Source organism: Paenibacillus nasutitermitis (assembly GCF_014641075.1).
In the GTDB taxonomy this organism is placed as follows: Bacteria; Bacillota; Bacilli; order Paenibacillales; family Paenibacillaceae; genus Paenibacillus_Z; species Paenibacillus_Z nasutitermitis.
Window position 1 is genome coordinate 1,325,776 of the sequence record NZ_BMHP01000002.1, and the last position, 115,343, is coordinate 1,441,118.

The following is a 115,343-nucleotide window of genomic DNA, read 5'->3' on the forward strand; positions in this document are numbered from 1 at the left end:
AGGCCGCGAAAAAAATTAAGCAGCAGGATACAATTGAATACCTGGACTGCACCAGGCAGAACCAAAGCCCAAATCGTATCCAATATCCCGGTCATTTTGATCGTCATATACCAGGGTATTAAGCCGCCGTTAAAGAGAATGGTGAATACAAATAACCAGGCATACAGGGTGCGGCCCGGAAATGCCGATTCTTCTTTAGACAGCGGATATGCCACCAAAATCGTCAAAAGCATACTTATAGCTGTTCCCAACACAACCCGTTCGACCGAAATGCCAAGTGCAGTAAACAACTCATCCCTCAGAAATACAAACTTATAGGAATTCCAGGTAAACCCGACCGGCCAAAGCTTAACCAGTCCTGCCGCCGCCGCTGTCTTATTGCTTAGAGATAAAGCCAGCACATTAACAAAAGGGAGAATGGCCAATAAAGAAAATAAAAACAGGAAGCTGTTGTTAACAATTTGAAACAAGGTTCTCGACAAGGATGCTTGACCTACCATCTTCACTTCACCTCTCTCTAAAAAATTCGATAGTTTGCAAGCCGGTAAGCCAGTACATAAGAGATGGAAATAAAGATGCAAGAAACGACAGACTTAAATAAGCCGACAGCTGTTGCAACCCCATATTGCGTGTCAACCATACCAATTCGAAAAACATAAGTATCCAGAATATCTCCCGTGCTATAAACCTGAGGACTATATAAATTAAAGATTTGGTCGAAACCCGCATTCAATACATTACCAAGGCTTAATGTGGCTATCAAAACAATCACCGGGAGCATGGAAGGCAGCGTAACATGGAGCGTCTGTTTCCAGCGGCTGGCCCCGTCGATCACAGCCGCCTCATATAAGGAAGGGTTCACACTGGTGACAGCAGCCAAAAATACAATGGTGTTAAATCCAACCTCTTTCCATAAATCGGTCATGACAACCGTAAAGCGAAACCAGTGAGGATCCCCCAGAAAAAATACCGGCTTGAATCCGAAAAATCGGATCATTTCGTTGACAATTCCCTGAGAAGGCGAAAGAATATCGATCAAAATACCGCCCAATAGTACCCAGGATAGAAAGTAAGGAAAATAGATTGCCGTCTGTATGCTTCTTTTGAAAAACTTCAGCCGTACCTCATTCAGGAGCAAGGCAAGCGTAATGGGCATGCTTAAATTCAAAACAATTTTTAACAATGCAATGACCACAGTATTCGTCAAAACTTGTTTCGTATCCGGCAATTCCCATACGTACTTGAAATTTTCGAATCCAACAAACGGTGACCCAAAAATCCCTTTTGAAGGCATAAATTTCTCAAAAGCAATTAATATGCCTACAATGGGGCCATAACTATATACCAGCAGCAGTGCTAAGGCAGGCCAAAGCATCAAGTGCAGCGGCAGCAACCGCAACCATCTTCGTGAAAGCATCCAGTCATTTCCTCCATCCTGCCTATTGTGTTTATGGTTTGGACCTTCGCACAAGTACCAGGAATCTAACGGGATGCAGAAGGTTCAACCTTCTGCATCCGTCTAAACCTTTCTTGCTATTGCGCGGAATACCAGTCGTTAACTTCTTTCGTTATCGTGTCACCGCCGAGCTTCTTCCAGTCTGCAACAAATTGATCGAATGCATCTACTGGAGAAGCCCCCATGAGAATCTTTGTAAAGGTCTCCAATTGCAATTTATCGAGTGTAGATTGCTTTTGAACCATCGTATCCGTTTTGGCGCTGTAAAATTGATCCGCAATCCCCAATTTATTATTCAGGTAGTAATCCAGAATGCTTAATCCCGTGTTCTTTGGTCCTGCCCATACTGCGTTCCCATAAGAGCCCGCATCGTGATCTTTGGTGAATTTCATGTAAATATCATAATTGCCTTTTGCTTGAAGATTTTGTAGAGCGGTTTGATCGTTATTTTCAACTGCAGCTTTAACACCCCGGAAAATGTTTATATTTTGCGCAGGATCCTGAGCGATAACTGCGGCAAATACCCAGCGGACGTAACCATCCGGATTTGGCTCCGGTTGATGATAATTCAAGTCAACACCGCCTGTATCCCAACCATATTCTTTGTCGGCATAATAGTTTGCCAGCTTGATGAGCGCTTCCGGGTGTTTGGAGCCTTTTTTGAATACGACATAACCCTGGTCTACCGATTCAGGATTTACGCCGAGGCCAATCGAAGGTACTGCAGGTTTGTCGTCCGCTGAGACAATCGGATAAGGTACCCAGACGGCTTTAGGATCTTGTTTATAAGCATCAGGAAGTGGATAAAAGGCATTCCAATGCGCACCGAAAAACATGCCGATTTTACCTGAGATCACCGACTCATTCACTTTGCCAGAATCTTTGACTCCAAATTCCGGATCAATTTGACCGCCTTTAAACATTTCTTGAAGCTTGGCTAAGGCCGTTTTCATTTCCGGTTGGATACCGCCGTAAACAAGCTTGCCGCTTGAATCCTTTATCCAAAGATTCCTGTAAGCATGATACCCTTCAAAGAAACCGGTTAAATCATAGATACCGCCGGTGTACAAGTCTTTGTTCAACCCTATACCGTAGGAGTCATTCTTATTGTTTCCATCCGGATCTTTATTGGTAAAAGCATCTGAAATCGTCAAAATGTCATTCATGGTTTTAGGTTCAGACAATTGAAGCTTATCAAGCCAATCCTTGCGGATCCAGATCATAGCAGCATTATCGATACTCGCTGCCGGTGCGGGAAGTGCTAACACTTTCCCATTAAAAGTGCTTGTTTTAACGGCCAAACCATTGTTTGCTTCCAGGAAGCTCTTCAACTGCGGAGAAGCATATTTAGCAATTGCATCTGTCAAATCCTCCGCCATATCATTGTCAACCATCTGCTTCATTTGCTTGGAATTCACTGGAATAATATCCGGGAGATCGTTTGAGGCGATGGAGATATTCATTTTTTGCTCTCCGGCTCCGCCAGGCTCATTACCTACAACCGACCATTTGATTTTCATGTCAATCCCCAAATCCTTCAGGTAGCCATCCGTCCAAATATTTTTCTCCGGTGTTTCACCTGGCGCAAACTTGGATGATGAACTGAAAATTTTCACCGTGGAAAGTGTAATCGGCGGGTCGTACTTCCCTAACGGATTTAAATCTTCGGCTGGAGTATTCGTCCCTTCCGCTGGGGCTGAAGCTGGCGCTTTCGTTTCTACCGGAGTTGAATCCGGTGTCGTTGTATTATTGCTGCATGCCGCAATCCAAACCAACGATAGGATAAGCGCTATCAACACCATTCTTTTACCATAAAACCTTTTCATGTTGTTACCTCCCATTTTTCTTTGCCTATACCCGGATCCCCTGGCAACAGGAATCCTTGTAGTTTTTATAATAAAAGGCAAGCTTCCTCACCGATATAGAACTCTTTTTACATTCGCCTTTTTTTCATGGCTTTTTCTTTACATTCGTTTTTTGAACGATAGGACATCCTGATTCCCTGTCGAAATCAAAGAAAAGAGAGATCGAGGGAGGCCGCGCATGAAATTTATTTTTGATAAAATTACGATTTATCCCAAGCTCGTGCTAACCTTTCTTCTGGTGCTGATTCCGCTTTTTCTGCTGAGCCTGATTATGAATCAATACGGCTCTGCCTATGTGAAGACGGAAATCACCAATTCGATGCAATCCAAGGTTCATTTCTATAATAGCGCGTTAGAGAAAGAATTTACCCGGATCATTCAATTGATGAAGGAATTTGCCAGCTACGACGATCTGGATCTGTTAAGCAATCGCAGCGAAATCATGAGCTATTACGATCAACTGACATCCTTTCGTAAGCTGCAAAAAGAATTGTCTGTCATTAAAAATGCAAGCAATTATATTAAAAGCGCCAAAGTGCTCATCCCTGCCATTGATCGGGCATTATCGGACAACAGTATCGGAACGATTCCCAAAGATGAATTCGCCGCATTGAATGTAGTGACCAACATCTATGAATCGCCATTCATTTACTGGCAGGACCGTTTATTTATCAGCCTTCCTTATCCGATCCAATTGAACCGTCTTGCGCCTGAGTTTGTGGTTGACATTGAAATTTCGCAAGAGCTGCTGAAAGATGCCCTGCTGCAATTTACCGATCAAACGGCAGGCAGCACCATGCTGGTTAACCTTGATAAGGGCTGGAAAATAACCGGGGAGCATGCGCACGATGATTTCATTAAAGAATTAAGCTCCGCTTCCAAAGGTCTCCAATCCATGAGAATCGCAGGCCAAAATTTTTTGGTCGCTTTTGAAAAATCGGATATACTCGGTACGACGCTGGTCATGTATGAATTGGAGCAAAATGCGCTCGGGCCTTTACGCAAATTTACGATATGGTTTTGGATGATTTCCGGCCTGTCTTTCATCCTCATCATCATTGTTTCGTACTCCGTTTACCGGCTGATCCACCAGCCCTTGAAGAACCTGGTTCGCGCCTTTCGGAAAGTGGAACAGGGAAATTTGAACTTGACTTTGGACTATCGCGGAAAGGATGAATTTCAATATCTGTATACGCAATTTAATGCGATGGTACAAAATTTACAGCAAATGATCTATAAGGTATATGAGCAAAAGTATCGCGTCCAACATGCTGAATTAAAGCAGCTGCAGTCGCAGATCAATCCGCATTTTTTATACAACAGCTTATTTATTCTCTATCGGCTTGCCAAAAAAAATCGCGATGAGAATCAAATCAAATTCACCAAATATTTATCCGATTATTTTCAATTCATGACGTATAATTCAAGCGATGAGGTTTGTTTGGCAGATGAGGTTCAGCATGCTAAGAACTATGTAGAGATTCAAACGTTTCGGTTTGCAGATCAGATTGAAGTGGTATTTCAAGAGCTGCCCGAAGCCTGCTCTCACATTATGGTGCCTCGCTTGATCCTCCAGCCGATTGTAGAGAATGCGTACAAGCATGGTTTGGAGCATCGACAAAACGGAGGCAAGCTGCATGTAACATTTGTTGAGCAAGACGATATCTTGCTGATTATGGTAGAGGACACCGGGAAACATGTTGATGAAGCCGTTATCAAAAGCTTGCAGAAAAGATTAGATTCTACAGATGCCTCCCAAGAGACTTCGGGATTGATTAATGTGCATCGACGGCTTATTTATCGCTTTGGCGCGGACTTTGGTCTTGCCCTCTCAAGAGGTTTGCTGCAAGGATTCCAGGTTACGTTAAAGCTGCCGATGCAATAAATCGCCATCCCATCAGGAAGGAACGGATTGCTCATGTATAAAGTGCTGATTATTGATAACGAGCCGATCATTGTCGATGGATTATTCGACTTATTTAATGAAGTGGAGTATGTTGAACTGGAGGTTTTTAAGGCATACTCGGCTTCTGAAGCAATGGATCGCTTGTCGATAAGCGACATAGACATTGTGTTCACCGACATCCATATGCCCGAAATGAACGGATTGGAGCTGCAGCAGCATATTAAAGAGCATTGGCCGCAATGCAGACTGATTTTTCTAAGCGGATTCAATGAGTTTTCTTATGTCCAGACAGCCATGCGAAACGGCGGCCTGGACTATGTCTTAAAAACCGAAGGCGACGAGCGAATACTTGAGGCTTTCGATAAAGCGGTTGCGAGCATCAGAGAGACTGCGGAAAAAGATCGTTTTATCAATGAGGCCAAGCAGGAAATGTATGTAGCCAAGCCTATGCTGCAGAAGGAATACCTCATCAGCCTGCTCGATGGCGACCGCGCCTACAGCGAAATGATGCAGCGGCGGTTTGCAGAGCTGGATATTCCTCTCCAAACGGAGCTTCCTCTTCAGCTGATAGTCGGCCGAATGGACGAGTGGCCGGAGGATTACACCGCTTCCGACCGGATTTTACTTATGTTTGCCCTTCATAATATTGCCAAGGAATACCTGGCTTTCTCGCTCGTGATCCCCATCTCGTACGACCGGACCAAATTTGTCTGGCTCGTCCAGGCCAAAACAATCGCTACCGCGGAATGGGAAGCCGCCGTAAATCAAATCCACGAAGCACTGGATGCGGTCCAATCTACCTGCAAAAATTTATTGAAAATAACGATTTCGCTGGTGACTCATCGCGATCCTTGCCAATGGAGCGAGATCTCCTCCGTATTCGCAGGCTTGAAGCGTCTCTTGGGCCGCGGGTTAGGTCTGGGCAAAGAGATTCTGTTAACCGATGCTTCAAACGGACTGCCTGCTGCAGTTAAAAGCCCGATCGCCGATCACTATATGCTGCAGAACCATCGCAAGAATGTTGCGCTATTGGAATCTCATCTGGAGGGAGGGGCTATACGGGAGTTTTCTGCTTTGTGCCGCTCTATGCTGCAATCAGCCGCGTTTTATCATTATGCATACACGGAAACTTATTACAGCATTGCGACGATGGCTTTATCTTATTTAAATCGTATGGAAGCCACGCGGAATTTATTGGAACGCCGCGATCTGGACGGTCTCATGCGCATCGAAGAGCATGAAACCTGGGAAAGCGCCGCCCGTTATTTTGAAGGTTTAGCCCGGCTGCTATTTGAAAGAAGGCAGCTTGAAAAGGAAGAAAACTCGCACGCCATCCTGGATCGCTTGCATCAATATATTCATGACCATTTGGATGATGATCTTACCTTGACCAAGCTTTCGGAAGTGGTTTATCTGAATCCATCTTATCTGTCCAGGCTATACAAGCAAATGACCGGGCAAGGGCTTACGGAATACATTTCGGAGCAAAGGATGGATAAAGCAAAAGCATTGCTGAAGCAAACGGCCTTCAAAATTCATGAGATCGCCCGGCAAGTCGGGTTGGAGGTGGGCTATTTTATCAAATTGTTCAAAAAACATCTCAACATGACGCCTCAGGAATACAGGGAAATGGAAGGATAAACTTTGAAACGTATTAGCGGAACGGTTTACTTATTCTCTACAGGGATCCAAATTTCGCTTTTATTGTCTGGACTCTTCGTATCCCTATCTGTAAATAGAATCTCAGGACCTTCTACAACCTGATAATTAGATGAAGGAAACCATTCCGCATAAATTCGTCCCCAAACCTCCTGGATGTTGGTGGGATTACCAAGGACAGTGAAAATTGCCCAAGCTGAGGCTGCTACATCAAGAGAAGCCAGACCTAATAAATCTTTTTTTGTTGTTGCTACACCAATAAGATGATCAAGTTCAGCCTTTTCCTCATTTTCTCTTTCACTGATATTAAATGAAGCACTATATCCTCCAAGAGGTTCAACATTTGCAAGAGATTTCAGCTTGGAGTAAACATCACCTGTTATTTTCGTCAACATTTCTGTTATAGCAGGATTTTCTCCTTTATAAACGAGAGGGATTCTTTCTTTTATACCTACAATTGTAAAAGCTTCTTTTTTTTCAATCCGATAAATGAATTCGCTTCCTCCTGAAATGGTTAATTGAAAAGTCATGCGTGGAAAAGATTTCAAAGACTTACCGGTTTTATTAACTTCGGAAGGGTTAATACCATGCAATTGATAAAAAGCTTTTGCGAACGAATCGGGTGATTGATAGCCATATTTGATAGCAGCATCGATAACTTTCATATGTTGCCCCTTTAATTCAAAACCGGCCATCGTTAACCGTCTTCTTCTCACATATTCAATTAACGTAATCCCCGCTAAATAAGAAAACATTTTTTTGAAATGAAATTCTGAACAGCAAGCTATTCTTGCTGCTTCTGCCATATTTATATCATTTTCGAGGTTCTCCTCAATATAGGTTAAAGCATCGTTCATATGCTTCATTACATTCATGTCTTTTCACATCCTGTCCCTAATTATCATCACTTCTATCAAAGAAATCTCTCAACATTTAGTATTTAATTTTATCGGGTCTTTGTTCTAACTAGTTTAATACTGTTGATCCGACTATAGCAATATCAGATTTGTCGGGAACAATGTTGCCAAAGTTGCTAATGTTTGTTTAAGAAAGGAGCTTCTTAAATGAACTATTTTGCTACTGATCAAGTTTCTCGTATAAATCTAAAGCCATTCCTAAAAAAAGAGACATACTATCGCCCGATGTAGAGTTTCGACTAGAAGATCATCACGGACTTTTTTCACTTAAGTTAACTCATGCATCCTATCGATTTAGACGAAATGATAGACGTTTCTCTACAGCATCTCTTCAAATCGAAATTAGTATTTAAAGGGGAGATGAGGAACGATGATTTATGAATTTGAGATTGAGAAAGAGGATTATAGTGATTTTGCAAGTGGCAGGGTGTTATATAATGCTCCAAATACAACGGCATTTCCTGTCAGGTTAGGTAAGGAGATTATGTCTAGATGTTTAACTCAATTAAGGAACGATAAAAACTTAATTCTGTATGACCCATGTTGTGGTGGCGCACATCTATTAACGTTCATTGGGTTTCTGTATAGTGAAAACATAGCTGCAATCTATGGATCGGATATTGATGAGCAGGTCCTTGAATATGCACAACGAAACTTAAACCTTTTAACTGAGGAAGGTCTTCTTTCAAGAAAGGAACAACTCCAAAGGGATTATGATCTTTATTATAAAGAGTCTCATCTGCATGCCTTGGAAAGTGTAGAACGTCTTGAAAGGTTAAATCAAACAGCCGTTAAACAACTGCAATGTTTTCTCTTTAATATTGCGGGCGTTACACACCCCCCAATACAAAACGTCAATGTAGTCTTTACAGACTTACCTTATGGGAATATTGCCTATTGGAAGGGATCTAATGACAATCAAATACAACAAATGCTCACTAATATTTACCAAATATTGGACTTGAACAATTCGATCGTTGCCATCGTTTGTGATAAAAAACAAATAGTGATGCATGGAGGTTTTGAAAAAATTCGTGCATTTAATCATGGTAAGCGAAAGATAACATTTTTGAAGCCATGCACCTAATTCGTTAAACACTAGCCCTTGCTATTACGAAAGTAACGGGGATCATATAAAACCTGGAGCCCCTTAAAGTCAAAGGAAAAAGGATGGGAATAGATGACTGTATACGAAAAACCAACATTGGAAACTTCGCAAGTGGAAGTTGTGCTGAGTAAATATTTTGAATCGAAAGTGACTGGGGTAACGCCATTAGAAGGGGGAAACTTAAGCGCTGTATTCTCCTTCTCGGTTTTAGATAAGGAATACGTTATTAAATTTAGCGATTTAGCAGGGAGTTTTGAAACGGAACGATTTATTTCAGACCTCTTAACATCACAGGGAATCCCGTTTCCTTCTTGTCTCGGGCTAGGTAAATTTAAATCATTTAACTATCTAATTTTAGAAAAGATCAGTGGACTCAATCTGGCAAGCTGCTCTCCTGAACAACAACACCAATTGCTTCCGGAGGTCATTCAACTTCTAACTCGGATGAACCACGTTAAGTTAGGTGAAACACACGGTTATGGATTCATTAATTCGAGCGGGAATGGTACATATAATTCTTGGAAGGAATATGTAATTGCTGTTAATGCAGAGGATCAGGCAGGCACCTTCTGGGATGGGTGGTACAGCTTATTTAAAACTTCTTGCCTGGAGAAAGATGTGTTTGATGAATGTTATAACCGTTTATTGGCCTATTCCAGCTATAATGAACCCCATCGGTATTTTATTCATGGTGATTTTCATCAATTTAATATTTTATCTGATGGTCAGCGTATAACCGGTATTATCGACCCTAATGGTAAATATGGTGATTTTCTTGTCGACCTTGCAACCTTAGACTGGCATTTGAGGAAACTTGATGTGATCCAGGAATACCAGCGTTATCAGCAACAGGTTGGCATTTCCATTCCTGATTTTAAGGAAAGAATAATTGGGGCCAAATATTACAATGGATTGATTGGATTACGCTTTTATGCGAAGATGGGATGGAATGATGCTTATTTCGGACTTCGCGAAGAGCTTTTAAAATTGACTAACTGAAGACCTCACTCGCTGGAGACCATGATATTTTTCATTAAGTCATCTCTTTGCTCTTTCACCAGTGTTGTATCTATCGTTTGAAAGATAAAAGCAACTCTTCTGCTGACGAGTTGCTTTTTGTGTTAGATTTCGGATTGTGCTCTTTCCACTCATTGCCGCTGCAATTCCACCTGGTCCTGGTCCATAAATCCCATCGGGACTTGAACCCTAGAGATAGCGCTCAAGCTGGACGCACAAAAAAAAGGCATAGCTGGAAACTTCCCAGCTAAACCTCTTTCAAACCGTTCTATCTCGTTGGATCCAAAAATATTTTCCCATTGATAACTTTGCCTGCTACTAGATCTTGGAAAGCCGCATTGGCCTCGGTCAAGCCTCTCACTTCCGTCCAGCCCTCTTCTGTAATAACACCTTGCTCCAGCAATTGCACCGCATCGTAAAAATCCTGTCTGGTGTAGCAGAAGGAGCCTAGAATCTCGATTTCGCTACGGATTAGACGATTGATATACAGCTTCGTCTCGTCGATGCCAAGCCCAATGTTCATAAAGGTGCCCCCGGGACTCAGCAGTTCCATTCCCGATTCCCGCGTTGGCTGAAATCCCGCCGCATCGATAACGACGTCTACTCCCTTACTCCCGAATAAGGCCGTTGCATACTCCTTCAAGCTCCCGCTTATCGGATTACATGTATGATCGAATTTAATATTGCGGGCCATATGCAGACGCTCATCATTCGTATCGACAATAAGCACCTCTGATGCCCCTAGCAAACGCGCAACTTTGGCACACAGCAAACCGATACCTCCCGCACCGAATACAACAACATTAGGGAAAGAATGATGCTCCATTGCCCTGCGCGCCGCACGCAAGGAGCAGGCCAAAGGCTCGGCCAGACTTGCACGGTAAGGGTTTATGGACTCAGACACCGGAACCAGCGTGCTTTGTGGCACAACTGTATACTGTGCAAATCCTCCTGGGCGATGAATGCCTACAATTTGCCGTTTGGCACAAAGCTGAGTCAATCCCTTCAAGCAGCTTAAGCACTCGCCGCAAAATAATAAAGGATTAACAACGACCTTTTGCCCAACCGAATATTGGTTTGCACCAGTACCGTTTTGTTCAACTCGTCCACAAATCTCGTGCCCCATTATTAGCGGCGGTACTCTTAAGCTGTTATGACCGAGATATCCTTCAATTTCCGAGCCGCAAATACCTACGCCCAGTACCCGAATCAAAACCTCGTCAGCTTGCGGCTGCGGTACTTCGTGCCGCTCTGCGTTCATTGTTTCAGGGGCATTCCATACAATCACGTTCATACTAATCTCCTCCCCAAACTTTCTTCAATACTACTCCCTTATGTTTGCATCTGAGACGGGTTTACTTCACTCTTAAGCTGCTCGAGCACATACTGGCAGTTCACTACCTTCTCCTGCAAATCCTGGATCGTATAATAATAGTGATTGGATGCCTCGAAGCCGATGCGCGAATCTTGCTTTACAAGGGTATACAACGCTAACGCATTTTCTAATTCTTTTTGAGCGATATCGGCAAGGGAGTTTCCAAGCTTGTTTTTCTTTTCCCTGTCGGTTGTGATCAGATAGCGTTTTCTATTTTTTACGAATAAAATTTGCATATAAGTGCTGTAGAAATGAATATAAGCAGCGCTCGCTATCCGATACAGGTCGTCGAAATCCGCCTTGCTGCTGGCTGTAATGTGCTTACGCGCCTTCTCTAGCAGCTTTAGTCCTTTTGCCCATCCGCTTGATAGCTTTTTGAACTGATTGGCAAATACCGATTCCGAATATTTTGCGCGCCATCTATCAAGATCATCGTAAGGGATGCCTACCATCGTAGCTTTATAATGAGTAGGCTCCATATAAAGCAGATTTGCCGGCCCCATATTTTGAGGAGCCAAATAAAGCACCGCAACATCAAACGGAAATTGTTGAAACGCTTCGCTGAACGCAAGCGATGCCAGCGCGATCATCTTTCCTGCCGCAGCTCCAAATTGATCCTCAAGCAATTCATCGATGCCTCTCGCCTTGCCTCCGTCCGCTGACCAATAATGCTCCGCAGCCAGTCTTAATGTCAATGAAGGATAACCGCCCAGCGTCCAGCTCAGCATTAGTCCGCTTACTCCAGATGCATTCAACCGCTTCAGATGCTCTTCAATCAATTGAAATACCGGCAAGTAAGGAACAGACGACAGCTCCCATGAATTATTGAATTGCACCTTTGCCGCCGTCTTTAATCCGTTATCCCTTGCCATTTGCCAAATGCGTGCTGTTTTTTCGCTCGGACCGACAACGGAAATGGAATAATCGATTACTTTGCCTTGAACGTTAGCAATGTTCGTTTCTTTCTCATCCTCGCTTACTGAGAGAATCGTAACATTGCTTGGAAGTTGCTTAATTGCCGATAAAATCTCATTGTCGTCCCAGCCCAAAGATTCTGTCCATGCCCATGTGTAACAAAGCACCCGGGCAGCAGGTGCTTCCAAGGCAACGGCATCTGCGACCAAATGGATGACTTCTGAAATAACGGCGCTCGGACTGCGCTTGCTGCAGCGTGGACAATTCGTCTTACCACCGGATGCCCTAGAGTAACAATTCGTCAAGTTCTCAGACATGGTTATCGCGAATATACCGCCAAGTCCGGGAACCTCTCTGAATAAGGCAGATACAGATTCGCTCAGAATGGCTTGAACCTCCGGCACGGATGTGCAAAGCGCGGCATAGCCTTGCTCCTCTTGCCCTTTCCAATCAGGCTTATCCTTGAAGTAGGAAAGCGGCATGGAGCGCGGTTCATTGAAATACAGATAAACGTGAATGCCGTACTTCGCCGCTTTTTTAACCAGCTTCCTTAAACCTTCAATCCTTTGTTCCCAATTGACCGACAGCTCCGGAGCCGCGCGCCAGGGTACGAGCTGATAAAGAACGCTTTGCATCCAAATGCCATTAACGCCTACTTCCGATAATCGCTCCAACTGCTCATCCGGATAAGGATCTAACTCCGTCTCGAGCAGTGGATCGCCGTATACCGCGCTATAGGAATAAATATAGCGAAGGTCGAACTTGGTGGTCCGCTCGTATTGCCCTTTCTCAAGATAAGGCAGCTCCGACTTTTTCATCGTTTGCTCGATCCACTGCAGTCCGCGTAAAACACCTTCCTCATCGGATGCCTGGATGATGATTTCATCGGTGGAAATTATTATCGTATGGCTTTCTTTCGCTCTTTGAACGGCAGAATCCACCTTAATCCGAAGAATCGGTCTATCCATAGGCGAAGCGAAAGTAGGAATTGAATCAGAAAAATGTGCAACAGACCACTCCACACCCCAAAGCCGTACATGCTTATCGGCAAATCGCTGAGCGTAGGCGTTCAAATGGCTCTCGCCCTCATTTTCACCCGCGTTCTCGTCTTTGAAAATCTGAATCGTCCAGGGCACATCCAGCCGAGTTTCGCTTGCTAACGGTAGCCTTTTTGCTGAAATCCTAGGTATCTCGGGAAGCTTGAAGCGTTCCAAATAATCAAACGGCTTCTCCTGAAAAGTGCCATCGAGCTCTTTCTGAATGGGATCGAAAGCATCCGACATGCGCTTTTTCCACTCGAGAGTAAGCTTTTTCTCCTTTGCACTTAAAGGCTTATAACGTACAGGATTTACATAAGGTTTTAAATTACCTAGCTTTACCCACAGAAAATCATCCTCTTTAAGCGTGAACTCTAACTTTTCCTCCGTCCAATCAAGCAGTTTCAATAGATGCTCGTAGGTAAGCAGATGCCAATTGGCCCGAATTATCGTGATGTAGCCCCTGGTGAGCCACTGCGCATCTGCCTCCTGAGGCACCTGCAGTCCCATTAGCAAAGCCACTTCTTCTATTTCACTTACCGTTGCTTCCAGTACAGCGGCAATGCGTTCCGTAGGCACCAGACCGTAATTTCTCCAAATGATTGCCTGCATGTGCGTTGGAAAATGAGGAAGCGGGATCGGGAGTATTTGCGGATTTGCTTCAAATTCTGGTATCATGGCTTTATTGCTCCTCTCATAAGAAAATATCTTGACCGCTCTCGGCGGATTTCACAATAGCATCAGCAATCTCAATACCGTGGACTGCGTCAGCAAAGGAAACATATTCAAAGCCTGCTCCGCTTAATACACAGTTCGCGATATAGTCCAGCTGGTCTCGCAATGCCCCGTAGGTGTGCCCATTTCGCTGATGATGAATAAAAAATTCCTTCGATAGGCTTCCCTCTTGATTCCATAGTTGCAATCCGGCATTCGATGTTTCAAAATGGGCTATACCTTCGCTGCCGCTAACCTCCACGCTGTCGAATATTTCGACTCCCGCCTTGTCTGGCGTTAACCAGTTGCTATGAAGCACTGCGAACATTCCATTCTCAAAGGTTAGGTTCGCCCATAATGATTCTGGCGCGGCGCTGCCGGAGAGATGCTGCGCAAAAGCACGAACGGATTTGACCCTGCTACCTGTATACCATACTGCCAAATCAAGATCGTGCACGGTCAATTCATATACGGTATGCGTTCTGGAATAGGTAGCGAACAAGGACTGCTGCCTGGACCGTTTAAAAAACAAGCTGGCAATTTGTCCGAGCCGTCCATTCTGAATAGCGCTTTTCAATTCTGCATAACGGGGATCAAATCGTAGCAAATGACCGGGAATAACCTGTTTGCCGCATTGCTGCGCCACGCGATACATCTCATGCGCCTCCGTAACATCTGTCGTTATCGGTTTTTCGACCAGCACATGCTTGCCGGATTGAAGCGCTAGCAGTGTCGGCCTTAAATGTCCTTTCTCGAAAGTCGCGACATTGACAAGATCGATGTCCGTTTGTTCCATTAACTGTTCATAATTGGTGTAACGCCGCACAACTCCATATTTCTCGCCCATTTCATGCAAACGATCCTCACGATTATCGCAAATTGCGGCGATTTCAACCTGAGGCAATGAACGAAAAGCTTCGAGATGACACTCCCCCCAGCTTCCTAATCCGATAACAGCTGCTTTCATTTTTCTCATAGTCAATCCTCCTGTTAGACCGATTTTTTGGTTTAGTTACGTTTCGGCTGCCAGAGCTAAAGATTAGGCGGGATGTCCAATCGGCCGAATTGAGCCTGCGCTTTACTAATATGCTTGCTGGCAGAGCTTAAGAGAAAAGGGCCGTGGCCAGGAAACATTGCATCAATCGATAACGAAGCTAACTTGTCAATAGTGGCCGCATATTTTTGAATATGGCAATCCCAGCTGTTTTGAATAAAAATTTTACCACCCGCAAACATGGCGTCTCCGACAAAAATACATGTTCGGCCGTTTATTTCCATCAAAAAACTGATATGCCCATTAGCATGACCCGGTGTTTCGACTATGCTTACACGCAGTTGACCTACCTGCAGCATATCTCCCTCTCGAACGACATCGTCAATCGGGCAGGGCGTATACATGTAATCGCGCGGATAAACTCCGCTGGCAATTGCCTGTCCTATGCTCGTTTTCTCATGGTCGGCGCTAGCGATCCAAGGCGCTGCTTCCTCAGAAGCAACGACTTTCAACCCGTAGGCTTCACGAAAGTAATTCGCACCGGCCGCATGATCACCATGCGCGTGAGTAAGGAAAAGCTGCGTTACTTGCGACATCGAAATTCCCAAAGCCTCGATCCACTTCACGATCCGGTTGGACTCGATACCCGCCCCGGCATCGATCAGGGCGAATGACTTTCCGTCTCCAACTAAATAAACATTGCAGTCCAACGTATGCGTCATTTCGAAGCCGTGCTGTCCGCTCCCTACAAGCCAAATGTTGTCATGAATTTTCACAAACAATCACCCCAATTGTGATAATTAGACTGGCATTCATTAAGGGAGATAGGCTATACACTCAATTTCAACACGCATGCCTGGCGGAAATTTCACTATTTCTACTGTGCTTCTGACGGGAGGATCGATTTCGAAAAAAGTTCCATATACTTCGTTATAGACCTGAAAATCGTCTAATTCATCTATAAATGCAGTAACTTTCACAACATGATCGAGAGAAGTGCCCGCTTCCTTCAATATCTCATTCATATATCGCAGGACCAAGCCTGTTTGCCTGGCCATGTCACCCGGATAAAGTACCTCACCCGTATCTAAGTCAAAAGGGCAAGTTCCCGCCACGTAAACCATATCTCCAAGCTTGACCGCTTGTGAATATTTACCGCTCGGCTTCGGGGCCAATGAGGTATGGATGATTTCTTTTTTCAACACCGCGCACTCCTTTGCAAAATAAATTTCTTGGAAAATATCATTAAAGTGCCTTAAGGCCAAATCGTCCAGCAAGCGATTTATAAAATTCTGCGGCAAGCTCCACCTGTTCCACGGATACCCATTCTTCCCTGGCATGAGCTTGTCGAATGGAGCCAGGGCCAAATACGATGGTTGGAACACCGGCCAGCTGCTGCAGCTTGCTTGCATCCGTTCCAAAAGGAACGCCGATGGTTTCATCATTCAATTCCAATGAACGCAAAGCTTCCCCGGCTTTCATTACAATTGACGACTTCTCCGGAGTATTCAGGGCCCAATCGGAAAGAAGCTCACTTACTTCAACCTTCTCCGCATGTTCTCCTAAGTAATCCAATAAATCGGTCGTGAATTTCTCCCTTACTCCATCAGGCGTCTCGCCCGGAATAATTCTGCGATCTACTTGAATGGCGCAGCTTTCGGGGACAATATTAATTTGGGTTCCCCCATTAATAGTCCCGACAACTACTGTCGCCTGACCGCACTTGGGATGGCTTATCCGCTCAAGCTGAGGCTCGACTTCTTCCCTAATAAACCGCAGGACATCCATCATGGTATAGATGGCATTGTCCCCCTCTTCCGGTACTGCGCTATGTGCCGCCTTCCCCTTCGTCCGAACGGCCATTCTTGAACAGCCTTTAGTTGCGGTTACGATCGACAACTCCGTAGGCTCTCCAACTACTGCGCCCGCGATCGGCGCCTGCCATTCAAGGAACTTTAAAATTCCTCGGTAGTTAGCCTCCTCATCGACGGCAGCACAAAGCACAAGATCAGCCTGTAGTTGCTCCCTATTACGTGACCAATATTCCATAGCGTACACCATGCCAGCCAGCGAGCTCTTCGTGTCGCATGCCCCTCTGCCATAAAGCCGTCCGTCGCGATAAATCGGATTAAGCGGATCTTCCATGCTGCCGAGCGAGACGGTGTCCATATGGGCTTCGAACAGCAAGGTCGAATCTGGTTTGCCGATTCGCAGCTCGGCAATAATATTATCTCTCCCATCGAGCACAGGTTGCCTGAATACGGTTAGCCCCGCTTGTTTGAGCCTTTTCTCCAAATAAGCGGCGACTCCTTCTTCCCCTTGAGCCCCTTCGCCAAAATGAGGGTTGACGCTTTGTATGCGAACGAGATCTTCCAGAATCCGCAATGCGGGATGACTTGCTTCTTTGATGTTCACGTTCACCTCTCCCCTTCGCCCTTGATTAACTGTTCAAGCTGTCCAACAAGTCGATCCACGTCCTCTTTATCGTTAAAGAAATGAATCGATACGCGGAATCTTCCATCTCCGCCCCATACAAAAATCGACTTTTCCTTCAATGCTTGAGCAATTTCTTCTCCGGACGCGCATGCAAAGCAAATATTGCCCGCTCTGCGCTCGGCAGCTCCTGGCGTCATTAATGGGTAAGGCAGCTTAGCCATTCGATCTATCAAATATTGTCCAAGCTCCAGCACATGCTTCTCTATCCGGTCAATCCCTATTTCCAGCAATAGCTTAGTAGAACTGGATAAAGCATATATCGTCGCGTAGCTCGGATATCCCTGTTCAAATCTACGTGCATCTTCCAAAAAGTCAAAGGACTGGCTTTCCGCTACGCCGAACATATTCGTTACACTCCTCCAGCCTACAGATTTGGGAGTCAAGCTAGTTACCCGCTCCGGGTTGATCCCCAAGATACCCAAACCATGAATGGACATCAACCACTTGTAGGAACTGCAAACCAAGAAGTCCGTATGGTTAATATCTACCTCCACTACGCCTAACGCTTGCGTTGCGTCAAGAAATAACAATGCGTTCGTTTCCTTCAGCTGCTCATATAAGCGGATATAATCCAATCTTGCACCTGTAATGTAGCTAACATGACTGGTCATCACTACTCTCGTTCTTTTATCTACCTGCGCCAAAATATCCTCTACGGAAATTTCCCAATTCGTATGGTTAATAACGCGTATTTCAATGCCCTCTTGCTTAAGGGCAAGCCACGGCAAAATACCAGAAGGAAATTCAAGCGTGTTGATGACGACGTTATCACCCGGCCTAAGCTGAAGCGAATTAGCGATTAAGGAAATAATTTCTGATGAATTGGATAACAAAGCAATATTCTCGGCGGATCCATTGACAAGCTGCGCCACCCGTTGTTTGCAGTTCGCTTCCTCTTGAGAATTGAGCAGTCTGCCGTCCGGACCTAATTCACGATTTGTCAAGTAGGACTCAACCGCCCATTTGGTCTCCATTAGGAGGGGACTTTCAGCGCCTGTATAAAGCCACGTTTTATCTTGTAAACCCGCAAGCAACCGTTTATCAATAATTGCATCCATATTTATACCTCTCCTGTATTAATGATGTGATTCGATCTCCTTAACCAGATTGATGATAACCATCTAGTATTCCAGCATAATCATGGCAAATGTCTCGAGCGTCGGAAGCTGAATGGAAACCATATCGTCTTGGATTGAATAAGGAACTGGCGTTTTTTGTGGCACCTGATAAATAGCTCTTGGAATCACACCTTGCAGATGAAGCTGAAAACTTATATCCCTAACCGGAATATTTGGCAGTTGATCTTGAAAATTTAACACGCGCAAAGAATAGCATCGAGCTGCCTCGTGGTGGAACCATACCGCTTCCACGCATTTTGGTGAATCACTCTCTGTTTTCAAACGTTTACCTGCCAATGCTCGAATAATATGAATAACCAGATCGCGATGGTCGTCAGATTTCATCATTTCCAATGGCCCGGCGCTGTATATGCACGTTCCTTGTCCGAACTTATGCATGACTATTGCGGGCGTACTTCCTGAGCAATCCACATCACTTGCTGCAATCTGAGGCGGATTGCTGATGGCAGATGCGAACTTAACTTTATCGGCCGGATCCACAATAGGGAGTACCTGCGATGCAATCCATTCTACCTCATGCTCTCCGCCCTTCGCATGAGCTTCAACAATGGCTTGATCGCTTGAAAGCAATAGTGGATGAGCCTTCGAATGGTGCTTGAACCAACTGCCAAACCGCTCTGCTGGCGCAGCATAAGTAACCGATTCCTTCGTCATGCCTTTGTAGGAAACTCCGAATACATCCGCGAGCCCAAAGTCCGTACGAATGTTACCCAGCTTATCGTACAATGTGCTTCTCTTACTAGCGTACAGCCCGCCGCCATCTTTCACAAAGGCACGAAAAGCCTCGATTTCTTCTTCATCAACCACAAGCAGATCCGGTAGAATGACGACAGCATATTGGGATAATTCCTTCATATTTTTTTTGGAAATGACCCCGAAGGAAATATTGGCGTTCATAAGCGACTTGGCTGCATTCATCGCAGATTGGGCAATGGGGTTGCTGTAGGGTTCTACCATAGCCGATTGGCCGCTTTGGGCGAAATCAATTTGCGATTCAAAATTCATATAGATGGCGACATCCTGCTGCATTTTGGCATGTACATCAAGAAAAGGCTCGTATGCCTCAAGCTCGCTGTAAATCTCACCCATCCGCTCATACACTTGCTCATTCAAGGTGCCCATCGGATCAATGGCATCTATGAAAAGAAACGCGCCTCCATTAGTAATAGCCGAGAATGCCTGTGCGCGAAGCAGTTCTTGCGATTTGGTCGTCGTATGATCGGTTAAATCCGGACAGCGGGAAGTCATAAATTCAAATGGCTGATTTTCGGATAATGCATACAAAGCCTTGCAAATAAACGACTGCTGCAGCGCATCTCCGTAAAAATCGCCGCTTGCATAATCAGTTTGTTTGAAAAATTCATTCGTAAAACCGTTTATCCAGCCCGTGGACCAAGAGGCGCACTGCAAGCCTACAGTCACCTCTGGCTTTATCTCCTTCATTAACTCGCGAATCTCTTCGGCAAATTCAGACAGCCAGCGCTCCCTTATTCGTTGGAATCGTACCCAAGCAGGATCAGTCCAATCGATCGTTCGTGGAATTTCCCCTCCCGTCTCAAACTTGTATCTCGCCTTGCAGCCTCCGCAATAGCATGGAGAATACGGCCAATGGATCATATCGATCCATAGTCCTTCGAACGTATATCTTTCACTTAGCTCGACAATCTGTGAAAGCATGAAAGAACGGAAGGAAGTATTGAAGCAGCAGACCCCGTATCGACCTTCCGTCCATAAATACTCCGCTGTATTCCGGCCGGCCTCTGATACAAACCTCCAATCCGGATGCTCGTCATAGGCCCATTTGCTCCAAAAATTCGAGTAAACGATAACATTCATGCCTGCTTCCTTGCATTTCGCAATGACTTCGCCGATTAAATCCTTCCCTTTCAGTCCATTGTGCATATGTCCGTCCGAAGTCGGCCAATAACTGATGCCCAGGCATGAGCTGGCCGGAATCATAACCGTATCTACACGGGCTAATTGAAGAAGAGCTGCATAGCGATCCGCATCATACCGGCTCATAAATTGCTCATCCCAATCCGGAATGTGCATATCGACTAAATTTCTGCGGTAGCTGTTCTCATACCAAGGAGTTCCTATTCGATTCATAGATCGCAATCCTCCATCCATCACCATTATTCCTTTACGCTTCCCAATGTAATTCCAGAAACAAAGTATTTTTGAAGAAACGGATACAAGCATAGCACTGGCAGCGCACCTAAAAATATTTGTGACGATTTTATCGTGCGATCGGATATTAAACGCATGTTTTTCAACTCTTGTTCGGTCATTTGAGAAAAATCCTGCTGTATGACGATCGTTTGAAGATAGCTTTGCAATGGGTAGCTATCCGGAGAGTTCATAAAGATCAAGCCGTCAAACCAAGAATTCCAGTGTGCTACTATTGTAAGCAAACTGATCGTTGCGATAGCAGGCAAAGCCAAAGGCACAAAAACGCGAAATAGCGTCGACAAATGTCCTGCACCATCGATAAAAGCGGCTTCCTCCATCTCGCGGGGAAGAGCTCTGAAGAAATTAAGCATTAAAATAATATTGAATACCGGGACCGCTCCAGGAAGAATAAGTGCCCATATCGTGCCCATAATTCCCGTCTCGCGAACGACCATGAAGAGTGGAATCAAGCCACCGCTAAACAAAATGGTTACAAAGAAAAACCAGGCATATAACGATCGCGGCTTAAATCGGTCGCTTTCTTTCGATAAAGGATACGCCGTTATCAAAGTCAGAACCATATTGACAAGTCCTCCAAGCAATACACGCTGCATCGTAATGCCCAATGAATTAAAAAACCGACCCGAGCTCATTACATACTCATAAGAACGCAAATTGAAGCCTACGGGCCAAAATTTAACCAGTCCGCCTGTCGCCGCAGCATTAGAGCTGAATGAAACCGCCAGTATGTGTATGATAGGAAGCACGCATATAATGCCTAGACCGCCAAGAACTACAAGATTGATAATAAGGAACGCTTGTCTCGATAATGTTGGTTTATAGTGCATGCCTGAGCCTCCTTAAAAAATTCTATACTTGGCAAAGCGGTAGGCCAAATAATAAGTGGTTGAAATCAAGATAAGCGAAATAACAGATTTGAAAAGACCTACGGCAGTTGCCGGCCCGAATTGAGCGGAAATTAAGCCCATGCGGTAAACGTAAGTATCGATTATGTCTCCGCTTTCGTAGACCTGTGGACTGTACAGATTGAATATTTGATCAAATCCTGCATTCAATACGTTGCCAAGGCTCAACGTTAGCAGAAGAACGATCATATACCGGATACCCGGCAGCGTAATATGCCAAGTTTGTCGAAGCCTACCAGCCCCATCCATTATAGCCGCCTCATACATGGAAGGGTTGATTCCCGTTAGCGCGGCTAAATAAACGATTGTACTGAACCCGAATTCCTTCCACACATCGGATAACACTGTAACGAACGGAAACCAGCTGTTATCGCCTAAAAAGTAAATAGGCTCGATGCCGAATATGCCTATAAACGAATTGACGATTCCAGTTGACGGTGACAAAATGTCGATCAACACGCCGCCTAAAATAACCCATGACAAGAAATGCGGCAAATAAATAAGAGTCTGGACGCTTCTTTTGAAAAAGTGCTGCCTTACCTCATTAAGCATCAGCGACACCGCAAGTGGAACAAACAATCCAGCTATGATTTTCATAATGGATATGAATAAGGTATTTATCATTACTTTCGGAAAATCGGATAAATGGAACACATACTCGAAATTTTTCCAGCCGACAAACTGAGATTCAAAGAAGCCTTTAGCCGGAATAAACTTTTGAAAAGCAATGACGATTCCAAGCATTGGACCGTAAGAATAGATGAGAACTAGAATGACCGCCGGCAGCAGCAATAGATGCAAGGGCAGATTAAAGAAAAAAGATCTTTTCATCGTAACTACTCCCTTCTGATGGACAGATCAGCAATTGCGGAAAAAAGCAACGTTTCTTCCGCAATGCTGACTATGATAGGCTAACGGCTAGCCACCGACCCTGGTCGATGCTTTACTTCGTTGCATACCACTCATTTACTTCCGCTGTTATAGCATCGCCGCCTTCTTTCTTCCACTCAGCTACAAATTTATCGAAATCGTCAATGGAAGACGCACCAATAATAATTTTGGTGAAGACCTCCAGCTCCTTTTTGTTAAGATCTGCCATACGCTCGCTCATTACCGGCAGCGGAGCCGTAATAAACTCATCATTTACGTAATCATTGCTTTGACGATATTGATCCGTAACGCCCATCGAGCCGCCCTCGCCAAAAATGACATTCCAGCCCCACTTGGACCGATCCCCTTCTAAAAATCCTTTAATGTTGGAAAATGCGCTTTGGTCATCGCCCGTTAATTCTGATGTATCTCCCGTCTCGAGCGCTTTAATAATTTTCAAATGCTGATCTGCATTTTTATAGGCACGATACGCAGCAATCTTATTCATTTGCCATATTTCATTAGTCCCGCTGCTGCCGCCATTGACAAATTGCTTGTTAATATCTAAATCTTTATTTTCGTAGAATAGCTCTACCCACATATCAAGCATATTGAACAGCACCTCAGGATGCTTAACGCCCTTCTTGACCACCCAGTAGCCTGAAACGCCTAGCGAAGCTTGTTTTTTCGGCTCTTGACCATCCGCTGAAACAAGAGGGAATGCTTTCCACTGCGCTTTCGGATCCTGATCCACACTGGATTGGAACGGGTATAAACCGGCATATGGATGCGTAATGACAACGCCAACTTTACCGCTTACGACGGTTTCAGCCATCTTCGAAAAATCTTTGGATCCAAACTCTGGATCGATTTGTTTCTTTTTAAACAATTCCTGAAGCACGGATAATGCCTGCTTCATCTCTGGCTGAATGCTGCTGTACTGCAGCTTATCTGCAGAATCTTTAATCCAAATTCTATGGTAGGCGTGATAGCTGTTGAAAAAACCCGTCAAAGTACCAAAGTCTTTGTCTACGGCCATTCCAAACGTATCAGCAGCATTGTTGCCGTCAGGATCCTTTGTTGCGAAGGCATCCATGATGGCAAGTAAATCGTTCATCGTTTTTGGCGGCTCCAGGCTTAGCTTTTCCATCCAATCCGTCCGAAGCCAGATCATCGGAGCTCCTTCCTTAGGTGCACCCGTAAATGGAATGGCCATTAGCTTGCCATCTACCGTAGCCGACATAAGCGCTTCAGGTCCGCCTTCGTTTAATATGTTTTTCGCCCGCTCAGGTGCAGATTCATAAGTAGCTGTTAAATCCTCTATCAAATCCGCTTCAAGCAGCTGCTTGAATTGGGTAGGGGATGCCTGAAAAAAGTCTGGAATATCGCCTGTTGCTATCATTAAATTTGTTTTCGTTTCCCATTGCGAGCCATCTACGGTCCAAAGCGTGTTGAATTTTACGCCGTACCGTTTTTCATATTCTCTTGTCCATGGATTGTTATCTACGGAATCGCCATTCTCGTAAGCCACGGTAGGCTTAACGGTACCTACGGTGGTCAATGTAATAGGCGGATCGAATTTACCACCTTCAGCTGCCGCGGGTCCATTGCCGGAAGGCGCAGAAGTCGGAGTGGTTTCCGGATCTTTTTTGTTATTGCTGCTACACGCTGTCACGAAAACGGTTACAATCAGAATGACAACAATAAATAAGGAGTGAGTCCTTTTAGTCATATCAATTCCTCCTAAAAAGTAATAAGCTCATTCTGGTTAACATTCAGGGGTTGATTTCTAAGTTGACTAGTAAGACAATAGAGATTAAGAGTTTTTAGCAGACTACCGCTACTTGCTCTTGCATTTCCCGGTCTGTCAGTAAGATGCTCTTTCGGAAGCGAAGGAATGACAAGTGAAATCATGAAGTGACGGCTTCGTTTTCACTTGATTTACTGACGCGACCGGGATTGTTATAAACGTTTATCGACGCCCCTCTACCTCCTTTTATACAATCTTTATTTAAATCCCTCCGCAGCTTACTTTCAGCATACCTGCCTGGAATGGTCTCCCGGTACTTGGCCATGCATCCATGTAGCTAACAGAAGTATTCAAACCACGATTAGCGAGCGGCAAGCTCTTGTTTTAAACGGTGAATTTAACTTCCACCATTACTTGTACATGCGGAAAATGTGAGGCAGCCTCACTTATATAGTTCCATGCGCACACATACGCCGGAGCAAGCAAGGTGTTCACGGCTTCCTCCGGAGTTTTGTTTTGACAGCGCATACAATTCGTTTTTAAATTTGTGCCGACGTTCTCCGAGATCAGACACTCCGTTCTTCAGAGCTTACTATCAATTAAAACCATTCTTTTTCTTTAAAGGCAGCTCCCAGTTCTCCGCTTATGGCGGCAAATTCGAAATAGGACCGTTTAATATGGGATTTCATGACCGACTCGGCATGATCAGGATCACGGCGGATAAGCGCATCAATCAATTCCCAGTGCTGGTCTATTTCTTTTTGCTTCGTTGACTGGCTTCCTAAAATTCGATTTACCAATAAAATTTGAAAGGAGATCGTTTTATACATATGAATTAGTCTTTTGTGCTTGGACAAGTAAATAATGGATTGATGAAGAAAGTGGGAATCTTGCAGTAATGAGCTGACCGAATCGTCGTTTAGCCTTACTTTCATGTTGTCATAAAAGCGGCTAAGATTCTCTACATCCTCTTCACTCGCATTTTTGACGGCAAGCCTAATAGCCAGACTCTCATAAACAGCTCTTAGTGAATAAATTTCGAATACATCCTCCATCTCCAATAGACGAACTGATGGGCCGCGATTAGGAACAATGGTCACTATGTCTTCTCCGGCAAGCAATCGGATCGCTTCTCGAACAGGTGTCTGGCTAACATTAAGCTCCTTCGCAATTTTCGTCTCGATAATCCGATCTCCTGGATTAAGCTCGCCCTCCAATATTCGCTCCTTAATAATTTCACTGATTTCTTCGCTAATATTTTGTTTTTCTATAATAAACCTTCTCGTTTCCCTCATCTTGTATAACCTCCTGGGAGATATGGCTTGTTCTCTTGATATCGTTTGTCGATTATGGATTATGGATTCTATATAATATATACAATATAAAGCATCATATAGTATTTTGGCAATAAAAATTTCAAATATTTATCACTCAACTTTCACAGAGCGAAAACCAGTTCAAGCTTATGATTCTAAAATTAAGATATAACACAAGTAGCAGTATACAGATATTTCCTCTGCACAAACAAAAAGACTGCTCATAAGAACAGTCTGAATTAATTCGATTCACCGCTTCGCCTTATAAAACCTTACCACCAATTATCTTTGTAATCTGTTTCTTTGGCATACTTTATCTCGAGCGCGAACTTAAAGTTTTCTTTGAGTTTCATGAGTGGGCTAATCTACCATGATAAAATACAAGGAGGAAGAACGCTTTGAAAAGAGGTCAGCTTGTTATTTGCGTTGCTAAATCACATCAAGATCCCTTCACAGTAAAGGAGTGAGTCTGATGCTAGTCGTTGGAAGAAAGCCCGGACAATACATAGTGATCAACGAAAAAATTATCATAAAGGTAGTTAAAAGTGATAAGGGGCACTTACGCTTGGCTATTGAAGCACCAAAAGATATCTCTATCGTTCGCGGAGAATTGCTTAATCAAGAATAAACACAAGGTTCTCGGTTTTTAATGGCTTTCGTTACCGCAGCTATTGAACGAGTCAAATAGCTGCAGTTCCCTTGCTTTTGAGATTGCTTGTACTCTCAACTTCTCCGTCAGCAATATCCAGTAATTTCCATGTATTCAAATCAATTTCCCCTCTCTCCCCAGCAGGATTATTCCCCTTTCGGCACCGGCATTACGGACTTCCAGTTCAAGGAAGTCCCATAGCGAATCCAACTCTGCCTTATCCTTGGACACAACTTCGGAAGCCTGACGAAGCGTTAAACTTTCTTTCTATCCATTGCTTCTTGTCGTTTGTATACGTGGCCGCCATTTTCAAATTGACTCCGTGATGCGTTTTCAGATACGTCCTAGTAATAACTTTTTTTAAAAAATTTCGCAGAAAGACTAAACATTTCAAATAATTTGTCGATATCTAAATTAGTCTTATATTTCATTACTCATGGACGAGTAAGATATGCATGTAGTTTCAAGGAGGAACATTTGAAACAGGTGCCTATTTTATTCGTCTTTTTGCTGTTAAAATGTCTTTTTTTTTGACAACTGAATCATTTATTAAATAATTGCGAGGCTTAGGATGAGCAAATAAGTCGCCGTCATTCTTCAGGAGGAAGAAGGGCAGTGACCTGTTTGCTCATTTTTTTATGTCAATTTAAAAAGCGGGATAAGGGGATGAGCCAATGCTCGTGTTAGGAAGAAAACCAGGAGAATTTGTGCTGATCGACAACAATATTATGGTAAAAGTTGTTAAGAGTGATAAGGGCCATTTACGCTTGGCGATTGAAGCACCGAATCATATTTCTATTGTTCGTGGAGAGTTATGGAAAGAAAACAATATAACCTTAGGAACGGCAAAAAAGGTCGAGGTCTGAGGCCTTTGCCACTTAAGGACGAGTGGTGAAGTCAAGGAAGATAACAGTTTGACTTACAAATCCTTGTTTTGGATTCGTTCGCAATCCATCAATGACTTGTGAGTAAAGGGTATGCGCTTCAAAGGATGCAAACGGATAGGCATCTAAAACACACCACATGGAGGTAATGAGAAATGAGAATTAACCACAACATTGCAGCACTGAACACGCACCGCCAATTAGCAGGTAACACAACAGAAGCAGGCAAATCTTTAGAGAAATTGTCTTCCGGTCTTCGTATCAACCGTGCGGGCGACGACGCTGCAGGTCTTGCGATTTCCGAAAAAATGCGCTCACAAATCCGCGGCCTGAATCAAGCGCAACGCAACTCCCAAGATGCTATTTCCCTTATTCAAACAGCAGAAGGCGCGTTGAACGAGACTCATTCTATCCTGCAACGTATGCGCGAGCTGGCAGCACAATCGGCGAACGGCACGAACTCCATCGAAGATCGCCAGGCGATTCAGGAGGAAATAAATCAATTGACTTCCGAAATCAACCGGATCGGCAATACGACGGAGTTTAATACCAAGAGCCTGATGAAAGGCGAACTGAACGTACAGAAGGTGTCCACTGCCAATGTTACGGGCGGAGCAGTCTCCGGCAATATTTCGATTACGAACTCGAATACGGCTGCAACGACTACAGGTTCTGCGCTTGGCAATGTTAGCATCTCGGCAGTTGGCGGCGGCACGGTAACAGGCAACGTGGCTTACGGTACCCCGTCTGCAGCGAACAGCGGTCCGAATGTTACAGTTACGTCTGCGACTGCTGCGGGTGGTGTGGATGTTGCTGCCACTTTGGGAGCGGGCTTTAGTGTTGTTTCCGCTGCGACACAAGGTGCAACGATTACCTCCAGTATCACTTATGCGAATTCAGCTGATCCAGATTCCGGCCCTAACGTAACGGCGGGCAATAACGAGCTCACAATCAATCTCAACGGCGCTATTGAAACGATTGAGTTGGACGTACTGAATTATGGCGCAGGCGGGGATGATAGTGCAGCCGATTTTGTTTCTGATCTTGAAACGAAAATCCAGGCGCTGGGCGGCGCCTTCGCGAATGTGACGGTAAGCATTGACGCAAACGACAACATTCTGTTCAAAACAAACGACGCTGATGATTCCTTCGCGATCACAGGCGGTAACGCGCTGGTTCACTTGTCAACTGCTGGTAATGGTTCTGACCTCGCAACTGCTGCCGATACGCCTAACAACGAACTCACGCTGACCGTAGGCGGCAATACGCAAACAATCAGCTTGAGCGCAGCCGATTACGATATGACAGGTGCCGTTGGACGCAACGCTTTCTTGGCCGATCTGAACACACAGTTGGGTGGAGCCTTCGGCGCAGGCAACGTGGTCGCTACCTTCAACGGCGATAATGAGCTCGTTCTGACGAACAACGCAGCCGGCATCTCCAGCACCATTACTAGCATCTCCGGTTCCGCAGCAACTGCCCTCGGTCTGGATGCAGCCAATGCGGATTACGTACAAGGTACGGAGAAAAACCTGTTGACGATTACGCTGAACAACGAAACGCATACGGTCAGCCTGGCTACAACTGATTATAGCGCTGGCGGGAATGACGGCGCAGTACAGTTTGTTGCTGATATTCAAGCGAAAATCCAGGCGCTGGGCGGCGATTTCGCTAGCGTCACGGTTGGCTTCGATGACAACAACAATATTATGTTCACAACTGCCGATTCTTCGGATGAGTTCACGATTGATGGCGGCGGCGCAGCAGCCCTTATCGGAACGTCATTCACAACTGGCACTGAAGGTTCGGGCAACAACCAACTGTCCGTGACAGTTGGCGGTGCCAAGAAAAACATTACATTGGCTGACGGCAGCTATGATTTCACTGTGGTAGGCGATCGCACAACATTCCTGACCGATCTTAACAGCAAGCTGGATACAGCTTTCGGCACAGGCAACGCAGTGGCGTCTTTCAACGCTGACAACGAGCTTGTCATTACGAACAGTCTGACTGGCAGCGCGAGCACGATCGGCGCAGTCACAGGCAGCGCGGCTTCCGCGCTGGGCCTCGGATCGGCGGCGCTGCAGCAGGGTCAGAATGCCAACAATACCGGCACGCTGACGATTGACGGCATTGACGTCAATATTTCGCTGACGGCAGGCAACTACACAGCTGGCGGTCTGGCATCCGACCTGCAATCGCAGATCAGAGCGGCTGATCCTGCTCTTGCCAACGCAACGGTAAGTCTGGCAGACGGCAAATTCGTCATCTCCTCTGGAACTCAAGGAAGTGACGGTTCGGTAACGATTGGCGCGGACGAGCTGGCGAAAACATTGAAGCTGACTGCTTCCGAAGGCGCTCAATCGACAGTTGGAGCCGACGCTGTAGATCAAGGCCTCAAAATGCAAATTGGTGCAAACAATGGACAAACGTTGACCGTAGACATTGGAGATATGCGTTCCCTGGCACTTGGTATTTCCGGTACAGGCGCTGGCGCTGCACAAGGCTCTGTGGCCGGTGCTGCGTTCACGTCCACTCAATCGGTAACGAACGGAACCAATAATACCGGTGCTGAATACGGTTTGGATGTGACAACATCGGAGAAAGCGACAGCTGCGATCGAAGTACTGGACAACGCAATCAAAACTATCTCCAACGAGCGTTCCAAGCTGGGTGCGTTCCAGAACCGTTTGGAGCATACGATCAACAACCTTGGAGCTTCCGCAGAGAACCTGACGGCTGCCGAGTCGCGTATCCGCGACGTCGATATGGCTAAGGAAATGATGGAGTTTACGAAAAACAACATCCTTTCCCAAGCTGCGCAAGCGATGCTGGCGCAAGCGAATCAACAGCCGCAAGGCGTTCTACAGTTGCTCCGTTAATTTTATCCTTATCAAAGGAGACTCTAGACTCTCTAGGGTCTCCTTTTTCATACTCGGAAATGAGGTCGTGAAATGGAAAGATACATGGATGTCATGGACAAGACACTAAAGCTGTCCGAAACCTGTCTAGAGGCGATTGCACATATCAAAGCCCAACTTAACGAAGGACAATTTGAGGAAACGAGCTCGCTCATGAGCAATGTGGTGGAGGGTTTCTACCACTTGGAGCAAGCGCTGCCTGACCTACTGAAGCAGCTTCCGGCCAACAACTTGGAACAGCTTGTCCAACAGCTGCAGCAGTCGCTCGAACGGGTCGTCACTGCCTACGAACAGGCAAAGCCGGGACAGGTGCAAGAGAAACTGCAATTCAGTCTGCAACCGGCATTCCTCGCCTTACACCGCGAGCTGGAAGTCGTCCTTCGTCCCTACACATTGTCGTAGTTCGTTACACGAAGGTACTAACGGTCGGAAAGGCAGGTGAACCGGTTCCGTGCAGCAATCAGCACAGCCGCATCTCGGCGGAACCATCGACCTTAAAGTTTGAGCAACATACAACGAAACAATGAACAGCCTCCATCCTTTCGCTGGGATTGGGGCTGTTTTGCCTTGTAAGGGAGGAACACAAAATGCCGAGTCCATTGAGCAATTTAACGGTCATCGAAATTTGAACTGTCCGTTTTACCTATTTATGGTACGGTTCAGCTCACTACTCTTAAAGCAGCTTGCTTCTTTCCCACTCTAGCTGTAATGTGTTTGCGGCAGTCGTTGTCACACTACCAACCTTAACACTTCGTTCGCATTTGTAACGCAGTTCTGGCAACCAGCATATATCCGGCCCCCCGAATCGTAACAATCCTCTCAGGATTGGCAGGGTCAGCCTCGATTTTTTTGCGTAAATTGCTGATGTGTACAGCGACCGTTCTCGTATCCTCAAGACTCTCCATTCCCCAGATGAGCTGAAACAACGCATCGACACCGACGACACGATTAACGTTTTGTGCCAAATAGGACAGTAGACTGAACTCTTTTTTCGATAAAAAGATGGTTTCACCACCGATGTTGACAGACTGTGCGTAGAAATCCAGCGTCATACCCGGTAACTCCAGCAGTTGTTCCCTTCTGCCCGTCGACACTCTGCGAAGATGAGCCTTGATCTTGGCCATGAGTACTCCCGGACTGAACGGCTTGGTTACATAATCGTCGCCGCCATAGGATAATGCGCTGATTTTCACCTCGTCTTCCTCACGGCTGCTCAGAAACACGATCGGCGCATTCGTGTAGCTGCGTGCATTCATGCACCAATCAATGCCGTTATCATTAGCCAGCATGACATCCAGTACAATCAAATCCGGCTCGAACGATACAAGCAGCTTCATGGCTTCTGTCCCGCTATGGCTATAGGAGGATAGGAAACCCTCCCTCTCGCAATACACCTGAACAATCTCGCATATATGGGGATCATCATCGACGATCATTATTTTGTGCGTGTCCATCATACCGTCACCTTCCTTCATTTGTAATACAAGGAAGCGATACATAGAATATCGCCCCCGTCTTGCCGTCGCTCTCCGCTCGAACCGTCCCTCCATGCGCTTGTACGATTTCCCTGCAAATCGCCAGCCCGAGCCCGCTTCCTTCTACACCCATCTCTGCACCTGGTCGATCATACTTATAATTGCGATCGAAAATTTGCTCAAGCTGATCTGGAGGAATACCCATGCCAGAATCTTGTACGCTAATGATCGCATAGCGGGTATGATTCACCTCATCCATAGCTAGCGCAATACGCACCAGCCCACCGCTAAAGGTGAACTTCATCGCGTTCGACACTAGATTAAACAAAGCCTGCTCTAATCTTTGCGCATCCATCTCGACAACAGGCAAGTTAGGTCGTTGATCTTCCGCATCTCCGATATCCAGCATGAAATTGAGCCCTGCATCACGCACAACCAGCTCATATTGTTCAAAAAAACGACGCAAGAAGTGAATCATATGAACCGGCTCCATTCGGTACGAGACTTGTCCCGTCTCCAAATGCGACAAGAAGGACAACTCCTCGATCATGCGGTTAATCCTTATCGTGTTATCCTGGATATACTTCAGGTACTGTTCATTACGTTCCGGCTTAACCCTGTCCTGCACAGCTTCTACATAACCAAGCATGCTGGACAGCGGCATACGCAGATCATGCGTAATATAGGCAAGAAGCTTTTTTCTCCCTTGCTCGGAGTGAAGCAAGCGGTCATACGAAGTGCGGAGATCATCATGAGCTGCGGATAAGGCCTGAGTGCGTTCCTGCACGGTCCGTTCCAAATTCATATTCATTTCAGTCAGCTTGTTGTTCGCTTCCTGCAGCTCACGTGCAATCCTCTCTTCGTTCGATGCTGCCCTCGTAAATCTCGAAGAAAGAAGAATCATCTGTGCAATCGTAAATACCAACAGACCAAGCGGAGAGGTATTTCCGATTGGCGACCATTCGTTGTAATATAAAAAATCGTTGACGACAGTAACCAAAGCAACCACCGACACCAGCAGGAAGACCAGCGCTCCCTCCATACGCCGCACAGCCGCTTGGACCAGCCCAACCATCAGATACACCATGTGTAGAACAACAATCACACCGATTATCAGTAACATTTTTGAATATATTAGTGCAGGGGTCACCACAACAACTAGACAGAGTACGCCAGTCACGATCCGCGTGCCAACACGGAACCAACGCGACACATAATTCGGAAAAATGCAAATAGAGTACATCGTGATGATATATCCACTGCTGCACAGAATCAGGTACTCGATCTTGAACTGCAATTCCCACGGAAAAGCCGGCCACAATTGTGTAATCAAGAGCTCGCCGACCAGCAACGAACGGATACCGAACAACAGGGTGAACAGACCAAAATACAATGTAGCCCTGTCTTTGCGTCGCAGGGCGAACAACAGCAGGTGATACACGCCAATGACCAGCAGGCTTGCGGTGATGAACATTTCAGCGGCGATTTTCAGATTTGTCCTGACCGTTAACACATCACTGCCGCCAAGCTCGATATACTTGGTGATGCCGCCTCGCTTATGATGAAAGTTGGCTACTTGCATAACCAGCTCCACCCTGTCATTCTCTGGCTGGAAGAACACCAGCTTCGTTGCCAGATGCGGGGTCACGCTATTCTTGTCCTGACCAACCCCACCGACTTCTGCCAGCAGTTCGCCATTCACCCATAATTTATACGCGTGAAAGATGGTCGGCAGCCGCAGAGCAAGTCGCTCGTTCCGATCCTGCTCGCTAAGCTCGATGACCACCCGAAAGGTTGCATAACCTGTACCGTCCAGCAGCTGACCATCTAACCGATAGCCCAGCCAGGAGCTCGGGATACTGATCCAGCGGGCATTATTTCCGTCCCTTGCTAAACGGTTCTGTATATCCTCAGGAGACAGCAGCTCTTGCCAGTAGAACGCCCACTCCCCTTTTAACTTTAGCGGATTCTCACTGACATGAACCTGCGTTAAATCCAGAATGCCTGCTTCACTTTGGAACTTAGGGGAGTCCGGTGCAGAGATGACGGCATAGCTTGCAATTAAACCAACAACAACGGCAGCAGCTATATGAAGCAAGATCGTACGTGAACCGAATCGGAGAATACCCCTCATTATGAACCCAACCCCAATCTACAAGAGCGAGCTAGTTGATTATCTAAATAATAATATCATCATTAAAGGAAAATGTACCCTGCAAAAATCTGCGAGGTGTTGAACAACACAAGCATCACGATGAGGTCCTTATTTGAACGTAAAGAAAAACCGTCCACCCCCGGACGGTTCATTAACGTGGAAAGAGGCGTTTAGCTTCAACGTCATCTGACGCGCATGGCGCACAAGGGACCGTGGATGCTGGCAGAAACGACGATTTGGTCCTTCTGGACGCCAACCCCATAGAAAGCGTACAAAATCTTCATGGTATTAACGCTGTGATACGGGCGGGTGCATACCACGATAATCAAAAGCTAAGCTCAATGAAGAAAAGGCTTGGAACAAAATAGAATCTAAGGTCAAAATTATCCGCATGATGACAGAGAATCCTGCAAATTTTTATGATATGAAATTTTCAATAGCTCTGTGATGTTCAGTATTTTCAAATGCCATAGTAAGACGTGGTAAAGGTATGCCTAACTTTTTTGCTTCTCTCACAACTTCAAGTACCGCAAAACCTGCTTTACTATTGTTGTATTCCATGAATAGTCGTGGTAAGCTGCCCTTTGCAAAAATAACATTCTTAAAAAGCGTGCCGAGAAGTACAGGTGGAATCTTAGTCAACAGTAGAGAAATCGTATCAATCTTTGCGCCTCTTGCTTTAAGTACAGGGATCATTTCCCTCATATTCTTACCAACATTTGCGAATGAGTCACTATGATTCATGAGAGCTGGAAAACTTCCCAGTTTTAACACTTCGGTCTCCATAGCCGCATTCATGGCAAAGTGATTCCATAGCCAGTTTTGCATATCCTTTACCCAACTAATTTTAAAATGGGCACTTTCAAATAGTTCTTTGACCTTGTTGTTAATATGTTCAGTGCCTGCCCGTGGTTTTTCCAGAAATAGCATTTTCAAAAAGCCACCTCTAAGCCTATTGTCCGCAATGCCGCCGCCTCCTCCTGGGAACCCAAAAACAACATTGTTCATAGACAATGGTGAGATCGATGATTTCAAATCTTGCCAAACGTTATTGAATATTAGGACAGGGGTGTTTCCAGCAGCAGTCGATAGTAATTGTGCAGCTTCTGGAAGTTGTTCCGTGTTGACACTCACAATAATGAGATCATAATTTGGGCTCATCTCCTCATGCAGTTTGACGTTCCAGCTTTCTTTTATTAGCTGTTTCCCTTTTCGTGCGTCCCACATTTCAAGCTCTATGTTGCTTCCGAAGGTTTCTTTTTTCCCTTTTCTAACGTAAAACTCAACTGTATGCCCTGCCTTTTCAAAAGCCCAAGCATATTGGGTCGATATTACACCTCTACCGAAGAATAAAATTCTCATATTAGCCTCCCTAAAATAGTTGATAATCCTTGTTGATGATCCAACAACGTGTTGTATAATAATATTGTATGCATTCACAATACGGTCATCAACCATCAGATTATTAATATCTGTCGGATAATCGATTGAACAGAAAATGGGGGCACATTATGAATAAGCATCCTGAAATTACGGACAAAACAAGGCAAACATTTATAAATGTATTCTGTGATTTATATAGCCAAAAACCAATTGAAAAAATATCCATTCAAGAGATTGCTAACCAATCAGGATATAATCGCAGTACATTTTATCAATACTTTACGGATATCTATGAGTTGTTGGACTGCGTTGAAGAGCGTGTCTTGAAATCCATTAACGAGGATATGGCAAGCAGAGAGTTTTCTACACATACTTTCCAAGATGCACTTCAATGCTTGGGAAATGCAGAGGAAATTTCAGTTCTTAAAGCCCTCTTGGGCGACTATGGTTCTGTTCATTTTGTTGAACGCCTGAAAAGAGAAATTCCTTTTGAGAGATTGATTGTGGACTTTCCAACAAATGATGTCTTAGCACCATACATAATTGAGTTTTACATATCTACATTAATATCTATGTTTCGCCTATGGATACGCAACGGCAAAGATCTTTCGTCGGAAGAATTGGTCAAGTTGGTAGATAGCCTATTTGCAAATGGGATAACACCGTATCATATCTTTGGCATGGTCAATCCGCGGGTCACTGATTCGAATAAAAAGTAAGGAGAAGGCTTTGCAGTATATCTCTTACAATTATCACCGTTCGCTCCGCATTACGGATATTTCCACTTATATCGGGCTTGATCGAACCTACTTTTCCAAACTATTCTCTCAAATCATGGGAGTCTCACCACAAACCTACTTGCTGTGCTTCCGGATTGAGAAATCTCTGCCGCTGTTGAAAGAAACCGATCTCAGTCTCAGTGAAATCTGCCGTATTGTCGGGATAGGAGATCCGTTTTATTATTCCCGTGCTTTCAAAAAAAAGAATGGGAGTTCCGCCAAACGAATTCAGGAAGAAGCAAGAGATCTAACGTGAATTAAAGGACGCCTCTGTTACCGCAAAGGTGACAGAGGCGTCTTAATTATTGGATACTATGCTCAAATAACCTGAGTTAACGCGAAAAAGGTGTCCCGTGTCGCAGCTAAACATTGATTCGCACAAAACCACTTTCCGAAAGGAAAGCGCCACAAATTGTAAAAAAACATTCGGAAATGAACTCCGAAAGCTTCTGCCATCATAATAACTGATTATCATATTTTTAAAATTGGAAGGCTATATTCACTGAGGACCAGCGTGTTCTGCTCCAATGCTTCCAGCAGTTCCCGGGCTTCTTCCAATCCGAATCGTTTACCGGTTCCCAGCGGGGTCGTCTTTGTTCGGGGCCGCCATGAAGCGCTAATCGATTGTCCACTCGGCTATTCCTCCCTTGGCGCTGACGACATCTGCGCGACTTGCTTCATGCAGCGCACGCCGAATCGTACTTCTTCGCCATCCTGCTTCCCTGCATTGGCGTGTATCGGAATCCAGATAACGGCATCACGGCACGCTGTGCCGTCTTCGACCAACGCCAGTCCCGTCTCGTCCACATGTGTAATCCGAATTCGCCGGCGCCGCATTTCCCATTCGTAAATTTGCGCCGATGTCCAGAAGACGAATCCGGCCTGACGCGCTTCGCGAACGACGCGATTGAACGCTTCGACGACGGCCGGCTTTGTATGGATATGAATTTGATGAAACAAGAAGTGGGCAACCCCTTCGACGCTCATCGTACGTGCAAGCAATGGCGCGATAATGCTGTCGTCCGCCCACGGTAGACCGATCCCCATGTCCTGGGTAAGGAATCCGATTTCCAGCACTTCATACAACCGATTGTCTTCTTCCGACCAAGCGATCGGGAAGAAGGGATGACAAGTGCCGAACAGAAAACCGACGTTGCCTCCCTTGCTCGGCCCTCTCGTCTGATCGACGACGATACCGGCCTCCTCGCACCAACGAAACAATTCGCCCCAGCCTTCGAACCGTGTATAGTGATTTTTGTTCGTTCGAATGCTATCCGATGACGCCGCGCCTTGCAGCCATTGCAGTTGACGATTGAACTCCGCTTGATCCCAAATTCGATTATCCAGCTGAAGCGAGTTATAATGAAGAGCTAATTCGTGACCGTCTTGTTGGATGCGATGATAGACAGAAGCGCTGTAACCCGGTTCGAGCATACACCATGTTGACTGAAGTTGATGATGACCAAGCAGCTCCAATGTGCTCCATGCATATTCGTCCAGGTTGCCGTCGCTGTCATGCGAGATCGTGGCGACGCTCTTCACGCCGTCCGGCCAATATCCGATGAACGGCAGCGTCATGTCTTTGTTCACAATCGTCTCCAGTAGATGTCCGATAATAACTTCCCGCCAATAGTCGGCGTACGGATAAGCCAAGTAAGCCTGACCAGTCTCGGTATGCAGCCGATCCCACTCCCAATCGAGCGCCATGCCGTCATCAGCTTTCAGAATGCCTTCATCCAGCGCCGCGCTGCCGTCCGCAGCGGGCAGGCCGTCCTTCAGCACAGGCTCCAAGCCTTGTTGAAGCGCGACGATCGCGGCAGGGATGTTCACGCTGAATCTCTCGATCGTGCCTTGGCCGACGGCGAAACGCTGCAAAAGATCAACGTCACGCGAGGCGTGCGGGCTTCTCTCGGAAACATGGCCAGATGATTCGATCCGTATCTCCGATGCATCCGGCGTTTCCCAGGGAATCGCCCGAAAAGCGCGCAGCGGCGGATACTCTCCCGAAGGAACTGACGGCAGATGCGCGTAGACTTCATTCATCGGCCTGAGACAGACGCAATTGAGCCTGCCAGCAAGCTTATTCAGACCTCCATAAGCAATGACGATGCCACCCGCCTCTGCCCAACGATAGAGGCGTTCCAGATCTTCGGGATTGTCGTCATCCAAAGCGACGATCATCACATCCCAATCGTTCCCGTTCCACTCGAGGAGCGAATGAAGCAATCGATAAGGAATGCCAGCATGAGCCAACACTTCTGTGATATAGCCTTCGAATACGTTCAAACCGTAACGGCGGCGCTTGGCCGCCATGCGTTCATCTACGAGCACGCCTACGCGAGCCATTCTCATTCAAGATCATCCCCTTGCATGAAGCTTGAAAAGCCGTGTACCGTTCTGATTAAAATAAATCGAGCCGTCCGGGACTACCGTGGCTGTCGTTACTTGAGATGGAATATCGCCGAGACTTGCGATCTGCATGGAGCTGGCATCAATCAGATACAAGGAGGTTTCGCCAAACGCCAGCACGCTGGAATCGTTGTACGCTACCATGCATCCGCAAGCATCATTTACCGGGACCGTTGCGGCGAAGGCCATCCGGGCCGGATCGAATACCGCAATTTCATTGCCTGTACGCATCCATACCAGGCCGTGCGCATACAGGACCAAGCCGGCAATGGGGCCGGGCTCGAAGCGATGCAGGTGAACGACCGCACCGGAAACCGGGTCCCACACCATGAAGCAGCAGCCTTCGTCTTCCTTGTAGGCCAGTCCGTTGCCGGCTCCGTTGGTCGTCAAGTACAGATAGCGCCCGTCGGCTGCCAATCCGCTAACCTGCTGTCCGGGCACAAGGCCCTGCCATGAGGTTACTTCCTTCGTGACCGGGTCGACTCGGGAAATCCCGCCGCCGTAGACGCCGTATGCGGCAGACCACCCCGTCCAGACGGCGCCGTCCGGGCCGATGACGGATTTGGCCAGCGGGCGGATCAGGCTCGGGGCGACCGGTTGAAGCGTCCTCGGATTCAGGTTGTCGTATTGATTCCACGTTTCGTCAGGACGGTAAACCACATGGTCGCCGCCGGCATAAGAAGCCATAAACAGCTCCCTGCCCACGAATGCCATCCCATACACCTCGCCGCCGCTATCGCAAACCGCCGCCGAATTCCAATAAGAGCCGTCCTGCGGATTGTAACGGAATATCGTCTGTCCAAAGCCGCTCGATCCCCACACAACTCCATCGGAATCGGAAGTAAGCGTATGAATGCGCGTAGGTGGCGCCGATGTCGGGATCGGACGACATACCGGCTCCTCTCCTTCGGCATATTGTATGAAATAATCTTGCCCTTTGATTCCGGCCATTCCCCCGCCCGGCAAGCGCAAAGCCGCGATCCGTTTGCCATCCAATACCGTCATTTCGACCTGAGTCACTAAAGCCGTTCCCTCTTCAATATCGATCATCTCGAGCGTGCTGCTGCTATAGAAGCGCCGAGTTCCTTCGAATTCCGTGCAAATCCGGGTTTCATCCGCTTCGATTACCGCTTCGCCGTAATCACCCAATCGGGTGAAAGTGCCGTCCTCCATCGACCATACCGAGACGAACTGCTCGTTGCAGCAGACATTGATCAGGATGCGATTCGGGATCGCGAACACGTTGCGGCTGTAAAAATTAACAGGATTGTCGGAAACCCGGCCGAGACTGGTCAACATATGCGCGGCTGGATCGTACCGCAGCAGAAGGCAACCCGGATAAGTTCCGGCGTATACCATACCGTCCGTACCAAGGACAAAATTCCATATATAGGTTTCCGAATCGATTCGGAGCGGCTCGGCCCAGCGCCGGGTCATCAAATTCAGGCTGTGCAAGTAGCCGTAATCCGGACAGGTTCCGACGATAAGATGCTCGCCAATCCACAGCAGCGCCCACGCGCCGGAATCTCCCGGAAGCGGGATCGATTCGCCCTCGCCAGTAATTGTATCGATAAACACAAGATTGCCGACGGAACCGGCCGAGAAGTTGGACAAAACAAACTTCTCCCGATTGTCTAAGGGATCAATGAATGCAGTCGATCCCAGAATACAGAAATTGCGGCATGGCTCTGCTTCAATGGAATACAATGCATGCATTTCCATGTTGTTCCTCCCTATTCCTCTACGCCTCAGGATACCTCATCCTTTTACAGCGCCGACAAATTGTCCATGAATGAAATATTTTTGCACGAAAGGATACACCGCGATAATCGGCAGGATCGTGATCATGAGCGCGGCCATTTTTAAATTTTCAGGATGGATAACTTGCTGACCAACCGGATTAAGCTGATCATCCATCAACTGAGCGGTTGTCAAAATTTCGCGAAGCTGAAATTGCAAGGTCCACATCGACTTATCCTTGATATAAAGCAGCACGTTAAACCATTGATTCCAATACGCGACCGCGCTGAAAATAATAAAAGCCATCGTCATCGGCAGGACAAGCGGGAGAACGATACGGAACAGCAAGCGCCACTCACCAGCTCCGTCTATTTCAGCGGATTCCATCAACTCCTTGGGCAACTGATCGATCACGTTCTTGTACACGATAATATAAAACCCGCTGACCAGACCAGGCAAAATAAGCGCACCGAACGTATTGCCAAGTCCGATTCCAAGGACCAACAGGTAAGTGGGAATCAGACCTCCACTGAAAAACATCGTAATCAGGATGAACGTAAAGGCCGCGTTTCGTCCAATGAAGTTTTTGTGGGACAGCGCATAAGCACCGCACAGGGATATTGTGACGGAAAGCCCTGTGTTAATAACCGTTAAAAAAACCGTATTTGCGAACGACCGCAGGAAAGTGACATTTCCGGCAAGCTTGATGTAAGAATCCAACTGGAATTCAATCGGCCATAGCCCGATTTTGCCGGACAGTACGCCATTGTAGCTGCTTAACGAGATGGCGATGGCATTGATGAACGGCACAAGTATCGAAATACAGAACACAACAAAGAACGTATAGTTGAACAGTTGAAACAGAAACCTGGACGGCGATACGTAACGATGCATAGATTCGTCAACTCCTTAATACAAACCGAGTCCGGTTAACTTCTTGGCTAATCGATTGGAAATGATAAGCAGCAGGAAAGCAAGCAAGCTCTGCGTTAAACCGATTGCGGTCGTCAAGCTGAATTGGGACTGCTCAAGCCCAACCCGATACACATAGGTACTGATGACGTCGGACACATCGTACACGAGCGGATTTTGCATCAGGAATATACGTTCGAAACCGACATCAAAGATACTGGCTAATCGAAGCAAGAACAATAACATAATCATCGGCACCAGATGCGGAATCGTAATGTGAATGACCTGCCGCCACCTGCTGGCCCCATCGATCCAGGCTGCCTCATACAGGTTCGTATCAATGCCGGCAATGACGGCAAAGTAGAGAATCGCCGCCCAGCCAACGTTTTTCCAGATTTCCGCAAAAACAAGCAATCCACGGAAGAGGCTCGGTTCGGTCATAAAATAAATCGGCTCGAATCCGAACCATTCTAGAAAATGGTTGAACAGCCCTGATTGTGGGGACAAGATCGAATAGAAGATGCCGGAAACCACGATCCACGAAAGAAAATGAGGCAAATACGAGATTGTCTGCATGCTCCGCTTAAACTTCTTACTGTACAGCTCGTTCGCAAGTAGAGCGAATAAGATCGGCGCTGAGAACCCGAACAAGAGATCGTAGAAATTAATCACCAGCGTATTTCTAAAGATAATCCAGAACTTGTCATCGTTCAGGAAATACTTGAAGTGCTTCAGCCCGACCCAATCGCTAGCCATGATTCCCTTGAATACAGAGTAATCTTTAAAGGCGATTATAATGCCGTATATCGGGATGTAGTTAAACACAATCAACAGGATTGCCGTCGGTGCAAACAAGGCGTATAGAGAGAGTAAAGTCCGATACCGAACTTTACTCCTCCGCCCTGGCCTGCTCCGAACAGGCTTCGAGGCATTGTCTACATTCTGCAAGAAAATCACTCCTACCAACCCGCCATTTGGTAACCCAACGCGATCTGCTGATCTTTGTTCTCGTCGATGAATTTTTGCAGCGGATCATATTTGAACTTGCGGTATTTCTGCTCCCAGGCCTTGACCTCTTTGTCGAATTGTTCCATCGAGATTCGACCCATGATCGCTTCGACGGTGAATTTATTGATGGCCTGAATAATTTCCGGGGTTTTCTTCCCGACTTCTTCCGGCTCCACATATCCAATCGGGGAGCTAAGGCCCACATTCGCCGCTTCTTCTCCGAGCTTCTTGATGCTGGCCTGGACTTCATTGAAGTAAGCCGAATCTCCGATCAGTTGCTCGTTGATTGCCAATTGCGCATCCTGTCCATCAGTGAATCCGTAGATGAACGCCAGCGATTTCAGCCAGGTGCGTTCCTTGGCTCCAATTTTGTCAGCAATCGGCACCCGCATGCCATCTTTAACTGTGTACGTTTCGTTCTCCTTGCCCCAGAAAATAGCTTCGCGCAGCTCGTCGGAAGCGAAAGCTTCAATGACCTTCCAGGCGCGGTCTTTATCCTTGCTGGACGCCGAAATATACAACCCATGAGTGGAGATCGGAATACCTTGCCCGCCTATCGTGTACTTCAGATCGGTAGGAGACTCCTTGAGCGGAGGCGCGAATTCGAATTTTTGTGTTTTCTGCTGTTCCGTTCCTTGTGTTCGATAATACGCAGCGCCCGCGAGCAATTGATCTGCATTGTTCCATTGGAATAGCACATTGTTATTGTTCCATTTGGTAAACCAGCTTTCGGATTCGGTAGTGGCGAATTCCTTGTCGAGAAGGCCTTCCTCATACATCCCGCGCATCGTTTCAACGGCGGCGCGATATTCAGGAAGCACGACATTCGGGATGACCTTGCCGTCTTGTATCCGATTCCCATACGGCGCCGCCCCGTACATCTGGAAGATGACCGCTCCTCCATAAATGAATACATAGTCTCCAACAACGCGCGTACTCATCGGAATCGAATTCGGCTCGGCTTTCTTGATCTTCCGCATCAACTCAATCCACTCTTCCACGGATTCAGGCCATTTGCCTTCATTATACTTCTCGACCAGATCGTAGCGAGTATAGATGCCTGCGCCTTGAGGACCTTTGTCGTAGGCCATCGGTATGCGCCAGTATTTGCCGCTAATGGGGTCTTTGGCCAGTTCCATCATTTGCGGCGTAATGTATTTCTGGATAATCGGAGAATTGTCGTAGTAAGGCTTCAAGTCAATAAAAGCGCCTTCCTGAGCGGCCTTATAAGCTTCGCCCGGCGTATAAGTATGCACGATATCCGGCAGTTTTCCCGATGCCAGCATCAGGTTGAACTTGGTTGGAAAGTCGGAATAAGGCGGAACTTCAACCTTCAGGTCGACATTCGCCTTCTCCTCGACGATGTTGATGTACGGGTTGTTGCTCAGATCCGTGCTCGGAGGATCAACAACCAAACCTGAATCCGAGTAAAACATGGTCATCTCCATCTTCTTTTCCGACGGCTGCTCTGTTGCTTGATTCGAAGATGGGGCCGGACTATTTTCTTTAGGCGATGGTGATGGTTCATGGTTGGTGTTCCCACCGGAAGAACATGCGGCAAGCAAGACAACTAACATAGGTACTACGGTTGCGGTGGTGATCCATTGCTTGATTCCTTTCCTCATTGAATTAAGCCTCCCTGTGTTTTGTTTAGCAACTACCCTGCCGTAAGCCCTTACAATTATTTCATTTGTACTGCCAAGCGGTTTGACTATATCACGAAGGAAAACCGCGCCTCGGCCATATTTTGCTCAAACAAGACAAAACCCTTCGCTTTTTAAATTAATTTTTATATTTTTTTATATAATAAAATAAGTATTGAAATATCAATTTTTTCGTACTAAAATCGTCCCAAAGGGCTGGCTGCTCGGTGTTCATGGCAGCGCTTACGATATTGCGCTGACAGGGATTTACGTCTGCCATTATGTCCCACGAGCATTTTATTGGGGGCACGGAGTTGATTCGTTGAGTAAAGCGATATTTCAAAGATCAAACAGTCGCAAGAATGGATTGAATGCTTCTATAGTCGGAGCATCGAGCGGCATACAGTTGCGGGTTTGGAAAGAGAAGTTGCCGCCAGTTCGGACAATAACGATATCGTGGCAAGATTAATTATGGGCTTGGCAAGCCCGGTAGCGCTAACCTCTACCGTGATCGGAGCACAAACGGCTGATCCGCTCATTATGAGACAGAGAAAGGATTTGGAAGGCATGAATATCAATCAGATAAAAATTCAGAATCGAAAACGGGTGTTTAAAGAGATTTCAACTCATGATTCTACAACTCGGATCGATGTTTCGCGCAAAGTGAAGCTGAGCGTCGCCACCGTTTCTTCCATTATCGAGGAATTCGTGAAAACCGGCATGATCGTCGAGGTGAAGGACAACAAACGCACCATAGGCCGCAAACCGAATAGGTTAATATTTCAACCCGATGCACGAAAGATGATCTGTATCGACCTGACCTCGAAGCAATTTTCCTTCGCTGTCAAAAATTTGGCCTTGATATCGGAGAAAGTTGTGTTTTATGAATACGATAACGCGCTGTCCTACGAACGCAATTTAATCCAATTTTGCAAGCAAATACAGGAAGTTGTCGAACCTGAATTCGAGGGGCAGCGATTGATCGGGATCGGCATTTCGGTTCCGGGCCCGTATAACCAACGGAAGGATCGCGTCACGAACGAGCTGATTTCGGAGATTGGCGAGCTCAGCATCCACCGCTTCTTCTCGGAACAATTCCTGCTTCCGATTCAGATCGATCAAGACGTTAAATACGCTGCCAAGGCGGAAGTGCAGCATATCGATCATTATGAGTCGAAATCTGTGTTCTTTATGTACCTGGGAGAAGGCGTTGGCGGCGCGATTTCGATCAACAACGACATTTATGGCGGTGCGCAGGAGTTTGCCGGAGAAATCGGGCAAATGATTGTAAGCGACGGCCGCAACCTGGAGCAGCTGATTTCCTGGAAGCGCCTGATAGCTGTCGCGCGAAGCCATTTTGCTCCTGAGGAAGTGACGCCTGAATTTTTACTAACCCGGTGGTCGGAGAAGGATGCATGGTTGCTCAAGGAAATCGATGCTGTTATCTCGCATATCAGCATCGCCGTTATTAATACAGTCTGGCTATTGAATCCGCACATTATCATCATCGGCGGTGCGTACAACATTTTCGGCACCCACTTTATCGACAAGCTCAAGGGAAAATTGACAGGTCGGTTCCCGGAGTATTTAGGCGATTTGCAAATTATTCTCTCGCACTACGAAGAGAGCAGCGCTTTGGTAGGGGCCGGAAGCATGGTTCGCGAGGAATGGTTGGACAATTTCTCCTTCGGAAACGCGCAGTAATACGCAAGAAAAGAGATGTAATTGCTCGGTACGCGGATTGTACGGTTTAATCACCTCAAGCCAAGTAGGGATATCATGGGGGGCGACGATGACGGTGTTTATCGAATACGAGGATTCCGTAAGCTATGCGAGCCTCAAAAAGGGGCAACTTCCGTTCTACTGCAAGTTCAATCTGATCAAGAACGACATCCTGCTTCACCATCACGATTATCTTGAGTTATCTTACGTTATAAACGGTTATGGAACGGAAACGCTTAACGGAATTACCCACAAAATAAAGCCCGGATCGATCAGTTTCCTGCTGCCACACCATATCCATGAAATCCATAGCAACCCGCAAACCCCGCTCCAGCTTTTTTGCTGCATGTTCGATATCAGCCTGATTTTCGAATCCTCGACGGATGCCGAGCTTGGTCGGATCTTGCTCCAGACAGGCAATAAGCTCCCGTCCTACAACGATCTGAACGAGAGTGAAGCCCTGGAAATGAATCAGCTTTGCAGAACGTTATTCAATGAGTACCAAAGCTCCAATATAGGAAAATATAGCGTGATTCGCTCCAAAGTAATCGAAGCTCTGGTCATTTATGCACGCTCCCATTCTGCCACCATCCATACCTATCCTAACCATTTAAATGCGAATAAGAAAAAATCGGACTGGGAAATCATCCAATTCGTACACAACAATTATTTGAATGAACTTACGCAAGACGAATTATGTAAAAAAATCGATGTTAGTTCCGCCTATATCAGCCGCTTATTTAAGAAGCTATTGAATATACATTTCCAGGATTATATTCATACATTGCGAGTCAGACGCGCCTCGTCGCTCTTGCTGACGACGGAAATGTCCATACTGGACATTTCCGTCAACTCGGGGTTCGAATCCTTCCGTACCTTCTCTCGCGTATTCAAGAAACAGACAGGAATGTCACCAAGGGCATTCAGACAAACTTCGAGCTAGCCGGGTCTGCATCTGGGCAAGCCGCATCATTGATATAGGGCTTGAACAATATCGAATACCCTTATGCCGCGTTTGGGCCCGCCATAACCCGTCGTCACATTCTGATCTGTAAACGTCGAAGTCCAGCCGGTCGTATCCTCGAAGCTCAAATTCTGCATCGTCATCCCCGTGACCGCAAGATTATCAATTCGGATAATCTCGCCCATACCGCTGACGGCTTGCGTGAAATACATGCGGAACTTGACTTCTACCGAGCTCTTCCCTACCGTGTAGGGGGACGTATCAACCTTGTACCTGGCCCAAGGACTTGCGCTCAGTCTGGATGCGTCCTGACTCCACACTACTTGCCCGTCAACGAGCATCTGCAGCAGCACCATACCCGGTCCTTGCGTCACGATTTCCGTCGTATAGGGTCCTAGGTTGGCCGCATTGTTGTCTGAATAGGTCCAGCCGCCGGTCGATCGGAAGGTCGGATTATTCAAGGTGAATCCGGAAGCCACGATATTCGTGTAGTCTACGTTCACCGGAAACCAGGCTACACCCGCCTTATCGTACACCCTGAACATTATATTGGCTGTAAGCTTGCCGGCTAATGCGCTGGTCAAATCTAGATGAACCGACTGCCATGCCGTAGTGCCGCCCGCCACATCCCTTTCCCAGACGACAACGCCGTCTACGACAACCTGCGCGAAGTGATAACCCGGATAAGAGGCGGAGTTATAATCGTCTCTCACCTGAAAGTCTAGTGTTTTATTCCCCAGGCCTGGCGTGACAGCCACGCCCATGTTGACGCCGCCTTGGCTTCCGTTGGAGCTCGCCACACCTGCCGGGTAGGAGATGGAAAGTGTGGGGTTTTTCGAATAAACCCACGTATCCGACGTTCCGAAAGCGCTGGTAAAAGTCCCTTCATTCAAGGTAAAGCCAGTTGTCGAAGTAATGGCCCACTCTGTGTTCACCCCAAAATTGTTAACCGCTCCCTTTTCATAGACACGGAATGTAATGGCGGCCGTCGATTTACCTGTCAGTTTGCTGGTCAAGTCCAGACTTACTGTCTGCCAATCCGCGCTTCCTTCCGAAACATCCCGTTCCCATACCAATACGCCATCGACTAATACTTGCATAAAGTGATAGCCGGGAACCGCAAAGACATAGTCATCTCTGACTTTCAGATCCAGTTTGTATTGACTGGCAGGCGAGATTGTCGCCGTCTTGACCTTGGAACCGGCAGCCCCGGCAAGGGAAGTTTTCCCCCAAGGCCAGTTGATGTTGAATGAATTTGCGTTTGCAGTCGTCGACTGCGACTTCGTCCAGCCGGTATCCCCGTCGAAATAAGGATTGGCGACCTTGAAGCCTGTGGCCACGATATCGTCCCATGAGGCAGCGACTTTAAAATACAGAACTGCCGCGGCATTCTTCAGACGCAATTGAATCTTTGCCGTCGATTTGCCCGTCAGATAGGGGCTCAAATTCACGGTGACGGTTTCCCAATTTCCGTTCTGGCCGGCAACGTCCTCTTGCCAGGCCACAACGCCGTCCACGAGTAATTGCTTGAAGATGTATCCCGATGTACCCCCGGTATAATCATCCTTTACTTTGAATGTGACGGACGAGTTCGCTCCATCCGTGACGGAGACAGTCTGGGACAGCTCTCCGTATATGCCGGCTGCGCCGGGCGTATTCCCGGGGTAGGAGATGCGGGCAATATTCCCGTCGCTACCGTAGTTGTATCCTTTCGGCGCATACGAATAGGCATCGAACGCAATGCTTGAATCGGTCGGCGCCGTTACGGTTGCTGTCTGCTGCACGGTGGAATTGGCTCCTGTCGCCGTATTGTGCGTGGCCCATGGAATGGTTAACTCATCGTTCGTGAATTCGTAAAACCAATCTTGGTCCGTAGGCATAAAATGGGGGTCGTTTGGCATCAGCCAGGTTTCGGGGGTGGTTAGCTTGGGCGTGCAATATACAATGATCCCTTGCAATTTTCCCAAAGCTTGCTTTGCCAACGCGATATCCATCTCGGCCTCTATCGTTTCCGCTGATTTCATCGATGTGTAATTGGAAAATGTGCCATAGGGGGCAATGTAGATCGGAATATTATAGGGATGCATATTGTTGTAAAGTGTATCGATATAGGAGGATAGATTCAAATGCGTTCGTTCTGCATTAGGATAAATAATGCCGTCGATTGCATTCTTATAGGTGTTGGCGAAGGAACTTGTTGCCTGCTCGTAATATGCGATAACAAACAGGGCGAGCTGCGGATTGATTGTATGCGCGTAATTCTGGAGAGCGATCATGTTCGCTGCAGGAAATGTGCTAAGGTTCGCAGTGAAATCGTCGATAACCCACGCCTGCAGATTGGGATAAGCGTTTGCCAACGTGGCGATTTGCTTTACCCACTCTGTGTAGTTTCCTCCATACGGCAATGACATGCCTTCCGAAGGCGGCGTTAAATACACCCACACTTTGATGCCGGCGGCTTGTGCGGCAGGCATGAATTCCAAACGCAAGCTCTCCCAGTCCTCGGTGCCTCTGTAGGAGTCGAGCAAGTAACCGTAAGTCGTCACATTTAACTCCAACAATCTGTTGATCGTTGCCGGAGTGTCTATATGATATTTTCCGTCGCTGCGCGGCGTAGTTTCCCTAATCGCGGAGTCATAATCTCCTTCGACATCCGTAATGGAAGGCACTAGCGGCCCTGATGCAGCCGATGCGGCACGTGAGTCGAGCAAGCATACGACTACAATCAAAGTAAACAGGAAAACAATTGAAGCGGTTAAGCGAACTTTCCTTAAATAGATCATTTTCAATCCTCCTTATTTCAGAATATTCTCACAGTTTTATTGTACTTATATTCAAATCATTTCTCGGTCATCTTTTTCAAAAATACGTCAATAAATGACGTCTGAGAAAATTTCGTTGTGAACGGTGACGGGAAGGAACCGCTCAACGGAGTTGCCCAGTGATTTATGCGCGCTCCCATTCCGCCGTTATATATAAAAAGAGAACACCCCACTTTAGGATGCTCTCTTGGATATTCTCAATTTCAATTAAAAGTCATCGGATGTATCCACCTATTTCAAATCCCTTACGATAGAAAACTCAATTTTATCCTTCAGCACCTTATTTCTGAAGTCGCTGCCATCAGTCGTAAACGACGCATACTTCGCAGAATGATAATTAAGGACTTCTAGGTATCGACTCGACATATCCTACCACGCACTCCACATGTGTGGAATGCTTCAACACAATCAAAAATACTGCACCTCTGTCCGTTTCTGAATTAAAAGTATGGTGGAGCTAGGCGGAATCGAAGCGCCAACTAATCTAGGCCCCCGTGCTTGTTAGTTGCGCAGCCCTAAATACTATTTCAGATCCTCTTTGATCTTATATCTGATGGCTATAAATGAAAATATAAGAATGAATACAATCGACACGCTAGCTACATGAACAAGATCATTTATATTATCAAAATCTCTTGCGCTTAAGATCGTATTTACTATTAAGAAAGAGGACAAATGAACGTCATCAATGATGGATTCCAAGACAGTTACAATCATTCCAAAAACATTCAACGATAGAACAAATCCAATTACAATGCTAGCAATCAAGCTTTTACTAATGATGGAGATGCATAAGATTACAATTGAAAATGCCCAATGAAGTAAAAATTGGCCTATCAACAATTTCGCAAAATAAATACTATCTCCAATTGTTACATTGTTAAAGAAAATTGATCTTCCGATCATATCGGCAACGATCATGACAATAAACATAAGCAAAGTGAATAAACCTGAAATTAAAATTTTTGAAATAACGGAGTATTTCCGCGCATTCTTCATGGAGATGTAATTTTTATAAAACCCAGAGTTATGTTCACTCATATAGAAGTAAACACTGAATACAGCAATATAAATCAGCATCCACAATGGGGTTTGAGACATCATGACTTGAATGAACTGACTTTCATTCATCGAGCTAATCGGCATACCTCCACTTTCTCCGGGTTGCTCGTATTTTTTCAACATATATATACCGAATGTTTGAAATGCGAAAAAAATCAGCAGTAATACATAAAGCATTTTATTTGTTTTAAAACGGTGAAAGTCCATTTTAAGAATATTAATCACGGCTCCCACCCTCACTTCCTATCCTTGCCAAAAAGTATTGTTCTAAGCTTTGCTTATGCTTGGTGACCGAATGAACAGATACTCCGTTTTCTACTAAGCTCTTAATGATATGCTGGTTTTCAATATGTGAATTATATACATACACAATACGATCACTAATAACTTTGTAATGATTAATATTCAATTGTTCTTCTAAGATGGACACCGCCGAGCTTACTTTTTCTACTTCTATTTCAATGCGATCTTCACACTGAAGCAGCAATTGCTCCCTAGAATGGTTTTCAATGATCTCTCCCTGATGTAGGATTGCGTATTGAGTTGCTACTTTCGACAATTCTTCTAAAATGTGACTTGAAATAATGATGGTTATTCCTGTTTTATTCAAATCTAAAATCAATTTTCTTATCTCGGAAATTCCTTGTGGATCCAAACCGTTGATCGGTTCATCCAAAATCAAAATATCCGGACTTCCAATTAACGAAGCAGCAATCCCTAGTCTTTGCTTCATTCCCATCGAATAATTTCTCACCTTGGTCTTGTTTGAAGCATCCAATCCGACAAGCTGTAGTACCCTCTTAATATGCCTTTCGCGATTAGTCAGTCCATATAAAATGGATATTAAATCCAAATTTTCATATGCGTTATAATAGGGAAATAATCCTGCATTTTCAATGAGTAGTCCTATTCGTTCAAAATAAGGGTGATTATTGTTCATTGCACGATCAAATAATTTAATCTCTCCTGAAGTTGGGTATATCAAACCTCCAATCATCTTTAGCAAGGTAGATTTTCCCGCTCCATTCTGGCCAACCAAACCAAAAATTTCCCCTTTAGCTATTTTGAAATCTGCTTTGTGCACTGCTGTTTTCCCTTTAAAATGTTTGGTTAATTGACTCACTTCAATAATTGTATCAGCCATATTCGCACCCCCTTAGCAAAAAATAACAAAAAGAAGCTAACATATCGTCAATAAATGATTAAGAAAGTTCAAAGAAGATTAGGGCCGGTTTAAGGCACTCCCTATGGTGCCAGCCTGAAACCAATGCCCCAAATGGTGTCAATATAAGCCTCCTCGTCAACCCTTTTGATTTTATTACGGATATTGCTAATGTGAACAGTAATGGTTTTATCTTCACCTATGTAAATATCTTCCCATGCAAGTTCATACAGATCCTGCTTTGTAAACACCCTAGTAGGATTTTTTACTAGCAACTCGAGAATCTTGTATTCTTGTCTTGTAAGTTTCAAATCTGCATCATTCACTCTGGTATTCATCGTTTTGCTATCTAACAATAAATTTTTATGATTATACCGCGTGACGGGTTCCGTACGTGATGTTCTGTTTAAATGTACATGAATTCGGGCAAGCAATTCCTCCACCTCAAACGGCTTTGTGACATAATCAACAGCTCCCAGCTTAAACAGATTTAATTTATTATCCAATTTGTCTTTTGCTGATAGTACTATAACGGGGATGTCAGAGCTTAATTCTATTCTTAGTTGACGCATAAAATCTTCTCCCGACAAACCAGGCAGCATGAGATCCAGAATAATAAGCTGATACTCGTTATGGGTGACGTTCAAGATCCCCTCGCTGCCAGAATATGCTTGCGTGCACATAAATTTCTCTTTTAGAAGCAAGTCAAAAATAATATTGTTAATATGCTCATCGTCCTCTACGATTAGAATTTTAGGCTGACTTGTGTCATTGTGCACGTCGATTCTCCTTTCCCATAAAAGCCAAGCTAATGCATAACTGGTTATCCTTCAGGTCAGCCTGCACATAACCATTCATTTTCTCCATTAGTGATTTAACTATAAAAAGTCCCAGTCCTGAAGATTGATTAGTTCGTGCTGGATCTTCTTTGTAAAAGCGAGTAAATATCTGGTCAAGATCAAGCAATTGATTTCGCTTCAATGCATTGGAAAAATGAAACAACACCTCGTTTTGCTTCTCTTCATAACGAATACTTAAAGGACCTTCACTATGTACAAAGTAATTTTTAACAATATTCTCAAAAACTCTTTCCAGAGCACTTTCATTTCCCTCTATAAATAGAGGTGTTTCCGAAATGTAGATATTTGGTTCATAACCAATCCTTAAAAAATCATCTATAAACGTAAACAGACGTGTATTTAACACTTTAATCACATCAATCCGTTCAAGCTCAATATTGTATTCAGGGTTTTTAAGCTTGGTATATAGGAATAGCTCGTCTACAAGTGTAATCATCTGCTTCATTCTAGTCTTAGCCATCATGACATACTTTGTTTTCTCTTTAACATTCTCGGATCGTTCCGCTAATTGAAGATAGCCGTCAAGTGAAGTCAGCGGGGTTCGTAAATCGTGTGACAAGCTCATAATGGTCGCGTTAATTTCTTCCTTTTTTCGAGTGAAGTCTTGCTGCAGCTTTCGTTGGTTCTGAAGCATCTCGTTACATAAATCAATTAACTTATGAATTTCTTTGGGTCTAATTTGCGTTTGAATCATTTTGAATGAATGATGCTCCGATATAAACGATAATTGATTGCCGATATCCTTAATTTGATTTTTGTAATATACAAGGTAAATGGATTGAATAATTAAAGCAGCCAGTATGACAATTAAAACAATATAAAACATAGAATCACTTCCTTTCTGACACTTGAACCATCTCGTTCTCCTGTATTTCAACTCTCTAACACTTGGAATTTTGTACTTGAAGACTATATTCAATAATTAATAATTATATCCTTCAATATCGGTCTATCTCGACAACATTCAAATTTATACACTATTTATTGTCTCAAGAAGATACCACTAAGGTAATAAACCACAAAAATAACAGTTTAGACAGTCCAAGTATGACTATAGATACAAACAAAGCCCGACAGTATACTGTCGGGCTTCAACTTAAACTGCGGCGATAGGAGCAGCACGTTGGCTAATTTGCCTTCCTCGAGACTGCCCATCCATTTATGTGCTGCCGGGAGTGACTGTAACAATCCCACTTCTCATAATCTCTGATCCATTGGAGTATTCAACGAATATATAGTAGGTTTTCCCGTTGTCGAGCTTCTTGATATGCGCTCCTTTTGAGTTGTAATTTACATTTGTATATTCAACAAAATCGTACGCCTTGCCGGTTTCGGAAATAAAGACCTTATATCCTTTCCCGTTGGGCGAGATGATATCAAAGCTGATATTCACATCCTTATTACCACGTTCAACACCTGTTACGGGTATATCAGATATCCTTGTAAAGAATTCCCTAATGGTGTCAAACACTCTAAGACCGCGTTTAGGTCCTCCATAGGCCGGAACTACATTCTGATCCGTAAAGTTTGATGTCCAGGCAGTGGTATCCTCAAAGCTCAAATTCTGCATCGTCATCCCCTCAACCGCAAGATTATCAAGTCTGATAATCACAGGGAGGCTGTTGATATCTTGCGCAATATACATCCGGAAGGTAATATCCACAGAGCTTTTCCCCGCAGTGTAAGCCGAAGTATCCACCGTATATCTTGCCCAGGGATTTGCGATAATTTTGGAAACGTCTCGGCTCCAGATTACGTCTCCGTCTACCAGCAGCTGCAGCTGAACCTTGCTTGAATACGGTACAATTTCCACTTTATATTGGTTTGGATTCGAATCCGAATAAATCCATTTGTCATTGCTATTATGAAAGTCGCCGTCACTTAAGGTAAAGCCTGAGGTTGACATGATTCTCCATTCCGTCTTTACGGGGTGCCAATACACACCGTTCTTTTCATAGACCTGGAATGTTATTACAGCATCCGGCTTACCTTTCATCTGGCTGGTCAAATCCAAGCTTACATCGTCCCAGCCCGAGGTGCCTCCCGCAATATCCTTTTCCCACACAAGCGCGCCGTCAACTAATATTTGCATCATATGATAATCGCCTATGGCACCTGTAAAGTCGTCTCTTACTTTTATATCAAGCTTGTATTCATCTGATTCCTGAATGGCGGCGATCTTATCCTTTGCCCCCACATCTCCGGCGGCTGAAGGTACGGCAGGATAGGCTATGGAAAAGTCGTGATTCGCCGAAATATCACCTGAGCGCTTTTTGGTCCATCCCTCATGGCCTTCAAAACCTGGGTTTAACACTTCAAAACCTGTGGCTTCAATATCAGCCCAGTTGGTAACAGAAGGAAACCAATCGACTGTCTTTTTATTTATCTGGCGCAGTTGAATTCTGGCCGTTGATTTATCCTTCAAATAGTCTCCGAGAGGCAAGGTGATCTGTTCCCAATTTGCATCCCCTCCGCTGACATCCTCTTCCCATACGACCACGTCGTCTATCAGGAATTGTTTAAATATATATCCCGACGATGCGGTTGCATCATACGTATCCTTCACTTTAAAGCTTACCGATGCGTTTGCTCCGTCAGTTACATTTACTTCCTGTGAAATTTCGCCATAGATGTCCGCGCCTCCGGGCACTGCCGGGTAGGATATACGCGCATAGCCTCCGACCTCATAACCTTTTTGGGCGTAGGAATAGGCATCAAAGGAAACATTTGTACTGTTGGGCGTGGTTACGGCTGCGGTCTGGGACACGGTAGCGTTGGCGCCTGCTTCGGTATGATGGTAATCCCATGGAATGATCAACTCATCATTGGTAAATTCATAGTACCAGTCACCAGAAGAAGGATATGGGTTGGGGTCATTGGGAAGCAGCCATATCTCATCCGTAGTCTCCATAGGCGTGCAGTAGATAAAAAACCCCTGGATCTTACCTTCCTCGTAAAACTTATAAGCTATCTCCATTTCCTTCTTTATCGTTTCCGCCGATTTCATTGAAGAGTAATTTGAAAAAGTCGCGTAGGGCGTGAAGTAGATCGGTATATTACGCGGATGTAGTATATCGTAAAGCTTGTTCAGATCCCTTTCCAGATTGATCTCGGTTCTCTCGGCATGAGGAAAAATAATCCCGTCGATCCTATCTTTATAATTGTCCGCAAATGCGTCGTCTACACTGTAAACATAGGCGCAGACGATAAAAGCCAACTTTGGGTTGATAGCGAGGGCATAATCCTGTATTTCTTTAACTTTCGCCGGTGTAAATTCGTCAAGATTTGCCGTGAAATCATCCATGCCCCATGCTTCCAGGGACGGGTAGGTAATGGACAGCGCGGCGATCTCCTCAGCCCATCTTTTGAAATCACCCTTATATGGAAGCGAGTACCCCTCAGACTTAGGAGTCAAATAGGCCCATACCTTTATTCCGGCTTCTTGTGCAGCGGGCAGAAACTCATACCGAAAATCATCCCAATCCTCGGCACGCTGCCACAATAAGAAAGCAAAGGTATTCACATTCAGCTCCTTCGCTCTGGCTATCGTCGCCGGAGTGTCTACATGAACCTTACCGTCGGCTCGCGGAGTGGTTTCCCAGATAACGAAGCCATAGTGGATCTTTGCATCGGTAATAAGCGGTACTTCCGGTCCGGAAGCCGCACTAACAGGCCGCAAATTCAAAATGAAAATCATGGCTGTCAGAAACAGCACAGGGACAAGAACCTTTAAGACTCTCATTCATATCGCTCCTTCGCATTTTTGTGCAGATGCATACACCATACCTGGTATTCTCTGTATAATAGGCTGCCCTGTCACGATTGCTTGGCATCGCAGAACTCGCGCGCGACAACGTCCAGTGCCTCCCGCAATATTCCTTCGGCCTCAGGAGCGAATGGAGCCGGCAAGCCGAAATAATAGGTGGAGTCGATCGGTTCGTATCCGCCCTCCGCCAACTGCCTGGCCGTTGGGATATATCCAATCATTCCGTCGCTGTACGCTAGCGGAACGACCGTTTTATTGGATGCTGATTTGAGATACAAGCCGTATTCAACAACCACTTCCGCGTTCATGGCCAGCACAGCGAAGCCTTCGGTGAGGGCTAATCCCGTCATCTTGAGCGACATGCTCGCGGGAATTCCTTCCTGCCTGGAAAGAAGCTTGCGGCTCCACTCCCCCATTACGCCCGGTTCGCCTAACCGGGATTCCAAATATTCGCGTTCCGGCAGCGCTTGCAACGGAAGCTCGACGCTCATCCGCACAGACCGGAGACTAATGGAGTCAACGCGGCGCATGGCTCCCGCCAGCACCTTGTTCACGTCGTTTGCTAACCGGCAACCAAGCATGACGACCTGCGCATCCCCGCCCATATCTCCGTCGTGAGGGTTTATATCCCCACAGGAGCCCTGCAAGTAGGCGCAGATCGCGCCATCCCCTATCGATTGCTCCAGTTCCTCCATCGCAACTCCGGTGAATTCCGAGGAAATCAAGTTGTCCGACGTCACGACCGGATGACACGCATAATGGACGAGCACCGCCTTGGTTCGCTCATCGTGTGCCGACTTATAGCGAAGCACAGTCAGTTCACGGTCTACCGGTCCATTCGGGTTGGGGGCGATTCGTATCCCGTCGTCAGCCTTGCTCCTTCGATTGGTCGCAATGTCGCAAACGCCGCGCCCGATGTCCACAGTAACCGGCTCCATGTTGGACATCGCCGCTTCAACACCCTGCAGCACCGTTGTCTCGAGTTCCGCAATGTAGGCGAGGTCGATGCTGCCGCCGTATTCGGAGAACCCGTCCCAGATTTGCGGCCCAGAGTGCGTATGCGTGCCATGAAGAATAACGGTATCTACATGACAAAGCTCACGTATGCGCTGCTTCAACGCTTCGACCATCTGGCTTCCCCACCAGAGCAGATCGGCGCTGCCCAGAACGGCCAATGTCGTCTTTCCGTCCGCAACGCTGTGTTGAAAACATAATATTCTCGCATACAAGGGATGCGAAACCCCTTGGAAACCGCCCAAGCCCAATCTGGAAGCAAACCCTCCAAGGGGAACTGGCCGGCTAGGCGTTATATTCACTTTGGCTGTTCCAATATGCAGCATCATCCTACCTCCAAGACTACGGGGACTCCAAGGCTGGCCGATTCGTACGCTGCCAGTGCCACAGCCGTGGCAGCCAAGCCGTCTTCGCCGGTTATCGGCGCCGGTGTGCCCGATCTGAGTGATTGAATAAAATCTCCGATCAAATCTTCGTTCGCGTTGTCCCCCCAATAGCTCCATTCGGCTCGCGTGCTCTCGTCGCGGAATAATTCATTTTTCTGAGCAAAGACATCGACGCTGATCATTCCGCTTGTGCCGATAATTTCCATCGTCACGTCGCCTCGCATGGGGAATGATTTACCTCTCGACCAACTGGTGTCCAGCACAGTCTTCTGCCCGCCTCGGAACGTTGCGTGAATCAAACCCGCGTCTTCAACAGCCAGATCGTCGTGAAACAATCGCCCCACCTCCGCATAGACAACGTCAGGCTCGTCTTCAAGAATCCAGCGCATCAAATCCATAACATGCACGGTATGATCCATAACGGCGCCTCCCCCCGATAGGGAAGGCTCAACGAACCAATCCCCGGGCATCGTCCCGCGGTTGGTCCCTTTAATCGCCAGGACGGTGCCGATTTCGCCGCGCTCCACAGTCAATTTCGCTTCGCGAACTGCCGGGAAATAGCGGCAAGGAAACGCCGTCATTAACTGGACTCCCGCTTCCCGGCAGGCGCGAACCATGTCGTTCATGTCTTTCATCGATGTGCCCAGCGGTTTCTCGCATAATACGTGTTTTCCTGATCGTGCCGCAGCGATCGTCAATTCCGCGTGTCGAACATTCTCCGAACAGACAACGACCGCATCAATTGCAGATGACAGCAGGGCGTCAAGCGTATCATAGACGGTCAATCCCAGCGGCCCAAGTACGGTCGCCGCGCGGTGCGCATCTTCGTCCCATCCCCCCAGGACGCGGACATCGTTACGATCAAGCAGCACACTCAAATAACCATGAACATGCGGATGGGCAAAACCGACGATCCCGATATTTACGATATCCAATTAACGAACCTCCTCATGAACGATCCTGCACAGCTATAGCTTTTGCGGAAGTCCGGTTTGTGCCGAACATCCGGCCGCAAGAGCGATTTCGACGGCGCGGCTTGCATCCTCGGCCGATACGACCGGTTCGGCGCCTGTTCGGATACATGCGATAAAATGCTCGATTTCTGCTTCATACGGGTCCTTCTTCAGCAGAAAGCTCGGAATATGTACGCCTTCTCCTGCTATTCCAGGGGATTCCATTTGCCGAACAATCAGAGACTGTCCGTTTTGGTTGCTGCAGCGCATGACGCCAGATTGTCCAGCCAGCTCCACTTCGGCAAGGAACGGTCCCGGGTATCCCCAATGCGCCTCCAGATTCACGATGGCGCCGCTTGCGAACCGCAAAGTCGCATTCGCGTATTCAATGCCGGAGGCGGTCGTTAATGACGCGTAAACGCTCCTTACTTCTCCCAACGTCCACCGCATGAAATCAATGTCGTGTATCATCAGGTCGAACAGGACGCCGCCGCTCATTTCTTCGTTCTTGAACCAACTTCCTGAAGGCGGATGCAAGCTGGCTCTCCTCGCATGGCCGACTCCGACCTTCCCGATTTTTCCGCTCAAGACGTGATCGCGCAAATTCCGATACTCAGGGGCAAAGCGGAGCACATGCCCGACCAGCAGCCGCGTTCCATATCGCTCGCTTGCTCTCATCATCGCTTCCGTATCTTCCAGGGTCAGCGCCATCGGCTTTTCGCAAATGACGTGTTTTCCTCTTTCAGCCGCTTGAACCGCGTATTGTCGATGTAAATATGTGGGAAGCGTAATGCACACGACATCGATATCCGCTTCCGCCAGCAACTCTTCATACGACATGAATAATCGGGTTCCGAAGCTGGCGGCCGCGTCGATCGCACTTTCCGATCGACGCGCATAAAAACCGGCGAGCTCGATATCAACCATTCGGGTCAAAACCGACGCATACAATTTCCCCATCGTCCCGCAGCCTGCGACAGCAACCCTTAGGCTTCGTTCATTCGTCATACGAACGGATAACCTTTTCCAACGCTTCGGCGATATCGTACATGGCTTGTTCCTCGGAAAGCAGCACGTTCTGGCTAAGCATCAGCGCTTCGGACGCGCACAATCTCTCGCAGACGGGGCAATCGTAAACCCGCTCTTCTCCAAGCCAGTCTTTCGTTGCGCTGATTACGGCATTCGTGCGGTTCAACGGCACATAACCGTAAAACACCGGAATGCCTTCCGCGTTCACCCTGTGGATAAACTCCTCCTTGTTGACGTTCCTCGCGAAATCAGGCGATAGCTTGAATAAATACACATGGTTCGCGTGCCGAGTGATGCGAGCGTCTTGCTTGAGCAGAGAAATTCCCTCAATTTTGCCCAATAACCGGTCAAGTAGGGCGACGTTAGCTTCGCGACGTTGCATTTGTTCTTCGATCCGTGTCATCTGCGCGAGCAATAATGCGGCCTGAATGTCGGTCATCCGATAATTTTGGCCCAATACTTCGTGTTGGTACCAACCTCCTTCCGGAATACGTCCGACGTTGCAGATCGACCACGCGGCGCTCCATAACGATTTCTCATTCATTAATACAATACCGCCTTCGCCGGCGTTCAAGTTTTTGCTGGATTGAAAGCTGAACGTCCCCAAATCACCGATTGCGCCAACGCCTTTGCCTTCCCATTGTGCGCCTACAGCCTGTGCGGCGTCCTCGATCAACGCGAGATTATGCTTGCGCGCAATTTCCAGCAGACGCGTCATGTTGGCCGGGGCCCCGGCCACATGCACGGCTATGATCGCTTTGGTCTTCGGCGTAATCGCTGCTTCCACCTTGTCCGGATCGATCAGCAATGTATCTTCCTCGATATCCGCGAATACGGGAATCGCTCCGAAAGCAAGCGCGGCGGTAGCGGTGGCAATGAAGGTATAAGGAGGAATGATAACCTCGTCGCCGGGCTTTACGCCTGCCGCCTGAAGCGCAACCGTGATCGCCACCGTGCCGTTAACGCAACTGACGCTGTAATTGGCGTTTTGATATTTTGCGAACTCCCTCTCAAACCGGGGGATGTACGGTTCCTCTCCGGTAAATGTTCCTCCAACGCCTCCCCATTTACCTGAATTCAGCACGTTAAGCAACATTGTCTGCTCCAATTCACCGAAAACCGGCCACTGTGCGAACGGCGCCGTCCGAACGGGCGTCCCTCCATTGATCGCTAAGCTCATTTTCTCAATTCCCTTCTGTATGTCCAATTTAGGCGGATCGTTTCATCTTTGAAATCATACTTATCGAAGTCGATTGACTTTTTCACCCTTTAACCGCACCTACGATAATGCCATGGATAAAGAATCTTTGCAGAAAAGGATACACGAGGGCAATCGGAATAATCGTAATCAGGGTTGCCGACATAGCCAGCGTTTTCTGATTGACTCTGGCCAGTTGTACCACACCTCTCAGCGGATTGTTCGGCGAGTCGGTGAATTCATTGGCAACCATAAGCTGCCGCAACCAGTATTGAAGCGTATACATATGAGGATCCTGAATAAATATCATCGTATTAAACCATTCGTTCCAATACGCAATTGCGCTGAAGATGGCAAAGGCTGCGACCATCGGGCTGATGACCGGAAAAATAATGTGTACGAGAATCCTCAGGTCGCCCGCGCCATCCATCTCCCCCGATTCGGCGAGCTCTGCGGGTACGCCCGCAATGGAGTTTCTGAATATAATGACGTAGAAGACATTCACCAGTAAGGGAACAATAAGCGCAAAGTACGTATTGTTCATATGCAGATTGGTAACGGTCAGATAGAACGGAATCAAGCCCCCGCTGAAGTACATGGGAATCAGGAAGTACGTCATCAGCATCTTTCGGCCGATCAGATGTTTGCTGGCAAGCACATAGCCCGCCGCTAGAGCGAAAGCTATGCTAAGACTTGTGTTTACGACCGTCAGGCCTACCGTATTCGCAAAAATAATGATGAAATTCATGTTCGTCAAAATTTTCAAATAACCGTCTATGTTGAAATTGACCGGCCATAGACGGACCGAGCCGTTCAGGACCGAATTGTAATCGCTTAACGAAATCGCGAGCGCGTGTAGGAAAGGAATAAGGACGGCACACGTAAAGAGGGTAAAGGCCGTATAGTTGAATACTTCAAACAGGATTCTCGAAGGGGAATTTCTAATCACGATGTTGCCCTCCTCTTGATATGCGAAGCTGCCTTAGTACAATCCCAAACCGACAAACCGCTTGGACAGCCAGTTGCTCAAGATGAGCAAGGTAAATCCGATCACGCTCTGCGCCAGACCGATCGCTGTCGTCAGACTGAATTGCGCTTGCTGGAGACCGACGTGATATACGTAGGTGCTGATTACCTCGGAGACGTTGTATACCATCGGATTTTGCAGGTTGAAAATCCGGTCGAATCCGATGGTAAAGATGGTGGACAGCTTCAGCAGGAACAAAAGGACGATAATCGGTATCAAGCCCGGCAGGGTAACGTGGTACATCTTTCTTATTCTGGACGCGCCGTCTATGGAGGCTGCTTCGTACAGCTCCGAAGGGATATTGGTGATCGTCGCAAAGTACAGAATCGCGCTGAAGCCTACGCTTTTCCAGATATCCAGCACCACAACAAGCGGGACAAACAACTTGCTGTCCGTCAGGAAGCTGATTGGTCCGATCCCGAACAGCCAGTGAAGCGCATCGTTGACAAGACCGCCCTTATCCGACGTCAGCACCAGCTGCATCAGACCGGCCACAACGACCCAGGAGAAGAAGTTCGGTAAATAGGAGATCGATTGGATGATGCGCTTGAACGGTTGGTGCATTAATTCATTGGCCAGAATCGCAAACACGATCGGTGCAGTGAATCCGAATACAATATCATAAAAGTTGATGATGAGGGTATTCTTCAGCACGTAATAAAACGTGTCGTCCGTCAGAAAGTAGGCGAAATGCTTGAATCCGACCCACTTGCTCCCGCTAACGCCTGTAAACGGGAAATAATCCTGGAAAGCAATAACGATTCCATACATTGGAATATAGCTGAACAGAAACAAGAGAACGACCATGGGGGCAATCATCATATACAGCCCAAATTGTCTTTTGGTATACCTTTTTCTTGTGCCGCGCTTCCCAGCCATCTCCATCCTGTGATCACACCTCCTCTGCCCTTCGTAACTCATTCATAAGCACGGATATGGGGTGTATGGCAGACATACCCCATACCCGTGCCGCATTTACGATATTACCAGTTGACTTCCTTGACACCCCAGCCTTCTAGTTGTTCCTTATGCTCGTTCATGTACTTCGTGTACGCCTCGCCAATAAAGCCGTATTTCTCCTTGTACTCTTCGACCTTCTTGTCGAATTGCTCCATCGTGATTTTACCGGTGATGGCATCAACCGTTGCGGCAGCCAGGAAGATGTTGGATTCCGGCAGCTTCACTTTGGCTTCGTCCGGCACGGGAATGACGGCAAACATATCAACGCCGGCTTCCTCAGCCATCTCGGCAGGGTATTTCAGACTATCGTGGGAATAGTCGTAGTCTTCCTGGCCCAGCACCTGAATCTGTTGCGCATCTTTCGACTCCTGACCGGCGGCAAACCCGCGAATGGTCGATAAATGTATGGACCAATAACGGTTGGGATCCAGCAATTTCTTGGCGTCCGGAATCCTCTTGCCATCCTGGACGACGTACTCCGAGCCTTCCCTGCCCCAGTAGATGGCTTCGTTCAGCTTATCGGAAGCAAGACCTTCGAACACGCTCCAGGCCCGATCCGGATATTTGCTTTTACTGGAGATATACAGGCCATACCAAATGATCGGAGACCCTTTCTTCCCATACGTATATTTCTGATCCTTCACTACTGCCGGGTAGCTCGCCAGCTTCGGCACAAACGCGATCTGGGAGCGGAATGACGTATCCGCCTCTGTACCCTTGCTTATCTTATGATACGCCGCAAGCGCCATAAGCTGGTCCGCACCGTCAAATATGAGCAAAGCGTCCTTGTCCAGAGCCGCGAACCATTTGCCCCAGTCGTTGGTCGCGAAGTTGTGATCGAGCAAACCCTCATTAAAGAGCTGCTTATGCAGTTCTACGGCTGCCCGGTATTCCGGAAGCACGAATGTGCTGACAACCTGGCCATCTTGCACGCGGAATTTGTTCGGACTTGCGCCGTACCATTGGAAGAACACATTTCCACCGACGAAGATGGAGCCCGCACCCGGATCGGCATAGGCGGTAAGCGGTGTGGCATTCGGATTGGCTTCTTTGATTTTCCTCATCACTTCCACGTAGCCTTCGATGGTGTCCGGGGTCTTGCCTCCGTTGAACTTGTCAAGAAGGTCCTTCCGTACGTAGTTGCCTGACCCTTGCGGCAAATCCTTGCCCGCAGCCATCGGAAGCCGGTAGTAATGCCCCTTGTAACTCGCCATATCCATCATAGCGGGGGTGATCCACTTCTGGATTTCCTCAGAGTTGTCGTAATACTTCTTGAGATCGATGAAAGCGCCCTGATCCGCCGCAACGTTGACAGGATCGACATCGTTCGTCTGAACGATGTCGGGGAGATTGTTGGATGCCAATATCAGATTCAGCTTGCCCGCGTGAGCGCCAATATCATTAACGGTCATCTTCAGATCTACGTTCGCGTACTCTTTGACAATGTTAATGAATTCGTTGTTGTTCGGATCAATGCCATCCGGGACCGGCAATCCGGCGTTCTGCATAACCATCGTCAGTTCGACTGTCTCCTTCGGCGTCGCCGAAGGACTATCGCCTGTATTGCCTGCGCTTGCGGATGGAGACGTTGAACCTTGGGATGTATTTACTGCTTCGTTGCCCTTCGCGCACCCGGCAGCGACTACTGCGAATGCACACATCAGAACCATAACTGCTTTGAATACTCTGTTTCTCATGCAAATCCTCCCTGTTCATAATTGCGGCAAACGAAGCGTAAGCCCTTTCATTCCATTGCGCTATCTTCTGCTAGACGGCTTCATTATACAATGATGTATATCAGCAATTCGGTCATATTTTTCACAAACAAGTCAAAATCCTATGCTCGCGAATTTTTTTACCTATTATTTTATATGTTAAAAAAAATATTGAAATATAATTGTCTTTGTACTATCTTCCCAAGTAAACGGATCAGGACAACAGCAAGACCGAAAACAACAAGTACCGAAACGGGAGTGCGAATCTAAGCAGATGGACACATACTGTGTGGGCATCGACGGCGGCGATCTGCGACAAGAACGTTAACGTGGCGGCTCAGCCAAGGCCCTTACGGTATCGGCCAATCGGAGGCCTCATTTGAAACCGAATTTCGATCAGCCCATAGATACCGGTTTGCAAGTGCTGGCACGCAAAAAAAAAAAAGACGCTTGGGGAAAAATAAATTGCATGCTTCACGGGTTGTAAGGTAAACTTGCCTTAAGCGCGGGTCTATGTTATGACCTTAGAATTTCACGAGTTTTGATATGGGGGGAAGCCGATGACCGCATATCTCGAATACACGGATTCCTTAAACTACTCGAGCCTCGAAAAGGGACAGCTTCCTTTCTACTGCTTGTCCAATCTGCTCAAAGAAGACATCCCGCTTCATCATCACGACTTTCTTGAATTGTCTCTCGTTATGAACGGCCGCGGAACAGAAACGCTTAACGGAATTACCCACGAATTGAAGCCCGGATCGATCAGCTTCCTGCTGCCCCACCATATCCATGAAATCCATACCAATCCGGAGGCGCCGCTCCATCTTTTTTGCTGCATGTTCGATATCAGCCTGATCTTCGAATCCACGACCGATGCCCAGCTCGGCCGAATTTTACTTCAAGTCGGCAATCAATTACCTTCCTACAACGATTTGAACGAGAACGATGCCCGGGAGATGAATCTGATTTGCAGCGCGATAGCGAGCGAGTATAGTAGCTCTAAGATAGGCAAATACAGCGTGATCCGCTCCAAAGTGATCGAAGCCCTGGCTCTCTATGCGCGCTCCCACTCCACCGCGATTCTGAGCCATTCCCACATTCAAAATGCGAAAATAAAAAAATTGGATTGGGATATCATTCAATTTGTACACACGAATTATTTGAATGAACTCACGCAAGACGGATTATGTAAAAAATTCGATGCCAGTCCCGCTTATATCAGCCGCTTGTTCCAGAGGACTTTGAATACGCATTTCCTGGATTATATCCATAAATTGAGAGTCAGGCGCGCATCTTCTCTATTGCTTACGACGGAAATGTCCATTTTGGACATCTCCGTCGACTCTGGGTTCGAATCTTTCCGAACGTTTTCCCGCGTGTTCAAGGAACATACGGGAATGTCCCCGAGAGCATTCAGGAAAATGTCAAGTGAGCCAGGCTCGTAAGATTTTCTTCACAGTTCTTGAAAATGTCATGCTGGCTGCTGAGCTAAACGGAGAATGGAAGCGATGTACGGAATATGGCGGTTGCACTGGGTGTATTTTGCTTCGTGCGTAAGTCCGGCGAAAAAAGTTACGATGTCAAGGATTTTGAGGACACTGTCCTGTCAGCGAAATGCTGAAAGAAAACAAGATTGATAGCAAAAACGCCGCCAAAGAACTTTGCGAATTTACAAACTACTTTTCATAACATTACCTGGCTATTTCTTGTCGTATCGACTTGGCATTAGCGAAAATCTGATTATCAACTCATGATTTCTGCTTTAAGTACAGAGATTGCAGTTGTATGCATAAGCTTTCTTGCAAGCTATAAGTTGATCCATACTGAGCCTGCAAACATGTATGTGTCCGAAGGAATGTGTTTGCTCTAATTGTTCTTTAACGTTCTAACTTAACAAATATGCCGCTGACTCTGTGTATCTTTCAGCCCAATAGGAAAAAGATAAGTCTTTATCCCAAGTGACATTATTTATTGCTTTGGCACATCCCCAGTCTAATACCCGTTAATGAAGCATATGGACTCTGAAGCGTTCTAAGAAACCTACTTTTGCTTCAGAACAATTGAAGTATCCCATTCGTACCCTCCCACATTGACAGCATTCTGCACGATCTAAGCTGTCATAACAATTTTTATAATTCCAGTCGTTTTTTCTTGAATAATAAGTTGCGCTTCATATATTGCTAAAAACAAACTGGTAAACAAGTAGCTTGCCTGTAAATGCTGTATTGGAAAAGACTGTCCATTTGCTGTTTTGAACTGACTAGAGCTGAATATGTAATTGGAAATATGGCTAAACTTACGGAGGAGGAGTTCTTCAAAAAAACAATGTTTTCTTATTGCGCACGGGCGAGATCGTAACCATTTATTCAATACTTTACATATCAGTCCTAATCAGAGAAGGCGGTAAGAGAATGATTCAATTTCAAGCGATTAACAAGGTATATGAGAATGGAAATGTCGTACTTAAGGATATTAATCTAACGATCGAGGAAGGCGAGATCACCGTACTAATAGGTCCCAGTGGCTGCGGCAAAACAACGACAATGAAAATGATAAATAGATTAATTAAACCCTCCAAAGGAAAAATAACCCTCCATGGTGAGGATATTTCTACTATGAATCCCGTAACTCTTCGCAGAAAGATAGGTTATGTGATTCAAAGTATCGGACTGTTTCCACATATGACTATTGCTAAAAACGTGGGTGTAGTGCCCCGCTTGCAGAAATGGGAAAAACAAAAAACGGAAGCAAGGGTAGACGAACTTTTAAAGATGGTAAACTTAGATCCCGACTTATATGCAAACCGTTTCCCCTCTGAATTAAGTGGAGGACAGCAACAGCGAATCGGTGTCATACGCGCTTTGGCTGCGGATCCTACCGTTATCCTAATGGATGAACCTTTTAGCGCTTTAGACCCCATTAGCCGTGAACAGCTGCAGGAAGAGCTAATTCGTTTACAACAGGAATTAAAAAAGACGATTGTCTTCGTCACTCATGATATGGATGAAGCAATCAAAATTGCCGACACCATTATATTGATGAAGGATGGTGAAGTCATCCAAACTGGACAACCTGAACAAATACTGCGTCATCCAGCGAACGATTTTGTGAAAAACTTTTTTGGTGCGAAAAGAATGCAGGTAAATGCTTTAGAAGCACCCACCGTAGACGAAGTCATGGTAGAAAATCCAGCGACCGCCTATCCATCCAGAGGTCTTGCCTCGGCGATGAAAATCATGGAAAAAAGACGTGTGGACTCTTTGCTAATTGTCGATAAAAATAACCGTTTGCAGGGTAGTGTATCGATTTATCGCGTTCTGGACCAATATGGAGAAGAAACCAAAACCGTTGCCGATGTCATGATGCCTGTGGTACATATCGTGCAATCCGGAACTTCTCTTTCGGTTGCTTTGAACATCATGACTGAATATCAGTTGTCTAATTTAGCCGTTGTAAAGGGAGACAACGAGTTAATCGGACTTATTACGCGAGGAAGTGTAGTTAGCCATCTGGCAGAAGTCTACTCTCCTCCACTTAATGGGGGCAATGTCGATGCCGAAGTCTAATTTTTTTTACACGTATTTGGAATTTCTACAAGAACGTTATTTGGACATTCTGACGGCGATTCAACAGCATTTGGTCATCACTGCTGCTTCTATGCTTTTGGGGATACTAGTTGCCGTTCCTTTAGGAATTTTTCTGTCGAAGAATAAGATTAAATGGCTACATACGTTGATCTTTACCATTACCAATATATTTCAGACTATTCCAAGCCTTGCTCTGCTAGCTATTCTCATTCCACTCATGGGAATAGGAATGAAACCGGCAATCTTTGCCCTGTTTCTCTACTCCTTATTACCTATTTTACGAAACACATACGAGGGGTTTAACTCTGTTGATCCAGCCATGTTAGAATCCGCTCGAGGCATGGGTTTTAACGCCACTCAACGGTTGTTACAAATCCAACTTCCACTTTCTTTTCCTTACATTATGTCGGGTATCCGCGTCACTACGGTCTATATTATTAGCTGGACCACACTTGCAGCCTTGATTGGTGCTGGAGGCTTAGGAGAGCTCATCGTTTCAGGTATTGGAGTAAATAAGAAGGAACTTATCATAACAGGAGCCGCTTCTGCAATCTTGCTGGCATTTCTAGCTGATCTTTTATTCGGAGCTATCGAAAGATGGTCTTCTATTAAAACTAACATAAAAATCAAACTGCAGGTGGACAAATGAGAAAAACAACAACACGGGTTGCCGCCTTAAGCTTTATCTTATTATCATTGGTCGCCTCCGCATGCGGTAAGGGTGCCACAGATACGATACAAATAGGTACACAAACCTACACAGAAGCCAAAACTCTGGCGGAAATGTATAAAGTCCTCATTGAAGAACGTACGAAGCTTAAGGTAAAAATTGTACCCGATCTTGCATCTAGTCCCATTATTATCACTGCCATGAAGAGCAATGAAATCCAAATGGGCACCTTATATTCCGGGGAAATTTTCAACAACCATTTTCCGGTTAATAAGACCAACGATCGTCAAGAGGTTCTAAAACAAGCCCAAGAAGGATTCAACAAATACTTTGATTTCAAATGGTTTGATTCGTATGGCTTTGAGAATACGTATGCATTAACTGTAACCCAGGACGTGGCTAAACAATATAAGCTGAATACTGTGTCTGATTTGAAGAGTCATGCCCAAGCTATGATCATTGGGGTCGACTCAACCTGGCTTGAACGGGATAATGACGGTTACAATGCGTTTACCAATTTTTATGGATTCAAGTTCAAGAAAACACTTCCGATGGAGATCTCCTTAGTCCATAAAGCGGCGGCTGACAAAAAAGTCGATGTTGTCGTCGCTTATACGACGGATTCAGGATTAAAACAATATGATTTGAAAACATTGAAAGATGATAAACAGTTTTTCCCACCTTATGATGCATCGCCTGTAGTGAGAAATGATACCTTAAAACAGCATCCAGAATTGAACGACATGATTTCTTTATTGGTAGGGAAATTGGATACAACTACAATGAGCGCGCTTAATTATGAAGTTGAAGTCAATAAACGCTCAACGAAAGAAGTGGCTTATGAGTTTTTGAAAACAATTCATCTACTTGACGCTGACGTGAATCCCCCTAGATCGGATCTAAATCTCTTGGAATATGTCAAAGAGAACGCCGGTTACCTTTTACACTTAACATGGGTGCATATTGTCATGGTGTTCAGCGGTTTGGGGCTCGCGCTTATTGTGGGTATTCCACTCGGTGTCCTCAGTGCTCGCAGCAAAAAACTAGCAGCCATTATCTTGCCAGTCGCAAACTTCATTCAAGTTATTCCAAGCCTAGCTTTGTTAGCTTTACTAATGATCGTACTTGGCTTAGGATTTAAAACCGTTGTTGTTGGCTTGTTTTTATATTCTCTACTACCCATTATTCGTAATACCTATGTAGGTCTAAATCAGGTGGATTCGGGTGTAAGTGAAGCCGGCAAGGGTGTCGGCATGAGCAGTATGCAATTGCTGCTACAAGTACAACTTCCCCTAGCGCTACCGTTCTTGATGGCGGGACTTCGAATCGCTGCAGTCATCGCTATCGGAGTAGCAACGCTTGCTCCACTCATTGGCGGCGAAGGGTTAGGGCGCGAAATTTATTCCGGCCTTAACCTTCAAAATAATATCAAAATTTATGCGGGTGCGATCCCAGCTTGTCTGCTGGCTATTCTAGCTGATATTTTCCTCGGTATGCTTCAGAATAAGCTAAAGAGCCGTAATCAATAGGTTCGTATGGCGATGCATCAATTATTCCGTTGTGTATTTTACATTCGTTCGAGGTGATTTCCACTTTTTTCACACGCCCATGCTGGGCGCACATAAAAAAACCAAACGGAATCTCTGCCGCTTGGTTTCTGATATGGATATAGCAGCAGGAATTTACTCCTTGCTTTGAGCTGAACCGGCTTAGACACTCTGTATAATGAGCTCAATTATGATGGGTGAACAATAACCCCTTTGGTCACATTCATTTGAGCATAATCGCTCATAATTTGTGGTACTTGGTCTAACGAAAATCGATGGCTGATCAGTGGCTCCACCTTGACAAGCTGTTGTTCGATAAGCGCGATCGCCTCTTCATGGGTATGTGGATTAATAAAGGAACCCATGATACGAAGCTCCTTGGTGAAAATGGCAAAAGGCGAAACTTGGATTTGTGTTGAAGGGTTGGCGACTCCAAACAGCAGCACCTGTCCGCCTTTGCTGGCAGCATCGAACGCCAGTTCCATCGATTCCTTCCGTCCCACACATTCGATCACGATATCGAATCTAGCCATTAACTGTTCCACAATCAGAGCAGTTGGTTGCACGACCTCATCCGCGCCCAAAGCAAGCAGCGCTTCATGCTTCTCGATAGCCGGCTCGCTAACCACGATTCTTGCCACGCCTTGCCTTTTCACCAATTGCAGGAACAATTGACCAATAAATCCACCACCAATCAGCAATACGGTATGAATCGGGCGGATATCTACTTTTTTAAAGCCATGCAGCACACAGCCAAGCGGCTCGACCATAGCACCTTCGACAAAGCTCAATGAATCTGGTAAAAGGTAACAATTCGCGGCTGGGGCGACGCAATATTCACCCATCCCCCCATCACGCGTGACGCCAACTGCCTGGAGATTGTCACATAGATGAGGCTGGCCATTACGACAATATCGGCAACCTCCACAATATATATTGGGATCTATGGATACGCGATCCCCCATTTGGAGCTGCTGCACATGATCCCCGCACTCAGTTACAACGCCAGCCAACTCGTGGCCTAGTACAATAGGTGGGGTTACGGCTGCCGAACCCGGATGACCCTGATAAATGTGCTGGTCTGTGCCACAGATCCCACAGCTTTTGACTTGTATCCTCACTTCATTGGGCTTAAGCCTGGCTGACTCCCATTCCAAAATTTCAATCTGATGGGGCGCCTTTAATACGGCTGCCTTCATAGTCTGAACTCCTTTATTACATGTTGTAATCGCTTTTTCTTGTTATCTCAACAATCATTTAATTGATTCTTTTTTTGATTCCTTTTCAATGAATTTGAAGTACCTGCAATGCCGTTTCTTCTGTAGTAATAAGCACATTCAACTGTTTTCCTTTTAGAGCTCCACATAGCGCTGGCACTTTAGCCGTGCCCTGCGCAACACAAATCCGCAGCCCAATATTCATAAGATCTTCCCTCGTTGCGCCAACAACCCTTTCACTGATACGCGGAATTGAAAACTTCCCCTGCTTGTCGAAGCTATGAAAAAGAATCTCGCCTACACTTGCTTCGCTCACTTCCTCGAAGGTCAAATCAGCTACCAGATTTAAAGCCAGCAACGTGGCATCCTCGCCCGCGTGACCAATCCCGAAAACGATCGTTTCCAATTTACGAATTTCATTCATAATCTCTTGTACGCTCGGATCCTGCATAAAGCTGTGTTTGCTTTCAACACTTCCGGCTATAGCAGGGGCTGGGAACAACTGCGCTTTACCTCGTAGCGCTTGGGCCCATATCTGAATGATAGAGGAGGCAGGCATCTGATCTTCCCTGGTGCCAAAACCTCCTATCAGCTGGACGATTTTTAGTCCCGGGCGTGAATCGCACATATGCAAATGGCTGCCGATGGCATTGAGAGTCCTCCCCCACCCGAGCCCTATTGCCCCGTGTGAAGGTAATACCGAATCCAAATATTGAGTGGCTAAGGCCTCAAAGGGATTTGCACTTTGATCGCCTCGAAATACCACACAGTCCTTCAAGCCGTATAGTTTAGTAAGCTTATACTCCAACGAAGCATGGCGGCTGTTGTCCAAATCTGAGCGAATCTGGATTTGTACGATTCCTCTGTCCCTTGCCTCGTTCAAAAACCTGGAGACAGAAGATCTGCCGATATCTAGCTGGACTGAAATCTCCTGCTGGCTCATTCCGAGCACATAGTACATGCGAGCGATTCTCTCAAGAAAGCTTTCTTTTGAAGAATGCTCGTTTTTACTAGTTTTACTCATTTTAATGCATTGCCTCCGTTCAAACAAACGTCCCAATTTGCACATTTGCTCAAATATGTCATTAGTTTACCATGCTAACACAACGATTACAACTTTGTGCAAACCTAGTTTTTCATGAATGGCTGTTAAAAACTTGCTCATAATCCACCTTGCCAGCAATCAAGCCTCCTAAGTTCTCAAAGAACTCAAAGATAAATACTTTTGAATGATAAGCGCATGTATAGGATGTCCTTCAGGGATACCCGTGATTTGGGCTGCTACTTGATGAATCCCCCTCGATTTGATAGCCTCTTGCAGTTCAACAGCCTCCGCATCTTCTGGATAATCGAACAACAGAGCGGCTGCCATGGCCGAAGCCAAATATTGCGGTTCTATGCCAAGCTTATAACCCTGTAGAGCAGGATGCACAAACCGATCATTAGGCGAAAGCTTCCGTATCGGTGAACGTGCTACACGGACAACTTCATCACTTAAATAAGGATTGCGGAAACGATCCAGAATCTTACGAATATATTGTGAATGCTTCTCGGGATCAAAGCTATGTCTTCTAATAAGAATCGATCCCGTTTCCTCCAAAATATGTTGTACCTGCAAGGAGATGGCCAGGTTCTCCATCGATTCTAGAATCGTCGAATGACCACTAAGATAGCCCAGATAAGCGATACAGCTATGTCCCGTATTCACTGTAAACAGTTTCCGTTCTATATAAGGCTCCAATTGATCCACATAATGAACGCCAGCGATTTCTGTGGCTCCTGGGAGCAGCCCCGAACGATCGACCAGCCACTCATAAAAGGGTTCCACAATGACCATCAATGGATCATCGTGGTGTTGGATAGGCACGATTCGATCTACTGCTGCATTCGGAAATGAAACCAGTTGATCGGCTTTCTTGCATATAGCACTGCTTAAATGTGTATATACATAATCCTTTAGCTGAGAGCTCCCGTCTATCGTATTCTCACAAGCAATGATTTGTAAGGGGTCTGACGAACGCGTCATTCTTTTCTCAATACCTTTGGCTATTCCTATGGACACCGTTTCCAATAATGACAATCCAACAGCCGTCGTAACCAGCTCAGCGCTTGCAATCGCTTCGGCCACCTGCTCCAGATCCCTGCCATTAATGGCGGAAACTCCACTCACAAGCGTTGTCTCATGTGGACTGCTCGCAAGTGTAACGGTATAAGCACCTTTTTGCTGAAGCAGCGATACCAAGGATTCATTGACATCCACAAAGCATACCTCATATCCAGCTTGGGATAATAGTAGCCCGATAAAGCCTCTGCCTATGTTTCCCGCCCCGATGTGGACCGCCTTCATAATTCCATCCCACTTGTGAGAATAGCAAGTATCTTTTGCATCGATAAGATATTCATGTGACAACATTTCCTTTTACATGTTATTTTTACGGAAATTGATTATGGACAAGCTCATTATGGGCGCACTGAACAAGCCGACTTTAAATGAACCATTGTCAGCCTATTATAATTTTTCAGGTTGACTAAGCGCGTGCTACTTGTTGGTTCTCCTGGTTCATTGAATTACGGCCAGACTCTATATAGAGTATAAAGTCATAGGAATTGAGCTGGTCCAGCACCAATAGCAGTTTAGCCTGGTCCTGCATCTTTAGGCTGAATATCAACTGGATTTCAGGTCTCTTGTCCGCTTCATCGCTAACGATGTCTGGGATCATTTTGACATTGATAATTTGGATACCATGTTCTCCGAATTTAGAAGCTATTGTGCCAAGAACCCCAGGAGAATTCATGGCTTTAATAGATACGTCACTGCTTCTTCGATTTCTAAGCATATGCTTCTCCCATTTATTCAACAGGAAAAGGCTGAACAATACCATAAACGTAGCATAAACAGCAGCATACATAAATCCTGCACCCACACATAAACCGATTGCTGCAACGACCCAAATGGAAGCAGCGCTCGTCAGCCCTTTAATGTTCTGGCCATTCCGAAGGATGGCACCTGCTCCGAGAAATCCTACACCACTGATGACCTGTGCAGCAAGGCGGGCAGGATCGATCCTTACATTGGGCTCATTAACAAACTCGGTAAAGCCGTAAATAGAAAGAAGCATAATTGTAGCAGATCCCAGACAAACCAGAATGTGAGTACGAAAGCCCGCAGCATGGTTACTCCACTCCCTTTCCATGCCGACCAACCCTCCTAAACCAGCGGCAAGGCCCATTCTGAGAAGCAGTTCCCAATGTGTGATGTACCATATTTGTGAAATGTTGTTCACGTATTGCACTTCCTTTATGCGACTCGAATATAGACACCTTATTGATTCACATACATTACTTTAACTGTAAACTCGCTTCGATCCCGCATCATCTTCAATGCATCGCCAAGTTCCTCGATTTTTACACGATGCGTAATGAGAGGATCGAGTCGAAGCTTGCCCGAGGCTATAAAGTTAAGGACAAGCTGCCACTCGTTTACTGGCAAAGTCGCGTAATAAGAGTTCCAGCTGCCAATGAGCGTAAGATTCTTACGCAGGATCTCCCAGTAGCCCTTTTGAGTCAATACCATATCGCCAGCCGGATTTCCCAGAAGAACAATTTTGCCAAATCGACGAGTCGTATGCATCGCATTCTCGAAGGATATGGAGCTACCGGCACCCTCTATCGTCACATCTGCACCTCGGCCATTCGTTTGTTCACTAACCCATGCTACTATGTCAGTCTTGGCAGAGTTACAGGTATTCATGATGCCCAGGCCCCGTGCAAATGACAGTCTATCTTCATCTACATCGACGAGTAATATAGAGCCTGCACCCCAGATATCAGCCCACATAGCAATCATGATACCGATTGGCCCGGCACCATAAATGAGCACATGGTCACCGATACCGACACTGGCTTGACGAAGGCTATGCAAAGCCACGGCTGCGGGCTCAACCATCGCCGCTTCTTCATAAGAAACACCTTCCGGTATGAGCAGCAGATTCCACAAAGGAACTGCGATATATTCCACAAAAGCGCCGTCGCATCGCGAGCCCATGTAATTGTAATTTTCACATAAAGCGAACTCGCCAATCTCACATGCGCTGCAGCTGCGGCAAGGCATCAACGGAAACACCGCAGCCCCACGGCCGATGAGTGATTTATCGCCGCCTTCAGCTACTCCTACGATTTCCCCGGAAAATTCATGCCCTGGTACCGTTGGGAACGAGTAAGTACCTTTCGTGAAAACCCGGGGGATGTCAGAACCACAGATGCCACATGCACGCACCTTCAAGAGTACCTCCCCTGGAGCAGCAACCGGCATTTCCCTTGTCTCCAGACGAATATCTCCGATAGCATGCAAAGGCCAGACTTTCATCTTCATCTTTCCTTTCTGTGTCTTTAAGTTGTGTCGTGGATATTAGTAATGATCTCAGCGTCAAAGCAAGTGAATACACAACGTGATGGCTGCATTCCCTCGTTATATGGTCATGATAATAAAGCTTAGAGAAAGCAGACGACTGAATGGATAGGTCCAATTTCGGCCAATCTGCTTTCTGATCTGAAAGACTTGTGGGTTCTGAAACGTTTACTTAGCATCCTTCAAAAGCTTTTCGGCTGCTGTTTTGAAAGTAGCCAGAGTGGCATTAATATCTTTGTTATCATACATTATCGCTTGCATAGCAGAACGGAACTCTTGAATAATGGGCGTCCATGCCAAATTCTTATTCGTGTCAATGCCGTATTGAAGCTGATCGTAGGCCACTTGACGATTTGGTTCTTTTGCATACAGTTCTTTAATTTCTTTGGACTCTACCATTTTCTTTGTGAAAGGCAGGTAACCCGTATCAATAACGAACTGCTGTCCCCCTTGAGGATCTGTCATCAACCAGTTCAGAAACTCCCATGCAGCATCTTTATTTTTGGAAGAGGCAAACATGGTAACGTTAGCTCCACCGGTAGGATTTGCGAACACTTCATTTTTAGGTAGGAAGGCGGTCTTATAATCAAATTTCACATTTTTTAGAAATCCTCCAATTGTACCCGTTGATTCAAACAAAAGGCCGATTTTCCCTTCAGTGAACATCTGTTTAACGATATTACCTGAATCCTGAGTCGGCGGGTAGAACAATGCTCCCGTGCTCTGAAGATCTTTTAGGTAACTGAATGCTGTGTTCCCTACTCCGGCATCAATAAATTCCATTTTAGTGCCATCTTCACTAAAGAATCTGCTATTGGACTGGGTTATCATTGCTTGGAGATACCAATCATCAAACGGCATAGATAGACCTTGACGTTTGTAGCCGCTGCCATCTTTAATGACAAGTGCATTGCTAACCGTTTTCAGTTCCTCCCAAGTAGTAGGAATCTCGAGTCCCATTTCATCCAGCATCGTTTTGTTTACATGCATGATCGGAGTGGAACGGTTCAAAGGCAAGGTGACCAATTTCTCATTGAAGGTAGAGTGACCCATCAGACCTTGAACAAAACCATCTGTGCTTAAATCCGATTTCTCCAGATACGGTGTCAGATCTTCCAGCACGTCTGCATCTGCAAATAGCTGTACAAAAGAACGTTCCAGCATGCTGACATCTGGTGCAGAACCAGCTGCAACAGCCTGTTGAAGCTTAGTAACCACTTCATCGTATGATCCCTGGAAGGTGCCAACAACCTCAACATTAGGATGAGAGTCATTAAAACGTTTAATCATCGCATCCGTAAATTCACCGTTTGCGCCTCCCATAGAGTGCCAATACTGAATCGTTGTCTTGCCTGCCTTTTCTTGCGTTGCCGCCGATGTATCCGGTGTTCCAGCGGGTGCTGGAGTGGTTCCACCAGTATCGGTAGATTGTGGTTCTGAGCTGCAGCCGGCAAGTACACCAAGCAGCATTGTTGATGCCATAATCATCTTTGCATTTTTTTTCATTTCAATCTTCCTCCCTTATTTGCTTTCATTATTATTCGAAAAGGATTAAACCATTATTTAATCCCGGAATAAACAAATGCCTTAACAATCTGTTTGGAACAAATCAGGTATACGATCAGAATAGGGACCACCAAGACAACGTTACCCGCCATAATAATATGCCAGTTACTGATGCCTTCCGTCTCTCTAAGCATGGCGATTCCGAGCGTCAGCGGGCGAACCGGGTTTGAATCTGTCATAACGAGTGGCCAGAAATAATCATTCCAATGACTCACAAAACTGAATAGCGCGATCGTTGCCAATGCTGGCATGGACATCGGCATCATGATTTTCCAAATGATCTTGAACTCACTGGCATTGTCCAACTTGGCCGATTCAATAATTTCTTCAGGAATCTGCATGAAATATTGGCGTAAAAGGAAGATACCAAATGCATTGGACATGAAAGGAATAATTTGCGGCAATAAGGTTTTGATCATGCCCCAATCAGCGAGCATCAGATAAACAGGGATGAAGGTTATTTGACCCGGGATCATAAATGCCAAGAGCACCATAGCAAATAAGAATTCTTTTCCTACAAACTTATATTTGGCAAAAGCATAGGCAGCCGGTATCATCACAGCAAACTGCAAAACAATGATGGAAAGTGTGACGATAATCGAGTTTTGGGCATAGGTCAGGAAGGGACCCGCACTCATGGCCGTTACAAAATTGATCCATTGAGGTATTGAAGGAATCATGGTCGGAGGTACCGTCAAGGTCTCCTGAATAGTCTGCAGCGATGTGGAAATCATCCATAAGAATGGAAAAACAAAAATGGCGAGAACTACTATTTTAAGCAAAGTATTTAGTGTAGACCATAGGTGCTTAAGTTCAAATGTCATGAATCGTCAACCCCCTTTCTCTGGGTAATCCAGTATTTATTGATAATGAACTTTTTTAGACAGCAAACGGAAATAAATAAAAGTAAGAATTCCAATAATAGCCATCAAAACAACTCCCGATGCAGAAGCGAAGCCAATATTATTGGTTCTAAAGCTATAAATATAATAAACTAATGTACTGGTTGCATTATTGGGGCCCCCACCTGTCATGATTTTGACAGTATCAAAAACCTTAAAGGAACCAATTGTCATAATGATCAGGATGAAAAACAGCTGCGGTGAAATTAAGGGCAACGTTATTTTGAAAAACACCTTGAACTTCTTGGCATTATCCAGTGCAGCTGCCTCATAGATGCTTGGCGGTATGCTTTGGAGAGCAGCCACTATGATCAAAGTATAATAACCTACACTGTGCCATGCAGATACAATTATGATGGATATCATTGCCGTCTTAGAGCTCTGCAGCCATTGGGATGTCGGTAGACCAAAAGCCTTTAAACCAAAGTTGAGAAGACCCAGGTTGGGCTCCATCAGCCAGAGCCATACAAGAGCAATAGACACAATGGAGATGATATGTGGCGTGAATAAGCCAGCTTGCACAATGCTGTTAAACTTGCTCCGTTTGCTAAGCCATATAGCAAAAAGCAGAGAGATAACCATCGTCAATATAACAACACCAATGGTATACACAAACGTATTGCCCAGTGCTTTGTAAAAGTCATCTCTCATGAAGACCTCTTTGTAATTGTCTAAACCAATGAATGTGCTTTTGGCTTTATTCATTAGGTTATATTTAAAAAGGCTTAAATAAATCAAATACATCATTGGGTAAATGACAAAGGTACAAATACCTATCATGGCGGGTAACACCATGAGATACGGACGGAGCCGAATTAACATCGGTTTTTTATCCATATGCTCAACCTCTTCTCAAAGCTTCTAAGTAGTTATTGAAGCGTGCATCTTCCTCACCAATACGGTTTCCATCTGGCTCAAAGAAAAACATTTTATTGGGTGCGACTTCTAAATATGCATCTTGGTCAACAGTGAAATTATCCTCGATACATTTGATCATATAAGAACTGTTTTTGTATTTCACTTGATAGACCGTCTCTGACCCGAGCATTTCCCTAGTGGCAATAACACCACGGATAGAAAAGTGCTGCCCGCTAGGTTCGTTGGATAAAACTGCACTTTCCGGACGAAATCCGAACTTGATTCCTTCTACACCCAAGTCATCAATATTCATGGGTGGAACCCCGATGAACTCAGCAGCAAACTTGTTGCTCGGCTTCTGATACATGATCTCCGGTGGTGCTTCCTGTTGAATAAGCCCTTTATTCATCAGAACGATCGTATCGGCCATAGACATGGCTTCTACTTGGTCATGCGTTACATAAACAAAAGTGGTACCCAGTTTTTTATGCAATTCGATGAGTTCAATGCGCATCTGTACCCTGAGTTTGGCATCCAAATTGGACAACGGCTCATCCATCAGAAACACCGATGGCTGTTTGACCATAGCGCGGGCCAGTGCGACACGCTGTCTTTGGCCGCCGGATAATGTCGATGGTTTGCGGTCCAGGTATTCGGTCAGCCCCACCGTAGCGCTGATGGATTCCACCAAACGGGTTCTTTCTGCTTTGGGAACCTTATTATTTTTCAATCCGAATTCAATGTTCTCTCTAACCGACATCGTAGGGTAGATCGCATAGTTCTGGAACACCATGGCAACTCCTCTTTGGCCCGGTGGAATCTTTGTAACATCCTTGCCATTGATAAGCACCGAACCGGATGTCTGAGGATCGATTCCAGCAATCATGCGAAGAAGTGTCGTTTTCCCGCAACCTGATGGACCTACCAAAACGGTAAACTTACCGTCTTCAATCTTTAAATCCAAGTCTTTAATAACATCATGTTTATCAAATGACTTCGTAACCTTCACAAACTCTATAGATGCCAATTCGACTCCTCCTTAGTGTAGTGAAACTTCAGTTGTAACGCACCGTAAACATCCAATTCCGAATGCAGAAATTGCATCGACCACATGTCAGCCCCCGCTCAACAGCTACTCTGTCACAAAAGTGACATTCGTTACCTGATCACCGATCTGACTTTTAAAGCGCTTACAATCGCCGCCAATTTTGCGGCGTTTACCAGCCGTTCACCATCAGCAATCGCGCAAGCCAACGCCCCCGCAGCTACCGTATCAACAGCCTTAACCTTGATCGCCTCAATGTATCCCACTCCCCTTCCCAGAGACTACAGTAATAGTCACATCATACATCCTCCCTCAGTAGATCTGCTATTTATGGCAATACTCACTCAAATCCGCGACTGCTTGATCCAATTTCACATCCGGCAGAAATAAACTTGAGGTTCCACATACCAACATGTCAGCACCCTTCTCCATAACCAGAGGAATGTTAGCTAAGCTGATATTTCCATCCACCTGAATCGATATATCCAAATTATTCGCTTTAATTTTCTGTCTCAAATCGGCTATTTTCCCAAATATGCTGGGAATAAATTTCTGGCCTGCAAATCCCGGATTAACAGTCATTAAACATACATAATCTACAGAATCCAAAACGTAGTCCAACATACAGAGAGGCGTTGATGGGTTTAGAGCGACGCCCGCTTTCAGGTTTCGATCCCGTATTGATTGCAGCACTCTCTGTAAATGTAATTTAGATTCTGCATGAACCGAAATCATATCGGCTCCAGCATCTGCAAACATGTCTATAAATCTTTCTGGTTCTTCAACCATTAGATGTACATCGAATGGTTTGCTTGTTTGAGGACGTAACCTCTTCAGCATATCGGGTCCCATACTAAAGTTAGGAACAAAAATTCCATCCATAATATCAAAATGAAAAAAGTCAACATTGCCCTGATTCAAAATTTGAACGGATTCTACCAAGCGCCCTAAATCAGCACACATCAATGAGGCTCCTATCTTCGCCATTCCACGCACTCCTTCTGTCTGTTCCAAAAAATATAATGTCCAATTCAATAACTATATATTTGAACCAAACCGGATAGCAGAATTATACATCATCAATTATCCGTTATCAACATTTTTATTTTTGAAACAAAGAATTATTTGTAGACTCAGTTGACTACTACGACATTAATGTCACTCGATTCCATGTCATGTAATGCTTCTACCGGCACATTACTATCTGTTACAAGTGTATCTATTTCTTCCAATCCTATTAATCGGACCAAAGATTTTCTTTGGAATTTGCTGCTGTCGGCTAATAAAATCAGATGATCCGATATGGAAGCTATACTTTTTTTTAATTGAACATGCGCTTCGTACGGCTCGCTGATCCCTCTCTGCAAATCAAAGCCTTGGCAGGAGAAAAAAAACTTATCCACATGGTATCCCTCCACCATTTTCTCAGATGGCGCACCCGTATTACTTAATGAATGTCTATCTACGTAACCACCAATCAGAAATATTTGAATATTCGGTTTTTTGACCAATTCGTAGGCGATAGCTATGGAATAAGTTATGACAGTAACCTCTAGGTTTGGGAGGTGTTTAGCCAACTGAAGGCAGGTCGTGCTAGCGTCACACGCGATAACATCCCCATCCTTAACCAGGGTTGCCGCGTACTCGCCAATTGACCTTTTTTCGTCAGCTTGGACTAATTCCCTTTGGAGTACAGGCAGTTCAGGGCCTTCTTTACGGTTTAGCACGGCTCCTCCATGCGTTCGAAGAAGTGACCCTTCGCTCTCCAGCCGTTCCAAATCACGACGAATCGTTTCCTCGGTTACTCCGAATTTTTTGCTCAAATCAGATACACGAACTGCCCCTGAATCATCCAACAGATTTAATATTTCTTTTTTACGGTCATTTCCTGCTAATGACTCTGTTTTTTTGTTTGTATTGTTTTCCACATTTATCACCTATCCTCTATGTTCAGTAGGGTTATTAACCTTCATAATCTTCTTTTCACATCGTTTTAGGACCGATTGCAAAGATTACTATTCAACTATTTTACTTCATCTTTGAATGATCAGCAATCAAATGACTAATAAGCAAATATAAAACCACATTTATGGACATTTGTCCATAAACAAACAATTGATTGGACAAATCCGATACTCTGAAGTAATATGAAAGTGCTTACATTTGTTGGAATTGTGAAGAAAGAAGAAACTCAATTATTAGGAGGATGCTAATGGACAATTCAAACAATCAACCAGAGCAATCTGTGTAAAAACCAAGTTTATGGAAGATGCTCTTATTACAGGTACCTGACTTGCAAATTCTTTCTTCTAGTTCTGTAGTAAATTTTACAATCAGAAGTTATGTAAAAGAAATTTAAAATGGTTAGGTGGCATAAAATGAAACACACACAATCAGAACATCCGCAAGAACAAGTCATGTTTAAGAAGAACCTTTTTACACAAAAAAGGGTTCTTCTGTCCATTGCGATTTGTCTGGCACTCATCCTGATAGCAATTGCTCTATTAACATTTGGAAAAGCCAATACGAAAATTCCAGTTTCAAAAAAATTCGATTTATCAGACACTGATAAAACTGTAATCACAGGCAAAGTGCTGGCAGATCCTACACTGCAGCAAGGATTTGCGTTTGATAATACGAATAATCATATTTATATGGTACAAATTACAAATGCAGGTCAAAAATTAGGGACAGAGACCCGAACCTACGGAAGTGCAGAGAGATCTATCAAAGGCGATTTAACAGTCACGAAGCTCAGCGCAGACGGCACCATATTGGGAAAAATGTATTTGATAGGATTTGGTCACGGAGTTTCCATTGGTGTTGAGCCTGTTGATACGACCGCTTATTTGTGGACGGAAGTGGATGCTGTTGCCGATAAGTCCGAACCGAATAATGGTTTCGGCACAAAGATTGCAAGATTTCCTTTTGTGGACAATCAGGTACTGGTCAACACAGACCCGTCAATCACCAAATATACTCCAGTGGCAGGTGCCGACCGGACAACTCTCAATATTGATATGGCCAACGGCTTGCTCATCATGCGTTACAGATTAAATGGAACGTTATTTCACTATAGTGCATTTAACCTTGCTGAAGTGAAAGATGGCACTTACAAGCCTCTTGCTACGGTAGATCAACCGAAGGGTTTGGGTGTATTTCAAGGTTTTGCATCATACGGAAGTTATCTTTATTTACTGGACGGGACTGCATACAATCTAAACACGAACCCGACTGGTAACACCTATATTACGACCGTGGACTTAAATACAGGTTTACAAGTGGATCGGGCAATGATGAATACAGAGAAATCAATGCTATTCAGAGAACCAGAAGGCATGGCCATCCAGATTGTCGGTACTACCGCTCGATTATGCTTCGGTTTTGGTTCGTATAGAACGTCTATGGATACAAGAAAGCACGCTAATATATTTTATAAAGATGCTCTTATCAAAGGAAACTGACCTGCATGATACATTCGTGTATTAGCTACAGCTTTACTGAAAAATTATATTTTCTATCATTAAAAAACGGAACAACAAGCAATGGATCGTTGCTTGTTGTTCCGTTTTTTAAAAATATGATACGAAATCAAAAATAAGTGCTATACACCTACATGCAGTTCAGTATGGTTTTGATAAAATTCGGCCCAACGCTCAAGCTCATTAGTCGTTATCAAATCAGTTGGATACTTTGAAGCAATAAGCTCCATATCAGCTAAGGTATCCACCGGCCACGGTCCGGATATGATGCCCCTCTCTTGCATCATTACAGCGTATTTCGGTGTCATGAAACGAAGCTGCACACCCAAAAAATCGCAGTCGATTTCTTCCATAAAAGGAAACACATAAGGCATACTTCCACTGCAACACAGGCCCAGTTTAATATCTTTATTGAGTTGTCGTGTCTTGGCAATTGAAAAATGGTCGAAACCAATGATTCTTGACTGGTCCAAAGTATCTGTTTTATGTATAATCTCCAGTACCTTTTCTTCCAGTCCTGGATAAAGATCGCCAGATTGCTTCAGCTCAACCAGAATTGATATTTTACCCTTAAGCAGAATCAACGCTTCTTCTAAGGTAGGAATCGTTTCAATTCCTTTAATGCTGAATCGCTTGAGTTCATCTAAAGTGTAATCACGAATATTGCCTTTACCATCCGACATCCGTTCGATCGCATAATCATGCATAAGAACAGGAATACCGTCTTTACTCAAATGGACGTCAAGTTCCAAATGAGTAAAAGACAAGTCAACAGCAGCCTGAAAAGATGACAGTGTATTTTCCGGATACTTTACCGGATAGCCTCGGTGAGCAATACCTCTAATTTTCACAATGATATCTCCTCAAAATAGTTATTTTATTGACCTTTACTTGATCTGAAACACCTGCAATGCCCGTTCTTATAATAAGCACGTTAGGTCGTTTATCTATCCAACCATCCTACAAAGATAATTTGAGCATTTGCTCATAAAATAACATTTGCTCTTTTATAGTATAAATTTATCATGCCAACACTGAAATTACAACACAGTGTGGATCAAATACTCGAAATTTCCCTGCCGTTCCTTCATTCATGACAATCATGAACGTATCCGTGTTATCCCCCGAGGCCTTGCTTTCCATCACACTGGCGTCTTCTTCGTCCACTCCGAATGACAGGCTGATTCTTGGCCGGGGCGAATAACTTAAAGTGTCACTGCAATATCCTGCCTGGCTATAGCTTAATCTACCTTGATTACTTTAAAGTGCTTACGACACTTTAAAGTGCGTACTTCCCAGGTATGGTTCGTTAATGCAAAATAATATTATACAAAGAATTGTACAGAAGGAGCTGAATCATTATGAATAATGAATCTACAACAACACGCAAAGTCGCCTTGGTCGTAGGCGCAAATGGTGTTATCGGCCGCAACCTCATCGATCACCTCATTACTCTCCCTGATTGGGACGTGATCGGCATATCGCGTCGCGGCGGAGAATCTAGTAAGCGTGTTCGATATGTGGCTGCGGATCTACTCAATATAGACGAGCTTCACGAGAAGTTAAGCGATTTAACTGAGGTAACACACATTTTTTACGCAGCTTACCAAGATCGTCCAACTTGGGCAGAACTTGTTCCACCCAATCTCGCCATGTTAGTGAACATCGTAGAAGTGATCGAACCCATCGCGTCGGGCTTGAGACATGTCAGTTTGATGCAGGGATACAAGGTATACGGCGCACATCTCGGCCCGTTCAAAACTCCTGCTCGTGAGACAGACGCTAACCATATGCCTCCCGAGTTCAATATTGATCAGCAAGATTTCTTAGAACAACGGCAAAAAGGTAAGGCTTGGACTTGGTCGGCGCTCCGTCCTTCTGTAGTCTGCGGCTTCTCGCTTGGAAATCCGATGAACCTCGCTATGGTCATAGCGGTCTACGCCTCTATTTCGAAGGAACTTGGAATACCTTTGCGGTTTCCGGGTAAGTCGGGAGCATACAACAGCCTCTTGGAAATGACAGACGCGGGACTTCTCGCAAAGGCAACAGTATGGGCGGCAACTGACGAGCGCTGTGCGAATCAGGCATTCAACATTACGAACGGAGATCTATTCCGATGGAATGAGTTATGGCCGAAGATCGCTCAATATTTCGGCATGGAAACGGCGCCTCCGTTGCAGATGTCATTGGACGTTGTCATGGCGGACAAGGAGCAGCTTTGGAACAAAATAGTCGAGAAGCATGGGCTTGCTCAACATTCCTATCAAGACGTATCGTCATGGCCATTCGGTGATTTCGTATTCTCTTGGGATTATGATTTCTTTGCCGACGGAACTAAGGCACGTCGCTTAGGCTTTCACGAATTCGTCGATACCGAAGCAATGTTTATGAACATCTTCGATGACTTCCGAAAGCGTAAAGTCATTCCGTAAACTATCGTAGGAAATAAGAAAAGCCGACCTTGTATATTAGGTCGGTTTCTTAACTGTTATTTACGGCTTTAAACTGTGGATTAGCCAGAACGGCAGCCTTTCCCTCGTACTTTCTTTCTATATGTGAATCCCCCCACCGGCACATTAGATGTAGGATTTCCTTTAGACTCCAGCCGTAGTCTGTCAGCTGATACTCAACTTTCGGTGGTACCTGATTGTAGGCAATACGTAAGATGACGCCTTCCTCTTCAAGCTCCCGAAGGTGCTGCGTTAACATCTTTTGAGTAATTGCGGGAATCAAGCTTCTAAATTCATTATTACGTTTCTTGCCGAATGTTAGATGAAAAAGAATAACGGGTTTCCATTTTCCCCCAATCACCTCCAAAGTTGCCTCTACTGCAGTATTGTAAATCTTTTCTGTCTTTTTCACACAATTTGCCCCCTTTTCGAATGTTTCGACACAGGTAATGGGTAACTCCCCGAAGAATGAGAGCCATTTAATGGTCGTATTAAACATTATAACTACAGCCATGCCATTAAGCGAACCTCCCTTTATGGAGCTTATGAAGTTCATTTGCTACTTCGGGGCTTCCATATAATCGAAGGGATTCTAGAAAGATACCACGGATCCGCCGCTCCAGCTGGATCATTTGAATCGTTTGCATTTAAAATTCTTTATCGTCATGTCAGCACCTCGAATTTGGATAGGTTCATTTTACCCGATTCTCGGTTCTCCATGTCTACTTTTCAGTCTAACTTCAGTTTTTATTTATAAGATCCAACAGCCCGTCCATTATTACGCCCCTTCCCATTATGAAGTATAGCCTGCCATCCAGGCAGGCTAGCTAAGCTTGGTGTCCAAACTTCATCGCTTCGCCTTATAAAACTCATGATACAGCTTCATCAGCGCCCGCTTCTCAATGCGTGACACGTAGGAGCGGCTGATGCCAAGCTCCTTGGCAATTTCGCGCTGCGTGCGCTCCTCCCCGCCTGCGATCAGTCCGAAGCGGCCGACCACGACTTCCTTCTCCCTATCATCTAAAATATCCAAATTTTTATAAATTTTACTCTTCTCAATCTTGAGCTGCACCCGGTCGGCGACATCGTCGGCTTCCGTCCCGAGAATATCTATTAAAGTAATCTCATTGCCTTCTTTGTCCGTCCCGATGGGATCATGCAGCGATACGTCCTTGCGGGTTTTCTTGAGCGAACGCAAATGCATAAGGATTTCGTTCTCGATACAACGCGCGGCGAATGTCGCCAGCTTCGTGCCTTTGCCGGTCTGGAAGCTCTCGATGGCTTTGATCAGACCGATCGTCCCGATAGAGATCAGATCCTCGAGATCCTCTCCGGTATTGTCGAATTTTTTGACGATGTGCGCCACCAGCCGCAGGTTATGCTCAATGAGCAAGTTGCGCGAATGCTGGTTGCCTTCCGCGAAGAGCCGCAAATGCTTGATTTCGTCCTCTTCCTGAAGCGGTTGCGGAAAAGCATTGTTTTTGACGTAGGAAACGAGCAGCGTCAATTGTTTAATGAACAGTGCAATAGCAGCAAACAAACCAGGCATTGAGCGGGCCACCCCCAAGTTGAATTGCCGGACGCAGTCTACATGTGACGCAACCCGGTGAACTCTGAAGTCTGTTCTTCATTCTATGTAGGCAGCGGCCCATCCGTGCCTGTACGGGTAATTTAAGCTAATTTTCTGTCATCCTCACTCTGGCCAAATTCATCTCAACTGCTCATTCGGGCAGCGGTTTAAACGTTGCCCGAATGATTTTTGGCTCCAAAGAAAATAATAACGAAACATTCGCTGTATTAGCTTTTTATGTTATTTGCGCAATCAGCCTGACTCAGGAGGACGACATGCACAGATTCTTTTACCGTCTAGTAGCGATATTATTGGTCATGCTGGTGTTCAACTGCGCTGCGGACCCATGGCATTCTGCTTCGGCTGCGAAGATTCAAAGCCATAATAATCAGATCACGCTTGTTGTTCGTTCCAGCCCGGAAGCCGCATTCGACAACAGGATCGTTATCAGCAATAACGAAATCGCGGAGGCCATCCGCAGCGCCAAGAAAGAAGACTCGGCATTTACCCCTTCTTTAACCGATACGTATGTCATTCTCCAGGAAACACAAACAGCCTACCGGCTGGAGCTTGCCGGAAATCTGTGGAGTGAGTCGGAGTCAAAGCGTCTTGTCCTTCCGGCGCAGCTATCGGCACGCTTGCGGAGGGAAGCGGAATCACTGAGAAACCGCCACTATGGGGAATACGTAACCTGGGAAAAAGCGGAGAAGATCGCCCCCCGCAAAAGCATATTCGCTCTTCAGGATTTGGAAACCGGACTAACCTTCCGCGTTCAACGACGGGCAGGCAGCAGACATGCGGATGTCCAGCCGCTTACTAAAGAGGATACCAAGATTATGAAACAGATTTATGAAGATCATTGGAGCTGGAAACGCAGAGCGGTTCTTGTTCACATCAACGGGAGAAAGCTTGCTGCCTCGATGAACGGCATGCCCCATGGCGGAGACGGGATACCAGGCAACGGCTTCTCCGGACATTTCTGCGTCCATTTTCAGGGAAGCACCACCCACCGGTCCACTTCACCGGATATGGCTCATCAATTACTGGTGCGTAAGGCAGCCGGAAACCAGAAGGCCTTTTTCGATAACGCATCCCCCCTGCTGCTTGCGCAAAGCATCATCGAAGCAATCAATCTCAAGGATTCGGAGATGTTTCGGTCCATTACCGAAGGTATGGAACAAGACAAATATATGAGGATTACCAGCAAAATGAATTCCATAGACGCCATTCGAATGCTCACCACGTCCAAAACGGATCCGGATGAGAACCTGCTTGATGCTGCTGTTGAGCTTAAAGCCGCCTTTCGGGAAAAAGAACGCGCCAGGCCGCACAGCTCGTTTCAATTCATTTTCAGCCGATTATCGCCCTACTCTCCCTGGCGGATCGAGGATCTGTTCATCACTTGATCCCCGCAAGCTTTTTTTCTGCATGGGAGTTATGCTCCGGGGTCAAACAGAGCGGATAATCCTCTTCGCCTTGGCGGCGGTCAGCCAACTCGGGAACTCGTTCAGAAGCTGGTCATACAGCATCTCATCGGACACAGCGGAAATATCATCCAGATGGAAGAAATTCGCGTTATCCACGACCCGCCCTTCCATCGTATCCAGCTTCTTCAGCACCTCGAAGTCGGAATCGCCTATGCCTACAAACTGCCAGAAAATCGGCTGGACCGAAGCGGCTGTTATAATCTTCTTGATCGGCTTCACAACGCCTCCATCGTTAATAAAGATTAGGAATACAGGCGTTCCTTCATCCTCTTCCACTGTATATTTGCGGATCACATCCTCCATAACCGGAGGTTCATTATTGCGGCCAAATTTGTGAATAGCCGGATTATTCAGAATATTATTCTGCACATAATCGCCGAAATCGTCCTCCGTGACCGGGGGCAGACGGCTGAAATGAGTGTCATACACCCACACATCCAACGAGCCGTTATCGTCGAATTTGCTGGCAACCGCCAAAATACGCTCCACCACTTCCTGTACAGTCCCATTCTTATACAAAGGCTGCATGGAGCCCGTAATATCCAGCACAATCCCGACCCTTGCAGTAACGCCGGTCAACTTCTTCTTCTCCAAAGTAAATTGAACCTTTTTTTTGCGTAAATCAATAGGCTTTAACGCCGTCACTTCCGCAGCGGCTGCAGCCTCTGATTTTCCCCCTTCGATTTCCAGGCCAAAGTTTGTGCACAATGCCTCAAGCCCGCCGTAAAAGCCGCTCCCAATGGCACTGAATTTCCATTCCCCGTTATGCCGGTATAATTCGCCGACCACAACAGCCGTTTCCTTGGTAAACTCATCCCCGTATTCGAACCGCAGCAGCTCTTCCCCCGAGCTTTCATCAATCAACCGCACGTACAAGCCGGATACATCCTGCATTAAATGGCCATGCCGCTCCCCTTCATGAATTGTAAGGGTAAACGCAATCCTGGCTGTGTCGTCCGAAAGACGGGCCAGAGCAAGGGTAATTACTTCTTTATCTGCAGTATTCGCAACGTTATGCGAAACCGCGCCACCAGGAGCTGCCGGATTCCCGTAAAAAATAAAATCTTCGTCCCGTTCGCAGCGGTTCCGGTCCGATAACAGAAATGCCGCGGCATCGATGCTCATCGATGAATGGTTGGCCGTCCATCCGAAGTACAGGCCGACTGCGCTCAATTGTCTTCCTTTTGTCACGTCCGTTTTTTGACCTTTGGACAGCTGCATGCTGTTACCCCTTCCATAATCGCCATTGAACCACCAACTACTTCCTCATTTATTTCATGTTTATATCATCTCATCGTACTCGTTGCTTCCGCCGGAATCGGTAGTTTCATTATAAGAATTCAATTCGCTGGAAGCAATAACCATTGGAAACAGCATACATCGGCAGGTTTCACGGATTTTTTCGCTTTAACCGTTGAATTCGGGACAGTTTCTGTTCTATCATTAGAGAATCTTAGAATGAATTCGATTATTTCGGCAAACGATGATATGATTTTAATTAGATTAATGCGTCATGTAGGAGGAGAATCAATTGGAATATATCAGTACAAGAGGCAATGTGGGCAAATTAGGTTTCATCGATGCGTTTATGATGGGACTCGGCGATGACGGCGGCCTGCTGGTGCCCCGCGAAATTCCCGTTGTATCGGCCGAAAAGATGGAAGAGTGGCAGCATTTAAGTTACCAGGAACTGGTACTGGCGATTTTCTCGCTTTATACAAACGGAGAAATTCCTCAGCAGGATTTGAAGGATTTGGTTTATGCCAGCTACGGCACCTTCCGTGACCCGCATATCACCCCGGTGCGCAAGCTCAAGGATGATCTGTACCTGCTGGAGCTGTTTCACGGTCCAACCTTCGCATTCAAAGATATCGCCCTGCAGTTTATGGGCCAATTATATACGTATGTGGCGACGAAGCAGGGTAAGAAAATCCATATTCTTGGCGCAACCTCCGGCGATACGGGAGCATCCGCCATCGAAGGCGTGAAGGGCAAGGAAGGCATCAAGATCTGCATTCTTCACCCGCACGGCAAAGTAAGCAAGGTGCAGGAGCTCCAGATGACGACTGTTCAGGACGATAATGTGCTGAATCTTTCGGTAGACGGGAATTTTGACGACTGCCAGCGGATGATCAAGGAGCTGTTTGCCGATCTGGATTTTAAAGCGACACATCATCTTGCCGCTATCAATTCCATCAATTTTGTTCGGATCATGGCGCAAACGGTCTACTATTTCTATGCTTATTTCCAGGTCGTGAAGGAGACCGGCGCGAAGCAGGTCAATTTCAGCGTACCGACTGGAAATTTCGGCGATATTTTTGCAGGATATCTGGCCAAACGTATGGGCCTGCCGGTTGGCAAGCTGATTCTGGCTACGAACGAAAACAATATTCTGGAGCGCTTTATTCAAGAGGGCGTATACATGCCGGGAGAATTCGTGGCGACCTATAGTCCTTCAATGGATATCCAGGTAGCCAGCAACTTTGAGCGATACCTGTATTATGTGCTCGGCGAAGACGCTGCGGAAATCCGCAAGCGGATGGAGCAATTCAAGTCAGAGGGCAAAATCGTCATTGACGGCGAAGCGCTCGCCAAGGTGCAGACAGAGTTCGGCGCTTACAGCGTGCAAGGCAAGGAATGTCTGGAAACCATCACGCGGTATGAGTCGTCCAATGGCTATTTGCTTGATCCGCATTCGGCTTGCGGGGTAGCTGCAGCAGATGGTTTTACCGGAAATCAGGAGATTACGATTTCTCTGGCAACCGCTCATCCGGCCAAATTTAACGAAGCCATTGCGCTATGCGGCATCGAGCAGCCGTTTCCCGAGGAAATTTCCGCGTTGTTTGAGAAACCACAGCGGCAGACGCGGGTTGACGGCACCCTCCCTTCCGTTGTAAAGGAACTTGTTGCCTTTTATACCGGATAAATAGTTAAACAATAGCGGGCCGCGGCGGAAGGGAAACCTTCTTTCGCGGTCTTTTTCCCATTCACCGGGAAGCTTTCAGCAGTATTTCGTTATCTTGCTCTTATAGTTCCCATTACGCGCAAATCCCCCTTCATCGGGTTATACTTGTTGTGGAGGTGAACGATCATGGCAAAGCATATCAAACCGGGATCATGCTCGGTACCGGCATGAATACGACTGGCTTCCTTTTCACTGAAACACTGACGGATGTTAAATGGCAGGCCATCGTAAGCAATGATGCCGCCTATGACGGTCATTTTTTTTACGCGGTCAAAACCACGGGTATTTTCTGCCGGCCATCCTGCAAATCCAGACCGCCCCATAGGGAGAATATCGGTTTGTTCCAAACCGCAGAGCAGGCGCTGTCCGCTGAATTCCGGCCTTGCAAGCGGTGCAGGCCCACCGGCCAGCGGCTGCCGGATGAGGAATGGATCGCCTTGGTGACGGAATACATCGACAGAAACTACAGGGAGCATTTAACGCTCGACATCCTTGCGGCGGCCAGTCATGGTTCCCCTTACCATCTGCACCGCATATTCAAGCGGGTCACTGGCATGACAACCGTTGCCTATATCCAGCAAACAAGGATCACGCAGGCCAAAAAACAGCTGTCAGCCACAGCTAAAACCGTATCTGAAATTGCGCATGATGCGGGCTTTTTCAATATCCCTTATTTTATTACGCTGTTTAAGAAGACTACCGGACTAACCCCTGCAGAGTATCGGCGGGCGGATGACCCCAACTATAAAGGAGACCAGCAATAATGAATAACAACATGGAGTTACCGGTCTATTGGACCTTGCTGCGCAATGGTGGCTGGAATATGCATATCGCAGCGACGAATGAGGGACTTTGTTTTGTCGGCTCCCTGAACCAAGCCTATGAGGAGCTGGCTGATTGGGTGGAGGCCCGGTTTACGGGACGCGTACTCCACCGTGATGATCAGAAGCTTCAGCCTTATGCAGACGAACTGATCGAGTATTTACAGGGGACGCGCACAAGCTTCTCGGCTGCCTTCGACTTCCCGGGAACCCCTTTTCAACGGTCAGTATGGGCCGCGCTGTGCAGCATTCCTTATGGACAAACCCAAAGCTATTCGGATATCGCAGCTAAGATTCAAAGACCTTCTGCCGTCCGCGCAGTCGGGGCCGCTATTGGCGCCAATCCTGTATTGATTGCCGTACCCTGCCATCGTGTCATCGGTAAAGGCGGCGCTCTGACGGGCTATCGCGGCGGCCTGGAGATGAAGACGAAGCTGCTGCGGCTGGAGCAGAGCGGTCAACAAGCATAAGAAGCGGCAAAAATCCGCCCTCTCCCTTCGGAGATATTCGATAACGATTCCGGCATATCCGCGATTCTTTGGGCGGCAGCCGGAATTTTTTCTTGATTTTTTAAAATGCTGGTTGACAACTTTTTATATTAAATGCTACTCTATGACTAAGTTCTTTATAACGAACATTTACAAGTTCCAACTTTTCTCAAACAAACCTGCAATGTGATATACATCCTTTAAAAAGAAGCATTTCATAGAACGACCTTATTTATTGCTGACCCATCGTTCTATAAAAAGAACAACTTGACAGGCTCCGATCCGTTGGAACCTCGCAGAAAGGCTGGTCAAATCTCATGAGCGCAATCGCTGGCATTTATCATATGAATCACGAGGAATTCCATCCTGAACAGGGCGATGCCATGATGGAGCAGCTCCGGCGCTATCCTGCCAACCAAATTTGGGACTGGCGGGCAAAGGGAGTCTTTCTTGGCTGCCATGCCCAATGGATAACCCCCGAGTCGGTAGGCGAGGTTCTGCCTTTCTATGATCGGGAGCGCGGACTTTCGATAACAGCCGATGCCATCATCGACAACCGCACGGAACTATTCGAGCAGCTTCAGATTACCCGTGATGACCGTCCCAATATGCCTGACAGCCTGCTTATTCTGCTGGCTTATGAGAAATGGGGGGAGCGCTGCCCCTGCTACCTGATCGGAGATTTTGCTTTCATGATCTGGGATGAGCGGAAACGTTCCTTATTCGGAGCCAGAGATTTTTCCGGCAACCGCACCCTTTATCTGGCACGCTCGGCCCAGCTTTTTGCTTTCTGCACGACGATCGAGCCGTTATTCACACTCCCTGGGCTGGACAAAAGCTTGAACGAGCAATGGGTATCGGAATTTCTGGCCATTCCCATGACCGCTGACGCCATTGATTGCTTTGCTACTGTATACACTCATATCCAGCAGCTCCCGCCCTCCCACTCACTTACAGTCGCAGACGGCAGCATTACATTCACAAGATACTGCACCCTGGAAGAAGAAAACAAGCTCAATTATAAATCCGACCGGGAATATGAAGAAGCGTTCCGCGATGTGTTTGATACTGCAGTCCGTACACGAGTCCGGACCCATCGCCAGGTTGGCGCCCACCTCAGCGGTGGATTGGATTCCGGGTCTGTCGCCAGCTTTGCTGCCCGGACACTGAGAGAGAACAACAAGCCCTTGCATACGTTCAGTTATTATCCACTGGAGGATTTCGTCGATTTCACACCCCGGAGCCGGGTTGCCGACGAACGCCATTTAATCCAGTCCACAGTCAAATATGTCGGGAATATCAAAGGCAATTACTTGAATTTCCCCGAGCTGAGCCCTTATTCCGAAATCGATGACTGGCTGGAAACGATGGAGATGCCCTATAAGTTTTTTGAAAACTCCTTCTGGCTCAAAGGAATTTACGAACAGGCCTGCAAGCAGGATATCGGCGTCATGCTGAACGGACAGCGGGGCAACTGGACCATTTCATGGGGGCCGGCGCTGGATTACCAGGCGAACCTGATCAGACAGTTCCGCTGGATCCGCTTCTACCGGGAGCTTCAGCAATACAGCCTCAGCCTCGGTGTGAAGAAGTCAAGAGTGATGTCCGCAGTCAGCAAAAAAGCTTTTCCCTTCTATGGACGTTTTACGATGCAAAAAAGCGACTACCAGCTTCCGATGCTCATTAATCCGCAATTTGCCCGCAGAACGGAGGTCTTTGAGAAACTGGAGACCTATGGGCTTAATAACTGGGGTTTCCCTCAGAGCAGCGCCTATGCGATCAGAAAAGACCAATTTAAACAGCTATATTTCTGGAATATCAACGGGACAATCGGAACCAAGCTGTCGCTCAAATATCTGATGTGGGACCGCGATCCTACGAATGACCTGCGAGTCATCCGCTTCTGCCTGTCGGTACCCGATGACCAGTTTGTCCAGAACGGGGTCGACCGGGCGCTGATCCGCAGGGCGACAGAAGGTTACCTGCCTGACGACGTCCGGCTCAATCAGCGGATTCGGGGGGTACAGGGGGCCGATGGCGTACAACGCATGGCGGCTTCATGGGATGGTTTTATCGGCGAGCTGCATCAGGTCATAGCCGACCCGGCCGTGGGGGAATATTTGAACACGGAGCAGCTTGCCGCCTCATTAGCCAAAATCGGTACAGAACCGAAGCCTGAGCTTGCTTTCGATTTTAATTACCGGATTCTGATGAGGAGCCTTATCTTCTATCGATTTATCAAAAAACACTCTTGAGAGGAGGTGATATCATGCAAAACGAAGCTAAAAAACAATGGCAATCGCCATCATTGGAAGTTCTTGATTACAAAATGACAATGGCAGGTCCAGGCGTTCATCTTCCTGACGCCGTTCAGCCGGATCCCACTGAAGTCATTCACTACAGCTAATTCATTACAGAGCAGCTGCCTATGTACCTCACTGTATATAGGCAGCTGCTCAACTATCGAGGTGAACATATTGATCAAAGCGGCTTCGCTTATGGAATACCAGGCTTTCGGATGCCGTATCCAAAGCACTATTCCACTCCCCGAGCTTTCGGATAGCCAAACATCCGCCCAGGTTAATTCGAGCCGTAATCCGGCTCCGGTCTCCATAAGTATAACGGATTTGCTTCCAATCTGGAGCGCTGAAGTCAAGCCAGGCGAAACCTGGGTGGTCCGCGGAAGCTCAGTGATGTTTAATGTTCCGGATGTGGCGGTCTTCCGCATTGAAGAAGGCGTGTCTATTCACGTTTCACCGGTCCCGGAATGTGATCCGGGTAAAATTCGTCTCTATGTGCTGGGCACGTGTATGGGTATCCTGCTTCTGCAGCGGGGAATTCTTCCGCTTCACGGCAGCGCAGTTGCAATCGACGGAAAAGCTTATGCCATTGTCGGGCATTCCGGTGCAGGAAAATCAACGCTTGCCACGGTACTGTTGAATATGGGCTTCCAGCTGCTCAGCGACGATGTGATTCCGCTCGTGCTTGCACATGACCATACCGCGATCATATTTCCCTCTTATCCGCAGCAGAAGCTGTGGCAGGACAGTATGGACAAGCTTGGAATGAACGGTGACGGCTGCCAGCCATTGTTTGACCGCGAGCAGAAATTTGCGGTGCCGGTTCAGTCCCGCTTCCGCCATGAACCAATGCCGCTTGGCGGCGTGTTTGAGCTTGTATGCGATGAATCAGGTCCAGGCATCCAAGCTGTCGAAGGCCTCGAGCGTTTCCATACCCTGCTGCGCCATACATTCAGGCGCTCCGTGATGGAGCAGATGGGGCTCATGGAGTGGCATTTTGGCATGCTTGTACGCTTTGTCAACCAGCTTCCTGTTCACCGGATCGTCCGGCCTTCATCGGCATTTACCGCGCTCGATCTCGGATCGCTTTTGCTTCAAACCATCCGGAAGGAGAAAATCTCATGAGTGCTTCCAATCTGCTGCTTACCGGTTTTGTATCGCAGTGCCCCGGCAATATCGTCAGTGATATGGACGGCGAGAAAGTGATGCTGAGTGTCCAGAATGGAAAATATTATAATCTGGGAGAAACCGGCGGGCGAATCTGGGACCTGATCGGATCTTCTACTCCAATAGCCGGCATCCTGTCCGCGCTAACTGCGGAGTATGAGGTGGACCACAATGAATGCAAGGAGAATATGCTTTCTTTTTTGAATCATTTGCATCATCATCAGCTGATTACATTCTCCAATGCTGAAGGACAGTAGGATCAAAGGATGAGATTGTTAAGAATTCTGCGAATACTGCTGCGTACTGACGGTCGAACATTAATCCTGTATGCTGAAGCCTGCTTGCTGCTGGGCTATGCAAGATGTCAGCTGTTCAGGCCATTTCCGAGAATCGCCGCCACGCTTGGCGAGCAAACGACAGAAACCTCTCAAGACTATGATCCCGCAAGCATCGCTGTCATCAGGAAGGTTTCTCATGCCCTTCATGCGGCCAGCCGGCATACGCCATGGGAGAGCAAATGTCTGGTCAGAGCCATAGCAGGCATGAAAATGCTGGAACGCCGTGGCATCGACAGCACGTTATATATGGGAACCGCCAAAGATAAAACCGGGCAGCTGATTGCGCACGCCTGGCTCCGCAGCGGACCTGTCTACATAACCGGCGCAGATGTAATGGACCGGTTTACCGTGGTACAGAAATTTGCCAAAAGGTTGACGGAACGCAGCTTGCAGCCATAAGTTTTAACCGTCATCAGGGGGAGGCAGCCCCACGTTAGGAGCGAGTTGGATGAAGCTTATCCTGCATTATATGAAGCGCTTATACGCTTATTCCGGAGCCGCGCTGACAATTAATCTTCTGGGGATGGTATTCAGCAGCCTTCTTGAAAGTGCCGGTATACTGTTGTTGATCCCCATGATTAGCATGAGTGGGATTTTGAGCGTTCAGCAAGCGACCAGCTACGATTTCAGATGGCTAAAAGAGCTGCAGGCGATGCCGCAAGCATGGGCATTGACGCTGATCCTGACTCTTTATGTGTTAATCGTGTTCGGTCAAAATCTCATCCAGCGACAAATCATGATCCGCAATGTGGAAATCCAGCAAATCTTCAGCCGCAAGCTCCGTTCTGAAATTTACAGCACCCTGCTTGCATCCAAATGGTCCTTTTTCCTCAAAAAAAGAAAGTCGGATCTCATTAATCTGCTCACCATCGAGTTGGCCCGCGTCATCAGCGGAATCAATCTATTCCTGCAGCTCGTCACCTCCTCCCTATTCACTCTGATTCAGATCGTATTCGCGTTCTGGCTGTCTCCGTCCATGACGATGTTTGTTCTGGGATGCGGGACGCTGCTCGCACTGTTCTCGCGCCATTACATCCATAAGGCCAAGCTGCTCGGCAATCAGACCTCTGTGCTTTCCCAAAGTTACCTGGCAGGCATTACCGACCAGCTTAACGGGATCAAGGATATCAAAAGCAATAATCTCGAGGATTCCCGCCTGAACTGGCTGCATTCGCTTACGAAAGGCATGATGCATGAGCAAATGGAATATATCCGGCTGAGAATGAATTCCCAGCTGCTGTACAAAATATCGTCGGCTCTTCTGATTGCCGGTTTCGTCTTTATCTCATTCCGGTTCTTTCATGCAAGCGGACCCCAGCTGCTGCTTGTGATCCTCATCTTCGCCCGCCTTTGGCCCAGGTTTACAAGCATTCAGTCCAATCTGGAGCAGATGGCCGCGACTGTTCCCGCCTTCAAGGCGATGATCAACCTGCAGCAGGAGTGCACGGAAGCGGCAGAGCCGCGGGAGAAGGGAATGGACGGCTCCCCTTCCGCCCCGCTGCGCCTGAAACACGGCCTGACATGCAACAATGTCTATTTCCGTTACCATTCCGCAGAATCGGCTCATACGCTCCAGGAGGTCAATTTATTCATTCCCGCCAACCGGATGACGGCTTTTGTTGGGCGCTCCGGAGCAGGAAAAAGCACCTTGATCGATCTGCTGATGGGACTTATGCAGCCGGAATCGGGGCAAATCCTGATTGATGGCGAGCCGCTTACGACATCAAATTTATTCGCTTTCCGGCGGTCCATCGGATATGTGGCGCAGGATCCTTTTCTGTACAATGCCAGCATCAGGGAAAATCTTCTCATGATACAGCCCGGTGCCGGCGAAGACCAGCTGTGGGAGGCGCTCGAATTCGCTTCTTCGGCTGATTTCGTCCGCGCATTGCCTCTTGGACTCGATACGCTGATCGGGGACAGGGGCATCCGGCTCTCGGGAGGCGAGCGCCAGCGTCTGGTGCTCGCCCGGGCGATCATAAGCAAACCGTCGGTGCTGGTGCTTGACGAAGCGACAAGCGCCCTGGATACGGAGAATGAGAAGAAAATCCAGCAAGCGCTGGAGCGCCTGAAAGGCACCATGACGATCATTGTTGTCGCCCACCGTCTGTCGACCATCCGCCATGCGGATCAAGTCATTGTCATCGACCAGGGCAAGGTGGTGCAGCGCGGGGGGTTCAACCAGCTTGCTGCGGAACGCGGAGGCATATTCGGCCATCTGCTGGACAATCAGAAGGAAGCGATTGTTTAAGGCCGGCATGATAGCGGAAAAGCTGTGATGGCTCCCATCCCGTGAACAAGCACAAGCGGCAAGATAACCAGCGCTGACCCAATACGCTGTTTATCTTGCCGCATCTGTTCGTTATAAATAACGAAATCTTCCTTATTGAAGAATAATTCGATATAATAGTAGGCATCAACTACGAATTTGGAGGAGACCATGATGATTGGAGAACGCATTCAACTGCTGCGCAAAAGAAAGGCCCTTTCCCTAACCGAGCTTTCAGAGCGTGCGGGTGTGGCCAAATCCTATCTGAGTTCCATTGAACGTGGGATTCAACAAAACCCCTCTATTCAATTTCTCGAGAAGATCGGAACCGTCCTCGGCACAACTGTGGAGGAACTGCTTCATGTGCAAAATTCCGCTGAAGATGCCAGGCAGCTGGATCAGGAATGGGAAAACCTTGTTCGCGAGGCTATGGCATCGGGCGTCAGCAAAGAACAATTCAAAGAATTTCTGGAATTCAACAAATGGAGACTTCATAAAGACTAGGTGTATTCAATCTGAGATAGAGGGCTCTTGTTGCAACCGGCGGGCGCCGTTATCCCACTTCGGGAGCGTGCCGAGCACATCCCGGATCACGTCCCGTTCCAGCCCCAACGCCCGTGCGGCCATGATTAACTCGACCCACTCTTTATCTAATTTTTCCTTGTGTACCCGTTCTGCTAATGCCATCACCATTTTCCCCCCGCTCCGAAATCGGCCGGTTGCACCACTGACTCCATGCGTTTAAGGTGCCCAGATAAAAACGCATTTCCTCGTCTCCTGTTTGAACTTGCAATTGTTAGCTATATTCACAATTATAACCAAGCCTTTCCGCCGATGCTGTCGCTTCATGCGATCGAATTTTAATATTTTCAACTAATTTTGTCGAAATTCTCACTTTTTTAGTAAATCTGTCATGAATCGATACTCATGGCTGACATATCCATCGGGATTATTCGCCTGCCAACGCCAAGTATCCTCGCACATTTCCGATAGTCCACGGCTGGCTGTCCAGCCAAGCCCATATCGGGCTTTCCGGACATCCGCGCAGCTGACCGCGATATCCCCGGGCCGCCTGGCGGCAAAGCGGTACGGCACTTTGGCGCCGGTCGCCTGCTCGAAGGACGCAATCATCTCAAGCACGCTTGCACCGCGCCCCGTCCCCAGATTATAGATATCCAGACCGGCACAGTCCATGATCTGCCCAAGTGCCCGGATATGCCCCAGTGCCAGATCCACCACATGAATATAATCCCGGATACCGGTACCGTCCGGCGTTGGATAATCACTGCCGTATACGCTTAGCTGCTCCAAGCGGCCGGCTGCCACCTGCGACAAATAGGGCATCAGATTATTGGGAATGCCTGCAGGATTCTCCCCGATTCGGCCGCTCTTATGTGCGCCAACCGGATTGAAATAACGGAGAATGCATATGCTCCACCTCATATCGGATACCGCCAAATCCTGAAGGATCTGCTCAATCATTTGCTTGGTGCGGCCATAGGGACTGGCTGCTTCAACAGGCGAGTCTTCGGCAAGCGGCATATCTCCGGATGCTCCATACACCGTAGCGGAAGAACTGAAGACGAGCCTGCGCACACCATAAATGCCCATGACCTCACACAGCACGAGCGTGCTGTTCATATTCATTTCATAATACCAGAGCGGCGAACGAACGGATTCTCCAACCGCCTTGAGGCCGGCAAAATGAATGACGGCATCGATGGAATGCGCTTCGAAGACCTCAGCCAAGGCGCCACGGTCTCTCAAATCCAGTTCATAGACGGGAAAGGTTCTGCCCGTGATCTCCATCACCCGGTTCAGCGCTTCCGGACTGCTGTTTGTGTAATTATCGACTACGACAATCTCGTATCCCGCCTCCAGGAGCTCCACACAGGTGTGGGATCCAATATACCCGGCTCCGCCCGTTACTAATATCGCCATCACAATCAAGCCTCCATATTCGGTTTGGTTTTGCGGTTCAGCGCCAGTCTGCGGATGATGCCCCGGCTGATTCCAAGCAGATAGCCGAACTCATCTGTACGGTAGAAAAGTGCGATATAGAGAACGTTGACGGCTGTAAAGCCGACGGTGCCTTTTGCCATCATCGCCATAAAGCCATAGCTGGGAATAAACCGGCATATAAGGCTCGTCATGAAATAAGCTCCCAACCCGACAACGGTATAAGTCAAATAAGCCAAAAAGTATTCCCTTAGCGGCCGTTTGAAAACATTCCGGTAGACCAGATACGGAGTCGTCCAGAAAGGGACCGCAAGGGCGCTTGCCAGCGAACCGATAAACACGCCGGCGATGCCGATGGTCTGTACCAGCATAATGGAGACGGCCAGGCAAACGGCTGCCTGCAGCAGCGGGGCGTAACGGTCCTGATGAAAAATGCCTGCCGTTGTTTTTACGGTTGTGATCGAATTTCGCATGCCTCTTTCGTAGAACAGGAGAAGCAGCAGCACCAGCACGCTGCCCGGCATCAGGAACTGGCTTCCGATCCATAACGTAATGAATGGCTGTATCAGAACCGACAACACAATCGCAAACAGGGAATACAGCCAGAAATTGAGCATCAGCGTGACCTTGTATACCGCATAGATTTTTTCCTTGCTTTCCTGGGAGACCAGATTGCCGATACTGTGGTACATATTGCTGAAGATCTGATTGATAAAGGTACGGCCAATTTCAATCAGCATTTTATAATTGGAATACAAGCCGACGGCGGCGACGCTCACAAAGGTCGAGATCAGAATATTTTCCGTCCCCAGCACCAGATAGCTGCCGGTATTCTGCAGGACGATGGCTTTGACATTCTTTACAATTCCCTGCTTGGTCACACTGTCGAGACGGCCAATGACCTTCTCTCGCAGGAATGGGTACATGTTGTTAACAACCAAGGTGAGAATAATGGCAGTACTGAGTGTAATCACGCTATCGATTGCCAGGAACAGAATATAGTTTTTCGTGTACGTGAGAATGCCGATTTTCAGGCAGGTAGACAAAATAGAAGATAGGGTAAAGATGAGTGTTACGATGTACCCCTTCTGGCTCACGTTCAGAAATGAATTTTTGTAGGAGAAGAGGTAGGGCGTCACGGTATTGAGCAGGAAAATCAGATAAATAACGGATACATGCTCCACACTCGAATTTTGGACCACATGGTCGAGGAAAGGCAGCAGCGACAAACCAAGCAGTGTAACAATAAGCGCTATGACCAGATACGCGTTGCGGTAAAGCCTCATCAGCTTATTGATCGTTACCCGGTCATTATCAGCAACGGGCTTGTAAAGACTGTAGATGATGCTGGAGCCGATTCCCGCTTCCGCCAGCGTCAGCATGGCGAGCAGATTCGTAAACAAACCGTTGATGCCCAGATACTCAATGCCCAGGCTGTTGATGAACACGGTTCTGGATATAAAGCTGAGTGCCGTTATGACGATCTGGTTACCGAGTCCTGCCGCAATATTGATCAGCGAGCTGCGGACTCTCATGCCGGCACCTCGCGGCCATTCATCATGCGGATGCAGAACCCTTGCGTAAAAGGCAGGATGTTAAACAGCATGGAGTACACACCGATGTCCTTCGTATCTCCCTGGGAGAAATCGACCGCTCCGCTGCGCCGGGTGACCTTCATTAAATAGGAAGCGGCCCGCTCCGCTCCGCCCGTGCAGGCTTCATTCAGATGCTCCAGGCATGAGGCTTCGCTCAGAAACCAGCCCAGTACAGCCGTCGCCGATGAATCCGCTCTTGATTCCTCCCTTGTAATCGTCCAGTTCCAATTCCCCTCCTTGCCCTGGAAGGCCAGAACAGAAGCGGAGAATTTCGTAATCATCCCTCCCAGAAGCCCCTTATGTGGATGAGCGGCTGGCAGCTCGCGCCAGGCATCCATCAATCCGATGGCGAACCAGCCCAGCCCCCTGCCCCACCCATACAAGCCAAGCGGAGTCCCATGTTCCATATGGTAGGCGTGGCTCGGCAGATAATGATGCTCAAGCATGCCGTGTTTCTCAAATTCAACGAGCTGCCTGACGGCCAGCTCCACACATTCCGGCTTGTCGTACCGAAGACCGTAGGCGACAAGAAAAGGACAAATGAAACCGATCGTATCGACGTAGCGGTAATTCTTCATCGATTTGCGGTACTGGACACAGCCATCCTCTCCGACATGCTCCTGGATTAATGACCACATATAATCGAACGCCGGCTTGTAGCCGGACGGGTCGATGCAGCGCTGCTTCATGACGGCATAAGCGACAATGGCGCCGTCCACCTGCTTGGGGGTCTGCAGCCAATTTCCATTGTGATCGAATTTGGCTTTCACATAGGTGATGATTTCTTTCTCCATATTCACATCCTTGCTCTTGCCGACATACTCCGATAATCCCATAAGCAAGGCCGCTTCCTGCCAGTGCTGGATCGCATGCTTCGTGTAATTGCCCTGAAGCATGTCGAGCACAACCAGTCTCGTGTTGTCCGTCACCTTCATCTTCGGCGTACGGTTGAGCCATTGACCTCCCCGTTGGGTGACGGATTCATTCCAAACCTTCATGTCCCGATGCCGCCCGATATGAATCCGGCTGACCCAGTCCAGGAATATCGGCAAAACATCGATCAATACAATAATGGCTGCTGCAACGAGCAGTATGGAACAACATAATAAGAATATATACAATGTCCTCGCCCCTTCTTGCTAGCTGATCCATTGGTACAACTTCTGGATCTCATGCTCGGTTCCGAGCGTTTCCTGCCGCAGGTTATCCGTCAAGTGGCGGCGAAGCTGCTGGTTATCAATAAGCTTCCTGACGCCCCGATAGACCGAGACTCCATCCTGTTCGACAATCAAGCCGTTAAGGCCATCCGTCAATTGGTCGTAAATGACTTTAAAGTTCGTGGACACGATCGGCTTCTGCAGAATCTTCGCCTCCGTTACAGTCAGGCAGCGCCCTTCGAAATAAGAGGTCTGAACATAGATATCGCAGTGTTTGATGTAGGGATACGGATTCTCCAGAAGACCGGTCAGCGACACGGAATTCTCCAGCCCTCTCTCCTTGATGGACTGCTCCAGCCTCCCCCGCTCTTCGCCTTCTCCGACGATGTACCACTGGATATCCAGTCCGTCCTTGACGAGCAGCTCGCAGGCTTGCACAGCAAGCTCGAAGCCTTTCTGATAATTCAGCCGGCCTACGGACACGATCGTAACGCCTCTTCTCGGTAGAGGGGACTCCCCTTCGGCCAAGCCCAGGATGACGGCAGGCGATATAATGTTATGCATCAGGACGATTTTGCTTTGGTACATCGGAAATCGTTCTGTCAAAATGTTGATGCACGCTTCGGAAACGGTCGCAATATAATCAAGTTTTTTGAAATATTGCTGGTCGATTACGGAATCCATTCCCAGCTTGTCGTAATCGTTATGAATAAATCCGATTTTCGTTCGAGCCTTCACTTTATCGATCACATAATAAACCGGCGATTTTTCGAGAAAACCGATCGCCGCATCATAGACGCCGGCAAGTCCCGGAATCGAACGGGAGATATATTTCCAGACCCTTTGTTCGCATCTGGATCTGCCGGGCTCCCTGCGGAATACATAACCGGCGCATAGCCGCGACCAGGCAATGTCGATTCTTCCTCTTGCCACGGCTCCTGCCAGCGCTTTTCCGACAGGCATATCGAAATAGGCGTATCCGCGGGGTTCCTCCAGGAGACGGACCTGCTCCGGAATTTGATCCATAAACATTCCCGCCTTCTTGAACAAAAGCAGATCAACCTCGCACCTGGAATAATCAATCGTTTGCAGCAGCGAAACGAGCGACTTTTCGGCACCACCGCAGTTCATGTTGTTCATGACGAACAATATTTTTTTCTTCACTTACAATCACCTGCCCGGTACGGATTATACGAGTTCGGTTCCTTATCCCAGATGCCGGAGATAATCTGCCGCCCTGTAAGACATGCGCTTGATATTCGGGATCGACTGCCGGAGTTTATCTACAAGCTCAGCTTCGTCCAACACCATTTCATTGAATCTGCTGATCAGCTTGCGGCTGTCGGAAATATCATTGATCCCCAGCACCAGCCGCTCCTCGCCAAAAATATCCAGGGCGATCCCCTTGGATTTGACGCTGTAGCCCAGAACCATCGTAGGCACGCAGCTGGAGTATGCTGCAATGGTCGCATGCGTCCTGGCCCCGATAAAAAATCTCATTCTGGAGATGAACCCTTTATACTGCACAGCTGTCAGATTGTCGGGGAGCAGGATGACTCTGCCAGTGTGCTTGAACTCCTCATCATACTGGCGCAGAAGATCATAGTCATTGTTATCCTGCTCCATGACATGGGGCGTGAGGGCAATCGTCATATCCGTGGTCTGTAGAATATGCTTCATTAGATCGTGTACAGCCGCATGAGAGCTTTTGTTACGCTTCCAGACAAGAGGGCTGAAGTTTAGTCCAATCATTCTGCCCTCCTGCCAGCCTGCGGGAAGCAGCAGCTCTTCCTTCTCCATCGTAAACGCGGGATCGGCGCATAATTTAACATTGGTCAGCCCTTGAGCACGAAGCATGTTGTATGTAAGCGACTCTCGCGCCAGAATAAGATCGAACAGCTTCAAATCCCGCAGCTTCCTCTCGGACATATCCTCCTCGCCTATAGAGCAGCCCCATAGCACAAGCTTCTTGCCGCTGCGTTTCACACTGCGGTCGATTTCGTACCATTGCGGCTGCTCGCCGTAACAATAATTATCGCCGCCGATGGACATGCAGATATCTACCTCCTTAATCCGGCTGATCACCTTTTGCTCCAATTTCCGCAAAGCGTAGGATTCGTTTTTCAACAGCCGGAAGGAAAGAAAGGACAGCGCCCAATCCATGGAATATTTCCTGATTTCGGTTCTGGTTCCGTCATATACGCCGTCCAGTCTGGGAATCATCCCGTCGGTATCCGGCTTCTGCGAGGACAAGAACACTTTGGCGCCGCTGATCCTCTCTTTGATAATGGATGCGGAAGAACGAACGATCGCCTCGCATCCTCTATTTAAGCTGCCTCCGTGAGCAAACATCATAATCTTCACTGACAATCCCCCTTGATGGATTCACGCGCTCCTGATTCTGCTGTATGCCGCCGCACACATCAATCCAAATGTGAATTTGGCCCGGATCATGGCGAGCAGCCATTTCTCATACCGGCCTATCGTCCCTGACCTGTTCTCATAATAGAAGGGCAGCGCCCCCCTCACATAAGGATCCGTTATCATCCGCTTGACGTACCTGTATCTTTGCCGGAGGCTCATGTCCTTGCTCGGTTTGAAATAAACATAAATATAAGCGATCGTACTATGGATCAACCGGACGGATTTTAACCGTTCAATCTGGCCGGGCGGCATGATTTCCCGATAGAAGACCGGAGGCTCCGTTCGATAAACTTCCAGTGCGAGATTGAAATAATCCTTGCCTGCAATATTGCGGGTAGCACTTCCAGCTACTTCCCGGTAATGGTAGCCGGTGTAATCAATGTATTTCATCGTTGCCGCGCAACTGAAGAACAACATATTAAACATCCCGTCTTCTCCCAGCGGAACTTGCGCCGGAAAGCTGACACCGCCTTTAATGGCTACACTTCTTCTGTAAAGCTTGTTTACTGCCGTATTCAGTTGGTCCGCCATCAGAAAAAAAGGCAATATCTCGTCCTGTATGTATTCCCTGCCGAGCAATTCGTTTACCCTGAACGGGTATCGGGTTACGATCGCCCGGCCTTCCATATCGCTCTCCATATTCGATACAATCACATCGCAGCCATCCGCGGCCTCATATAACCTTTCGTACATATCCGGTTCAACGTAATCGTCGGCATCCACGAACCCGACATACTCACCCGCCGCCGCAGCAAGTCCTGCATTCCGGGCCAGGCTTACGCCTTGATTGGTCTGTTCGATCAGCTTGATCCTTGGATCCAAGCTCTGATAGTGCGCAAGAATGGCACCGCTGCCATCCGTCGACCCGTCATTGACAAAGATGAATTCACATTCCTCCAGCGTCTGGTTCAGAAGCGAGCCGACGCAGGCCGGCAGGTGAGGTGCCGCATTGTAGACGGGAATAATAACGCTGACTTTATAAAGCTTCTGTTTTGTCATGAATAAACTCCCTGTTGAGAAGGCTGTAGAGCTGATAAATTTCAGCTTCCGTTCCCAGCTGCGCCCCCGCCAGATGATTGGCCATTCTTATCCGCAGTTCTCTATTATGGATAAGCTTGCCGATGCCCTTGGCTATGGCCTCGGGATGCATCTCCACAATCAGCCCCTCCTGCCCTTCGCGGATCTGGTCGGCTGCGGTGCTGAACCGGGTAATGACAATCGGCTTCTTCAGAATTTTGGCCTCGTCGATCGCAATCGATTTCCCTTCAAATCTGGAGGTCTGTACATACAGATCGGCCTGCTTTATATAGGGATAGGGGTTGGATTTCAGCCCAAGCAGCTTGAAATGCCGTTCCAGGCGGCTGGCCTTGATGAGCTCGGTCAGCTTTGCCCTTTCTTCGCCTTCACCGATGACATACCACCGGATGTTATAGCCCTGCTCAACCAGTAGTCTGCACGCTTCAATCGCCAGCTCGTAGCCCTTCTGGACATGCAGCCTGCCTACCGTCAACAGCACAATCTCGTCGCCTTCGCGGTTATAAACATCCTCCAGGTTCTCTTCAGCCATCTGTCGGATCACGGTCGGGGACACAATATTATGAATCACCTGCACCTTATGCTGCTGGCCGGGAAACCGTTTCTTAAGGACAGCCGCACATTCCTCGGATACCGTCACGATATGGTCAAGCTGCTCGAAATAGGTTATATCAAAGTCCGGGTCCATTCCAAGCTCGTCATAATCAATATGAACCCAGCCTATTTTCTGCAAAGCCTCCACCTTCTCTACACAGAAATAAGTCGAGGTTTTCTCCAGAAAGCCGATTGCCGCATCGTACTTTTTCTGGAGCAGACCGATAGAAGCCGATATATACTTCCAGTTATATTGCTCCCGCATCGACATGTTCCGGTTAAGCCGGTTCTTGAGGCTGAACAGGAGGCGGCTGCGGGCCAGAGACCAATCACCCCGGATCAGGAACGAGCCAGCGGAGACGGCAAGCGGCTGGGCAAACCGGTAATAACTCTCCGGAATAGGCAGAATCGTGACTTCCTTCGGCACAAATTCCATAAAAAGCCCTTCGTGGTTGAACAAAAACAGATCCACCTCATATAGACTGTAATCAATCTGGGAGAGCAGATTGACCAGGCTTCGCTCTCCGCCACCGGATGCAAGACTTGGCATAACAAACAGCAGGCTTTTTTTCATAGGCTAAGCCCCTTCCTTATGCGCGCCGACCAGATTGTACAGCTTCTCAAGCTCGCTGCCGTTGCTGTAATCGGTTTGCAGACAGGTTTCGGCAAGCCTTGACCGGAGCGCCCCGTCCAGATAAAGTCGTTCGATGCCATTTGCAATACCTTCGATGGACATCTCCGTAATACAGCCATCGCAGTTATCATCTACCTGACTGCTCGCGGTCGAATAGTTCGTTATCAGGATCGGCTTGCCGATAATCTTGGCTTCCGTGACCGTTACGGCTTTGCCCTCGTAGCGGGAGGGCTGGACGTAAAGATCGCAGGACTGGATATACGGATAAGGGTTGGTCTGCTTGCCCAACAATATAAAGCTGTCCTCAAGCCCGTTCTCAATAATCAGCTCCCGGAGCATCGGCTCGTCGCCTCCATACCCCACGACATACCAGGCAATGTCTCCATAGCCTCTCTCCTTGAGCAGCTTCAATGCTTTCACCGCCTGGTCGATGCCCTTGGCATGGGAGAGACGCGCTACGGTCAACAGCTTGAAGCGGTTGTCCCGCTTCATGGGACTTACGGCCGGTGCGCCGGCCATCGTTCGCACGAATGCGGGGGAGGTTATATTTTCAATGACAACCACCTTGCCAGCCAGCGATTCATACCGGGCCAGAAACGATTGCTTGCAGGCTTCCGATACCGCCACGATGTGATCGAACTTGTTCCACATGGCCAGATCCAGTCCCGGACTTGCTTCCACCATGGAATAATCCGTATGAATCCAGGCGATTTTTGTTGCAGCCTTCACTTTGTCCGCGACAAAATAATGAGGCCACAAATAACTGATCGCCGTGTCATAGGTCTGCACTATCCTGGGCAGAAAAGGCAGCGCATACTTCCACATGAGCTGCATCTGGACATAACCGGGTTCTGCAAGGCCCCTGCGTTTGCCTACCCATTGCGCCTGAACCTTGGATAATGCCCGGGATAACCCCAGGAACCATTGCCTTTCGGAGAAGATCTCCCCGATCGATTTGCGGAAGGTCGCATAAGCTCTCATCTCCCCCATCAGCCTGATCCGTTCAGGCAGAAGATTCATGAAATCTCCCTGATGGCGGTAAAGCATCACATCGATGGCGTGACGGTCGTAATCGAAAACCTCCAGCATGCTCGCCAGACTTCTCTCCACACCGCCCACCTCCATATCATAAGAGGCGATCAATACCTTTTTCATGCCGTTCCCCCTGCAGTTTTCTCCAGGCCCATAGAAAAGGGCGGAGTGGTAGATAAAGAAAATGGAGCGTTTTGGGCAGCGGCAGCGTCTTGGCATCCTCGGGATAAGGAAACAGGAAGCTAAGCATGAACAACCCCCGCTGCTGAACCGTCATAAGCGAGAACAGATGGCGCTTGTGATAGCGCTCGACTTCCTCGGGCAAAGGTAAAGTATGCAGCTGAACCATCCTACTGATGTAGAACATCGCTTCTTCCGCCAGCTTTCCCGGCCTGTTCCCGGCCATGAGCGGCAGCAGCGCCGGCTGCGGCCAGACGTCCAGCAGCTGTGATGCCAACACAAGCGCCTGCCCGCCAATATGCGTCGTCCGATTGGCCTTCAGCAGCCGTTTCAACATAACCGGATCGGGGCTTTGCACGAGGATCTGCTTGATATCCAGCAGCCAGCGGAGCCGGGACCATCCGTGACGCGCGCCGTGGGTAACAAGGAACAGGAACAAATCCTCCTTTCCCAAATAGAACAGCGGATGAGAGGAGACCGGGCTAAGTCTTCTGCGGCTCCACAGCTGCTCGAAGCCCGGCTCCTTCGAAGGCGCCGGATTTAGCCGCCAGTGCAGCTCCACCTTAATCCCGGTGCGCGGATGGATAAACGTCGTATGATGATGACGCCATTTCCAGTCATTCAGCACGGAATCAATATAATCGTCCTTCCTGTAACCAAGCTCCTCCAGCTTCTTCTCCGCCCGGAAGAGATCCTTGATCGGGATCAGAATATCCAGATCGCAGGAAGTGCGATGCGAGATATCCCCATACAGATCAACGGCCAGCACAGGTCCCTTGAGAAAAAGAGACCGGATCCCGATACCTTCAAAAACCTGGCAGATCCGCTCCATCTCTCCGCTTAGGCCGAGCATAATAAACGTATTATTGCAGTATTCCTGATAAAATCCCCGCAGAACAGGAGCAGGTACATAACCGGAGCCGATTTCCTTCAGTTTGGTATATAGATAGGGGTGGACACGATGATGCCGGGCCAGCTTAATGAAAGCATCCCAATCCATATCAGCAAACAGACCGGCTTGTTCCGTCCAGGCGTCATTCTTATCAACCGCCAAAATCCGGAGCAGCAGCTGCAGGGGAAGAGAAAGCTTTTGCTTATCAAGCCTATAAATATCGACCATAGGGTTCTCCTTCGCATGTCTACCATAACGAACAAAATATCGAATATTGTTCTATAAAACGAACACACTCTCAGAGTAACATCCTATGGGTAATGTTGTCAATTAGGAAGAAATGAGGCTATGCACCTGCTCCCTGTTTCCTGTACAGCAGCATTCATTGTCCGCCGGATGCAGCTGATGACACGCTGCTGCTCAACTTCAAGCATTCCTGAGCCTGATGGCAGGCAGAGCCCTGTAGCGAATAAATCATCCGATACACTCCTGCCCTCATGCCTGTAATAACGGCTGCCGGCCAGCAGCGGCTGCCTGTGCAGCGGCTTCCATACCGGACGCGCCTCGATATTCTCCTCATGTAAGGCTTGAAGAATGCGAGGCGACGTTAATCCCGCTTCCCGTTCATCCAGCGTCAGCGCGGTCAGCCAGCGGTTGGTTCTTGTGCCTTCAAGCTCCGGCATGAAGGAAATGCCGGGAAGCCCGGCCAGCTCTCTGCGGTAGGTCGCAAAAATCTCCCGGCGGGCCTCCACACGTTCATTCAGCACCTGCAGCTGCGCCCGGCCTACTCCTGCCAGAAGATTGCTGAGCCGGTAATTGTAGCCCATTTGGCTATGTTCGTAATGCTGCGCCGGATCTCTGGCCTGGGTCGCCAGAAAACGCGCTTGTTTCAGCATCCCGGCATCCTCGGACAGCAGCATGCCTCCGCCGGAGGTGGTAATGATCTTGTTGCCGTTAAAGGAATAAATGCCAAATTTGCCGAATGTCCCGCTTGCTTTTCCGTGATAGGTGGAGCCCAGCGACTCGGCGGCATCCTCAATGACGGGAACCCCGTAACGCCCACAGAGCGTGAGGATTTCGTCCATCCTGGCGCATTGTCCATACAAATGGACGACGATCACCGCTTTAGGCAATGCGCCTTCGAGCTCCGCATCCTTCAGCGCAGTCTCCAATGCCTGGGGAGACATGTTCCAGGTCTGCGGTTCCGAATCGATCAGCACCACCTCGCCACCCATATACAAAATGGGATTGGCGCTGGCGATGAATGTCAGCGTCGAGCAGAATACCCGGTCGCCGTGATTGACTTGAAGCAGCCGCAGCGCCAGATGAATCGCTGCCGTTCCCGAGCTGACGGCCGCAGCGCCGAATGCGCCCACATGTTTCGCCATCTCCTGTTCGAAGGCATCGACATGCGGCCCTACAGGCGCAATCCAATTGTCGGCAAAAGCCTCGCCGATATAGTCCTGTTCCCTGCCGCTCATATGCGGAGCCGACAAATAGATCCGCTTCTTTTGCTCATTCACAACCATCACTCACTTTCTTGTTGTACTTTCTCTGTTCAGCATTATGTGGTCTGACGATAAGTGAACAGATGCTTCAGCGCCTTCAGCACGGCCAGTTCTTTCAGATCGCGGATGTGATAATGGGCCTGATAAGGATGCTCCGCGCGAACCCCGGCATATACCCCGTGCTGTCTGCTCACCTGTATCGTCGTCCATCCGAGCCGGTTTGCGGCTACAAAATCTTTGGTCACATTATCCCCCACATACAAGCATTGATAATGGGGAACGCCCATTTGCCTGCTCGCCGTTTCATAAGGGAGCGGGCTTGGCTTCCAATGATTCCTGCCCAGCGCATCCGTCAGGACGATGGAATGAAAGGAATTTGCCAGATTCAGTGCCCGGACCTTCTGCTCCTGGGCAACCAGATAACCGTCGGAGATCAGTCCCAGCTTGACATCCTTGTCCAGGTTGTCGAGTACCCATCCCGCATCCTCCAGCAGATTGATGTCAGGGCGGTGCGACCGGTAGCAATCCACCAGCTCCGCTACAAGCTTGTCCTCAGCCGGGATGCCATGCTGCTCCAGCGCCCGGTTAAAGATAACCCCTTTGACCCCCTCATGCAGAAGAGAAGCCGCCGTTTCGTAGAAACCGGCGACTCCATGATGCTCCTTGACCCAATGTCCCACAGCCTTGAAGCCGCTTAAGGTATAATTTTTTTCCAGATACAGTGTATCATCCAGATCGAACACGACGGCTTTAATGCTCATAAGCTTAGCTCCTTTGTAAAGAAAGCATCGTCATAACGAAGCATGGTCAGATCCTCATCCCAGCTGTCATCCCGCTCTCCACTGAAGCGCTCTCCCCTCCCCAGCATCAGGGTCCACAGCGGAAAATCCGCTCCAGCTTCGATGGCAAGCGGAATACCTCCACCGAAACGGGGATTGATCTCAATGAATGTTATTTCGCCACTTGTCTGTTTGAAGCATTGCAGCGTAATGCATCCCACCGGCCCGGGCAGCGCGCTCACCACCTGCCGGACAGCGCGGATGACACTCTCATCCTTCCGGGTTACTCCTTTGCTGACCTCGCCAGCCCGCGTTTCCATTCGCAGGCGCGGCACAATGGCTTTGACCGCGCCGTGAAAATCCAGCATGACATCGACGGTATATTCTTCGCCGCTCACGAGTTCCTGGACCATCGCTTCCGGAATATAATCCTTGAAGAAATCCAGCTCCCGCTCATTGCGGATGATCGTAACCCCTTGACTGGAGCTGCCTCTCCTGGGCTTGATCAGCAGCGGGAAAACGAACTGCTTCAGCCGGATTTCCTCCTCGCTGTAAACCTTCGGGGTACGGATGCCATTCGCATTAAAGAAAGCAAAGGTTTTCAACTTGTCCGAGGCCAGCTCGTTGAGCTCGATACTGGAGAGCAGCAGACGGATCTGATGCTGCTCGAACAAGGCTTTATGTGCCGCCAGCAGCACCAATTCCGTATCGATCAGCGGGATGACCAAATGAATCCGCTCTTCTTTGCACAATTCCAGCAGCGCATCCACATAGCGGGGATCCGTCACTCTCGGCACAAGCGCATGGCGGTCCCCGGCAAAGGCGGCAGGCGCGCTTGGCTTGATATCCGCCGTCACGACCTTGCCTTGAATACCGTGGCGCGCATAAGCCTCTTTGAATTTGCGGATGAGACTGACTCTGCGCCCGGAGCTTGTGAACAGGATATTCAGGTCATTCATATTCAAGACCGTTCCACACTCCCTTCAAATACCGGCATCGTGGCATGCGCGCTGTTCTGAATGCCTTCGGAGAACAATACCTTCTTGACCGACAACAGCAGGATGCCGGCATCCAGACGCAGACTGCGGTTGTCCACATACCACAGGTCAAGCGCAAACTTCTCTTCCCAGGATATCGCGTTGCGCCCATTAATCTGAGCCCATCCGGTAATGCCCGGCTTCACTTCATGGCGCCTTGCCTGATCCTGCGTATACAAGGGCAGATAGTCCATCAGCAGCGGCCTTGGACCGACCAGACTCAGATCGCCGCGGACCACATTCCACAACTGCGGCAGCTCGTCAAGGCTGTACTTCCTCAGCCATCTGCCGAATGGAGTAAGCCTTATGGCATCGGGCAGCGGCTGGCCGCTGTCGTCAAGAGCATCTAGCATCGTTCTGAATTTCATCATCTGAAAAGGTTTCCCATGCAATCCCGGGCGCCACTGCCTGAACAACACCGGCGAGCCCAGCTTGATCCGCACCAGAACCGCCAGCACCGCCACTACCGGCAGAAAGAACAGAAGCAGCGGGGCTGCAAGAAGAAGATCCACAAAACGTTTCACAGCATATCCCTCATTTTTGAGATTAATTTGGGGCCGACTATCCGGCTGGCCGCTCTCTTGATCGAGCTTCTCACGCGAATATGCGCCGGAAGCCAGGATTGTGCGAAATGGTGAATCGTGCAGCTCTCCGAAGTTATGAAATTCGCACCATTAATATAATCATAAGGACTGAAATAGGTTCTGGGATAGAAAACGACCCCTCCGTCTAGCACTTGATGCTCGCCGTTTAATACCAGTCCCCGCCTTTCACTGATGCGGCTGATTACCGCCGTGTTGGTCGTCGTATCGCAGCTGCCGTCCTCCCGTAGAAAGCTCCGGTTCCGGTAATCGAGCAGCAGCTCTTCGATCCACGGATGCTTCCTGGCGGCTCCCATCGTTCCGGATTGAAGAAAATGCCCGTCCTCGAACCCCGAGAAAGCCTCGTGATTCAGGAACCGGTCCAGCGGTTTGACCACCTCGACATCGGTATCCATATAGATGCCGCCCTGGTGATACAGAGCATACAATCGGACATAATCGCTCACGAAGGCATATTTGCGGGCTGCATAGGCTTCTTCCACATAACGGTTGGAATGAATGTCGAAGGTATCCTCATTCCATTCCATAAACTGATAGCCGTTCAAATG

Annotated in this window: 97 protein-coding genes, 2 pseudogenes and 1 riboswitch (2 of these 100 only partly in view); of the genes and pseudogenes, 30 read left to right on the plus strand and 69 right to left on the minus strand. The window is 47.1% G+C overall.

Annotated features, from left to right (window positions below):
* The 3 genes from IEY46_RS16270 to IEY46_RS16280 form a co-directional block, all read right to left on the minus strand.
* Positions 1-500: the 5' portion of a carbohydrate ABC transporter permease gene (locus tag IEY46_RS16270; protein WP_188993015.1), read on the minus strand. Its footprint begins 394 nt before the window's first position; only the first 500 of its 894 coding nucleotides appear in the window; the start codon lies at positions 498-500; its stop codon lies off the left edge, out of view.
* A 17-nt stretch (positions 501-517) separates the two neighbouring features.
* Positions 518-1,417, minus strand: coding sequence for an ABC transporter permease (locus IEY46_RS16275; RefSeq protein ID WP_188993016.1), 900 nt, complete (start codon positions 1,415-1,417; stop codon positions 518-520).
* A gap of 116 nt (positions 1,418-1,533) precedes the next feature.
* Entirely contained in the window at positions 1,534-3,282 is a 1,749-nt protein-coding gene (locus IEY46_RS16280) for an extracellular solute-binding protein (protein WP_188993017.1), read from the minus strand.
* A gap of 217 nt (positions 3,283-3,499) precedes the next feature.
* Between IEY46_RS16280 and IEY46_RS16285 the strand changes: the two genes are divergently transcribed.
* Both IEY46_RS16285 and IEY46_RS16290 read left to right on the plus strand, forming a co-directional pair.
* A complete protein-coding gene (locus IEY46_RS16285) occupies positions 3,500-5,206 on the plus strand; it encodes a sensor histidine kinase (RefSeq protein ID WP_188993018.1) in 1,707 nt (568 codons plus the stop codon).
* A gap of 33 nt (positions 5,207-5,239) precedes the next feature.
* Positions 5,240-6,868 carry a response regulator gene (locus tag IEY46_RS16290; protein ID WP_188993019.1) on the plus strand — a complete coding sequence of 543 codons (1,629 nt, stop codon included), beginning with the start codon at positions 5,240-5,242 and terminating at the stop codon, positions 6,866-6,868.
* 26 nt (positions 6,869-6,894) lie between these two features.
* Here the strand turns inward: IEY46_RS16290 and IEY46_RS16295 are convergent, their stop codons facing one another.
* Positions 6,895-7,761: an AraC family transcriptional regulator gene (locus tag IEY46_RS16295; protein WP_188993020.1), complete on the minus strand. Its 867-nt coding sequence runs from the start codon at positions 7,759-7,761 to the stop codon at positions 6,895-6,897.
* Between the two features lie 412 nt (positions 7,762-8,173).
* On the opposite strand from IEY46_RS16295, the gene IEY46_RS16300 reads away from it, so the two are divergent.
* Both IEY46_RS16300 and IEY46_RS16305 read left to right on the plus strand, forming a co-directional pair.
* On the plus strand, positions 8,174-8,890 hold the full coding sequence (locus IEY46_RS16300) for a hypothetical protein (RefSeq protein WP_188993021.1): 717 nt from the start codon (positions 8,174-8,176) through the stop codon (positions 8,888-8,890).
* A gap of 93 nt (positions 8,891-8,983) precedes the next feature.
* Positions 8,984-9,910, plus strand: a complete 927-nt coding sequence (locus tag IEY46_RS16305; protein WP_188993022.1) for a phosphotransferase family protein — start codon at positions 8,984-8,986, stop codon at positions 9,908-9,910.
* 286 nt (positions 9,911-10,196) lie between these two features.
* Here the strand turns inward: IEY46_RS16305 and IEY46_RS16310 are convergent, their stop codons facing one another.
* The 12 genes from IEY46_RS16310 to IEY46_RS16365 all read right to left on the minus strand — a co-directional run bounded on the left by IEY46_RS16310 (position 10,197) and on the right by IEY46_RS16365 (position 25,611).
* The gene (locus tag IEY46_RS16310) at positions 10,197-11,222 is read right to left on the minus strand and encodes a zinc-dependent alcohol dehydrogenase (protein ID WP_188993023.1); all 1,026 of its coding nucleotides are present in this window, start codon (positions 11,220-11,222) and stop codon (positions 10,197-10,199) included.
* Between the two features lie 38 nt (positions 11,223-11,260).
* On the minus strand, positions 11,261-13,933 hold the full coding sequence (locus tag IEY46_RS16315) for a hypothetical protein (RefSeq protein WP_188993024.1): 2,673 nt from the start codon (positions 13,931-13,933) through the stop codon (positions 11,261-11,263).
* A 16-nt stretch (positions 13,934-13,949) separates the two neighbouring features.
* Positions 13,950-14,945 carry a Gfo/Idh/MocA family protein gene (locus tag IEY46_RS16320; RefSeq protein ID WP_188993025.1) on the minus strand — a complete coding sequence of 332 codons (996 nt, stop codon included), beginning with the start codon at positions 14,943-14,945 and terminating at the stop codon, positions 13,950-13,952.
* Between the two features lie 56 nt (positions 14,946-15,001).
* Positions 15,002-15,739 (minus strand): MBL fold metallo-hydrolase, encoded by a 738-nt coding sequence (locus IEY46_RS16325; protein WP_188993026.1) that lies wholly within the window; start codon positions 15,737-15,739, stop codon positions 15,002-15,004.
* 39 nt (positions 15,740-15,778) lie between these two features.
* Positions 15,779-16,165 carry a RidA family protein gene (locus IEY46_RS16330; RefSeq protein ID WP_188993027.1) on the minus strand — a complete coding sequence of 129 codons (387 nt, stop codon included), beginning with the start codon at positions 16,163-16,165 and terminating at the stop codon, positions 15,779-15,781.
* 43 nt (positions 16,166-16,208) lie between these two features.
* The gene (locus IEY46_RS16335) at positions 16,209-17,378 is read right to left on the minus strand and encodes a M20 family metallopeptidase (protein ID WP_188993028.1); all 1,170 of its coding nucleotides are present in this window, start codon (positions 17,376-17,378) and stop codon (positions 16,209-16,211) included.
* Positions 17,379-17,380: 2 nt separating this feature from the next.
* A complete protein-coding gene (locus IEY46_RS16340; protein ID WP_188993029.1) occupies positions 17,381-18,517 on the minus strand; it encodes an aminotransferase class V-fold PLP-dependent enzyme in 1,137 nt (378 codons plus the stop codon).
* 63 nt (positions 18,518-18,580) lie between these two features.
* Positions 18,581-20,707 (minus strand): alpha-amylase family protein, encoded by a 2,127-nt coding sequence (locus IEY46_RS16345; RefSeq protein WP_188993030.1) that lies wholly within the window; start codon positions 20,705-20,707, stop codon positions 18,581-18,583.
* 26 nt (positions 20,708-20,733) lie between these two features.
* Entirely contained in the window at positions 20,734-21,351 is a 618-nt protein-coding gene (locus IEY46_RS16350) for a carbohydrate ABC transporter permease (RefSeq protein WP_308422805.1), read from the minus strand.
* A gap of 279 nt (positions 21,352-21,630) precedes the next feature.
* Positions 21,631-22,527, minus strand: a complete 897-nt coding sequence (locus IEY46_RS16355) for an ABC transporter permease (RefSeq protein WP_188993032.1) — start codon at positions 22,525-22,527, stop codon at positions 21,631-21,633.
* Positions 22,528-22,639: 112 nt separating this feature from the next.
* A complete protein-coding gene (locus IEY46_RS16360; RefSeq protein WP_188993033.1) occupies positions 22,640-24,298 on the minus strand; it encodes an extracellular solute-binding protein in 1,659 nt (552 codons plus the stop codon).
* Between the two features lie 617 nt (positions 24,299-24,915).
* Entirely contained in the window at positions 24,916-25,611 is a 696-nt protein-coding gene (locus tag IEY46_RS16365) for a GntR family transcriptional regulator (protein WP_188993034.1), read from the minus strand.
* 493 nt (positions 25,612-26,104) lie between these two features.
* Here IEY46_RS16365 and IEY46_RS16370 point away from each other — a divergent pair, with 493 nt between their 5' ends.
* From IEY46_RS16370 to IEY46_RS16390, 4 genes are all read left to right on the plus strand, one after another.
* Entirely contained in the window at positions 26,105-26,260 is a 156-nt protein-coding gene (locus IEY46_RS16370; RefSeq protein ID WP_188993035.1) for a carbon storage regulator, read from the plus strand.
* Between the two features lie 695 nt (positions 26,261-26,955).
* Positions 26,956-27,147, plus strand: coding sequence for a carbon storage regulator (locus IEY46_RS16375; RefSeq protein WP_188993036.1), 192 nt, complete (start codon positions 26,956-26,958; stop codon positions 27,145-27,147).
* Between the two features lie 173 nt (positions 27,148-27,320).
* Entirely contained in the window at positions 27,321-30,047 is a 2,727-nt protein-coding gene (locus IEY46_RS36905) for a flagellin N-terminal helical domain-containing protein (RefSeq protein WP_308422806.1), read from the plus strand.
* 72 nt (positions 30,048-30,119) lie between these two features.
* Positions 30,120-30,488, plus strand: a complete 369-nt coding sequence (locus IEY46_RS16390; RefSeq protein ID WP_188993037.1) for a DUF8042 domain-containing protein — start codon at positions 30,120-30,122, stop codon at positions 30,486-30,488.
* A gap of 341 nt (positions 30,489-30,829) precedes the next feature.
* On the opposite strand, the gene IEY46_RS16395 is transcribed toward IEY46_RS16390, so the two are convergent.
* The 3 genes from IEY46_RS16395 to IEY46_RS16405 form a co-directional block, all read right to left on the minus strand.
* A complete protein-coding gene (locus tag IEY46_RS16395; protein ID WP_229750324.1) occupies positions 30,830-31,543 on the minus strand; it encodes a response regulator transcription factor in 714 nt (237 codons plus the stop codon).
* Positions 31,544-31,547: 4 nt separating this feature from the next.
* Entirely contained in the window at positions 31,548-33,695 is a 2,148-nt protein-coding gene (locus IEY46_RS16400; RefSeq protein ID WP_188993038.1) for a sensor histidine kinase, read from the minus strand.
* 438 nt (positions 33,696-34,133) lie between these two features.
* Complete coding sequence (locus IEY46_RS16405; protein WP_188993039.1) at positions 34,134-35,078, minus strand: ketopantoate reductase family protein; 945 nt, start codon at positions 35,076-35,078, stop codon at positions 34,134-34,136.
* A gap of 149 nt (positions 35,079-35,227) precedes the next feature.
* On the opposite strand from IEY46_RS16405, the gene IEY46_RS16410 reads away from it, so the two are divergent.
* Positions 35,228-35,818: a TetR/AcrR family transcriptional regulator gene (locus IEY46_RS16410; protein WP_188993040.1), complete on the plus strand. Its 591-nt coding sequence runs from the start codon at positions 35,228-35,230 to the stop codon at positions 35,816-35,818.
* 10 nt (positions 35,819-35,828) lie between these two features.
* The gene (locus IEY46_RS16415) at positions 35,829-36,134 is read left to right on the plus strand and encodes a helix-turn-helix domain-containing protein (RefSeq protein ID WP_188993041.1); all 306 of its coding nucleotides are present in this window, start codon (positions 35,829-35,831) and stop codon (positions 36,132-36,134) included.
* Between the two features lie 380 nt (positions 36,135-36,514).
* Here the strand turns inward: IEY46_RS16415 and IEY46_RS16420 are convergent, their stop codons facing one another.
* The 5 genes from IEY46_RS16420 to IEY46_RS16440 are packed head-to-tail and all read right to left on the minus strand — an operon-like array spanning position 36,515 to position 43,572.
* Complete coding sequence (locus tag IEY46_RS16420) at positions 36,515-38,230, minus strand: polysaccharide deacetylase family protein (RefSeq protein WP_188993042.1); 1,716 nt, start codon at positions 38,228-38,230, stop codon at positions 36,515-36,517.
* A gap of 6 nt (positions 38,231-38,236) precedes the next feature.
* Entirely contained in the window at positions 38,237-40,009 is a 1,773-nt protein-coding gene (locus IEY46_RS16425; RefSeq protein ID WP_188993043.1) for a ligand-binding sensor domain-containing protein, read from the minus strand.
* Between the two features lie 36 nt (positions 40,010-40,045).
* Positions 40,046-40,921, minus strand: a complete 876-nt coding sequence (locus IEY46_RS16430) for a carbohydrate ABC transporter permease (protein WP_188993044.1) — start codon at positions 40,919-40,921, stop codon at positions 40,046-40,048.
* Positions 40,922-40,936: 15 nt separating this feature from the next.
* Positions 40,937-41,887, minus strand: a complete 951-nt coding sequence (locus IEY46_RS16435) for an ABC transporter permease (RefSeq protein WP_229750325.1) — start codon at positions 41,885-41,887, stop codon at positions 40,937-40,939.
* An 11-nt stretch (positions 41,888-41,898) separates the two neighbouring features.
* Positions 41,899-43,572, minus strand: a complete 1,674-nt coding sequence (locus tag IEY46_RS16440) for an extracellular solute-binding protein (RefSeq protein ID WP_188993045.1) — start codon at positions 43,570-43,572, stop codon at positions 41,899-41,901.
* 432 nt (positions 43,573-44,004) lie between these two features.
* On the opposite strand from IEY46_RS16440, the gene IEY46_RS16445 reads away from it, so the two are divergent.
* Positions 44,005-45,294, plus strand: coding sequence for an ROK family protein (locus IEY46_RS16445; RefSeq protein ID WP_229750326.1), 1,290 nt, complete (start codon positions 44,005-44,007; stop codon positions 45,292-45,294).
* Positions 45,295-45,382: 88 nt separating this feature from the next.
* The gene (locus IEY46_RS16450; protein ID WP_188993047.1) at positions 45,383-46,255 is read left to right on the plus strand and encodes an AraC family transcriptional regulator; all 873 of its coding nucleotides are present in this window, start codon (positions 45,383-45,385) and stop codon (positions 46,253-46,255) included.
* A 26-nt stretch (positions 46,256-46,281) separates the two neighbouring features.
* On the opposite strand, the gene IEY46_RS16455 is transcribed toward IEY46_RS16450, so the two are convergent.
* The 13 genes from IEY46_RS16455 to IEY46_RS16515 all read right to left on the minus strand — a co-directional run bounded on the left by IEY46_RS16455 (position 46,282) and on the right by IEY46_RS16515 (position 64,212).
* On the minus strand, positions 46,282-49,059 hold the full coding sequence (locus IEY46_RS16455) for a hypothetical protein (protein WP_188993048.1): 2,778 nt from the start codon (positions 49,057-49,059) through the stop codon (positions 46,282-46,284).
* A gap of 561 nt (positions 49,060-49,620) precedes the next feature.
* Positions 49,621-50,394: an ABC transporter permease gene (locus tag IEY46_RS16460; RefSeq protein WP_188993049.1), complete on the minus strand. Its 774-nt coding sequence runs from the start codon at positions 50,392-50,394 to the stop codon at positions 49,621-49,623.
* The gene (locus tag IEY46_RS16465) at positions 50,378-51,304 is read right to left on the minus strand and encodes an ABC transporter ATP-binding protein (protein WP_188993050.1); all 927 of its coding nucleotides are present in this window, start codon (positions 51,302-51,304) and stop codon (positions 50,378-50,380) included. The genes IEY46_RS16460 and IEY46_RS16465 overlap by 17 nt, the downstream gene beginning before the upstream one ends.
* 101 nt (positions 51,305-51,405) lie before the next feature.
* Positions 51,406-52,101, minus strand: coding sequence for a response regulator transcription factor (locus IEY46_RS16470; protein ID WP_229750327.1), 696 nt, complete (start codon positions 52,099-52,101; stop codon positions 51,406-51,408).
* Positions 52,091-53,008 (minus strand): sensor histidine kinase, encoded by a 918-nt coding sequence (locus tag IEY46_RS16475; RefSeq protein WP_188993051.1) that lies wholly within the window; start codon positions 53,006-53,008, stop codon positions 52,091-52,093. The genes IEY46_RS16470 and IEY46_RS16475 overlap by 11 nt, the downstream gene beginning before the upstream one ends.
* 333 nt (positions 53,009-53,341) lie before the next feature.
* Positions 53,342-55,924 (minus strand): hypothetical protein, encoded by a 2,583-nt coding sequence (locus IEY46_RS16480; protein WP_188993052.1) that lies wholly within the window; start codon positions 55,922-55,924, stop codon positions 53,342-53,344.
* Positions 55,925-55,998: 74 nt separating this feature from the next.
* Positions 55,999-57,288, minus strand: a complete 1,290-nt coding sequence (locus IEY46_RS16485; RefSeq protein WP_188993053.1) for a neutral/alkaline non-lysosomal ceramidase N-terminal domain-containing protein — start codon at positions 57,286-57,288, stop codon at positions 55,999-56,001.
* The gene (locus IEY46_RS16490; protein ID WP_188993054.1) at positions 57,288-58,283 is read right to left on the minus strand and encodes a Gfo/Idh/MocA family protein; all 996 of its coding nucleotides are present in this window, start codon (positions 58,281-58,283) and stop codon (positions 57,288-57,290) included. Before IEY46_RS16490 ends, IEY46_RS16485 begins: the two co-directional genes overlap by 1 nt.
* Before the next feature lie 33 nt (positions 58,284-58,316).
* Positions 58,317-59,309 carry a Gfo/Idh/MocA family protein gene (locus tag IEY46_RS16495; protein ID WP_188993055.1) on the minus strand — a complete coding sequence of 331 codons (993 nt, stop codon included), beginning with the start codon at positions 59,307-59,309 and terminating at the stop codon, positions 58,317-58,319.
* Positions 59,299-60,510, minus strand: coding sequence for a DegT/DnrJ/EryC1/StrS family aminotransferase (locus IEY46_RS16500; RefSeq protein ID WP_188993056.1), 1,212 nt, complete (start codon positions 60,508-60,510; stop codon positions 59,299-59,301). The genes IEY46_RS16495 and IEY46_RS16500 overlap by 11 nt, the downstream gene beginning before the upstream one ends.
* 82 nt (positions 60,511-60,592) lie before the next feature.
* Positions 60,593-61,477, minus strand: a complete 885-nt coding sequence (locus IEY46_RS16505) for a carbohydrate ABC transporter permease (RefSeq protein WP_229750328.1) — start codon at positions 61,475-61,477, stop codon at positions 60,593-60,595.
* Positions 61,478-61,510: 33 nt separating this feature from the next.
* Positions 61,511-62,440: an ABC transporter permease gene (locus IEY46_RS16510; RefSeq protein WP_188993057.1), complete on the minus strand. Its 930-nt coding sequence runs from the start codon at positions 62,438-62,440 to the stop codon at positions 61,511-61,513.
* 98 nt (positions 62,441-62,538) lie between these two features.
* Positions 62,539-64,212: a type 2 periplasmic-binding domain-containing protein gene (locus IEY46_RS16515; RefSeq protein ID WP_188993058.1), complete on the minus strand. Its 1,674-nt coding sequence runs from the start codon at positions 64,210-64,212 to the stop codon at positions 62,539-62,541.
* 578 nt (positions 64,213-64,790) lie between these two features.
* Between IEY46_RS16515 and IEY46_RS16520 the strand changes: the two genes are divergently transcribed.
* The 5 genes and pseudogenes from IEY46_RS16520 to IEY46_RS36390 all read left to right on the plus strand — a co-directional run bounded on the left by IEY46_RS16520 (position 64,791) and on the right by IEY46_RS36390 (position 70,016).
* Positions 64,791-65,675 carry an AraC family transcriptional regulator gene (locus tag IEY46_RS16520; RefSeq protein WP_188993059.1) on the plus strand — a complete coding sequence of 295 codons (885 nt, stop codon included), beginning with the start codon at positions 64,791-64,793 and terminating at the stop codon, positions 65,673-65,675.
* Between the two features lie 966 nt (positions 65,676-66,641).
* Positions 66,642-67,796: an ABC transporter ATP-binding protein gene (locus IEY46_RS16525; RefSeq protein ID WP_188993060.1), complete on the plus strand. Its 1,155-nt coding sequence runs from the start codon at positions 66,642-66,644 to the stop codon at positions 67,794-67,796.
* On the plus strand, positions 67,783-68,466 hold the full coding sequence (locus tag IEY46_RS16530) for an ABC transporter permease (RefSeq protein ID WP_188993061.1): 684 nt from the start codon (positions 67,783-67,785) through the stop codon (positions 68,464-68,466). The genes IEY46_RS16525 and IEY46_RS16530 overlap by 14 nt, the downstream gene beginning before the upstream one ends.
* Positions 68,463-69,356: pseudogene (locus IEY46_RS16535) on the plus strand (glycine betaine ABC transporter substrate-binding protein); the annotation flags it as partial. The gene IEY46_RS16530 and the pseudogene IEY46_RS16535, both read left to right, overlap by 4 nt.
* Before the next feature lie 99 nt (positions 69,357-69,455).
* Complete coding sequence (locus tag IEY46_RS36390; RefSeq protein ID WP_373288835.1) at positions 69,456-70,016, plus strand: ABC transporter permease; 561 nt, start codon at positions 69,456-69,458, stop codon at positions 70,014-70,016.
* A gap of 206 nt (positions 70,017-70,222) precedes the next feature.
* Here the strand turns inward: IEY46_RS36390 and IEY46_RS16540 are convergent, their stop codons facing one another.
* The 12 genes from IEY46_RS16540 to IEY46_RS16595 form a co-directional block, all read right to left on the minus strand.
* The gene (locus IEY46_RS16540; RefSeq protein WP_188993062.1) at positions 70,223-71,233 is read right to left on the minus strand and encodes a zinc-dependent alcohol dehydrogenase family protein; all 1,011 of its coding nucleotides are present in this window, start codon (positions 71,231-71,233) and stop codon (positions 70,223-70,225) included.
* Positions 71,234-71,318: 85 nt separating this feature from the next.
* Positions 71,319-72,275 (minus strand): sugar-binding transcriptional regulator, encoded by a 957-nt coding sequence (locus IEY46_RS16545; protein WP_188993063.1) that lies wholly within the window; start codon positions 72,273-72,275, stop codon positions 71,319-71,321.
* Positions 72,276-72,443: 168 nt separating this feature from the next.
* Complete coding sequence (locus tag IEY46_RS16550) at positions 72,444-73,598, minus strand: mannitol-1-phosphate 5-dehydrogenase (RefSeq protein WP_188993064.1); 1,155 nt, start codon at positions 73,596-73,598, stop codon at positions 72,444-72,446.
* 181 nt (positions 73,599-73,779) lie between these two features.
* Complete coding sequence (locus IEY46_RS16555; RefSeq protein ID WP_373288815.1) at positions 73,780-74,535, minus strand: MgtC/SapB family protein; 756 nt, start codon at positions 74,533-74,535, stop codon at positions 73,780-73,782.
* Positions 74,536-74,573: 38 nt separating this feature from the next.
* Positions 74,574-75,617 carry a galactitol-1-phosphate 5-dehydrogenase gene (locus IEY46_RS16560; protein WP_188993065.1) on the minus strand — a complete coding sequence of 348 codons (1,044 nt, stop codon included), beginning with the start codon at positions 75,615-75,617 and terminating at the stop codon, positions 74,574-74,576.
* A 210-nt stretch (positions 75,618-75,827) separates the two neighbouring features.
* Positions 75,828-77,165, minus strand: coding sequence for an ABC transporter substrate-binding protein (locus IEY46_RS16565; protein ID WP_229750329.1), 1,338 nt, complete (start codon positions 77,163-77,165; stop codon positions 75,828-75,830).
* Between the two features lie 53 nt (positions 77,166-77,218).
* The gene (locus IEY46_RS16570) at positions 77,219-78,049 is read right to left on the minus strand and encodes a carbohydrate ABC transporter permease (RefSeq protein WP_188993066.1); all 831 of its coding nucleotides are present in this window, start codon (positions 78,047-78,049) and stop codon (positions 77,219-77,221) included.
* A gap of 36 nt (positions 78,050-78,085) precedes the next feature.
* Positions 78,086-78,964 (minus strand): carbohydrate ABC transporter permease, encoded by an 879-nt coding sequence (locus tag IEY46_RS16575; RefSeq protein WP_188993067.1) that lies wholly within the window; start codon positions 78,962-78,964, stop codon positions 78,086-78,088.
* 4 nt (positions 78,965-78,968) lie between these two features.
* Positions 78,969-80,012, minus strand: coding sequence for an ABC transporter ATP-binding protein (locus IEY46_RS16580; protein ID WP_188993068.1), 1,044 nt, complete (start codon positions 80,010-80,012; stop codon positions 78,969-78,971).
* A 131-nt stretch (positions 80,013-80,143) separates the two neighbouring features.
* Positions 80,144-80,296: a hypothetical protein gene (locus IEY46_RS16585; RefSeq protein WP_188993069.1), complete on the minus strand. Its 153-nt coding sequence runs from the start codon at positions 80,294-80,296 to the stop codon at positions 80,144-80,146.
* A 58-nt stretch (positions 80,297-80,354) separates the two neighbouring features.
* A complete protein-coding gene (rpe, locus tag IEY46_RS16590) occupies positions 80,355-81,017 on the minus strand; it encodes a ribulose-phosphate 3-epimerase (RefSeq protein WP_188993070.1) in 663 nt (220 codons plus the stop codon).
* A 146-nt stretch (positions 81,018-81,163) separates the two neighbouring features.
* Positions 81,164-81,958, minus strand: a complete 795-nt coding sequence (locus IEY46_RS16595; RefSeq protein ID WP_188993071.1) for a DeoR/GlpR family DNA-binding transcription regulator — start codon at positions 81,956-81,958, stop codon at positions 81,164-81,166.
* Positions 81,959-82,408: 450 nt separating this feature from the next.
* On the opposite strand from IEY46_RS16595, the gene IEY46_RS16600 reads away from it, so the two are divergent.
* Complete coding sequence (locus tag IEY46_RS16600) at positions 82,409-83,494, plus strand: phage baseplate protein (RefSeq protein WP_188993072.1); 1,086 nt, start codon at positions 82,409-82,411, stop codon at positions 83,492-83,494.
* 140 nt (positions 83,495-83,634) lie between these two features.
* Here the strand turns inward: IEY46_RS16600 and IEY46_RS16605 are convergent, their stop codons facing one another.
* Positions 83,635-84,363, minus strand: a complete 729-nt coding sequence (locus IEY46_RS16605) for a glycerophosphodiester phosphodiesterase (RefSeq protein WP_229750330.1) — start codon at positions 84,361-84,363, stop codon at positions 83,635-83,637.
* A gap of 510 nt (positions 84,364-84,873) precedes the next feature.
* Between IEY46_RS16605 and IEY46_RS16610 the strand changes: the two genes are divergently transcribed.
* Positions 84,874-85,944, plus strand: coding sequence for an SDR family oxidoreductase (locus IEY46_RS16610; RefSeq protein ID WP_188993073.1), 1,071 nt, complete (start codon positions 84,874-84,876; stop codon positions 85,942-85,944).
* 49 nt (positions 85,945-85,993) lie between these two features.
* On the opposite strand, the gene IEY46_RS16615 is transcribed toward IEY46_RS16610, so the two are convergent.
* Both IEY46_RS16615 and sigK read right to left on the minus strand, forming a co-directional pair.
* Positions 85,994-86,374, minus strand: a complete 381-nt coding sequence (locus tag IEY46_RS16615) for a winged helix-turn-helix transcriptional regulator (protein ID WP_188993074.1) — start codon at positions 86,372-86,374, stop codon at positions 85,994-85,996.
* A gap of 435 nt (positions 86,375-86,809) precedes the next feature.
* Positions 86,810-87,511, minus strand: coding sequence for an RNA polymerase sporulation sigma factor SigK (sigK, locus tag IEY46_RS16620; RefSeq protein WP_188993075.1), 702 nt, complete (start codon positions 87,509-87,511; stop codon positions 86,810-86,812).
* A 296-nt stretch (positions 87,512-87,807) separates the two neighbouring features.
* On the opposite strand from sigK, the gene IEY46_RS16625 reads away from it, so the two are divergent.
* Positions 87,808-88,938: a hypothetical protein gene (locus IEY46_RS16625; RefSeq protein ID WP_188993076.1), complete on the plus strand. Its 1,131-nt coding sequence runs from the start codon at positions 87,808-87,810 to the stop codon at positions 88,936-88,938.
* 42 nt (positions 88,939-88,980) lie between these two features.
* Here the strand turns inward: IEY46_RS16625 and IEY46_RS36395 are convergent, their stop codons facing one another.
* Both IEY46_RS36395 and IEY46_RS36400 read right to left on the minus strand, forming a co-directional pair.
* Positions 88,981-89,703, minus strand: a complete 723-nt coding sequence (locus tag IEY46_RS36395; protein ID WP_373288836.1) for a vWA domain-containing protein — start codon at positions 89,701-89,703, stop codon at positions 88,981-88,983.
* 21 nt (positions 89,704-89,724) lie between these two features.
* A pseudogene (locus IEY46_RS36400) lies at positions 89,725-90,240 on the minus strand (TerD family protein); the annotation flags it as partial.
* 310 nt (positions 90,241-90,550) lie between these two features.
* Between IEY46_RS36400 and thrC the strand changes: the two are divergent.
* The 10 genes from thrC (at position 90,551) to IEY46_RS16685 (ending at position 99,871) form a co-directional block, all read left to right on the plus strand.
* Positions 90,551-91,945, plus strand: a complete 1,395-nt coding sequence (gene thrC, locus IEY46_RS16635) for a threonine synthase (RefSeq protein WP_188993078.1) — start codon at positions 90,551-90,553, stop codon at positions 91,943-91,945.
* A gap of 206 nt (positions 91,946-92,151) precedes the next feature.
* Complete coding sequence (locus tag IEY46_RS16640) at positions 92,152-92,748, plus strand: bifunctional transcriptional activator/DNA repair enzyme AdaA (RefSeq protein ID WP_188993931.1); 597 nt, start codon at positions 92,152-92,154, stop codon at positions 92,746-92,748.
* On the plus strand, positions 92,748-93,275 hold the full coding sequence (locus tag IEY46_RS16645) for a methylated-DNA--[protein]-cysteine S-methyltransferase (protein WP_188993079.1): 528 nt from the start codon (positions 92,748-92,750) through the stop codon (positions 93,273-93,275). Before IEY46_RS16640 ends, IEY46_RS16645 begins: the two co-directional genes overlap by 1 nt.
* A 335-nt stretch (positions 93,276-93,610) precedes the next feature.
* Complete coding sequence (locus IEY46_RS16650) at positions 93,611-95,548, plus strand: asparagine synthase-related protein (protein WP_188993080.1); 1,938 nt, start codon at positions 93,611-93,613, stop codon at positions 95,546-95,548.
* 14 nt (positions 95,549-95,562) lie between these two features.
* A complete protein-coding gene (locus IEY46_RS16655) occupies positions 95,563-95,700 on the plus strand; it encodes a paeninodin family lasso peptide (protein WP_188993081.1) in 138 nt (45 codons plus the stop codon).
* Between the two features lie 91 nt (positions 95,701-95,791).
* Positions 95,792-96,718: a phosphoenolpyruvate carboxykinase (ATP) gene (locus tag IEY46_RS16660; RefSeq protein ID WP_188993933.1), complete on the plus strand. Its 927-nt coding sequence runs from the start codon at positions 95,792-95,794 to the stop codon at positions 96,716-96,718.
* Positions 96,715-97,017, plus strand: a complete 303-nt coding sequence (locus IEY46_RS16665) for a lasso peptide biosynthesis PqqD family chaperone (RefSeq protein ID WP_188993082.1) — start codon at positions 96,715-96,717, stop codon at positions 97,015-97,017. The genes IEY46_RS16660 and IEY46_RS16665 overlap by 4 nt, the downstream gene beginning before the upstream one ends.
* Positions 97,018-97,026: 9 nt before the next feature.
* Entirely contained in the window at positions 97,027-97,497 is a 471-nt protein-coding gene (locus IEY46_RS16670; RefSeq protein ID WP_188993083.1) for a lasso peptide biosynthesis B2 protein, read from the plus strand.
* Positions 97,498-97,546: 49 nt separating this feature from the next.
* Positions 97,547-99,349: an ABC transporter ATP-binding protein gene (locus IEY46_RS16675; RefSeq protein ID WP_188993084.1), complete on the plus strand. Its 1,803-nt coding sequence runs from the start codon at positions 97,547-97,549 to the stop codon at positions 99,347-99,349.
* 192 nt (positions 99,350-99,541) lie between these two features.
* Positions 99,542-99,871, plus strand: a complete 330-nt coding sequence (locus tag IEY46_RS16685; protein WP_188993086.1) for a helix-turn-helix domain-containing protein — start codon at positions 99,542-99,544, stop codon at positions 99,869-99,871.
* A gap of 6 nt (positions 99,872-99,877) precedes the next feature.
* Here IEY46_RS16685 and IEY46_RS16690 read toward each other — a convergent pair whose 3' ends face one another.
* The 15 genes from IEY46_RS16690 to IEY46_RS16760 all read right to left on the minus strand — a co-directional run.
* The gene (locus tag IEY46_RS16690) at positions 99,878-100,054 is read right to left on the minus strand and encodes an antirepressor SinI (protein ID WP_188993087.1); all 177 of its coding nucleotides are present in this window, start codon (positions 100,052-100,054) and stop codon (positions 99,878-99,880) included.
* Positions 100,055-100,071: 17 nt separating this feature from the next.
* A riboswitch (cyclic di-GMP riboswitch) is annotated at positions 100,072-100,154 on the minus strand.
* A gap of 104 nt (positions 100,155-100,258) precedes the next feature.
* Positions 100,259-101,308 carry a UDP-glucose 4-epimerase GalE gene (galE, locus tag IEY46_RS16695; RefSeq protein ID WP_188993088.1) on the minus strand — a complete coding sequence of 350 codons (1,050 nt, stop codon included), beginning with the start codon at positions 101,306-101,308 and terminating at the stop codon, positions 100,259-100,261.
* Between the two features lie 5 nt (positions 101,309-101,313).
* Positions 101,314-102,861 (minus strand): lipopolysaccharide biosynthesis protein, encoded by a 1,548-nt coding sequence (locus tag IEY46_RS16700; RefSeq protein WP_188993089.1) that lies wholly within the window; start codon positions 102,859-102,861, stop codon positions 101,314-101,316.
* Complete coding sequence (locus IEY46_RS16705; RefSeq protein ID WP_188993934.1) at positions 102,858-104,036, minus strand: glycoside hydrolase family 88 protein; 1,179 nt, start codon at positions 104,034-104,036, stop codon at positions 102,858-102,860. The genes IEY46_RS16700 and IEY46_RS16705 overlap by 4 nt, the downstream gene beginning before the upstream one ends.
* A 24-nt stretch (positions 104,037-104,060) precedes the next feature.
* Positions 104,061-105,242: a glycosyltransferase gene (locus IEY46_RS16710; RefSeq protein WP_188993090.1), complete on the minus strand. Its 1,182-nt coding sequence runs from the start codon at positions 105,240-105,242 to the stop codon at positions 104,061-104,063.
* 42 nt (positions 105,243-105,284) lie between these two features.
* Entirely contained in the window at positions 105,285-106,442 is a 1,158-nt protein-coding gene (locus tag IEY46_RS16715; RefSeq protein WP_188993091.1) for a polysaccharide pyruvyl transferase family protein, read from the minus strand.
* Positions 106,443-106,463: 21 nt separating this feature from the next.
* Positions 106,464-107,501 (minus strand): glycosyltransferase, encoded by a 1,038-nt coding sequence (locus IEY46_RS16720; RefSeq protein ID WP_188993092.1) that lies wholly within the window; start codon positions 107,499-107,501, stop codon positions 106,464-106,466.
* Positions 107,479-108,705, minus strand: coding sequence for a glycosyltransferase (locus IEY46_RS16725; RefSeq protein ID WP_188993093.1), 1,227 nt, complete (start codon positions 108,703-108,705; stop codon positions 107,479-107,481). The genes IEY46_RS16720 and IEY46_RS16725 overlap by 23 nt, the downstream gene beginning before the upstream one ends.
* 3 nt (positions 108,706-108,708) lie before the next feature.
* The gene (locus IEY46_RS16730; protein WP_188993094.1) at positions 108,709-109,920 is read right to left on the minus strand and encodes a glycosyltransferase; all 1,212 of its coding nucleotides are present in this window, start codon (positions 109,918-109,920) and stop codon (positions 108,709-108,711) included.
* Positions 109,892-111,097, minus strand: a complete 1,206-nt coding sequence (locus tag IEY46_RS16735; RefSeq protein WP_188993095.1) for a nucleotidyltransferase domain-containing protein — start codon at positions 111,095-111,097, stop codon at positions 109,892-109,894. The genes IEY46_RS16730 and IEY46_RS16735 overlap by 29 nt, the downstream gene beginning before the upstream one ends.
* Before the next feature lie 98 nt (positions 111,098-111,195).
* Entirely contained in the window at positions 111,196-112,398 is a 1,203-nt protein-coding gene (locus tag IEY46_RS16740; RefSeq protein ID WP_188993936.1) for an aminotransferase class I/II-fold pyridoxal phosphate-dependent enzyme, read from the minus strand.
* 35 nt (positions 112,399-112,433) lie between these two features.
* A complete protein-coding gene (locus IEY46_RS16745) occupies positions 112,434-113,138 on the minus strand; it encodes an HAD family hydrolase (RefSeq protein ID WP_188993096.1) in 705 nt (234 codons plus the stop codon).
* Positions 113,135-114,121 (minus strand): ATP-grasp domain-containing protein, encoded by a 987-nt coding sequence (locus IEY46_RS16750; protein ID WP_188993097.1) that lies wholly within the window; start codon positions 114,119-114,121, stop codon positions 113,135-113,137. Before IEY46_RS16750 ends, IEY46_RS16745 begins: the two co-directional genes overlap by 4 nt.
* Positions 114,118-114,717, minus strand: a complete 600-nt coding sequence (locus IEY46_RS16755; protein WP_188993098.1) for a sugar transferase — start codon at positions 114,715-114,717, stop codon at positions 114,118-114,120. The genes IEY46_RS16750 and IEY46_RS16755 overlap by 4 nt, the downstream gene beginning before the upstream one ends.
* Positions 114,714-115,343, minus strand: partial view of a glycosyltransferase family 32 protein gene (locus IEY46_RS16760; RefSeq protein ID WP_188993099.1) — the 3' portion only. It continues 102 nt past the right edge of the window; 630 of the gene's 732 nt are visible here — the last part of the coding sequence; the start codon falls outside the window, past its right edge — the gene reads right to left on this strand; the stop codon is at positions 114,714-114,716. The genes IEY46_RS16755 and IEY46_RS16760 overlap by 4 nt, the downstream gene beginning before the upstream one ends.

Coding starts and splice junctions, on each gene's coding strand:
- IEY46_RS16570 (WP_188993066.1), bottom strand. CDS start 78,049: ATGACATTTGAACTTAAGCACCTATGGTCTACACTAAATACTTTGCTT.
- IEY46_RS16390 (WP_188993037.1), top strand. CDS start 30,120: ATGGAAAGATACATGGATGTCATGGACAAGACACTAAAGCTGTCCGAA.
- IEY46_RS16685 (WP_188993086.1), top strand. CDS start 99,542: ATGATTGGAGAACGCATTCAACTGCTGCGCAAAAGAAAGGCCCTTTCC.
- IEY46_RS16425 (WP_188993043.1), bottom strand. CDS start 40,009: ATGGAAATGCATGCATTGTATTCCATTGAAGCAGAGCCATGCCGCAAT.
- IEY46_RS16275 (WP_188993016.1), bottom strand. CDS start 1,417: ATGCTTTCACGAAGATGGTTGCGGTTGCTGCCGCTGCACTTGATGCTT.
- IEY46_RS16650 (WP_188993080.1), top strand. CDS start 93,611: ATGAGCGCAATCGCTGGCATTTATCATATGAATCACGAGGAATTCCAT.
- IEY46_RS16285 (WP_188993018.1), top strand. CDS start 3,500: ATGAAATTTATTTTTGATAAAATTACGATTTATCCCAAGCTCGTGCTA.
- IEY46_RS16430 (WP_188993044.1), bottom strand. CDS start 40,921: ATGCATCGTTACGTATCGCCGTCCAGGTTTCTGTTTCAACTGTTCAAC.
- IEY46_RS16290 (WP_188993019.1), top strand. CDS start 5,240: ATGTATAAAGTGCTGATTATTGATAACGAGCCGATCATTGTCGATGGA.
- IEY46_RS16495 (WP_188993055.1), bottom strand. CDS start 59,309: ATGACGAATGAACGAAGCCTAAGGGTTGCTGTCGCAGGCTGCGGGACG.
- sigK (WP_188993075.1), bottom strand. CDS start 87,511: ATGCCTGGTTTGTTTGCTGCTATTGCACTGTTCATTAAACAATTGACG.
- IEY46_RS16305 (WP_188993022.1), top strand. CDS start 8,984: ATGACTGTATACGAAAAACCAACATTGGAAACTTCGCAAGTGGAAGTT.
- IEY46_RS16440 (WP_188993045.1), bottom strand. CDS start 43,572: ATGAGGAAAGGAATCAAGCAATGGATCACCACCGCAACCGTAGTACCT.
- IEY46_RS16300 (WP_188993021.1), top strand. CDS start 8,174: ATGATTTATGAATTTGAGATTGAGAAAGAGGATTATAGTGATTTTGCA.
- IEY46_RS16410 (WP_188993040.1), top strand. CDS start 35,228: ATGAATAAGCATCCTGAAATTACGGACAAAACAAGGCAAACATTTATA.
- IEY46_RS16475 (WP_188993051.1), bottom strand. CDS start 53,008: ATGTTTTATATTGTTTTAATTGTCATACTGGCTGCTTTAATTATTCAA.
- IEY46_RS16740 (WP_188993936.1), bottom strand. CDS start 112,398: ATGGTTGTGAATGAGCAAAAGAAGCGGATCTATTTGTCGGCTCCGCAT.
- IEY46_RS16520 (WP_188993059.1), top strand. CDS start 64,791: ATGACCGCATATCTCGAATACACGGATTCCTTAAACTACTCGAGCCTC.
- galE (WP_188993088.1), bottom strand. CDS start 101,308: ATGGCGATATTAGTAACGGGCGGAGCCGGGTATATTGGATCCCACACC.
- IEY46_RS16640 (WP_188993931.1), top strand. CDS start 92,152: ATGAATACGACTGGCTTCCTTTTCACTGAAACACTGACGGATGTTAAA.
- IEY46_RS16565 (WP_229750329.1), bottom strand. CDS start 77,165: ATGAAAAAAAATGCAAAGATGATTATGGCATCAACAATGCTGCTTGGT.
- IEY46_RS16655 (WP_188993081.1), top strand. CDS start 95,563: ATGCAAAACGAAGCTAAAAAACAATGGCAATCGCCATCATTGGAAGTT.
- IEY46_RS16600 (WP_188993072.1), top strand. CDS start 82,409: ATGAAACACACACAATCAGAACATCCGCAAGAACAAGTCATGTTTAAG.
- rpe (WP_188993070.1), bottom strand. CDS start 81,017: ATGGCGAAGATAGGAGCCTCATTGATGTGTGCTGATTTAGGGCGCTTG.
- IEY46_RS16455 (WP_188993048.1), bottom strand. CDS start 49,059: ATGATCTATTTAAGGAAAGTTCGCTTAACCGCTTCAATTGTTTTCCTG.
- IEY46_RS16465 (WP_188993050.1), bottom strand. CDS start 51,304: ATGGCTGATACAATTATTGAAGTGAGTCAATTAACCAAACATTTTAAA.
- IEY46_RS16645 (WP_188993079.1), top strand. CDS start 92,748: ATGAATAACAACATGGAGTTACCGGTCTATTGGACCTTGCTGCGCAAT.
- IEY46_RS16295 (WP_188993020.1), bottom strand. CDS start 7,761: ATGAATGTAATGAAGCATATGAACGATGCTTTAACCTATATTGAGGAG.
- IEY46_RS16545 (WP_188993063.1), bottom strand. CDS start 72,275: ATGAGTAAAACTAGTAAAAACGAGCATTCTTCAAAAGAAAGCTTTCTT.
- IEY46_RS16370 (WP_188993035.1), top strand. CDS start 26,105: ATGCTAGTCGTTGGAAGAAAGCCCGGACAATACATAGTGATCAACGAA.
- IEY46_RS16670 (WP_188993083.1), top strand. CDS start 97,027: ATGAGATTGTTAAGAATTCTGCGAATACTGCTGCGTACTGACGGTCGA.
- IEY46_RS16720 (WP_188993092.1), bottom strand. CDS start 107,501: ATGACAAAACAGAAGCTTTATAAAGTCAGCGTTATTATTCCCGTCTAC.
- IEY46_RS16675 (WP_188993084.1), top strand. CDS start 97,547: ATGAAGCTTATCCTGCATTATATGAAGCGCTTATACGCTTATTCCGGA.
- IEY46_RS16725 (WP_188993093.1), bottom strand. CDS start 108,705: ATGAAAAAAAGCCTGCTGTTTGTTATGCCAAGTCTTGCATCCGGTGGC.
- IEY46_RS16660 (WP_188993933.1), top strand. CDS start 95,792: ATGGAATACCAGGCTTTCGGATGCCGTATCCAAAGCACTATTCCACTC.
- IEY46_RS16550 (WP_188993064.1), bottom strand. CDS start 73,598: ATGAAGGCGGTCCACATCGGGGCGGGAAACATAGGCAGAGGCTTTATC.
- IEY46_RS16530 (WP_188993061.1), top strand. CDS start 67,783: ATGCCGAAGTCTAATTTTTTTTACACGTATTTGGAATTTCTACAAGAA.
- IEY46_RS16355 (WP_188993032.1), bottom strand. CDS start 22,527: ATGAAAAGATCTTTTTTCTTTAATCTGCCCTTGCATCTATTGCTGCTG.
- IEY46_RS16400 (WP_188993038.1), bottom strand. CDS start 33,695: ATGAGGGGTATTCTCCGATTCGGTTCACGTACGATCTTGCTTCATATA.
- IEY46_RS36390 (WP_373288835.1), top strand. CDS start 69,456: ATGGTGTTCAGCGGTTTGGGGCTCGCGCTTATTGTGGGTATTCCACTC.
- IEY46_RS16560 (WP_188993065.1), bottom strand. CDS start 75,617: ATGAAAGTCTGGCCTTTGCATGCTATCGGAGATATTCGTCTGGAGACA.
- IEY46_RS36905 (WP_308422806.1), top strand. CDS start 27,321: ATGAGAATTAACCACAACATTGCAGCACTGAACACGCACCGCCAATTA.
- IEY46_RS16450 (WP_188993047.1), top strand. CDS start 45,383: ATGACGGTGTTTATCGAATACGAGGATTCCGTAAGCTATGCGAGCCTC.
- IEY46_RS16730 (WP_188993094.1), bottom strand. CDS start 109,920: ATGAAAAAGGTATTGATCGCCTCTTATGATATGGAGGTGGGCGGTGTG.
- IEY46_RS16665 (WP_188993082.1), top strand. CDS start 96,715: ATGAGTGCTTCCAATCTGCTGCTTACCGGTTTTGTATCGCAGTGCCCC.
- IEY46_RS16360 (WP_188993033.1), bottom strand. CDS start 24,298: ATGACTAAAAGGACTCACTCCTTATTTATTGTTGTCATTCTGATTGTA.
- IEY46_RS16540 (WP_188993062.1), bottom strand. CDS start 71,233: ATGAAGGCAGCCGTATTAAAGGCGCCCCATCAGATTGAAATTTTGGAA.
- IEY46_RS16510 (WP_188993057.1), bottom strand. CDS start 62,440: ATGGAGATGGCTGGGAAGCGCGGCACAAGAAAAAGGTATACCAAAAGA.
- IEY46_RS16340 (WP_188993029.1), bottom strand. CDS start 18,517: ATGGATGCAATTATTGATAAACGGTTGCTTGCGGGTTTACAAGATAAA.
- IEY46_RS16420 (WP_188993042.1), bottom strand. CDS start 38,230: ATGAGAATGGCTCGCGTAGGCGTGCTCGTAGATGAACGCATGGCGGCC.
- IEY46_RS16745 (WP_188993096.1), bottom strand. CDS start 113,138: ATGAGCATTAAAGCCGTCGTGTTCGATCTGGATGATACACTGTATCTG.
- IEY46_RS16625 (WP_188993076.1), top strand. CDS start 87,808: ATGCACAGATTCTTTTACCGTCTAGTAGCGATATTATTGGTCATGCTG.
- IEY46_RS16485 (WP_188993053.1), bottom strand. CDS start 57,288: ATGCTGCATATTGGAACAGCCAAAGTGAATATAACGCCTAGCCGGCCA.
- IEY46_RS16735 (WP_188993095.1), bottom strand. CDS start 111,097: ATGGTCGATATTTATAGGCTTGATAAGCAAAAGCTTTCTCTTCCCCTG.
- IEY46_RS16480 (WP_188993052.1), bottom strand. CDS start 55,924: ATGAGAGTCTTAAAGGTTCTTGTCCCTGTGCTGTTTCTGACAGCCATG.
- IEY46_RS16345 (WP_188993030.1), bottom strand. CDS start 20,707: ATGAATCGAATAGGAACTCCTTGGTATGAGAACAGCTACCGCAGAAAT.
- IEY46_RS16700 (WP_188993089.1), bottom strand. CDS start 102,861: ATGAGAGTCCGCAGCTCGCTGATCAATATTGCGGCAGGACTCGGTAAC.
- IEY46_RS16405 (WP_188993039.1), bottom strand. CDS start 35,078: ATGAGAATTTTATTCTTCGGTAGAGGTGTAATATCGACCCAATATGCT.
- IEY46_RS16280 (WP_188993017.1), bottom strand. CDS start 3,282: ATGAAAAGGTTTTATGGTAAAAGAATGGTGTTGATAGCGCTTATCCTA.
- IEY46_RS16310 (WP_188993023.1), bottom strand. CDS start 11,222: ATGAACGTGATTGTATGGAATGCCCCTGAAACAATGAACGCAGAGCGG.
- IEY46_RS16525 (WP_188993060.1), top strand. CDS start 66,642: ATGATTCAATTTCAAGCGATTAACAAGGTATATGAGAATGGAAATGTC.
- IEY46_RS16320 (WP_188993025.1), bottom strand. CDS start 14,945: ATGAGAAAAATGAAAGCAGCTGTTATCGGATTAGGAAGCTGGGGGGAG.
- IEY46_RS16315 (WP_188993024.1), bottom strand. CDS start 13,933: ATGATACCAGAATTTGAAGCAAATCCGCAAATACTCCCGATCCCGCTT.
- IEY46_RS16365 (WP_188993034.1), bottom strand. CDS start 25,611: ATGAGGGAAACGAGAAGGTTTATTATAGAAAAACAAAATATTAGCGAA.
- IEY46_RS16395 (WP_229750324.1), bottom strand. CDS start 31,543: ATGATGGACACGCACAAAATAATGATCGTCGATGATGATCCCCATATA.
- IEY46_RS16515 (WP_188993058.1), bottom strand. CDS start 64,212: ATGAGAAACAGAGTATTCAAAGCAGTTATGGTTCTGATGTGTGCATTC.
- IEY46_RS16690 (WP_188993087.1), bottom strand. CDS start 100,054: ATGGCATTAGCAGAACGGGTACACAAGGAAAAATTAGATAAAGAGTGG.
- IEY46_RS16500 (WP_188993056.1), bottom strand. CDS start 60,510: ATGAGCTTAGCGATCAATGGAGGGACGCCCGTTCGGACGGCGCCGTTC.
- IEY46_RS16575 (WP_188993067.1), bottom strand. CDS start 78,964: ATGGATAAAAAACCGATGTTAATTCGGCTCCGTCCGTATCTCATGGTG.
- IEY46_RS16375 (WP_188993036.1), top strand. CDS start 26,956: ATGCTCGTGTTAGGAAGAAAACCAGGAGAATTTGTGCTGATCGACAAC.
- IEY46_RS16350 (WP_308422805.1), bottom strand. CDS start 21,351: ATGGTTCTGACTTTGATAACGGCGTATCCTTTATCGAAAGAAAGCGAC.
- IEY46_RS16610 (WP_188993073.1), top strand. CDS start 84,874: ATGAATAATGAATCTACAACAACACGCAAAGTCGCCTTGGTCGTAGGC.